The organism is Phycisphaeraceae bacterium (genome assembly GCA_020851465.1).
GTDB lineage: Bacteria > Planctomycetota > Phycisphaerae > Phycisphaerales > Phycisphaeraceae > JADZCR01.
Genome location: JADZCR010000003.1, coordinates 114,125 through 229,467, shown reverse-complemented (window position 1 = coordinate 229,467; position 115,343 = coordinate 114,125). Strand labels below are relative to the sequence as shown.

Genomic DNA, 115,343 nt, shown 5'->3' with positions numbered 1-115,343 from the left:
ACGTCGATACCAACGTGATGGCGGGAAATACCGGAGCTGCCAACGACCGCGGCGAATACGACGGTCTGGTCTATCTGCCGACGACGGCTGAAAATAACTTCACCCCTGAGCTTCCAAAGCGGAAGGTGGATGTGATCTACCTCTGCTATCCGAACAATCCCACCGGTGCCGTCGCCACACGCGATACCTTGGCACGCTGGGTGGCATACGCCAAGGCCAATGATGCGCTGATCCTCTATGACGCGGCTTATTACGCATACATCACCGATCCGTCGATCCCGCACTCGATTTACGAGGTTCCGGGCGGCCGTGATGTGGCGATTGAATTCCGCAGTTATTCAAAGACGGCCGGCTTCACCGGCACGCGCTGTGCGTACACGGTGGTGCCACGGACGGTGACGGGTAAGACCAGGGACGGATCCGTGGCCGGCGGTCGCGTGGATTTCCATCGCTTGTGGAACCGCAGACACACGACGAAGTTCAACGGAGTCGCCTACATCGTGCAGCGCGGGGCGGAAGCAACTTACTCAGCCGAAGGCAAGGCACAGGTCAAGGCGACGATCGATTTTTATATGGCCAATGCCCGGATCATCCGTGAGTCACTGATGAAACTCGGCCTGAAGGTGTTCGGCGGCACCAATGCGCCGTATATCTGGCTTCAGCCCCCGACGACCGGAGGCTCGACGACCCGCATGAAAAGCTGGGAGTTTTTCGACAAACTCCTGAACGAAGCCAACGTCGTCGGCACGCCCGGCAGCGGTTTTGGTGCGTCAGGTGAGGGCTACTTCCGCATCAGTGCGTTCAACAGCAGGGCAAATGTCGAAGAGGCGATGGAACGGTTCCACACCCGCCTGAAGTTGTAACCATTACGACTTACGAGCCAAGCGTCGCATGATCGACCGGCAACGGTGTGTCATCACAACGAGCCGGTGATTTTTTCGATCAGTGATTGAGCATCCGCAGCATCGAGCTTGCCGGCGTTCCAGCGATAGCCGATGGTGTCGCCGCCGGCTCGGGGGATGATGTGGAAGTGGACGTGGCCGATAGATTGCTGTGCCGCGGATCCGTTGTTTTGCAGGATGTTCCAGGCAGTCGCTCCGGTGGCGCGGCAGACCGCCCGGCTGAGCTTCGGCAGCACTGCGGTGCAGACAGACACGTCCTGCGGTGTCATCTGGTCGAGCGTGACAAAATGCGCTTTGGGTATCACGAGCGTATGCCCGCGTGCCAGCGGCCCGATATCCAGAAACGCCAGCACGTTCGCATCTTCATAAACACGGTGACAGGGAATTTGTCCCGCGACGATCTTGCAAAAGAGGCAGTTCGGGTCGTTCATATGAGCAAGTGTCAGCGAATGCCGTCCCGGATGCAACGGGAGGGATCAGGTATCAGTTCGTGTGCCAGCGGTGAACGAACCACCTCACCGCGATCCATCCGTGGTTGCGTGAGCTTGTACCGACGACAGGCTTCACTCTGCCGATCACCGCAGGCGATAGAAGCCAAGAATCTTCGGCGTGTCAGTGCGCGTGTTAATCGCTGAGCGATCGAAGATCACACAGAACTGCGCTTCCTCTGCGATGCCCGATGCGAAGTTCGCGGTGGAGTAACCACGGACGAGCACGTAGGCCGCATAGATGTCACTGCGGGTCGTATAACCCTGAGCGAGGAACTGGAAGCGGGCGAGCCGTTCTTCCGCGGTATCGGTCGATGCCACGCGCGAAGCATTGCCGGCGGTTACATCCTCAGGTTTTGGATAGAGATCGACCGCACTGGTGCTGTTGTCCGCGGTATCGCTGCCGTACTCCTGCATATCCGTGTTGGTACCGGGTGTGGTGCTGCGGAGATACAACAACTCGCTGAGGGTGGATATTCCGGGAGCGGCTCGATTGGTTGCGAGGCTGGTTTGTGTCGCCCGGCCGGAGGGATTGTCGCGGTAAGCGATGATCTGATCGATCAGCGGCTGTATGGTGGCGACCGGCTCAGGCAGCGGTGCGGTAAACGTCAACAGATGACGGGGCATCGTGTTGATGTTGATCATGCCGGGGACGAATTTTTCAGTTGCCGCATCCGCGTTGGTTGCTCCGTTGTTGTCGCGGTCGGTGTTGGTGTTATCGACGCCGTCGTGGAGCGGGCTGATCGTGGTGAACTGGCTGAGCAGGATGGCGGCGTGAGGAATATCGACGCCGCTGGCGACCTGTGCGGTAGTCGAGAAATCGAGCGTACGCCGATTGGCGTTCAGATTTTTCATCCGTTCCGCGAAATCGCCGACCGGCTTGTTACCAGCATCGCGTTCATTGGTGAACCCGAACATCTGAATCCAGCCTAACTCAGCGATGCTCAGGAATGGGCGATCCGCCAGCGGAATCTGAAATTCGTCGAGCGTTGCATCGGCGTTGGTGATGGTGCCTTTGGTATCAAGCCCCAGAGCGTCGGCGGGGCTTGGGCCGATGTTGTTCGCAAGCGTTGCGCGGGTGCGATACGCCGGCGATGTCGGCGGCGAACCCATGCCCCAATCCACCGGCGCAGAGCGCGGCGTCGCAACGAAGTTAATGCCGTCGTTCGACAGGTAGTGCAGTTTTCGTCCATCACGACCGAAAGACGCCTGCACATGCATATTGCGCTGCGTGGTGTCGGCTGTATGCACAATCGCGGGGTCAGCCGTCCCGACCATATCCGAGAGTCGGAGGCGGTCATACGTCACCCAGCTACTACCGACTAGCGTTTGCAGCGCAACGGTGATGTTATTCCCGAATGGAACCGGGAAAGACAGCGTATTGGCGGCAGTGACCACCGGCGAGCCTGGCAGCCCCAGATCAGTAACGAGGTCCGTGCCGATCGTGCCGCCGGTGTTATCCTCATCCACAGGCGTCTGTGGCGGCGAAACGATGATGGTGTTGGCTGAAGCTGAAGTGCCTGTGCGCGCTGCGAGCGTTCCAGAGGTCAGTTCATACGTTCCGTGAATGGACTCGCCAGCCTGGCCTTCCTGCTCGAACACCACGATGCGGACTCGTGTCGCGGAAAAGTCGATCTCCTTGTCAAACGGATTGGCGATCTCGACCGCCATCGCGCGGGAGTTATCCTGACGTTTCCATGTATCAAAGGTGCCATCAGGCCCTGCATAGCCGAGGTCTGTTGAAGGAAGATTGGTCGCATCGCGATCGTCAGTATCCAGGTAGCCAAACTGGATATAGGCCTCGCGCAGAAAGGGAAGCGCCTCCATGCCGTAGTGCGTCACGGGTGTAGCTGCGGTGTCAGTGTAGGACGACACCTCGTGGTTGGTATCGGAGTAGTCTTCGATGGCGACAGCGAAGTCAGCCGCGATGGCTTGAATGGTGGCCAGATCTGCGGAGGGGTCCAACCCAAGGTATGCCGCTGTGCCGACCTTCAGGCTATTTTCGATCCGTAGCCGTGTAGCATCGATACGGGCAGCAGCGGTGAGTGCCGGGTCGGGATTCACCAGGTCGTACTGATCGCGGTTGGTGGTATTGATGTTGGCGAAATTCTGCGCCAACGCGGATGCCCCGCTGTAGGTCGTGAGCATTTGCCGGACAGCGGGATAAGTACGGGCCGCGTCGTAAACATTGGCGGTGGATGCCCCTCCCAGGAAGTAATCTTCAAATGTCGTGACCCCCGTCACCGTGCTGTAGGTGGTTTCGGTGATGGCCGCGGCGCGAAGCAGATTGGGCAGGCGGTTGTAGGGAACACCATCAGCGACCGCTTTTTCGATGTCCGCTTTTGAGAGTCCGTTATTCAAGCCATTGCGGAACCGCAGCTCCATTTCATCAGCGATGACAAAGCGATCGCTGGTCAAACCGAAATAGCGAACGGTATTGTTCCACGCGTCATCACGCGAGGTTCGTGATGTGGGCAGTGATGTAGGGATGTTGCGATGCTGGAGAACATTGACCAGTTCAGTGAACGATCCGCTGTTCATCGCGTGGTAGAAAAAGCGGGAAAGGTCGGTATCCGTCGGATAGTAACCACGTGAGCTGGTATCAGAAGCAGGAGTTCCGGTCATGGTGCCCAGCGATGCGCCGTCACTGGTTATCGCGGTGTGCGCGTTGAGATTGACAAGGGAGCTTAGATCGATCAGCCGGACAGCGGTGACGTAAGAGTTCTCACCCAGTTGACGGACTCCAACCGGGGCCCACGTCCAGCGGCTGTCGCGGATTCCGTCGCCGTCGGCGTCGGCACCACGAGGCTCGTAGTCAACGCTATAGGGTTGATTCAGGAAGGTAGTGATCGCCTGATCAGTATCCGAGTGCTCCGTGTCGGACATGTTGAGCAGATTTTCACGATAGGTGACGCTGCTGCCCAGAGTCGGAAGATCGAGAAAAAATCCTCCGATATTGGAAATATGCGACCAACTGGCGTTAGCGTCACCTGCTGCGCTCCAGGTCGGGACGGTCGCGGCCAGATAGGTATCGTCACCCAGTTTTCCCTTGGCGATCTGATTTGGGCCGCTGAACGGCGCGACGGACCAGCTACCCGCGGAGTTGGTCCACGGGTAGTCGTACATCGTGTCATTGGCGTCATCCGAGGTGTCGGGCGAGGGCTTGAAGAGATCTTCCGCCAGTTGCTTTTTCAGTTCAGCGATGATGCCGTTGATGACCAGATCGAGGTTGCTGATCTCACTCCGACGGGTGGCCAGACGATCTGTACGGGCGACCTGCATGTAAGCAGCCCCCATGATCGCCATGAGCACGAGTACCACGACCGTCAGGATCAAGAGCGAACCGCGCCGCCTCGCGTCGAGTCGGCGGGTTTGGGCGTTGCTGAAGCGGGGGAGATGCGTCATCCCGAAAGCTCCGTGGAGGTTGAGTGGCATGGCATATCCTTTCGCCAGGTGCGGACCCGACGCTCAGTCACGATTCACAGGCACAATGATTTCGTACCACTGGCCCAGTTCCTTTTGACTGGTGGAAAGCTCGCGTCCGATGAGTTCGCCGCGCTGATCGTGCAAGCGATAACGGATGCGAAGCATGTACGGCCAGACATTAGTAGTTGATCCAAACGCCACCGCGCCGGCACTGCCGGTGTGCCCCCACACAAAGGCCGCATCCGCATTGGCGGGCAGACTGCCGCTTTCAGCTGCGGCATAAGAACCGGGCACATAGGTCATGGGATCGTCGCTGCTGCCGGAGTGTGCGATACCGCTATACCACTTGATATCACCGGTTACCGTGTCACGATCGGGTTCACCATCGGGTTGGCCGTCGGGTGCGACGGTAGGCAGGTCATCTGAAATATCAGCCGCAAACTCGACGATAAAGTCGCTGACATTTGCCATGAAGGCACTGTGCATCTGCGCGATCTGACTGCTGTCGAAGTTGAAGTTGCCGGGGGCGGGGTTGGCCCAGGGTAGCTGATCGCCGTAGGTGTATTGATAGGCTGCGGCACGATAGGCGGCAGCAGTGCCGGCGTTTGAGATATCAAGTGTTCCGCTGGCGCCGGTCAAGGCATCCAAGTCCTGCGCACTGATGTCGGCATATCCCTTGTACAGCGGTTCGTTGTAAACAGTCACGTTTGCGTTGTACGCAGCTCCCGCTGAATAAACCCCGGTCGGCGTTCCTCCCCGCAGAAAGAGAGCTTCTCGTCCGAGCATCCACTGGGAGGCAAACTCATTCGGCCCGGATGCTCCCAGCCCAGTCGCTGCGGTTCCTGCTCCGTTTGTTTTCAGGACGTGTCCGTACCAGATACGGACATAGCGTGACTCAGGCGGGGCCAGATCGCTGTCAAATGTCGTACTGGAGGCTGGGCAGACAGGACGGAGCAGGTCGGTGCCGCCTAATCCCTGATCGAAGATGAACACCAGTTGGTCGCTGCGGACAGAATGAGTTGCTACGCCGTTTTCTTTATCCTTGAGCGTATCGTGAATGTTTGGAATCGTTTTTTGCAGGATTACAAGGAAGCCGGCGGGTGTGCTGTTAGGCCCGACCATTGCGGCACGGGTCGAGCTTTTTCGGGTTTCAAGTTCCAGACCATCGCCGATGACGCGCTGTTTGCCGATCATCTCGCTCTTTTGTGTGCCGGTCGAGACCGCGCGCGTGGTGCTGTTGAAGATGTTGGTGACCAGGCCGATCATCAGGACCGTGATCGCCGTTGCGACGATCAGTTCCATCAGCGTAAAACCGGATTGGTGGGAAATTGACCGCGTCATGGCGTGGGATCCTTGACAACCACATCCACGGGAATAATGCGGGTGGTCGGGTTGGTCTTGTTTCGTGAGTTCACGTTGTCGGGGCCGCGACCGAAGAAAATCTTGGTCGGCGAGCCCACGATGATGGACTTGGTCACGATGTAGGTGGACGCAGCCTCGGTGATCTGGTGAATGGTCCCGGTATTGTCCAGCACCACGTCACCAGCGTGCAGCCAATCGAGGTTGCCGTCGCTGTCATTGTCGTTGAAGTTCGACCCGAAGTTGAATTGCGAGGGATTTGAAGCGTCCACCGTGACCGTCTGGGTATGAACCTGGGGAACGCCTTCGGGTGTGCTCGTCATCACGAACACGTAAAACACCCAGGGATTGGATGTCGAAGCGGGGTTGCCGCCCTGATTCTTGACAAAGGGCTGCCAGAAGTATTTTCGTGATGAAGAAGTCTGGATGTACGACGGATAACTGCGCAGGTCCTCGCTGAACGCGGGCACCGCCGGAGAAGTCGTCATTACCGTATCACCCGTGTAACCATTGGGGACTGCTGCGGAGCCTGAAACCAGGAAGGGGAGTGCCTGGACGCCGCCGAAGTCATGCCCCGTCGTGTAGTAGTCCGCGAGATTTCCGCCGGGGTTCGTTCCATCCCAGTCATAGGTGAACAAAACGGACTGCATGATCGCAGTCGCGTTGCGTGCGACCTGTTGTGATGTCGCATCCTGGATCGTCTGCTTCTGAAGGTAGATGGCTGCGGGAAAGACCGCTGCCACAGCGACCATACCCACAGCGAAGATGCCGATCGCAATCAACACTTCCATCAGAGTGAATGCAGCACGCCGACGCGAGGATGGCTTGATGCGCGGGGTAATCATGGGTTGGTGAACTCCCGTAGAGCGACACCGGTGTAACGGCTGAAGAACATCGTGCGGCCGTGGGCTTCGAGCCACGTCTTGATCGGTCCTTGACCTGCATTCCAGTCCAATCCGGCGTTGGCGAAATCACTCTTGGAATAAACCACGACGGCGACGACCGTTTCAATCCGCTCGAAGGGAAGTTTGTACTTAGCTGCGTTGGTATCGAATGTCCCGGCAACAAACGAACGGTTCCACGGATCCCACTGATTCACGTCATAGACGCCGCCGCTGAACGGATTCGCACGGCTGCCTCCGGTTACACCCGGATCGGTGATGAACTTATGGTCATGGTCGCCGTCGTAGTACACGACTCGCTGGTCATCGCTGCCCGCGACCATCGTGCCGTTTTGATCAAAGCGGATGGCGAAGGGCGGCGGCAGGAATGTGGGTGTGGCACCGGTTCTCGTGACACCCGCGACGCCGATGTTGCTCGGTATCTGGATGTAGTCAATTTTCAGATCCTGATAGCCGCTCATGTCGTTGGGCGGGGCCACGATGGTTTCGACCGGAACGCCGGGTGAGGCGTGATTGACCGCGTTGGCGATGTTTTCCACCAGGCGGATTTCATTGGCCGGGGTGAAGATGGCCGCCGTGCCGCTGTATTGGCCGAACTGATCTCCCGCCGTGTTGGGGTCGAGATCGATATTGAACCGGGCTTTGGGTGCCGTTCGGGTTGAGTACGACCTTGCTCCCGCGACACCCACGCTTACCGCATTGATGGCTGCGGACAGGTTGGTCGATTCCTGCATCGACCGGACGAAGGGGATCGATGTCGCAGCCAGGATGCCGATGATGCCGATCACCACCAGCAGTTCGATGAGCGTGAACCCACGCAGCGTCGGATCGAGGCGGTGAGCGGTGAATGAAATTTTCTTCGTCGTGGTTTTCACTTCAGCGTTTCCTCGCGGCTTCGCTTGGGTCGATCTCGAAGCTGTACAGGTTGTCCTTGGCCTGACTCGCCGTGGCACTGGAGCCCCATTGACCGTCGGGACCGGCTGATGCGAAGAACGGGGTGTTGTGCGCGGGCGTGAAAGGCGCTTCTCTTACCGGGTTAACGCCGTCGCCGTAGATAATCACGTTGCCCCAGGCATCGACGACACGGATAAACGGCGTCGTGGAAACCGGGTTTCCCTTACCACCCAGACCCTGAATCAAGTCCTTACCCACTGAGACGAAGTTGGCTTCGATGCCGGGAATCTGATTGATGGCGAAGCAGAATTTGGAGATCGACTCGGTGATCACTGTCGGACCGCCGCTGATGATGACGCCGCTGGTACTGCGGGCGTTGTGAGATCGCGCGACCGACCAATCGAAAGGGGTGATGCCGTCGGTATTGACCCGCGCCTGCGTGGTGGCCTCATATTCGGTCGCAAGCCCTTGCAGCGCGGTAAGCGCGGTGCGGGTCTTGGCGACCTTGCCGCTGTCTTTCCATCGAGTGCCTGCGACCACCAGCACCGCCACCAGAATCACAATGATCACGATGATGACGAGCGTCTCGATGAGCGTAAAACCATGCCGACACAGATCGTGCTCGGCGGCTTCCATCCGGTTGTGGAGTCGTTTGCTCATGGCATCACCTCGAAATCAACCCCGCGGAGATCGTCAATGCCCAGCGGGGAAGGATGGGATGGATCGCCGAACCGACCGTCCGGCCCTGCGGAGACGAAATCAGCTCCCTGCGTCGGCTTATCCTCAGGACCGAAGTACCGGATCGCACGCCCGTAACCGTCGTAAACCGTCGGTCGATCACGGTCGGCAAAGCTGATCGACAGCTTCTGCATGAACACCCTCGACGATGGCGACTGGAGCAGCGTTGTGATGACCCGTTCGGTGGGGCCTGACGGAAAAGTCTTGTGCTCGGCCTGATAACTCATCAACGCCTGTCGCAACTCGCGGAGCGTCGCATGGGTCTGGGCCTCGGCACTGCTGGTGCGGAGCGAATTGCTCGTCACCACAGCCGCGGTCATCAGCCCCGCGATTCCCGCGAGAATCGTGACGGCTTCGATCACGCCCATGCCTTTATCGCGTCGGCGTGCCGGCTTCTCGAAGTTGTTCACACGATCGTTCATGATTCAGCCTTGTCTGATCCGGTTGGTCGCCGGGGCAAAACTTCTCTGCGCTGCTGTCAGGATCAAGTCAGCGTCTGGATGAGCTTCACCAGCGGGAGGAACAGCGCGATGACGATGAAGCCGACGATACCGCCGAGCACGACCACCATGATCGGTTCGAGCAGGGAGATCAGGCTGGCGACCATCACGTCCACTTCTTCGTCATAGTTGTCCGCGATCTTGGTGAGCATTTTGTCGAGGTCGCCCGTTTCTTCGCCGACGTCGATCATGTTGACGACGATGGCGTCGGTAACGCGCGCCTGACGAAGCGGTTCCGCAAAGCTCTCACCCTGACGAACTGAGTCGTACACTTTGCCCAGGGCTGAGGCATAAACGTGATTACCCGTGGTGTCTTTGGTGATGCTGATGGCATCGAGGATGGGTACGCCGGCACTGATGAGCGTGCCCAGTGTCCGGGTAAACCGCGCGATGGTGGATTTGGCGATGAGTTTGCCGGCGACGGGAATCTTGAGTGTCGCGGCGTCGATGACTGCCTTACCGCCTGCCGTCTTTCTGGCGAACTTCAGCCCCAGCCAGACCACGATCGGCGAGAAGATAATCCAGACGATGCCCGGAATCATCTGGTCGGGATAGAGTCGCCCGCCGATCCACTTGCTGCTGTTGATGAGGAACATCGTCATCGTCGGCAGTGTGGTATTGAAGTCATCAAAGATCTTCTCGAACTTCGGCACGATCAGGATCATGATGCCCAGCACGATCAGAGCCGCGACGCTGAGCACCACGGCCGGGTAGATCATGGCACCGATGATCCGCTTCTTGAGTTTGGCTGCCTTTTCCATGAACTCGGCGAGTCGTTGGAGGATCACGTCGAGCACACCGCCGACTTCACCGGCGGCGATCATCTTGGTGTAGAGCTTATCGAAGGCCTTGGGATGCTTGGCCATCGCGTCGGAGAGCGTCGAACCGCCGGACACGTCCTCGTGAACACCGTTGATGATGTTTTTGAACAGGCCTGGTTTCTGCTGTTGTTCGAGAATCGCCAGCGAGCGAAGAATGGGCAGTCCCGCGTCCTGGAGGGTTGACATCTGACGGGTGAAGGTGGTCAGTGCTTTCTGGCCGACGCCGCCGATGTTGATCGAGATATTTTTCCAGTCCCCCTTACCGCCAGCGGAGGCGGCAATGGTTGAGGAACCCGGCTTGCCTTTTTTAACTTTCTGCTCTCGAACCGCGGTGGGAAAAAGTCCCTGAGCGCGGATCTTGGCGATCGCGTCCTCACTGTTGTTGGCGGTGATCGTCGCTTTCTGCGGTTTGCCGGCCTCGTTCAGTGCTTCATATTGAAAAGTTGGCATGGCAGACTCCTATTGGCGTTCAGTTTGGCGTTCCGGGCCGCAACTCCGTGATTAAGCGGAGCTGCGCACTTACGTTTCCTCCATCGTTTCCCGTACCACTTCGTCGATCGTTGTCTGGCCGTCGAATATCGCCATCAGGCCGCTCTGACGCAGCGTTCGCATCCCGCGTTTACGGGCCTCATCGCGAAGAATCTGACTCGATGCGTTCTGCATCACCAGCTCGCGCATCGTGTCATCGAGCGTCATGATTTCGAATATGCCCATTCGGCCTTTGTAGCCCGACTGATTGCAGAAATCGCAGCCGCGACCGCGATAGAACTGCCGCCCCTGCACATCCTCAGGCGACAAGGCCAGCTCCATGAGTTGCTCTTCCGAAGGGTGGTAAGGCTCCTTGCAGCGAGCGCAGATTTTCTTGACCAGTCGCTGCGCCACGACGCCTTCGATCGTCGCGGTGATGAGGAAGGTCTCCAGCCCCAGATCGAGCAGACGCGCGATGGAGCTGGGCGCGTCGTTGGTGTGCAGCGTGGTGAACACGAGGTGGCCGGTGAGCGATGCCTGCACCGCGATCTGCGCAGTTTCGAGGTCGCGGGTTTCACCGACGAGCACGATATCGGGGTCTTGGCGGAGAAAGCTGCGCAGTGCCTTGGCGAAAGTCAGTCCGACCGCGGTGTTGATCTGCACCTGGCAGAGACCGTCGATGTCGTATTCGACGGGGTCTTCCGCGGTGAGGATTTTGGTGTCGATCACGTTGAGTTCGTTCAACGCAGCATAGAGCGTGGTGGTCTTACCTGAACCTGTCGGGCCGGTGACGATGACGATGCCGTTGGGCTTGCCGATGAGTTGCCGGAATACTTCAAGATCGTCGGGGCGAAGGCCGACTTTCCCCAGGTCTAATGCGACGTTCGAGCGATCCAGAACACGCATCACGACCGACTCACCAAACATCGTCGGCAGGACGGCAACACGCAGATCGACAGGGCTGCCTCCGACCGTCAGCTCGATGCGGCCGTCCTGCGGCAGTCGTCGCTCGGCGATGTCGAGGTTCGACATGACTTTCACGCGGCTGACGATCGGCAGCGCCAGATACTTCGGCGGGGGGATCATCTCGTAAAGGACGCCGTCGATGCGGTAACGCATCTTGAATTCGTCTTCAAACGGCTCAAAGTGAACGTCCGAAGCTTTGTCCTTGATCGCCTGCATGAGCACGAGGTTGAGCAGACGCTTGACCTTGTTGTCCTCAGCCGCATCGATGAGATCCTGAAGGTCGATAGATTCGCCGCGGTCGGCGAGTTCCTCGAGTTTTGCATCGCCGGAAATGGTGGAGATGAGGTCAGCCAGCGACTCCTCTTCTTTGGAGTAATGCTTGGCGATGAGCTTATCGACCTGCGCCGGGTCCGCGACGACGGGCTTGACGTTGTAGCCCATCAGCAGACGCAGGTCGTCCACAGCGCGGAAGTTACTGGCGTTCTTGAGGGCGACGGTCAGCGTCTTGGGATTGGTAGTCGCGTCATACGCCAGCGGCACCACCTGATAGGCGATGGCAGTTTCAGGGGGCAATACATCAATGACCGACTGAGGAATCTCCAGTTGGTCGAGATCCTGAGTCTCCATGCCGACCTGGGCGGCAAGGGCAAGGTTCACGTCATTGTCCGTGACGTAACCAAGCTCAATGAGAAGCTGGCCAAGCGGTAGCCGCCGCTGAGTCTGAATCTGAAGGGCTTCGTTGACCTGCTCACGGGTAACCTTACCCATCTTGGTAAGGATGCGGCCAATTTTCCGCCCCTTAAGCTCACTGACGGGAGGCATGCCGGATTTTGCGGCGGCGGGGGCAGCAGTACCTGATCCGGCTGCTGCAGGAGAAGCCGGTTTACCACCAGCCGAGACAGGCTTGGTGGGAGTGGGGGCGGTTTTGGGCTGCGGGGTTTCGGCCATGACTCACTCTCGCAACGACAGACCCAGTTTTTAGTAATTCACGACGAAATTCACTCAATATTCGTCTTTTACATCTGTTTGTTATCTAATTGTCCTATTCGCATCTATCGTATTTTCAAAACTTAGCGTCTAATTCGTAATTTCAGGCGGATGTTTCAGGCAGGCTTACTGGCGGGAAGGATCGAATGAATACTGTTTTATCGAAGTTTAGATTACTTCTCTATAGCATTTCAATAGCAAATACAGCAATTTATAAATAAGTCAACAGGAGGTCGTGACACTTGATTAGCTGTATCACTTCTGGAAAATCTGTTTTACGCTCGTTTTTTGGATTTATCATCTCAGGCGGGTGTCGGTTTTCGCTGGTTCAGAGGATGGAAGTAGGCTGGGGGGCGGAGGCGAATTAACGTCAAAGCGTTATCCACCAGGAACCGGGTCTTCGGGGGTGTCAAGCTCGGTACGGCCGATGGTTCCCCCAGCCGCGTGGACCTTTTCGATCAGAGCTGAAGGATTTTTGCTCTTGTCGATCATCTCATCCGCAGCGATAACCTGTCGCGTGTAAAGGTCCCATAAGTGGTCATCAAGCAACTGCATGCCGAACTTTTTCCCGGTTTGGATCGCCGAGTCAATTCGGAAGGTTTTATTCTCACGGATGAGGTTTGAGACCGCAGGCGTGACCACCATGAACTCATAAGCTGCCACCATGCCCGGTTTATCCGCCCGCGGCATGAGTTGCTGGCTGAGAACCGAGATCAGACTCGTGCTCAACTGAACACGGATCTGCGCCTGTTGGTTGACCGGAAACGCATCGATGATTCGGTTGATCGTGCCCGATGCGCCTGTGGTGTGCAGCGTGCCGAATACCAGGTGGCCGGTTTCGGCTGCCCGGATCGCGGACTCAATCGTCTCCAGGTCGCGCATTTCACCGACCATCATGCAGTCAGGGTCTTGACGCAGTGCTCGGCGGAGCGCCTCGGAAAAGCTGGGTACATCGACGCCGACTTCACGCTGGTTGACCAAGCTCTTTTTATGCGGGTGGTAGTACTCGACCGGGTCTTCAATGGTGATGATATGACGATCAAGGTTTTCGTTGATGTAGTTGATCATCGATGCAAGCGTCGTCGTCTTGCCCGATCCGGTAGGGCCGGTCACGAGGAACAGCCCGCGCGGCCGCCGGCAAAGTTCCGAGATCATGGAAGGCAGGCCGATCTGCTCAAAGGTCAGCAGGCCGGTCGGAATACGTCGCAGCACCAGGCCGACGTTTCCTTTCTGCTTGAAGATTGAAACACGGAAACGCGCTTCTTCGCCGAACGCGAAACCGAAGTCTGATCCTTGTTCTTCTTGAAGCTCGGTCTGTGCCCGTTCAGGGGCGATGGCCTTCATCAGAGCGACGGTATCGGCTGGTTCGAGAGTTTTGGTTCGCAGCTCGATCAGCCGTCCACGCATGCGGAGCGTAGGCGGCTTGCCGACCGCCAGGTGAAGGTCACTGGCTTTCTGTTTGATGGCGGTCTCGAGGAGTCGGTCAATCTGAAGGCTGGACATATCGGCTCGCTTGGCTGGCGGGTTTCCGAGATTATCGAGGCGGGAGCGTCATTTGGCTGAAGTACCTGAATCAACATTTCTGCAAAGCGGGATCATGACCAATCGCTCCCGTGAATCTTTGCTCCTTGCTCTCGATAGAATTCGTTCCCCTTGACGTTGGTGATGATTCGTTTCGTGGGTTATGCCGCATCTTCTTCGGTATCGACGACACCCTCGACCTGTGTAATGCGTGAGATTTCATCAGGGGTCGTCTTCCCGTCGAGAATTTTGAGTTTGCCGTCGCCGAGCAGGTTTCGCATGCCTGAAGCCAATGCCGCACTGCGGAGCTGATTCAACGGTGCCCGTTTGAAGGCAAGCTCGCGGATCTCCGAGTTCATCAGCATCATTTCATAGATACCGCGTCGGCCGCGATAGCCGGTGTTACTGCATTTGGGGCAACCGACAGCCTTGTAGATGGTTTGGCCTTCGAGTTCCTGCGGCGTAAAACCGCAGAGTCGCAGTAATTTACGGTCCGGATTGGTGTCGGGTGCTTTGCAATTTTCACACAGAATACGCACGAGTCGCTGCGCGAGCACAGCCTGAATCGAGCTGGCGACGAGGAAAGGCTTGACGCCCATGTCGGTCAGTCGGGTGATGGCTGACGGCGCATCGTTGGTGTGCAGTGTGCTGAAAACCAGGTGGCCGGTCAGTGCGGCCTGAATGGCGACGTCGGCGACTTCCTTATCTCGAATTTCACCGACGAGCACGATGTTGGGTGCCTGTCGCAGCATCGCGCGGAGCACCTTGGCGAATGTCAGGCCGATGGTTTCATTGATCTGGCACTGGTTGATTCCCTTGAAGTTGTACTCCACGGGATCTTCCGCAGTGATGATTTTCTTGTCAGGTCGATTGAGCACGTTGAGTGCTGAGTAGAGCGTGGTTGTTTTACCTGATCCGGTTGGCCCGGTGACCAGGAAGATGCCGTTGGGACGACGGATCACCTTGTTGAACAAATCGAGTGTGTCGGAGCGCAGACCGAGGTTTTCGAGACCCAGCCGAACCGAATCCGGCCGGAGAATACGCAGCACGCAGCTCTCGCCGTGATACATCGGACAGACTTCAAAACGGAAGTCCACCCATTTGTCTTCGATCTTGAGTTTGATACGGCCTGACTGCGGAATGCGCTTTTCCTCGATCTTCACGCCGGCGATGATTTTCAAGCGAGCGACCACCGCGCCTTGCGTGCGCTTGGGTATGCGGTCACGTTCATGACAGACGCCGTCGATGCGATAGCGCAGACGCACACGGTCGGCAAAAGGTTCGATGTGAATATCGCTGGCACGCATACTCACAGCTTCGGCGATGACCTGATTGACCAATCGGATGATCGGGGCGGCATCGGCCTCAGTGGCGGTCTCTTCTCCCGCGTCCTTGTCGATTGACGCGCCGGCATCCAGCGATGCGCCTCGATCCACCGAGGCGTCCACGCTCAGATCCTGTGTCAGTCGGTCAATGCTCGCCTGTGTTTCGCTGAGCACGCGCTCGATGTAGTCTCGAATTTTCTTCTTCGACCCCAGCGCGGTGTCCAGCTCACAGTTGAGCCGGAATCGCAGATTGTCGAGCGTGTCAAGATCCATCGGGTCGTGGATGATGATCTTGAGCCGGCCATTTTCCTTCGACATGGGCAGTACGAGATACCGCTTGATCAGATCACGCGGCAGCAACTGCATGTTTTCCTTCTTGACCGCGTCGGGCAGGTCAAGGTCGATGTATTCCATGTCGAACTGACTGGCTAGTGCCTTGGCGACGTCGGTATCACCCACGTAGCCAAGCTCGACCAACAGCTCGCCAATGCGCTTGCTGCGCTGACCTTGCTGAATCTTGAGCGCTTCATCGAGCTGCTGCTCGGTCAAGCGGCCCCATTGCCTGAGGATTTCACCGAGTTTCCGGCGGGTGCGGGCCATCAAAACCTCGAAGGTGTGTCGTTATTGATTCCCCGGCGGGGAATGACACAGGCGGGTGAACGCACCTTTATTATCGCGGCAGCTTTACATTTAGCAACCGAACCGCCCGCAGAATCGCGCCGGAGCACGAAGCGGCTCTCGTCGCAATGGAATTTCTATGATTCTCAATATCTTTGCAATCATCAGGCCGATCACGCTGCGACATCCTGATGGCCGTCCGTGCTCTGTCGTGGTTGGCCGCAGGTGGGGCAGCAGTTGGTCTTCTCCAGCTTGCCCAGGTAACTCATCAGCGTTGAGATCACGGTGGCGTGGCTCCACGTCAGGGGTGAAACCGACAACGGAGCGTTGGTGTTCGGATGAACCTGCTCGGCGAGTATCCCTGAGGGCAACGCATGGCTTGCCGCCCAATCGAGGATTGGCAGTGCCTCCCGCAACTCGTCCTGAGTTCTCGCCCGAGCGATTTTCCAGTCCGCCAGCCACAAGGTGCAGATGAACCACGGGTTGCCAGGCACCTGATTGAATTCGGTGGTGACTGCCTGGTAGTAGTCGCTTTCATAGCGTGCCAGCCCGCCGACATCGGTCTTGACCCATAGCCGCGACTCGATTGCTCGCATCGTCTTTTCGACGCGCGTGTCGTGAACGTCCAGCAGACCCATGGCGAAAATCGCATACATCGAGCTGTCAATCACGGTGTCGCGTTCGATGGGGTGTTCGCCGGAGTCCACTGCACCCTCAGCCTGATCGGGCTTGGGAGCGCGGCCGGCCATGACTTCGGCCATCAGCCGCGCCGTGCGGTCGTGATCCAGAGGTACGATGCGGCGAAGGAACCGATCATGTTCAGCCGACCAGAAGTGCGAGCAAAAAGCTTCACGCACTTCGTTAGCAGCGGTCTTGTAAGTCGCAGCGCGGGGCTTATCTCCGAAACAGACCGCGAACTGATGAGCTGCTTCGAGTCCCGCATACACCGTCGCCACGGTGAAGGCGTGAATGCCCCATCGCTCTTCCCATAGGTCGTAGCTCGGCAGCGGCAGGTGGCTGTCGGGATCACGGAAACGCACGAGAAAATCCGCGGCACGAGTGATGAGATTCATCCACAGCGGCCTGACAAACTCAATATCCCGGTAACGAACAAAGTGCTTCCACAATGCCCAGAGCACTAGCGCGGTCTCGTCCTCCTGAATGGGCAGTTGCGGCTTACCCATGCTCACCCACGGATGCCAGCTTGAGGCGGGGCTGCAATCGGGGTTGTATTTATGCAGGAAATAACCCTGCTCGGTGATGATCTTGGCACAGAGTGAATAGAACGAACGCGCCACATCCGGGAATCCCGCAGCATCGAGCGACGAGGCTACCAGAGCGCCGTCGCGAGGCCAGAGATAGCTGTACGTGTCGCGGCTGAACTGCATGATGTCCGAGTCGTTGGCTGCGATGATCGCCCCGGTGATGTTGTCGATCTGCGTACGAACCACCAGCAGCGAGCGTTTGAAAAGATTCACGACGGCTTCGGTTGGCCCGCCGGTGCCCGATTCGGGGAAATCTGATTTCGCAGCACCGACCCACAGCCGCCAATACGACGTTGTGCGGTTGATGACACCCTGCGGCCCTTCACGGTGCAGAAAGCGATGAAGTTCCTCGATGTCGTCGTATTTGTAGCCCGCTCCGATGACGAGATAGGCGATGCGCTTGGCGTTGGGCCCCATCGCCAGCTGGAGCATCATTGTTGAGTCCACCGCGCCCTGAGCGATGCCGTTGTTCCCCAGGTGTCCGTCCTCTGCATCGCGCCAGGTGCCCTCAGCACCCTTGAAGCCGGCGGTCCCCGTTGCGTATTCGTCGATGCGTTGCTCGCCGTCCGCATGCCAGGTCGCCATCAGATAGCGATTCGTTCGGTAGTGGATCAGGCAGCGCAGTTGCGGGTCGAAGTAGGCGGTGTCTCCGACCTTGGTCCCGTACATATTGAAGTCATGATGATGAAAGAGGTGTACCTCCCGATCCTGATCGGTGAGATTCGTGACCTCAATCCGGCGGACGAGAATCGGTCGGTGAAAGTCCACGACATCGCAGCAGCGCAATTCGAGGCCCATCTCCTCATGCGTAAGCAGGGCATCAGTGGCGAGCGTATCCGGCTGGTAGCGCAACTGAATCCGCCAGCCTTGGTTAGTCCAGAACAATCGCCGCTTTCGTCGATCGGTTTCGGAGCCGCGAAGTAACTGCGACCACACGCCGAATCGGCAAGGCCCCGCCCCGGCGTGGTTTTCCTGGCCGACGTGAGGGAAATATAAGTCACGAATCTGATACGACTGGTCGTAGGTGACCAGCATCTGACCATTACCAACGGGTATATCGCGGGGCATTCCTTGCTCCTGGGGACGCGGCCGTTCCATACCGCCGATAACTGCACGACGGCCGCACCTGCGTCTGGATTTATCGGCCAGAAAGGGGGGTGGTATCTAGGAAGTCCGGCGATTAGCAAAGTCGTGGTAAATGTTGATCGCTATTTGTCCTGCCCGTCGTCCACCGCTATTCTTCGCCCCGTGGAAATTCGCATCCGACACATTTCCTGCCGAATTGTTGTGCATTCCATCAGACCGGAGAGGGTCGTCGTGTCCTCTGCCGGGAAGCACGATCGCTCGCCGTTCGTTGAAGTCACGATTGAAGATACCGATGGTCGGCGAGGTTACGGCGAGTGCGCCACGATGGCACTCTGGAGCGGCGAGACGGCGGAAGCGGGTGTCTCGATGATCGAGCAACTCTTTGCGCCAGCGTTGATCAGCAGGAGTTTCGCTCATCCTCGTGAAGCCGTAGCCGTGCTGGACCGCCTCTGTTACGGCGCACCATTTACCAAGTCCGGCCTCGACACGGCCATGTGGGATTTGTACGCCAAGGCACAGAACCGCCGTATCGCCGACTTGATTGCCGATCGAAAAGTGGTTGAGACCATCCCCACACGATCGAGCGTGGGATGTTACGACGTGCCCAATACCGTGCGGATTGCGCGGGAGTTTTGGAATGCCGGCGTCCGCACGCTCAAGTTTAAGACCGGAGTCGCGCAGTTTGACGACGTGGCGCGGCTCAAAGCGGTGCGCGATGAGCTGGGCAGCGCTCCGGTTTTCACCATTGATGCCAATGGCGGATATCCAAGCGAAGACGCCGCGGTCCGTGCCATCGAAGCGCTGCTGCCGTTTAATCTGGCACTGGTGGAACAGCCGACCCCGCGTGAACGGATTTCCATGCTTGCGCGGGTGCGCAAACGCATCGCGCCGGTGCCGATCCTGATTGATGAGGGGGTTTTCTCTCCGGCGCAGCTTGACGAGGCGATAGCCCTCGATGCGTTTGATCTGCTTTCGATCTATCCCGGAAAGAATGGCGGGTTCACACACTCGCTCGAAATGGCTAACACCGCAGCCAAGGCGGGGAAATACTGCGCCATCGGCAGCAATCTGGAAACGGATCTGGGACAGGCCGCGATGGCTACGCTCGCCGGCGCACTGAGTGCTTTTCCCGTACAGCGTCTTGCTTGTGATTTGCCCGGCGCGATGTACTACGGCCAGTCGTCCACCACACCCGCACTGACTTTTCGTGATGGTTGTGTGGAGCTTCCGCGAGGTGTCGGTTTTGGCGTGGAGCCGCGGCGATGAGTGACTCCTCATTTCGCTATCCGATCATCGACAGCCACGCGCTGTTGGGTGCCGAATATCCCTACACGCTGACTGTTGACGAGTTGCTCCGCCGAATGGACGCTCACAATGTAGCGATAGCGATCGCCCGGCCGATGGGGGATGAACTGGTCGTCAACAACCGATCCGGCAATGACCGGTTGCTTACCGCCAGCCCGCGCATCAAAGCATGGGTGACGGTGAATCCCTGGTATGGCAACGCAGCCATTGAGGAACTCAAGCGTTGTCGTGATCGCGGTGCTGTCGGGCTTTTTCTCAATCCCGCGCGACAGGGATTCATGCCGATTGAGCCGATTGCCCAGGCTTCGATCACCTTTGCCGTTGAATCCGGTTGGCCGGTGATGTTCCACACCGGAACCTACTGCTACGCTGACATTCTGGCTGTCGGTGAAGTGGCGCGCCGCCACCCGCAGGGACGCTTTGTCGCCGGGTGGACGGGCTTCACCGATATGTGGTTTGAGCTGCCCATGGTGTTTGAAAGCGTGACGAATCTCTGGCTGGAAACATCGATGATCTGGTCCAGTGCCTTGGCAAAGATTCTCAAATCGCATGGGCCGGATCGCGTTCTTTTTGCCGGCGGTGAACCGCGAAACTCATACAGCACCGTACTGCGTGCCCTGGAGCGGCAGGGCATCACCCCGCAGCAACACCGCATGATCTTCTTTGATAATGCAGTGAGATTCTTCAGGCTCAACCCATGAAGATCATTGATTTTCATACTCATTTCGCTCAGCACTGGTTTCAATCGCCTCTCCAGAGCGAGCCGAACTTCATGGGCACGATGGACCGCCTGGGGATCGGGATTTCCTGCATCTTCACACTGATGGGTTTCTACGAGCCGTGCCCGCCGCACAACGATTTTCTGGCGGCTGGCGCGGCGAGACATCCGCAACGGCTGGTTCCGTTCATCACCGTTGATCCGAAACTCGGTAACCCGGCCATCGAGGAGCTTGAGCGTTGCCTTGCCAACCCTCTCTTCCGTGGAGTGAAGTTTCATCCGTGGTGTCAGGCATTCGCACCGTCGATCGTTAAGACGACCATGGTGGAGATTTTGAAGATAGCTGCGCGTCACGACCTGCCGGTGCTGTTCCACGACGGCACGCCGCCTTATTCGACGACGTTTCAGATTGCCGAGACCGCACGCTGGGTTCCTGAATGCAAGGTTGTGCTTGGGCACTCCGGGCTGGCTGACTATGTGGTGGCCGCTGGGCAGCTCGCCCGTGATATTCCGAACCTTTATGCGTGCCTGTGCGGTCCCAAGGTCAGCGATCTCCGCTACCTGGTGGATACAGCCGGGGCGGAGAAAGTGCTCTGGGGTTCGGATGGGGGGCTTGATGAATGGCAACTCGTCGCGGAACGTATGGACGACGCGACGCAGGCAGGGCTTGATGCCGATACGCTCGATCAGGTGCTGTACCGCACCGCGGCAGGACTGTTGCACCTTGACCAGAGGCCGCTAGCGCATGGCTGAGGAAAAAGTTCATCGTGTTGCTCTGATTGGTTGCGGCGACATCGCCCAGACCGGCCACGTGCCGTCACTGCTGGCGCACAAGCGATTCAAAATCGCCTGCCTCTGCGACAATCGACCTGAACGAACCAAGCTGCTTGCCGCGCAAGCCGGCGGTGTCGAGACATGCAACGATTACCGTCTCCTGCTCAACCGTAAGGATATTGACGCGGTCATTCTAGCTCTGCACCCGGAAGTGAGCGTCGATGTCGCCATCGACTTTCTTCGTTACGGCAAGCCGGTGCTTGACGAGAAACCCCTGGCAACCAATCTCAACGACGCCAAGAGGCTCATCAAAGTCGTCGAAGAGAGCAAAGGGGTTTATCAGATCGGTTTTGTGTTCGGCTACGCGGACCCGATTCATCGACTGGGCCAGATGGCACGGCAACTGGGCACGCCAGCCCTTTATCGCGTCGCGCTTCGTGATGAAATTGTGGATCGCTCCAACACGGAGCACTTCAACCGCATTCAGCAGATTCTCCGGCATAGCGCGGCGATTACGCATGAAGGTTCGCATGTCGTCGATTTCGTCAAACACTGGAATGCCTCGCCTTACACACAGGTGCAGGCCCGTGCGATCAAGACGGAACCTGATTTCGCCGGCCCCAACGTCTGGCTGGCGCGATACGACATGGCTGATGGTTCGGTGCTGGAGGTAGAGGTCGCGTGGTTTTTACCGGCATTTTTACCCTGTGAAGTGTCCATCGAAGCTCGCGGCGGTTCGTTGCGCTATGACCTTTCCGCGGGGATGGGAGAGCTGCGCACGCGGAATAAGGTGGAACCATTTCAACTCAGCCCGTTATCGCAGCCGTGGGCGCGGCAGCTTGACGGATTCGCCGCATCGATCGATGCGGGTCGATCGCTGACCGCCCCGATCCAGCGCGGTTGGGATGCACTGGCGGCAACCACGGCTGCGGAGGAATCCGTTGCGACCGGCCAGCCGGTTGCGGTGCGGAGTTTCGAGTCTCAACGTGTCTGAGAATAATCCAGATGATGTTGCCGTCTGCTGTGAAGGCCCATTGATACCCGCCGGGAGTGAGTGAGTTGATGAGAGGAGGTCATCCACTCGCGACTGGTTTTCAAAATATGCTAAAGTTTCTCCTCTTGGAGCTGCGCCGCGTTGCGCCTCGGATATATTCTCATGGCCAAAATCACGATCAACGGAAAAGAAATTACTTTTGAGCCGGCCGCCAAAGGCGAGCGTCCCAAAATGATCATGCAGATCGCGCAGGAGGCGGGATTTGACCTGCCTGCGTATTGCTACCATCCGGGCCTCTCGATCGTGGCGTCCTGCCGCATCTGCCTGGCGGAAATCGCCCAGCCGAACCCGAAGAACGACAACAAACCGGAACTGACTCCGTTTGGTGCGCCGAAGCTCCATCCGACCTGCCAGACACCCGCTGCGGACGGCATGGTGGTTTACACCAACTCACCTAAGCCCATCGCCAATCAAAAGGCGGTGATGGAATATCTGCTCATCAACCATCCGATCGACTGCCCCGTGTGCGATCAGGCAGGCGAGTGCTATCTCCAGGATTACAGCTACAAGTACGGTCGGAGCGAGTCCCGCTTCAGCGAGTCCAAGGAAAAGAAGCCCAAGAAAGACATCGGCCCCAATGTCGTTCTCTATTCCGATCGCTGCATCATGTGCTCACGCTGTGTGCGCTTCACCAAGGAAGTCAGCGGCACCAGCGAGCTTGGCGTGATGGGACGCGGCAGCAAGGAACAGATCGACGTCTTTCCGGGTAAGCCCCTGGCTAACGAACTATCGGTCAACGTGGTTGACCTCTGCCCGGTAGGAGCTTTGCTCGACAAGGACTTCCTCTTCGCGCAGCGGGTGTGGTTCCTCAGCGGCACACCGAGTATCGATGGAGTCACCGCCAGCGGCGACAACATCCGCATCGATCACAACGAAGGGCGGGTGTACCGCTTCAAGCCGCGGACCAACCCGGCGGTCAATAAGTGGTGGATCAGCGATGAAGTCCGCTACGGCTGGAAGTTCGTTCACCGCGAGGATCGGCTGCGCAGTCCGGCCCGCATGCAGTACGGTTCGCAGGTTGAGTGCGACTGGAGCCGCGCCTACGACGAGACACGCGACAAGCTCAAGGCTGTGGTCAGGGAAAAGGGCAACGGTTCCCTGGCACTACTTGTAAGCCCGATGCTTTCCTGCGAGGAGGCTTACCTGTTGGGCAAACTGGTGCGCGGATTGGACCCCAACGCGGTTCTGGGTATTGGGCCGATCCCCATCAGCGGCACCGACAAAAAATTCCCCGGCGGCTACACGGTTTACGCGGAGAAATGTCCCAACAGCCGTGGTGTCCGTCGAGCATTGGAATTGCTCACCGCTGCCGGAGGCGGGTCGGTCCTCAAGTTTGAAGAGTTCATCGCCAAGGTCGGCGACAAGGCGACCAAGACCGCCGGCGTGATTGTGACCGGCAACTACGGCAGTGCCTGGACGACCAAGGAACTGACCGCCGCGGTTGCCAAGAAATCCCTCATCCTCATCGACACTCTGCCGAGCGATTTATCCGCAAAGCCGGATGTGCTGCTGCCGGGCGCGACGTGGGTGGAAAAGGCGGGTACCTTTGAAAATGCGACGAATCGTTTACAGAGCTTCGAGCAGGCAATCCCTGTGATCGAGTTAGCCAGAAGCGAAGGGCAGATCGCGCTCGATCTGATGGCGGCGTGCGGTCTGGCATCTCGCACGATTTACGATGCAGCCAAAGTCCGTGAAGAGATGGGCGGTGTCTTTACCACCGAGGTACACCATCCCGTTGCTGAGCCGCAGGAACAGGCGAGCCTGGAATACGTGGAGCTTTGACCCCGCCCTTGTCTGTGTGCGGAGAGAGAGAATACGGAGCGTGATGAGTTCTGCCGGTTTTGATTTCAGGACCTCGTCTCTGCACGATCACGCCCGGCTTTGAGGAATCCGCGACACTCATGCCGACGACCTTGACAGAACTTGCGAAGCAGATCGGTGCCGCCGTTCGAGGTGATGGCTCTCTTTCCGTCCGGAGTTGTGCCGGCCTGGAAGACGCCGGACCTGATGAGGTGAGCTTTCTCTCAAATCGCAAATATGTGAAGCTGCTCAGTGCCAGCAAAGCCGGAGCGATCATCGTCTCCGCCGCAGATGCCGATCAAGCCGGTGAACGTACGCTGCTCGTGGCGGATGATCCCTACTTTGCTTTTCGACAGGCGGTTGTAGCTCTGCATGGCTACCGACAGCATCCCGCCCCGGGGATCAGTCCGCAGGCTTACATCGACTCGACGGCGCAGGTCGGCGAGCTTTGCACAATCAGGCCGTTCGCTTACATCGCCCCGCGCGCTCGCATCGGTAATCGCTGTGTGATCTATCCTCACTGCTACATCGGCAAGGATGCGGTTGTCGGCGATGACTCCGTGCTTTATCCAAACGTCACCATCTACGACAAGTGCGAGCTGGGAAACCGTGTCACTCTGCATGCCGGCTGCGTCATCGGACAGGATGGCTTCGGCTACGCGACACACAAGGATGCACGGGGTGAAGTCGTTCATCACAAGATCCCGCAGGTGGGAAATGTGGTGCTCGAAGATGACGTGGAGATGGGGGCTGGATGTACGATCGATCGCGCGACGGTCGGATCGACCCGGATCGGTCGCGGCACCAAGTTCAGCGACCTGGTCGCCATCGGCCATGGCACGAGTGTGGGACGGCATAATCTGTTCGTCGCGCAAGTCGGCCTCGCGGGTTCCACGCAAACGGGCGATTATGTCGTGATGGGCGGGCAGGTCGGCGTCGCGGGACACCTCAAAATCGGCGCGATGACCAAACTCGCTGCTCAATCCGGTGTGATGACGGATCTTGAGGGCGGACAGGAATACGGCGGGTCGCCGGCGATCAAGCTCGGCGAGGCCAAACGTCAGGCACTCGCCGCGATGCGCCTGCCGGAGATGCAGCAGGAACTCCGCAAACTTCAGAAGCGTATCGCTGCATTGGAAGAGCAACTCAACAAGCGCTCCGCGACCTGAAGCTGCTTACTCACGCAATACGTCTCGGTCGGAGGCACTCTGAAATCTGAGCGGAGCGGCAAGCACTCACGGAAAGCGTGCCTTTATCGTTGCGATTGGGTCACCACCGCGATGGTGCTGCCGGGCACCGGCGCAGGTTGCAGGTAGGAAAAGCTCGGCGTTACCACCACGTCCGGCTCACGCCGTGAAATACATCCGACAGTAGTAGTCATCATCGCAATGACCAGCACGACCCAGGCGGCTCGTCGGTTCATCACAAGGCTCCCGTGCCTCCACGGGAGTCATCGGCATAGCCATCACGCGGTGCGCGTGTCACTGTGAGCAACGACGGATTTTCACAATCGCGCGTACCGTCCGTATCGTCGGTGCGGTTGATGACGAGTAAGGCAACCGTGGCTGTCAGGGTGTGGATGTAGGGTGCGTTGCAGGTGCTGGATGTGTCTTAGGTATGGAGGCCGTTCCCCCGGCCGATTCCGGGCTGCCTTTTTCGGTAAAGCCCGCCTCCCGCATTGCTTTGATGACTTCATCCGTGATTTCGCAGTCGTCTGCGATGTACATCATGCCTTCATTCCCTTCCATGACGAGGGTCATGCCGTGTTCCTCCGCGATGCGTTTGGCGAAGGGCCGAACATCCGCGCGGAGCTGTGCGGTGAGGGTCTGGCTCAGGGCGGCCATTCTGCTCCGGCCGTTAGCCATTTCCTGTTGAAGCCGCTGCTGAAGTTGTGTATCCAGATGTTGAAGTCGCTGCATGTCGTCAGCAGTGCTGACTTTGGCACGTTCAGCCTCCATTTGTCGGCCAAATTCCTGTGCCATCGCCTGGAGCTTGGCGGTAATTTCCTGATTGGCGCTGTTCATCGCTGCCTGCATGATTTTTCCGCGACCAATCGAGTCAGATACTTTGAGGATGTTCAGCACCGCCACTCGACCGGGTTCGGCATGGGCGGAACCTTCATTACCTCCGCATGCGGTCAGGCCGCAGAGGGCGATGAGCAGAAGGGATGAGATGGTGATGCGCAGCATGTCGCTTCCTTTCACGAGGCAAGTCCCCGGTTTCGTTGTAGGATAGAGTTCGTCGCGCCGGATGAGCAAGTGCCGCCGCAACTGAAAATCGCCATGCGCGCTGGAGACAAGGATGTCGGCAGGCGCCGAATCACAGCTTGGGCTTTTCACGCAGGACATGGCCGAACCATTCCCGGAGGTGGTTTTGCGCTCTGTCTCGAAGTCGTTGACGCAGACACGGCCACGCGACACGCGCTTGTCTCTCTGCGTTCTGGGCAGCGGGTCGGGTGGAAACAGTGCCGTTTTGCGGATGGAGGATCAGTTGATCCTCATCGATGCGGGCTTCGGGCCGCTGACCACCACACGCCGACTCATTCAGGCGAAAGTGAGTCTGGATGCGGTTCGCGCTCTCTGTCTGACGCATCTCGACCGTGACCACTTTCGACCTAACTGGATACCAACGCTCATCGGATGGCGGATCAAGGTCTATCTGCACCGCTGGCACGCGGAGGAGTGGGCACAAATCCCCGGCAGCGATGAAATGCGCAAGGCTGGACTTCTTGAGACCTTCAGCGACGAATCATTCGAGCCGATTCCCGGTCTGGCCGTCTCGCCGATCCGGCTGGCGCACGACACCAAAGGCACCAGCGGCTTCCATATCGCTTCATCATCGGGATCACTGGGCTACGCTACGGACCTTGGGCATGTTCCCGGTGAATTACTGGAACGCTTCACGGGTGTGGATCTGCTGGCTATTGAGAGTAACTACGACCCTCCGATGCAGCTCCACAGCAATCGTCCGTTATTTCTCAAACGTCGGATCATGGGACAGGCCGGCCATCTATCCAATCAACAGTGCTATGAAGCGGTCCGCGAACTGGTACGCCGTTGTCCGCGAGGAGTCACACCTCGACATATCGTGCTGCTGCACCGCAGTCAGCAATGCAACTGCCCGGAGATTGTGAAGCAGGTGTTCGCGCAGGATGAACGGGTCGCGGCGCGAGTGACGCTATCCGAGCAGCGACGACGAACACGCTGGTTCACGGTTGCGGGTGATTCGCCGTCGTCACGCAGCGGACAGATGCACCTGACGTATTAACGTGCCGCTTAGCTGCGATGTCATCAGCGATGACCGTGGGATCGTCCCGCTTGTGAGCGCAGCAGTTTCAACCCCTATGGCACAGGCACGGACGACAGGTCGCCGTGCTCCACATGGTCTGCGTTCTGCATGATCTCGTTTAAGCGTTCCTCAAACCGGAATGACGCAGCGTCGGACTCTCGCATGGTGAAGATGTCGTTGGGGTTCCGGTATGTTCTGGAGTGCCCATCGAGATAGAGGATGTTGACCTGCTTGTCGTCGTGATTCGTGCGGTAGGCGTCGGGAAAACTGGTGATCAGAGAATTGGAATCCAGCGCAAGCGCGCGAGCGGGCTTATCGAGGGAGTTTCGGCCCAGATCATCAATTTTCCCCGGACCCGGCGCACCGCCGCCCGACAGCCCCGCGCCTTCGTCGAGTTGCCGATAGAGATAGGACGAGTAGGCGTGGTTGACGGGGCTGCCGATACGGGCCATTTCCTGAACGGGGTCGATGGTGTCGTCGCCCGGACAGAACATGGCTCGTTTGTCTTCCAGGTACCCCTGCAAAAGGGTGCCGTGTGCGCCGTAGTTGGACGGTTGAATCCAGATCCGGCTGTCGGTCATGTTCGGGTAGGGCACGCCGAAGTCATTGTTCAGCGAGTCGGGGCCGCGCGGAATCAGCGAGCGGTAGTCCACCGCGTAAGCAGCGATACCGATACCCAACTGATGCAGGCTGCCGCCGCAGAGTGTGAGCCGTGCGGTCTTTCTAGCTGCGCTCATCGCTGGGAGCAGGATGCCGATGAGTACCGCGATGATGCTGATGACAACGAGCAATTCAATGAGCGTAAAGCCAGGGTTGCGACGACGAAGCATGGGATTGTCCGGAAAGCGTGTCAGTTCGTGCGGTCAGCATCAATAGCGGCAGAGTTCATGCACTCGTACACAATAGGTCGTCTGATCCGGGCGGGTGAACGATCCTGCATCTACGCCGTGGCGATGGGTTGTAACTGCGTCTGGATCATCACCTGATAAGTACTGCATCGTTGCAGGAGTTCCGCGTGGCGGCCCTGATCCACAACTTTGCCATCGGCCATGACCACAATCATGTCCGCGTCCACGACCGTGCTGAGGCGGTGGGCGATGATAAAAATAGTTCGTCCACGATGCAGATTGCGTATCGCCTGGTTGATCTTGGCCTCTGAGTCAGCGTCGATCTGGCTGGTGGCTTCGTCGAGAATCAGAATGGTCGGATCGCGCAGCGCAGCACGGGCGATGCTTAGCCGCTGTCGTTGCCCGCCTGACAAACCGCTGCCGTCTTCACCCAGCACGGTCTGATATCCCTGCGGCTTGCTGAGAATGAACTCCTCCGCATGAGCGGTGCGAGCAGCGGAGATGATCCGCTCATTTGATTCAAACCGGCGGCCATAGGCGATGTTGTCTGCGATCGTGCCCTCGAAAAGCACGGTCTGCTGCGTCACCAGAGCCATCTGCTGACGAAGGCTGCGGAGATCGGTCTTGGCAATGTCCTGGCCGTCAATGAGTATCCGCCCTGAGGTGGGTTCAAAGAGACGAGGCAGAAGATTCAGCAGCGTCGTTTTACCTGAACCGTTGGCCCCGACGATGGCGACGATCCGGCCATAGGGGATGGTCAGACTCACACCGTTGAGTGCATCACGTGTCTGACCGGGATAACGGAAGTGGATGTCTTCAAAAACGACGCTCTGCTGGTGACGGGGCAGCAGAGGTAGAGATTTATCAGCATCAACGCCGGTAGGCTCGACCGGGAGATTGACCACGTTGAAAATGCGCTCAGCAGCTGCAGCCGATTCGTTGAGTTGATTGTTGAGGCCCGCAAGCGGTTTGAGGCTGCCTGCGCCGGCCGCGAGTAACGCCAGCACGGTGATGAGCACCTGCGGTTCGAAGTTATGCCGGAAAACAACCCACGCTGCGACGCTGGCCGCGAGAATCATGCCGATGATCGAGAGCGTATCCACAGCCGGGCCGGCGAGAGCCTTTGCCTGACGCATCCTGATTTCCTCGTTGTACAGCGCGCGATTCACCTGGCGAAACCTGCGTCGTTCATAGCCCTCCGCACTATGCACCTTCACCACCATCAGCCCGCCTAAAGCCTCCTTCACCGCGCGGACCATGTGGGCACGCTGGAGCATCGCCCGCTTAGAAGCACGGCGGATGCGCTTGCCCAGCTTGCGCATCAGGATGCCGATAGGAGGAGCTACCACCAACCCCACCAGAGTCAACTGCCAGTTGAGGATCAGCGCCACGAGGATCGCGAAAAAGCCGTTGAGGATCGCCGATGCCGTTTTGTCCAGCAGCGCGAGATAGCCCGCACTGAGGATGTAAACGTCGTTGTTGATCCGTGAAATGTGGTCCGCAGTCCCCGTGCGGAGCACTTCCGTGGTCGGGCTGTGGATGAGCCGACGGAACATGCGGCCGCGCCATACCAGCGACACGCGGCCGACGATGGTGACGATGCTGAACTCGTGGATATATCGCCCGATACTGCCGATCACGGTGAGCAAACCAATGATCATGAGAACGATCAGAAACCCCTGGAAGCGGTCGTCGGGGACGATTTGCGCCAGTACAAGTGCCGCGTCACGCAACGGGCCGATGGCGTTGGGCTTGTTGGCGTATTTTTCGAGGAGTCTCGGAAGGGAATAACCCTCGCCGAGGAAAAAGTAAACCATCGGCAGCACCATGCCTAGCCCCGCGCCGAAACACGCCGCCGACAGCAACGCGCCGCCCAGTGCCACGCCTAGCTGCGGCTTGTACCCCAGCAGAACTTTGGTGCTTTTCCAGAAGGGGTCACGCATGCGGGAGAGTCAGGTTAATAGGGGTTGCCGATTCGTCTCCCCGTACACGGATAGGGGAGTGGTTGGGTGCGTGTTCATGCTCTGATTGCCAGCCACGGATCAACGATCAACGATGTCCGACAAGGAATGACATTTCCTTCAGACATCGGTTGCTGACAACTCCCCGAAACTCATGCGGGGTGTTTGCGCAAGAGGTCAAGATACTCGAAAAACTCCGGGAACGTCTTCTCGACGCAGGCGGGATCATTGATGACGACGCCGCGTGACCGCAAGCCGACGACGGCGAAACTCATAGCCATGCGGTGATCGTTATAGGTGTCGATCGCCCCCGGCTTCAACGGGCCGTCGGGAGGCTCGATATAGAGATCATCTCCTTCGACATCCACCGAGGCACCGAGTTTGGTCAGCTCATTTTGCAAAGCTGCGAGCCGGTCGGTTTCCTTGACGCGGAGATTGCCGATATTTCGGATTGTCGTCGGACCACGAGCAAACAGTGCCACCGCCGCGAGTGTCTGCGCCATGTCAGGCATGTGGTTGAGATCAATGTCGATACCGCGCAGAGCCTCGCCTTCCGGCGGGCCGATGACGGTAATGAAATCTCGGCCGTACAACATCCCCGCACCCATCTGCTGAAGAACGTCGGCAAACCCTACATCACCCTGCACGCTTCCCTTGCCCAGTCCTTCGATCGTGCATCGACTGCCGGGAATCACGGCGGCTGCGGCGAGGAAATAGCTGGCATTCGACGCATCAGGCTCGATGTCGTACTCCGTACCGCGATAGGTTCCTGGCTTGACATGGATGCGAGTGAAGTTCGGATCGACTTCGACTTGTCCGCCGAATCGCTCCATGGTTGCCAGCGTCATCTCTACGTAAGGCCGACTGGTCACGGGGCCGTTGAAACGCAGCGTCAGGCCGTTTTCACAATACGGACCAATCTGGAGGAGAGCCGAGAGGTACTGGCTCGAAAGCGTCGGAGCCATGAGCAGGTCCGCATTGCGCAGGGCTGAGCCTTTGACACGCAGCGGAGGAAAGCCGGACTGTCCGAGATATTCCACGTCGCCGCCGATGCTGCGCAGCGGATCTACGAGTTGACCGATTGGTCGCTGTCTCATGCGTTCGATGCCGTCGAGAATGTATTGACCTTCCCGTCGGGTGGCGTCACGGCTGGTCCCCAGACAACAAGCGGCGGTGAGGAAGCGATACGCTGTGCCTGCGTTACCGAGGTTTAATTCCGCGGTTCGGGCGGGAATGGAACCGCCTCGGCCACGAATGACGATGCGGTCTTCCTCCTCGACATGCTGCGGGGCAAAACCAAGCCGCTCCAACGCATCAAGCATGCGGCGGGAGTCATCCGCCAACAACGGCCCGCGCAAAATCGATTCCCCTTCCGCCAGCGCAGCCAGCAGCAGCACACGGTTGGTCAGACTCTTTGATCCCGGCGGCCGAACCGTAGCGCGAAACCGGGTGATGGGTTCAATGGAAAGCGATTTCACGGCGAGATTCTAAGGACTATCGAGCACGCAGGCATCATCTCGTATCGGCGATCAGCAAAACTTCTGCAAGCGCGAAGTGTTTACCGTCCCCAATCAATTCAATGGGTTACTTCTGCTTTCGGAACACAGCCACGATGTTTTCGATGGGAACGACGAACAAGCGGTTGTCACCCTCGAAATCGACGGGGATGGCATCTTTGGGCGAAAAGAGCACACGGTCGTATTGGGCGACGGGATAGTTTGAGTCCTGTGAAATCTCGGCTGACACTGCGACGATCCTGCCCGTCAGCGTGGGAATCTCGATCTTGTCAGGCAGGTGGATGCCGGACTTTGTCTGCTTTTTATCCTCATCTTTGCGCAGGAGTACCCGTTTGCCGATAGGCTCGACGGTTTCGAGAGTTTTGGTTGGCTTGACTGATTCATTCATAGACATCGCATTGTAGCGGAGACTTTCTTTTCTCTCCCGAAGCTGTGAATGAGGCGAGCGAAATTACAACCCATCGCTGTCACGAGCGGCGGTTTAGGCAGCTCTTACCGCTTGCGTTCCCAGACCAGGTGTGACAGTTCGGGGGCGATGAGCTTTTCCATGGCGAGCCGCACAGCTTTGGTCGATCCGGGCATCGCAAAGATCAAGGTCTCACCCGCCAGCCCGCCGATTGCCCGGCTGAGCATGGCCGCTGCGCCCACCTGCTCCCAACTGAGCATGCGAAACAACTCGCCGAAGCCGTCCAGTTTTTTGTCGATCAGTCGTTCGACCACTTCGATGGTCGTATCTCGTCTGGCGATGCCGGTTCCACCCGTGCAGAGGATCGCATGGATTTCCGTCCTGGCAAGCCATGCCCGGAGTTGCGTGTCGATTTGAGAGGGTTCGTCTTTGACGATGGCGTATTCCCCGATCGCATGACCCGATGCCTCGAGCGCAGCACGGATCGTCTTGCCGCCCTCGTCGGTTGCTTGGTTCCGTGTGTCGCTGATCGTGAGGATTGCGCAGGTAGCGGACTGGCCTTTGGCTTTTTCGCGGTGTTCCTGGGTGGACATATTTTCCTTCGCCGGTGATCGCTCCCCTGAGTCAGGGAGCAACGGCTACTCTCCGTAAGGCCCCATCGCGTCATACACCAGCCGACAACGGCTCGGTGATCGGCCGTGCTCATCAAAAATCATCAACTCATTCACCCCGTCCGTTTTGAGCCACGGTTCGGGCAGATAGTATCGCTCCTGAGGCGGTACGGATTGGCCTCCTTGAGTGGCCACGAAGTATCGTCCGAGGTTTCGTCCATTCAAAAATATCTGACCCTTGCTCAAGCCCGCAGGCTCCAGCCAGAGGGGCGTCACAGCACTCTTGACGCGGAACTCCGTGCGATACCAGCACGGCCCGGATGCGCCTTTCTTCCCCTTGCCGAAGTCATCCGCCGCAGGCGGCTCCCACGGCGTGAAAGCCCATTCTGCCTCATCAGTGAGGTTGGTCGCGGTATCGTAGAGCGTGACGTGATCCAGCACGTTGACTTTGCTTTCCCATTTGGAAAAGAGAGCCAGTTTCAGCTCGTTCTGTCCGTTGCGTAAAACCTCAGGCGCGATCACATGCCGCAGCCGCCCGGAGCAACAGCCGTTGTCGTATCCAGCCACGGGAGTGTCATTGACGAGCACCAATACCCGCATCGGCAGGCCGTTGATATCGAGCACCAGCGGCTTTTTCGCTGCCTTGAATTTCCACGTGAGCGTATCGGTAGGGTTTTGCTCTCCGCGCCGGGCGAAGGTGAAAACACCACCCAGAGCGAACAGATCAGGCGTTCTTGACGCAACAACCTGCGGTTTACCCAGGCGGATCGGGCGAACTTCATAGATGTCGCCAAAGAGTCCCTTCTTTTCACCAAGCAACCAGCCGAAGCAGTACCTGCCGAGATTATCCGCCAGCACTACGGTGGTTTTGTCGAGTTTGATATTTGTCGGGTTCCACTCAGCTCCGGGGCCGGCCCCGATGACGCCATCGAGTTTGCCGTGAGTGAAGAAATGCAGCCGGTCACCGCTGTGCGGGGCGAGTCCGGATGAGGTCGCCTGCGCCGACTTTCGGGTAAGTCGATACCAGCCGTAACCAAAGTTCTGTCCCAGTGATTCGAGGCTCGCGGGGCCGTCGATGAGTTTGAAATCTTCCGAGGCTCCGGTGATCAGGTGTTGAAGCGACGCGGAGGACCACTCGCCTAATTTCGGAGCTGCTGCGGTCTTCTCGACTTTCGGTGTGATCCGCTTAGTGTCGCCGGCCAGCGAGATCATCGTCATCGACGCCCAGCCTTCTCGCGGTAACGGAAGATTCTTTTCGTCCAGCTCCGCAGCACCGACCACCAGACCGGTCGGCAGCGGATAGGCGGCATCCACCTGCTCTTCGTTGAGAACGACGACCGTCCAGTCTTCATGCCGTTCAACCAGCGGCGAGTGACCCGAAGGCACCTTCACCGTAAGAGGAGACTCATTGATGGAAATCAAACCTTCCGCGCCGGCAGGCCCGAAAAGCACGAGCATTTTCTTTTCGATGATCGCCCACGGCCGGAGGTTGGTATGCGTCAGGCGTGATGTGCCGTCGAGATTCGCATCGACAACGAACCACGCCACGCGATCACGTCCGAGAGGCACGTTCAGCGTCAGGCCGTTGGGCAGCAGCATTCCGACGGTTTGTCGCGTCTCGTTCCTGCCCTTGAACAGAAACACAACCTGCCCCTGCGGACCCTGTTGATGGACGACACTCAGCGAATGGTCGTCATCCGTCAAGGCGAACGCTGCATGAGTGTGTTCAGCGTTGAAACTCGCAAAAACATGACCGAAGTGGGAAGCAAAGGTGCTGATACGTTTAGCTGCGTAATACTTTTCGCCTCGCCCGCCTGCTTCGCGCAGCGGGGCGTCATAGTCGTAACTGGCGGTGAGGTACGCTCCACCCGGCAGGCTGTCGCCGCCGAGATTTCGTCCACCGTAGAAGCCGAAGTTCGTCCCGCCGTGGAACATGTAGAGGTTGTATTGCGCGCCGCTGGCGAGAATCTGAGCGAGCCGGTAGAGATTCCATTGCGCATCGAATCGGGTGTGGTGTTCCCGGCCCCAGGCATCAAACCAACCCGGCCAGAACTCCGTCACGATTCGTGGCGCAGTCGGCTGGATCAGTCGCAGTTGACGCAGGTCAGCCGCGAGATGTTCATTCGCGTTCCAGGTGTCGATCGTGCCTTCCACACGCTGCCACAGATTGTTGCAGGCGTTGATCGGCACATCGCAGCCGCTTTCCCGCAGATAGCGCACGATCTCGCGGAGGTAACTATCAGCCTGCGCGGGGTTGTGGCAAAGCCATTCATTTTCGGCCTGCACCATGATGATCGGCCCGCCGCTGCCGCTGGTACGGCCGGCCGGCATTGATGATTGCTGAAGATCTTTGACCTGTTCAAAGACTTCGCCGAGATAGCGTGCGCAGGCTTCAAGAAACGGGCCGTTGGCTTCGCGCAGCTTGATCCCCTCGACCTTGTGCAGCCACGCAGGCAGGCCGCCGAAGTCCCACTCCGCACAGATGTAGGGCCCCGGTCGGAGAATGCAATACATCCCTTCCTCAGCGATGAGTTTTACGAATGCGCGGAGGTCTGCATCACCCTCAAAATTAAATACGCCGGGCTTTGGCTCATGGACATTCCAGAAGCAGTAGGTCTCGATACAGTTGAGTCCCGCCTGCTTCGCGGCGCGGATGCGTGATCGCCAAAGCTCGTGCGGAGTGCGCGTGTAGTGGATGGCTCCACTGACCAGCCAGATGCGCTTGCCGTCAACCTGAAAGCTCTGGCCGTCAAAACTTACGGTTGGCATGGGTACTCCATTGAAAAGAAAATCCGGGTTGTCTTACGATTCTTGGTCATGAAAATAGGATGTCCACGCGGGCTTCGCAAAAAGGGAGCAGGCCTGTGCAGAGCCGGAGAGATGCGGGCATCTGCCATTTCCACACTCCGGGCCGGGTAGTTCAACGCCTGTTGTGATCGTCGTTAGAATGACTCAATGCGACGTTTCGTATTTGTGCTCCTTGCATCGGCCATCCTGATTCTTCCGAGCTGTGAAAACGCGCGGCAGACCGCGATCGACCGCGAGGTCGAGCGACTCCTGAGTCAGGAGAGGGAATACTCACTCGGTCCCGATCAACCATACGACCGCCGACCTATTCCGGATCGCGTGGTGGATGATCGGGGAGGCAACGATCAATACCGGACAAAGCTCAAATCGCGCAATCCGTTGGCCGCTGACCTACCCGCCAGACCTGCCACCACCAGGCCGTCCACCCGGCCGGCAACCCAGCCATCGACCGAAGCGCCGGCGGATGCGATGTCGCTCAATCTTGAGCGTGCGCTGTCTTACGCCATCGCCAACGCGCCGGAGTACCGCAATCGCAAGGAGGAGCTGTTTCTCGCATCGCTCAACCTTCTCATCGAAAGACATCTCTGGGGTCCGCGCTTTTTCGACACCATTACTGCACAGGCCCGCGGCACGCCTGAGAGCGGTGACCACGAACAGGCAGTGGATCTGATCAACTCTTTCGGCGTCACGCAGCGACTGCCTTACGGCGGATCGGTGTCCGCCGGTGCACTCGTGACATTCACCGAGCAGTTACGGCTGGCGAGTAACAACGACACGCAGACCGCGCAGCTTTTTCTGACCGGGAATCTGCCGCTGTTGCGCGGCGCAGGTCAGGCGGCACGGGAAGACCTGATCCAGGCGGAGCGCAATCTCGTTTACGCCGGTCGCGCCTTCGAGAATTTCCGCAGGGAGTTCCTTGTTGATATTTCGACTCGGTATTACGATCTGCTCCGCAAGCAGAGCGAGATTCAGAACGTCCGCCGCCAGCTCGAAAACTTTGACTGGCTGGAGCGGCGCACCGCGGCATTCGCCCGCGCCGGACGGATTGCCGTTTTTGAGGTCCAGCGAGCCGAACAGGAATCGCTCTTTGCCCGCAACAATCTCATCATCGTCCGCGACCAGTACACATCCCAGGTCGATGCCTTCAAACTCCTGCTGGGAATCCCCACCGATCAACCGCTGATCATTGAGCCTTCCGAAGTTGTGCTGCCGGAGCCGGCGATTGATCCGGAGGAGGCGGTGGCATCCGCGACCAAGTACCGGCTTGATCTGCAAACGCTCAGCGATCGTGTGGACGACGCACGGCGGCGCATCGATGTGGCGAAAAACACGGTGCTGCCTGATGTCAACCTTTTTGCCGATCTCCGGGGCAACACCGATCCGCTCAAGCGTCGTCCCAATCTGAAAATCGACGCGGGCGCGAGCACCTACGCGGCAGGGGTGGAAGTCGGCCTGCCGCTGGACCGACGGATCGAAGAACTCCAGGTTCGTCAGGCGACGGTGGATTATGAACGTGCTGCACGGACCTTCACACTTGAGAGCAACCGTGTAGTGCTCGATGTGCGGCAGAGTATTCGTGCCATCGAACAGGCGCGACTGTCGCTGGAGCTTCAGAGCCGGAACATCGAGGTGGCCGACCGACGATTGCGCGGTGTGCTGCTGCGGCTGGCGACACTGGGGCCGCGTGACTTCATCGAAGCCCAGGATCGCCTGCTTCAGGCGCGTAATCGACGCGACCAGGCATTGCGTGATTTGCGTGTGAGCATCCTCAATTACCTGCTCGATACCGGGCAGATGCGCATCACCTCGGATGGACATTGGCAGCCGCCGGGCAAACTGGTGGTGACAGCCACTGCGGTGCAGGAACAACAATCAGACAACCCACAGGCGATTGATCCGGGTGTGCCACAGATCGATCCTTGAAAAGGGGATGCCATCCAGCGGATCGGGTGAGGTTGATCCGTTTATCGCTCAAATAATTCGGTTTTTGCCTACGAATGCGGCCGTCCAGCCGCTATGAGAGAAGTAAAGCGTTTGCGTAATATCCGCCCGATTGAGTCGTTGTGCCGACTAAAATGAAAATAGAAAGATTTGGTTTGTCATGACTGCGATTGATCGTAACTCGATGGATGTTTCTACCCGCCGAAAACCCCGTCTGCTGTGGGTTGCCCTCGCAGCCGGTGCCTTGGTAATCGGTCTGGCGTTGGTGATGGGAATTACCCGATCCGCCGATGCTCCGAATGCGACACCTCTACTAAGCGGCAGCCCGACGTGGTTTGAAGTGACCCGTCGTAGTTTTGATTTGACCGTGATCGCCGCCGGTGAACTCGAAGCCAAAAAGAAGGTGGATGTTAAATCCGAGATCGACGGCACGGCCACCATCGAAGACATCATCCCTGAAGGCACGCGCGTCAAAGCGGGTGATACGCTTGTGAAGTTCGCGGATGATGAGATCAAGACGAAAATCGAGGAAGAACTCCTGAGTGTGGAAAAGGCGTCCGCGGAAAATGTCGCCGCGGAGCAGGCACTGGCGATCCAGGAAAATGAATCAGCCAGTGACATCAAAGCGGCACAGTTGAAGTTGACACTGGCGGAGCTGGATTTCGCCAAATGGCAGAAGGGCAGCGACCCGCAGCAGCAGCGCGATCTGACGCTGGCCCTGGAAAAAGCCAAACGCGCGCTCGACCGCGCCAAAGATGACCTGGCACTGTCAGAACAGTTGTTCACGGAAAACTTCATCAGCAAAAACGAGCGCGACGATGACCGCACCAAGCTGCTCGAAGCAGAAAGCGATCTGGCCACTGCGGAATTAAACGTACAGGTTTATGATTCCTTTACCCGTCCGAAAGAGGAAAAGCAGTTCACCTCTGATGTGGAGCAGGCCCGCGCGGAGTTGGAGCGAACCAAGCGAAAAGCTGACAGCGATTTGGAACGGCTGCGCGCCGATTTACAGAGCAAGAGCCGCAGTTACAAGATTCGCGAGGATCGCCTTGCGAAATGGCGTGACCAACTCACCAAAACGGTCATCAAGGCTCCCGAAGACGGCCTGGTGGTTTATACGACCTCGATCGGGCCGGCTTGGCGTCGTCAGTCGCCGATGTCGCAGGGGCGGCAGGTTCGTACAGGCGAGGCGATCCTGATTCTTCCCGATACGCGACAGATGGTCGCTGCGCTCAAAGTCAATGAAGCCCTCATCGGTAAAGTAAAACTCGATCAACCCGTCAGCGTGACCATCGACGCTCTGGGCCCCAAGCCGCTCAACGGCGTAGTAAGCCAGATCAACGTGACGGCGGACGATGGCGGATTTATGAACCCCGACCTGCGTGAATACGTGGTGCGTGTGGATTTGCCGCCGAACATCGAAACACTCAAGCCTGCGATGCGTGCTTCAGGGCAGATAAAACTTGGTAAAGTCGAAAACGCCATCACGGTGCCGGTGCAGGCGATTTTCTCCGAAGGATCGGAGCGGTTCTGCTATCTCCCCGACGGCCTCGGCGTGCGGAAGCAGCCGGTCAAGGTCGGCCGGGCGAGCGAGGTTTTCGCGGAAGTGACGAACGGATTGAACGAGGGCGACCGCGTACTGCTGCGCAAACCCGGTGCAGGTGAAATCAGGAAACTGTAAAGAACGGGATGCCGCAGATCGGCCGCAGCATCATTCTGCAATTCTGAACCGAATCCTGCATCGCCCGTCACATCAGTTCCGCAAAGAAGTCGTTGCCCTTGTCGTCCACGATGATGAACGCGGGGAAGTCCACGACTTCAATTTTTCGGATTGCTTCCATGCCCAGCTCTTCAAAGTCGATCAGTTCGACCTTTTTGATGTTTGTCTGCGCGAGGATCGCAGCCGGCCCGCCGATCGAGCCGAGGTAAAACCCTCCATGTTTTTTGCACGCTTGGGTGACCGCCTTGGAGCGATTGCCTTTGGCGAGCATGACCATACTGCCGCCGTGGCTCTGGAACAGATCAACAAAGCTGTCCATGCGCCCCGCGGTGGTCGGCCCGAATGATCCGGTCGGCATGCCTTCCGGTGTCTTGGCGGGACCGGCGTAATAGACGGGATGATCCTTGAAATACGACGGCATTGGCTGGCCGGCGTCGAGCATCTGCTTCACTCTCGCGTGTGCTGCATCGCGGGCGACGATCATTGTCCCCGTCAGGCTCAGGCGCGTCTTGATGGGGAACTGACTGAGAATCTTCCGAACCTTGTCCATGCCGATATTCAGGTCGATCTTCACGGGCGGCGCAGCTTCCGGGGCATGAGCGGGAAGATATTTGGCCGGGTTGACCTCAAGCTGTTCGATGAACACACCGTCGCGGGTGATCTTGCCTTTGATCTGACGGTCAGCCGAGCATGAGACCCCCAGGCCGATGGGACAACTCGCCGCATGTCGGGGCAGGCGGATGACTCGTGCATCGTGGGCGAAATACTTTCCGCCGAATTGTGCGCCGATGCGCGATTCCTGTGCGATTTTGAGCAGTCGTTCTTCCCACTCACGATCGCGGAATGCCCGTCCGCCGGCCGAACCGGACGTGGGCAACGTGTCGAGGTATCGCGCGGAAGCGAGCTTCACCGTTTTGAGATTGGTTTCGGCACTGGTTCCGCCGATGACCAGTGCCAGGTGATAGGGCGGACACGCAGCCGTGCCGAGATCTTTGAGCTTGGTCTTGAGGAACGCGGTCAGATCAGCTTCGTTGAGTACCGCCGGGGTCTGTTGATAGAGATAGCTCTTGTTGGCTGAGCCGCCGCCCTTGGCCATGAACAGGAAGTGATATTCGTCAGCGTGGTCTTCGGAGGTGTCGGCAAGTATGTCGATCTGCGCGGGAAGATTGGTCGCGGTGTTTTTTTCCTTGAACATCTCCAGCGGCGCAAGCTGTGAATAGCGCAGATATTTTTGCTGGTAGGTGTCATAGACGCCTTCCGACAAAGCATTGGCGTCATCGAAATCAGTCAGCACCGCCCGGCCTTTTTTACCCATGATGATCGCGGTACCCGTGTCCTGACACGAAGGCAGTTGACCGGCGGCGGAAATGATCGCGTTCTGGATCTGCGTGTAGATGACGAAGCGATCATTGTCCGAAGCCTCTGGATCAGCCAGTTCGTCATGCAACTGCTGGAGATGTCCCGGACGGAAAAAGAAAGCCATGTCGATGAACGCCTGCTTTGCCAGCACGCGCAACGCTTCAGGCGCAACTTGCAGCAACTTTTTGCCGTTGACGTTGATTTCCGCGACGCCTTCGCCGCTGAGCCGGCGGTAAGGCGTGTCGTCGTGTACGAGCTGGAATGTCGGTTCGTAGGTAAAAGGCATCGCTGTCCTCAATGTAGTTTGCAGAGGAGTAAATCGAATCCCAGAGAATAACCTCGCCTTGAAGGCGTTGCATCATCAACAGCGATGGTTGTCTGGTGATGCGTCGCTGGCCGTGCGGTCGTCGAGCAGGCGGGCAAGCGCTGCGTGTTACACCGGGTAGTCCGGCTGCTGCTGCCAGTCGAGCTCATAAGTGCCCGGGATGCCGTGGTACTCGCGTGGGAAAACGTAGTCCTTGCGGAGCGGATACCCCTCCCAGTCCTCAGGCAGGAGAATGCGACGCAGATCGGTGTGGCCGGGGAAGGTGATGCCCATCATGTCGTAGGCTTCGCGCTCATGCCAATCCGCGGCAGGCCAGAGGTCCATCACCGACGGAATCACCGCGACATTGCGATCCACGTACACCTTCACCGCGAACCAGTGCTTGTGCGTCATGGAGTAGAGGTCGTACACGCAGCAAAACTGGTTGTCCGCCACGTAGTCCACCGCTGAAATGCACGCGAGAAAGTCAAAGCTCAGCTCAGGGTCGCGTTTGAGCAGCTCGGCGAGCTGTCGCCACGCATCGGCGTTCACATGCACGCGCGGGTGCTTATCCTCCGGGAAGGATTTGGTGATGGCTGAACCGAGCGAAGCGGTGAGCTTGTCGATGATCTGGGCTGGAGTCATAGGCATCCTCAATGAAGCCGGGATTCTAACGGATTTACGGTGCGCGTGGTCGGCATGATAGTGCCAGTCGCTCCCAGCCGCATCAAAATCGAGACGGTACAGCAGCGCTAATATCGCGGAATGCGCTCCAGCGTTTGGGTCGCGGTGCGGCGCAGCAGGTCTGACTCGCTCTCATCATTGGCGATAGCTGTGATTTTTGACCGTAAGAGAGCATCATCCCCCTTCAGGAGATGATTCCCTGCTGCGATTAAGGCATTGCGTTTGAGCTGGGCGAGTTTCAGCCGCTTGAGTGCGGACCGCTCAAACGCCCGCTGTCGATCCTCACTTGACCAGTTCAACACATCCAGGAGCGGCAGCGAAACTCGACGAGGTTTGTACGCAGGATGAGGGGCCTGCTGCGCGAGAGGATCAATCTGGGCATTCATCCCCGAAGTACGGTCGTGTGCAGTGTTCGTTTCCGCTTGATTGAACGGACACACTTCCTGGCAAATGTCGCATCCTGCGATCCAGTCACCCATTGCTGCTTGCAGGTCAGCCGCGATCATTCCACGGTGTTCGAGAGTCAGGTAGCTCACGCAGCGCGAGCCGTCCACGCTATACGGTGTGATGCATCCGGTCGGGCAGGCGTCGATGCAGCGCGTGCAGGTGCCGCAGTGATCCGCCACGATTTTCGGCGGCGCATCAGACGGCTGGAGCGGCAGCGTCGTGATGATCTCGCCGAGAAAAAAAAACGAGCCGAGCCGTGGGTGGATGAGCAGCGTGTGTTTGCCGATCCAGCCAAGTCCCGCGCGGTGGGCGTGCTCACGATCCAGCGTCGGCGCGGTATCCACGGCGGTTCGAAACGTATGATCCGGCCAGCGTGCTCGCAGTGCGTCCGCCAGTTCGTGCAGGCGTTTTTTCATTACCCGGTGGTAATCATCGCCATGCGCATAACGGGCGATGCGGCCAAGGGGTGCCATCACCGGATCGCTTTCATGGCGGGAACTATGCGTCGTCTGGTCCCCTGAACCGCGTCCCGCATCGGTTGGTGAGTAAAGATCTGCGACGCAGATGATCGACTTTGCGCCGGGGACCAGCACTGCGGGATCGACGCGCTTCTCGACATCCGCAGCGAGGTAGCTCATTTCGCCGTGCTTACCTTCCGCAAGCCATTGACGCAGATATTCCTGATGGGGGCTGCTCCGGGCCGGTGCGATGCCGATCATCGCAAAACCCAGCGATGCTCCGAGACGGTGGATCGCCTGAGCACGCGGCGCGAGATCATCAGTGAACGCAGCAGACATGCGGAAAGTTTAGCTGTTGTGTTTGTAGTCGTGATTTGCGAGAGGAATAGGGCGGTGAAACGGTTGGAAAATGTTTGCGATGGAAATTTCGATGGTGATGCGTTGGCACCGTCGCATAGGCTTCATTACAATGCCGCGCTTACCTCAGGGGGCGATGCCCCGCGCGGGATCTGCTCATGCCTTACGACCTCAAGCCGCTGGATGTGGACATCGAGACCACGCCGTATCTCGACGCCGACGCCGCCGCCCGTGCCGCGGGGGATCGCTGGACGCTGAACTTCGGCCCGCAGCACCCGGCAACGCACACGACGCTGCGCATCGTCTTGGAACTGGACGGCGAACGCATCGTCCGGGCTGTCCCCCACATCGGCTATCTGCATTCAGGCTTCGAAAAGCTCGGTGAACATCTCGACTACAACCAATACGTCACCATCGTCAGCCGGATGGACTACATCTCGCCGATCGCCAATGACATCGCCTGGCACGGCGCAGTGGAAAAACTTTTCGGCGTGGATATCACCCCTCGATGCAAGGTGATCCGCACCATCCTCGCGGAGCTTGGCCGGATTCAGAACCACCTGCTCTGCGTCGGTGCCGCAGCACTCGATCTGGGCGCGTTCACTGCGTTCCTCTACGGATTTAACGAACGCGAACGCATCTACGACATCGTCGAATACATTTCCGGTCAGCGGTTCCATCCCGACTACACCAGAGTCGGTGGCTTGATGCGCGACCTGCCGGATGACGAAGTTTTCAAGCGGATGGTCAAGAAGTTCATCCGTGAGCAGGCACCGCCCGCCGTCGCCGATATCGAGGTGCTCCTCAATCGCAATCGCATTTTCCGTGACCGCACGGAAGGCATCGGGGTGATCAGCGAGCAGGATGCGATTGCTTGGTCCCTTTCAGGTCCGGTCGCCCGCGCCAGCGGTGTGCGCCGCGACGTGCGCAAGGATGAGCCTTACCTCTGCTATGCCGACAACTGGGACGGTCAGGGGGCCGAGGCGGTGAAGTTCAAGGTGCCGATCATGACCACCGGCGATGTGTACGCCCGGTACAACGTCCGCCTGGAAGAAATCCGGCAGTCAATCGCGATCATCGAGCAACTCATCGACCGCATCCCGCCCGGAACGGCTGATGTCGTTCCTGACGCCAAGCTCTCCCTGCCCGAGAAGACGCAGGTGTACGGCTCGATCGAGGGATTGATCCAGCACTTTGAGATCGTGATGTGGAATCGCGGCTGGGAGGCACCTATCGCTGAGGTCTATGCCGCGCAGGAGACCGCCAACGGCGAACTGGGTTACTTCATCGTCGGAGACGGTAAGCCCCGGGCGTGGCGGGCGCGGACTCGACCGCCATCGTTTATCAATTACGCAGTGTTCCCCAAACTGATGGAAGGGCACCTGCTGGCGGACGTCGTCGCAGTGCTGGGTAGTCTGAATGTCATCGCTGCGGAACTCGACCGTTAAAAGGAAAGGCTGTCTGTCCGTTTGCCAATTTCAGCCGCGATGCGGATTCGTCGAACGGGTCCGTGACAATGGGCCGCACGCAGCGAAAAACGTGAAGACGACAGTGGAGCGCAGTAACTCATGGCTTGGATCGTTAAAAACTCCGGAGGCATGACCATCGAGCGGCGGGAAACGCCTTACCTCGATGATGCCCTTAAGCAGAAACTCGAAGCGGAACTGCTCCCGCGTTACCCGACCAGGCGGGCGGCGACGCTGCCTGTCCTGCACGCTGTGCAGGATCAACACAACTGGCTGCCGTACCAGGCGATCGAGGAGGTCGCGGCCTTTCTCGGTTTGCAGGCCTCGGAAGTGCTGGACACCGCTACGTTCTATGAAATGTTTTTTCTCCGGCCCAAGGGCAAGTACCTCATCATGCTCTGCCAGTCGATCTCGTGCGAACTGATGGGGCACAATGAGTTGATGGAGAAGATTGAGCGGAAGCTGGGAATCCACGCTGGCGAGACGACTGAGGACGGTCGTTTCACGCTGATGCACGCCGAGTGTCTCGGCTCGTGCGGTACGGCACCCTGCGGTCTGATCAATGACCGTCTGCATGAGAACATCACCGCGGAGAACTTCGAGCGGATACTGGATTCATTGACGTAACAGGCAGAGTTCCGCATGAGGTGCGGGACTTTGAGGGCCGCGTGTATGACGTGGTTCGAACAATTTTGCCGCAATATGGGGCTGATGCTGCACAACATTCGGCATCCGGAAGGGCCCCGCGATACGCAGACGACGGTCAAAAAAACCGTGGAAGAAAAAAAGCTTGACGAGACTACAACGCTGCGTCGAACCGTGATCGAGGAAGTTGAAGTTCGCAAGTCGCGGACCACGGATGATCCATGATCGACTTGCCGCGACGTTGGAAACTCGGAAGATCGGAAAACTGACCATGCCCCTTGCCGAACCAGTCCTACTTAAACGCATCCCCACGCCACCGGCGGGAAATATCCGTGACCGTCGGACGGTTTCGTATGAGCAGTTCGTCAACACGGGCGGGTATGCCGGGTTGCATAAAGCCCTGGCGATGGAACCCAAGGCTGTCATCGACATCGTCAAGGGCAGCGAGTTGCGCGGGCGCGGCGGCGCGGGCTTCCCCGCGGGTCTCAAGTGGAGCTTTCTTCCCCCGGAAGACGGCAAACGGCGGTTCCTGACCGTCAATGCGGATGAGTCCGAGCCTGGCACGTTCAAGGATCGGTTGCTGCTCGACTTCGATCCGCATCAGGTTCTCGAAGGCATCGCCATCTGCATGCACGCATGCAGACTCGACACGGCTTACATCTACATTCGCGGCGAATATCACCATCAGGCGCGTGTTCTCGAAAACGCTGTCCGCGAAGCCTACGCGAATCGCATCTTCGGAGCGGGTTCCGTGCTCAAGCAGATCAATGGCAGTGACCCCGAATGCTTTGTGCATCGCGGTGCGGGAGCGTATATCTGCGGTGAGGAAACGGGCCTGCTTGAGTCGCTGGAGGGCAAGCGCGGCTGGCCTCGCATCAAGCCGCCGTTTCCCGCGGTGGCGGGGGCGTTCGGCCGGCCGACGATCATCAACAACGTCGAAACGCTTGCGATGGTCGGACCGATCCTCGACAAAGGCGCGGACTGGTTCAAAACCATGGGTAAAGGCCGCGCTGAAGGCGTCCCGGTCACGGTGCCCGCATCGTTTGGTCCGAAACTTTTCGGAATCTCAGGTCACGTGAATACGCCCGGCGTCTATGAGGAAAACCTCGGCCTGAAAATGTCTGAGCTGATCGAGAAATACGGCGGAGGGATGCGGGGCGGCAAGAAGTTCAAGGCTGCCATCCCCGGAGGTATTTCCATGGGTGTGCTCAGCACCGATCAGTATCACGCTGAACTCGATTTCGACATCGGTAAGAAATACGCATGTCTGGGGCTGGGGACTGCGGGCGTCATCGTGATGGATGAGGACACCGACATGGTGGCTGTCGCGCGGAACATCTCGCGATTCTTCGCGCACGAGTCTTGCGGTCAATGCACGCCCTGCCGCGAAGGGACCAACTGGATGTTCAAGATGCTCACCCGCATCGAGCAGGGCGACGGCACCACCAAAGACCTCGATCTGCTGTTGGAGATCGCCGGCTCGATGGGTGCGATGCCGGGCACGACGATCTGCGGTCTGGCGGACGGGGCGAACTGGGCGGTACGCACGATCCTCAATAAATTCTGGGGTGACTTTGAAAAGCGAGTTAAAAAAGAACGCTATGTGTCGCTCGCGGTTGTGGGGGCGGGGCATTGAAAACCCGGCAGCCCGATTTGCTTGTCACTCCGTGGTCGCATGGAGCGGTGTGGTGTGAGTTTCCCTCGTTGATCCTGACGATGGAAATGGCGCGCCGCTTGCCCACTTCTCGTCTGTGTGCGGGAGAGGGAGCCTGACCGGTCTGCAATTCACTCATGGATCCCCAAGAATCCAATCCAACGATTTTTCAACGCCTCAAGCGTATCCTGATCGGCAGGGCTAAAAACCCGGAAGATCAGTCGCTTTTCCATCACCTGTCGCTGATCGCTTTTTTCGCATGGGTGGGGCTGGGGGCGGACGGTTTGTCGTCCTCGTGCTACGGCCCCGAAGAAGCGTTCATGGCTGTCAGCACGCACCCTTACCTCGCACTCTTTGTCGGCTTGGGTACGGTGGCGACGATCTTTGTCATCTCGACAAGCTATTCCCAGATCATCGAACTCTTCCCCAGCGGCGGCGGCGGTTATCTCGTCGCCACCAAACTCCTCAGCCCCAGCCTCGGCGCGCTGTCGGGCTGCGCGCTGCTGGTGGACTACATCCTGACCATCACGATCTCCATCGCCAGCGGTGCGGATGCGCTGTTCAGCTTTTTCGATCCAAGCTATTCGATGTTCAAGTTTCCGACGGCTCTCGTCGGAGTCTGTCTGCTGACCCTGATGAACGTGCGCGGGGTCAAGGAATCGGTCCTGCCGCTGGTGCCGATCTTCCTGGTATTCGTCATCACCCACGCCTTCGTCATCCTCTACGCGATATTCACTCACATTTTTCATTTCGATGACCTGGCGCGAAACGCGGTAACGGATGTCGGGCAGGCGTGGCGTGATAATGGCGCGGGCTTCATCGGCGTTTTCGTGCTGCTCAAGATCGTGCTCAAGGCATACAGCATGGGTGCCGGTACGTTCACGGGAATCGAGGCGGTGTCGAACGGTCTGCAGATTTTCCGGGAGCCTCGCGTTCAGACCGCCAAGCGCACAATGCGGTACATGGCCTTCTCCCTGGCGGTCACCGTCATGGGTCTCATGATCGCCTATCTGCTCTACGAGGTGCATGAGCATCATGTGGAGGGCAAGACGCTAAACGCGGTGCTTTTCGAGCGGTTGAGTGCCGGCTGGGGATACGGTCCAAGCCGGACCTTTGTCTTTGTGACGCTGCTGTCGGAAGCGATGCTGCTGTTTATCGCAGCGCAGGCAGGATTCATGGACGGGCCGCGTGTGTCGGCGAATATGGCCCTCGACTCGTGGCTCCCCAAGCGGTTCGCCACGCTGTCTGATCGGTTTGTGACGCAGAACGGCGTGCTTTTCATGGGTGCAGCCGGCGCGCTGGTCCTGTTTCTGGCGCACTCGCTCGACCCGCAGGGCGTCGTGCGGTTCCTTGTCGTGCTCTACTCGATCAACGTCTTTATTACCTTCACCCTCTCACAGGCTGGCATGGTCCGGCACTGGTGGCAGGTGCGCCGCAGCGATTCCAACTGGAAACACAAGTTCCTCGTCAACGGTGTGGGTCTGGTGCTCTGCGCCGGGATCCTCATTTCCATCGTTGTGATCAAATTCGCAGCCGGCGCGTGGATCACGCTCGCCATCACCAGCGTGCTTGTCATCGTGGTTATGGGAATCAGGCACCACTACCGCAAGACCGGAGCACTGCTCAAGCGGCTTGACGGCCTGGTGCGCGTCGCCGAATCAACCCCTGCCCCGGTGTCCAGCGATGGCAAACCGGTCGTCCCGCCGGCATTTGATCCATCCGGGAAAACAGCGGTCGTTCTGGTCAACGGTTTCAGCGGTGTCGGGCTGCACACGCTTTTCTCGATCGTCCGTCTGTTTTCAGGAATCTTCAAGAACTTTGTTTTCGTGCAGGTCGGCGCGATTGATGCCGGCGTGTTCAAGGGGGCCGCGGAAATCGCAGCGCTGAAAGAAAAAGTCGCCGACGACGGACGGCGATACGTGGACTTTATGCAGCAGAACGGCTTCTACGCCGAAGCGGTCTCAAGCCTCGGCGTGGACATCGTGCAGGAAGCCGTTGACCTGGCGCCGAAGATTCTCGAAAAGTTTCCGCAGAGTGTGTTTTTCGGCGGCCAGCTTGTGTTCCCCAATGATTCGTGGTTGATTCGCTTTTTGCACAACTACACGGTGTTCGCGCTTCAGCGAAAGTTTTACCTGCGCGGAATACCATTTGTCATTCTGCCCATCCGAGTCTGATTCATGACGGTGAGGAGTTGCTGATGAACACCCATCCAGGCCGATCAATCTCATCCGCCCCGAAATCCGCTTCCCGACTTTCTTTGTCAATGGTTGTCGGCGGTTTGTTGCTGGCACTGCTGGTCGGCTGCACCGATATGCCCAAGGTCAGCGATGAAGATGTCAAGGAGCTTCAATACAAACCGCTCCGTGATTTGCTGGAAAACCGCAAAAAGGGACCGACCTATCTCCTCGATCCGAGAATTGAGGATCGTTACGCCCGCGGCCATATCCACGACGCGGTGCATATCCCGATCCGTGATTTGATCCCCGGACATCCTGAGTTGGCCAAGGCACGCAACATCGTGGTGTACGGCACGGATTTCAGTGATGCGGTCGCGGTTGCGGCGGCCAAGAAACTGATGGCGATGGGCTACATCAACGTCTTTCTTTTCCGCGGCGGTGTGGAGCTTTGGCGGGCGGAAGGCGGACGAGTCGAGTCCACCACAGCTCCGGCGACGCAGCCCAAAGAAGAATAAAGCTGCATTACCGACTCGCTTTTCCCGCAAGTCGGATCGTCACCTGTCGCAATCGTGTTGTTGGAGAGTGCGCGAGTCGCTTGTTGATTCAAGGCATCGCGTGAGAAAAGTCATCGTCATCGAGTACAGCCGGCACGAAGTCGGAATTCGGTAATTCCAGGGCGTGTCGTTTGTGGATTTCTTTTCTTGGATTGGGCGCGATCAGGCCGGCACCCAGGCACGCCAACCCCGCCAGGATCACGACGAAGCGCATCGGGCCGGTGGTCAGCGTCACGAGTCGAGTCTTGATCGGCTGATAGACAGGCGTGTTCACTCCCGGCTGGGGCAGCGGCTGGTGGAGCATCTGCTCGATCGTCGGAATCTTCGCCTGCCAGACCGGGACCGCAGTCGTTTGGCGGCCACGGATTGAGGCATTCGTCGCCCTTGGCTGTGATACCAGCGGCGTCGCGCCGACGGGCTTCAGATGTAGATGGTAGAACGCCAGCCGTTCAAGCAGCACGGGGTCATCGGTTGCCAGTGCTTTATTGAAATCACGATAGTTGTTTGCCTGTTGTTCGAGTTTCTCCGACTGCATCTTCATCAACTCACGCTTCCAGGTCAGCTCGCGGGTTTCAAGCCACGAGGGCATGAGTACCGCAGCACCGACCATCAGCATGCCTGCGGAAATCAACAGCAGCCCGGGCACCGGGGCCAGCAGACGGTCAAACCAGTCGGTAAGCGCGGCAAACATCGTGGTGGAATTATCGGCACACGCTGCCGTGCTCGATGAATCTCCGATGGCTACAATTCCTGCCTGTCCGGGCCATGACTGTATGGATAACCAAACACCAGCAAAACCCGCAGCTTCGGACGGCCTGAGCGTCTATCTGGAGACCTTCGGCTGTCAGATGAATGTGCTGGATACTCAGCTCGTTCGCGGTCAGCTCATGGCCCTGGGCTATCGCTTTATCGACGACTGGCAGGCTGCTGATGTCGTGCTCTACAACACCTGCTCGGTACGCGAGCAGGCGGAGAACAAGGTTTACTCCCGCATCGGTGAAGTGGGGCTGCTCAAACGCGATCGCCCCGAAATCATCCTCGGCATCATCGGCTGCATGGCGGAACGAGACGGCCTTGACATGGTGCGCAAACATCCCCAGGTCGATCTGCTCTGCGGACCCGGTGAGCTTGATAAGGTGCCGATGCTCATTGATAACGTGGTGAAGACCAACTGGGAAAAGCGAGGCGGCGTACGCATGGCGCAATCGGCTCTCCAGGGGAATACCCACCGCCGCTCATCCACGCTTGCTGCAGCGGAAGATCAACTGGAAATGCTGGACTTGTCACGGTCGTTCAGCCCGGAGGAGTTTCACGGTTCCGCTTACGTGCGGATCACGCGCGGATGCAACAAGTTCTGCACCTACTGTGTCGTCCCCAACACGCGCGGTGCGGAGGTCCACCGCCCGCCTGACCACATCATCGAAGAATGTCGCAAGCTGGTTGACGCAGGCGTCGTTGAAATCACGCTGCTCGGTCAGACGGTGAACCATTACCACTACGACCACGCGGCGGCAGTGGTGGTCAACGGCGTCCAACAGCCGCAGATCGGCAGCGTGGTGAGTCAGGGTGCGGGCCGAGGTCATGCCTCCACGGTCGGAGCAGCGGACGTGACCTCTTTCGCCAGACTCCTGGCGCGAATCCATGACGAAATTCCGACGCTTGAGCGTCTGCGATTCGTCACCAATTTCCCTCGTGACTTTGGTGATGACATCCTCCAGGTGATGGCGGAGCGGCCGCGTATCTGCCGCTACATCCATCTCCCCGTACAGTCCGGCTCGGATCGCATCCTGAAACTGATGAATCGTGGCTACACCGTTGCGGAGTACCGCGAACTGCTCAAACGGGTTCGCCGTTACCTGCCCGATGTTCAGTTGGCGACGGACATCATCTGCGGCTTTCCCACCGAGACGGAGGAAGACCACCGGGCGACGGCTGAACTGCTGCGCTTTGGTCGATTCAAGAACGCCTTTATTTTCAAGTATTCACCTCGCCCCGGCACCGCAGCCATTGATCGCTTCGATGATGATGTCCCCGATGAGATCAAGAAGCTGCGAAACAACGAGTTGCTCTCGATTCAGAGTCAAATCAGTGCGGAGGTTCACCGGGAATGTGTCGGCCAGACTGTTCGAGTATTTGTCGAGTCGGTAAGCGAGAAGGAAAAGCGGGCCCGTGATGCCGGCCATGGCGCGAGCGTTCTGCTCGGATGGGAACAACCTGCCACCCAGCTTACGGGACGAACCGACGGCGATTTGATCGTCTGCTTTGAGGGAGATGATTCGCTGGTTGGCTCAATCGTCGAGGTGCGGATCGAACGGGCCGCGGCTCTCACGCTGTTCGGGACGTTGTGCAACAAAACAGCGGAAGTCTGACGTTAAGCATTTCACGCAGCAATTCGATGGGTGAGTCGAGACGTCCTTGTGCCCGGTTGAATGTCGTGGTTTTCCCCGTCGAACCAGAGAACAGCACTTTTCCCGTCCATTGGTTACGATCCGCATCCCGCTGAGGGAAGGCTTAGTCCGCGACTTGTGGTAATTGCTCTCTCGGCAGGCGGTTGCGATGATTTTCCGACTTGAGCATGCGTGGTTTGCCTGAGAACGGAAAACTTCATCCGACCGGTACGAAAAATCTTCTTGTCTCGCGAGAACGATACCCCATGACGATCCCATTGATTGATGCCCATCTCGACCTCTCATGGAATGCGCTGGCGTTTGACCGCGACCAGACCGCTTCCGTTGATGCGCTGCGTAAGCGTGAGGAAGGCATGACGGGCAAGTCGCGCACGCGTAACACCGTGAGTCTGCCGGAAATGCGGCGAGGTGACATCGGCATCTGTCTGGCGACGGTGCTCGCGCGGGCCTTGCCGGGTTATGGCGATGATCTTTCGGACGCCAACGTCTCGCCTCTGGTGATGCGCAAGCGTCAACCGACGCTGCTGCGTGAAAACCTCGACTACGCCAATCAGGAGATCGCCAGCGCAGCGGCGCGTGGACAGGCGGCTTATTACCAGATCCTCGAATCGCGCGGTCAGGTCAAACAGATCCGCGACCGCAAAACGCTCAAGTCTCACTGGGCAAAGTGGGTCAAAGCCCGCACACCCGCCGCACGAGCCAGGCTGCCGATCGGTTACATCCTCAGCATGGAGGGTGGTGATCCGATTCTCGATCCCAAAGATGCGGAATACTGGTGGCAGCAGGGCTTGCGAACCGTTTGCCTGGCTCATTACGGCCAGAGCGCGTACGCCATGGGTACCGGCGGCGATGGACCGCTTACCAAGCGCGGCCGGGAACTGGTGAAAAAACTCGACAAGCTCGGAATCATTATCGACCTCGTACACACGGCAGACACAGCGTTATCACAGATTCTGGATTTGTACGGACGAGGCGTGTTTGTCAGCCACGGCAATTGTCGCTCCCTCGTACCCGGCGACCGACAAATCAGCGATGAGCAGATCAAAGCCATCGCCGAGCGGGGCGGGGTGCTGGGTGTGGTGATGGACTGCTGGATGCTCATCAAAGGCTGGAAGCATAGCGCCGCGGTCAACCCGACTGTCACACTGGAGAATGTGGCTGACCATATTGATTACATCTGCCAACTCACCGGCTGCGTGGATCACGCCTCGATCGGCAGCGATCTCGACGGCGGGTTTGGCACGGAGCAGTCGCCAGCCGATCTGGGGACGATTGCAGGCTTGCAAAAGCTGGAGCCGATCCTGACCCGGCGCGGTTACAGCAAGGCAGATGTGAAAAAGATTTTCCACGGCAACTGGTTGAGATTTTTCGGAGAGATGTTGCCGTGAATGCAGTCAAAATCGGCGATAGCTCCGAGCGGATCGGAGCGGGGCGACTTTATCCGGAAGCCCTCGAACGGACGGTTCCTCCGCGATCCGTCTTCCTGTTATCATTGGCGATTCTTGCCTTGGCGCCCTCGGAGTCGATTCGGTGGTAGGACAACCCGGCCCGCAGACCAATCACGCTGACGCCCCACCGGGCGGCGGCGCGCCATTGGCAGCGGCCCATGCCGAGTATCGTCAGGGTAAACGGGTCATCGTCGCGGTGCGCGGCGTGACACGCGAATATCGCGTCGGCGGTGAAGTCGTCCGTGCGCTGGCCGGCGTCGATCTGGACATCTATGCCGGCGAATACCTCTCGATCATGGGGCCTTCCGGCTCAGGCAAGAGCACGCTCTTTAACATGATCGGCGGACTCGACACGCCGACCACCGGCAGCGTTACTGTACAGGGCGTCACCATTGCGATGCTCTCTCGCGTCGAACAGGCGCGGCTGCGGAATCGCTGCATCGGTTACATCTTCCAGAGTTACAACATCATCCCGGTCATGACGGCGCAGCAGAATGTTGCGCTGCCGATGCTGCTGGGCGGCATGTCGGTCTCTGATGCCAGCGCCAAAGCCGCGGAACTGCTCGAAGCCGTGGGGCTGGGCCATCGTCTCGACCACCGCCCGGACCAGCTTTCGGGCGGACAGCAGCAGCGGGTGGCGATCGCGCGGTCTTTCGCCAATGATCCGGCGATCATCCTGGCGGATGAGCCGACGGGGAATCTCGACACCCGCACGGGTGAGGAAATCATCGACCGGTTGAGCAAGCTCAGCCGTGAGCGGGGGGTGACGATCATCTCAGCCACGCACGATCACAAGATGCTCAACGTCTCCGATCGCGTGGTCACCATTCGCGGCGGAAAAATCGACAAAATCGAGCTGCGCAGCGAGCTGGATATTCAGATCGGCAGCATCGGTGACGCGGGCGAGGCCAGCAGCGGAAAAAAGAACGGTAGCGGAGGTGGCCATTGACCTCCACCCCGCACCACGGCGAGGCATTGCATGGCGACGCGCTGCTTGGGCAGTTGCGCCAGGGCTGGAAGCCGCTGCCCAACAAGACCCTATTCGCGCTGGCGATGGGCGGGTTGAAGGTGCGCATGATGCGATCGGTCGTCACGATGCTCTCGATCGTGCTGGCGATTGCGTTCCTCACTTACACGGGGCTGACCAACTACCTCACGCGCAATCTCGCCAACGGCGTCGATGCGCTGGCGAAATACGATCCGATCGATCCGGCGAAAGTTCGCGCTACCAGTGCCGCCATCGCCGGCATTGATGTGGTCGATGGCATGCCGCTCGAAGATCAGCGGACGCTGGCGAAAAAACTTGCGATTGATGACATCAAAGCCGCATCGGATGAAGTGTTTACGATTCCTGAGCTGATCCGCAATGCGAAGCTCGCCAGAGATGCCGCGGATAAAGCCGTCAAGGATCTCCAGGCCGACAAAACCACGCTGCCGATCGACCTCGTCGGTGCCAACGAACGGTTGGCCGCAGCACAGAAACTGGTTGACGATCTCGAAGCGAGGCGGCGAGTTCTGGAAAAGACAATCGACTTCGGGACATGGATTCGCGAAGGCAAATCAGAACAGGCGCAGGCGATGCCGGCCCAGCTTCGAGAGGCTTTGCTGGCTCGCTATCGCGGTCTGGCGGAATCGCTGCCGAACCCGGAGCGGCTTACTGATACCGACTTTGAGCACCTCGATCTTCTTCTCCCGCTGGCGTGGGCCAAGGGCGGTTCCGACGAGGATCGGCAAACGGTCGGAATCGCACTGAAGCAGGAGCACCGCAAGCGAGCCGCAACTGAGCTTCGCAAGCTCCTCACCGGCGCGGGTGTCAACATCGCCAAAACCCGCAGCGGCAATCCGATGGACACCTGGCTGATCGTCATGGCCATGCTTACCTGCGCGGTGGGTATCGCCAACGCAATGCTCATGAGTGTCACCGAGCGATTCCGTGAGATCGGCACCATGAAGTGTCTCGGTGCGCAGGACAATCTCGTGGTCAAGCTGTTTCTGCTCGAATCCGCGTTTCTGGGCATCATCGGTGCCGCACTGGGGATCGTGCTGGGGCTGATAGTCGCGTGGCTGGCGGCTGTGCTGCAATTTAAGGGCTATGGGATCGAATACTTCCCGATGGCGCAGAGCCTGACGGTTATTCTGCTCTCCGCGCTGGGCGGCATCGTGCTGTCCGTGGTGGGGGCGGGATATCCAGCCTTTGCCGCGTCACGAATGCGGCCGGTCGATGCGCTGCGGGTGGATGAATAGGAAATCGTTTGCGATTCAATGATCGCAATAGACTTTTGACAGCATGAGCGAGACGAGCGCAACAACATCGACGACGACCAAAGCGAGTGACATCGCACGCGATGTCGTCGTGCGCACGCTCGGCGTCAAAAAGGTGTACCGCATGGCGGATCAGGAAACCCACGCTCTGCGCGGTGTGGACCTGGACATCTACCGTGGGGAATACATGGCCATCATGGGGCCGTCCGGCTCCGGCAAGAGCACGCTGTTCAACATGGTCGGCGGGCTTGACAAGCCGTCCGAAGGGATGGTGTTTATTGATGAGGTGGACGTCGCGGCCCTCGACAGCTACGAGCTGGCGTGGATGCGATGCCGGAAGATCGGCTATATCTTCCAGTCGTTCAACCTCCTGCCGACACTCACCGCTCTCGAAAACGTGACCATGCCGATGGTCTTTGCCAATGTGGATCCCGACGACGCACGGGAACGCGGATATCAGCTATTGCAGAAGGTCGGCTTGGGCGAGCGATGGAGCCATCGGCCGGGCAAGATGTCGGGCGGCCAGCAGCAGCGTGTGGCCGTCGCACGGGCGTTGGCGAATAATCCCGCCATCGTTCTGGCTGACGAGCCGACCGCCAACCTTGACCTGAAAACCGGGGCTGAGATTATCGCCATGCTCAAGCGGCTGTCGCATGAAATGGGGGTCACCGTGATCAGTGCGACGCACGATCACAAGATGCTCGACATCTGTGACCGTGTGGTGTGGATTCGTGACGGACGGATCGAGCGCATCGAAAAACGCGAAGATCTGAACATCCAGGTCGGCAGCATTGATGGGGAGAAGCACTGATTTTTTTGCGGAATGACGAAGTACGAATGAGCAACAAGGATTCAACATCGGATGTCCGATTGGCGTGGCACGCTTCCCGCAGGCACGCCGGTTTTGCTCATGGGACATTCATCGTCCGCATGTGGTCTCTGCTGGCGGTGATGGCTGCGATCTGCCTGACCGCAACAACCGCCATCGCGCAACCTGCGGCCGCTCAACCCGCATCCGAGGCGGCTGCGTGGAATCAGTTGGAAGCCTTGCTCAAGGCGGCTCCCAGCCGTGCAGTCGGCCAGCCGGGTAATGAAACAGTTGACCGCATGATCCGCGATCGCTTTGAGCAGGCGGTCGCGGCGAATAACGACCCGCGGCAGTTGACCGATGCGATGCAGGCGATTGCTAAGTCCGATGCCGCCAGCGAAGCGTTTTCGCAGGCTCGGCAGGCAGCCATGGTCGTGCCGGAAGCGCAGGCGGGCACGACCGGATCGAGTGCGGCGTTGCTACGCTCGATTCTCAAATCACCCGGCCCGCTTACCCTCGCGCTGGCATTGCTGACCGGGCTGGTTGTTTTCACGTGGCGACAGCAGAAGCGCCGCTCGTTACTTGCGGTGGGGACCGTGTTGGCGTTGCTGACGATCTCCGTTCCGATCACAGCATGGCTCGGTTCCAGTTGGGTGCATGAAGACGAAAAGCCCGGCTCCACGGGTACGCAGGCCGGGCTTGAAGCTCGCGCCAACGAAGCCGCCATCAATGCGTGGAAGGCCGACTCGGATGCTGCCAAAGCCGCCCGCGGACTTTGGCAGGCTGGTCGCATTGTCTATCCCACAGCGGTCTTCAAGCCCGGTGCCGCACAGTTAACCGTTGGCGGCCAAACCGTTCCTCTCTACCCCTTCCTGCCCAACCTCGTAGATCCCGGCAATCTCCCCGAAGCTGGATTCACTGGTCCGCTGGTCTCCATCGGCAAAGGCGGTCCGGAGGAGTTGACCCGTGCAGGTAAGTCGATCCAGGGCAGCGCGGTGCTCATCGAGTTCAGCAGCGAACGCCACTGGCTCGATGCAGTCCAGCTTGGGGCGAAAGTCGTCATCGTCGTCGAACCGCCGGGTAACGCCGCGATGACGATGACCGAAGCGGCACTCAAGAAGACGGAAACCCCGCTGAATGTCCCGCGATTTTTTGTAAGACGTGCGGATCTGCAAAAAGTGCTGGGCGGAGCTGCCGTCCCAGGCATGGAGAGTGAGTCGAGTGCGTCGGCTGCGGCTCCTTCGACGACCCAGGTGACGATTACGCGAGAGCCGGGGCGATGGGAGCGGCAGGAAGTCGCCACGGATTGGCTGCTGGTTCCCGGCAGTGAGACAAAAGCCGACGGCACCCCATCCGACGCGACTCCGGTGCTCATGCACTTGCAGGCTTATAAGGACAGCAACTCCGCGGTTCCCTCGCTGGCACCCGGTGCGCAGAGTGCTGCTAATCTCGTTTTGATCCTGCGGCTTGTCGATCACTTTGAAAAGCATCCGCCTCGCGTCCCGGTGCTCATCAGCGTGGTCAACGATCACGCCAACGCATTGCTCGGCGAGCATGAGTTCGCACATTTTGCGTTTGGTGATGCGGCATCTGTGGTCAATGAGCTGCGGCAGAATGTCAACAGCATCGAATCCGCGTTGGCGCGGGCCCGCTTCATTCAGGAGGAGTATTCCAAGCCGATCAACGCCCAGCGTGTCGAGGAGATTCGCAACACGGAGCGCAAGATCGCAGCCGAGCTGCTGCCGGTCAAAAAGATCGTGCAGGACAAGCTGAGCCTGATGCGGAACCTGGCGAGGGAGGATCGCAAGACGCTCCAGATGAAGCTCGATGCGGATAAGAGCGCAAAGGAGGGTCAGCCGCGTCTGACCTCGCAGCAGCGGACGGACATCGAAGCGGAGATCGACCGGTTGGACCGCTACGCGGTGGTGACCAACGACGTCAGCAAGCTTTTCAATAAGTTCGGTAGGCCGGTGAAATATGACGACCTCTCCGCGGAGCATCATCAGCGGCTGGCGGAGGTCTGCAGAGAAATTTCGGAAACCGCCGGTCGTGACGCGGTGGAACTGGAAAAGGCACGCAAGCGATACCTCGCCAACCTGTCATTGCGTCGGCGTCTGCTGTGGCTGCAATCGCCCGTCAAAGACGCAGATGCCGATGACATCGATTCGGTGCTCGCAGCAGAGTACCGACCTCTGCCGGCGACGATGTTTCTCGGCTTTGATCTGGCATTCGGCAATGATCACGTCGGACTATTCCACGTTGGAAATTTCCGCAGCGAAGACGCCAGCGATACGACTCCAAACCTTGAACGTGTTCGCCTGCTCGCCAAGGAAACCATTCAGGTCGCCAACGATTATGCCCGTTCCACAGGCAAGCCGAACCTGCTGACCGACACCGTGCGTGGTGCCGGCGGCCTGCCCTGGACGACCTACCTCGGCGGTAAGTTTGCCCTCGCGACGGATGTAACTTATCCCTACCGCGTGCCGGCGATGTCGCTGACTTCGGTGCGCGACAGTCGCCCGTATGCGTTCACCCCCAGCGACACGATTGATCGGATCGACCGCGGCAAGTTCGACGCGATTATGTCGTTCGTCGAAGCCTACATCCCCCGATTGATCGATTGGCACGAGATTCCCAATACGGTTCGGGCTGCACAGGGGAACTTCCAGCCGTTGACGGTTGCGGTCGATGTAAAGCGTCACGATCAGTTTGCGGTGCAGGTTCCGCAGACCCCGCTTCCCGGCGCGATTGTGACGGTATCGCCTGCGTTACAGAAATTGCCCAACAACGCCATGACGCTCGGCCAGGTAAGGCCGTTTTATGTCGGTATCGCCGACAGCCGCGGAGCGTTGACGATCCGAGGTGCAGCCTTCCGCAACGCAGCACCGCAGGTCTTCGCATATGACAAGGATTTCCGCCACCTGACGGATGCGCTCGATTGGGGGGACTGGGAAAAGCGGATCGGCTCCACGTTTTCCGCAGCTAATACCACGTATTACCTGACACGGGTGCTGGTTGCTGCCGCGTTTGAAAAAGTGGACCTGATCGGCCTGACGCAGCCTCTGACGCTGACCCCGCTGGCAAGCGTGAGCATCATCGACGCGGGACAGGACAGCGCGCCGACTCACTTTGGGGCCAGTGGTGTCAAGGCGGATCCGATCGCGCGTGCCGTGCCTTTATCGCTTGACGGTACGGGCAGCATCTTTGTTGAGAAGCGAACGCTTTTCAAACTCAAGACCGGCAGCGGGATCGTGCTCAATGTCGATCCCAACGGAACCCCTGAGGAGCGTGAGAAAGGACGCGGTTTCCAGCCCACGATCGGGCGGCTGCCTAATGTGGTTCTTCAGTCAGCGCAGGACATGACAAACCTGACGACGGTGCGTCTCGACAAGCTGACTGCCCGCGGCGTCAAGAACGAAACAGCGGACCTGTACAACAACGAAGCCGCCGCCGCGATCGAGGTCGCCAAAACCGCCGCTGAGAAAGGTCACAACACTCAAGCCCTCAACGCTGCCGAGGTGGCTCGCGGCCTGTCATTCCGCGGCTACGACCGAGGTAAAGCGTCGATCAACGATCTGACCAAGGCGGTCGTCATCTTCCTGGCGCTGGTTATTCCGTTCTGTGTATTCATCACCAAGCTGACCTCGCCGTTTACAGACGTGAATCGAAACCTCGCGATGTTCGCAGCGGTGTTTACGATCATGGCTCTGGTGCTGCGATTTGTTCACCCGGCGTTCCAGGTCGCCGAGACGCCGGAGGTGGTGATCCTCGCGTTCATCATTCTGGGGCTGGCGGGGTTCGTGGCCACGGTCTTGATCGGACGATTCAACACGTCCATGACGCAGGCGGTCGAAGAATCACAGCTCACCGAATCAGTCGAAGCTCCGCAGAGCCGTCTCGCGGGTGTGGCGTTCATCGTCGGCGTCAACAACATGAAACGCCGCCGCATCCGCACCTCGCTGACGACAGCGACGATCATCCTCGTCACGTTCACGATGCTTTCGGTAATCAGTGTTGGGCAGGACATCGAACCGACGGTGGTTCGGATCGGGCCGGGCACGCCGTACAGCGGATTCGTTTTCACGCGATCCGGTCTGTCAGCGATTGATCCGGTTCAGATGACGCGGCTGAGGGCACACTACGAGGGCAAGGCGACGGTCGTCGCCCGCGCGTGGACGCAGCGGCTGGGTGTGTTTGGAGAGTACCTTGGCTATGACCTGGTGCCGACTAAGCAGGTAGTGGGCGCAGCCGTCCCGCATCTGGGCGCGAAAGTGCTCGTGGGCATGGAAGTGAATGAGGACGGCCTCATCAGCCGCATGCCGATCACGACAGGGCGTTGGTTCTCAGCGAATGCTGCTTCGGAGATCATCCTGTCGGAAAGTGCAGCATCGCTGCTGGGAATCAGCAAGAGCAACTTCACCTTGGAAAACGGCGAGCCGCGCCGTATCCGCGTGCAGGGTCGTGAGGTCGATCTGGTCGGCCTGCTGGATGACGCTGCACTGGCGAAGATGCGAGACCTTTCCGATATTCCGCTGCTGCCGATGCTTTCTCAGGCGACGCAGGCGAACGCAGAAAAAGCCAATCAAACCCTGTCCGCTCAGGAAGCGGCAGGCACGGCTGTCCTCGAAGGCGGCAGCCTGCTCGGTGTCGGCACGAGTATCGCCCGCACGGTGGACGTGGCGTTTGTTCCCATCGAGTTCGCCCGATCCTTCGGTGAGGCTGACTATCGCACGCTGAGTGTGAAGTTTGAAAGCAACGATCAGCGTAGCGCGGAGACCGCAGCATCTCAGGCGTGGCAGGAAGCAAAGAGCCTCATCCAGTTCCAGCAGGCACTGGTTTCGGTCGGTCTGTCGGATGCAATCACCGATGGAGGGGCCAGCGACACGCAACGAAAAGTAGAGGCGGGTCAGTACACGATGGCGTCGAGCACCTCGACTCAGGTCGGCGGTGTTCTCAAAATCGCTATCCCGATCATTCTTGCCGCCACCATTATTCTCAACACCATGCTCGGCTCGGTCATGGAACGACGGAGAGAGGTGTCGATCTACAATGCGATCGGCCTGAACCCCGGCCATGTCATGGTCTTCTTCCTCGCCGAGTCGCTGGTATTCGGTCTGGTCGGTTCGGTCGCCGGCTATCTGATCGGCCAGACGCTGAGCCTCATCATCACACACTTCAATTTGATCAAAGACCTGAACCTCAACTACTCGTCGCTGAGCGTCGTGCTGGTGATCTTCCTGACGATTGGCACGGTGCTCTTGTCAACAATCTATCCGGCGATGATGGCTGCCCGCGCCGCGGTGCCCAGCGGCCAGCGACGCTGGAGCCTGCCTCAGCCGATCGGTAACGAAATCTATGTGCAGTTCCCGTTCAGCTATGACGGCTCGCGCGTGCTGGGAGTGTGCGCGTATCTGCGTGATTACATGAAGCAGAACTCGGAAGCCTCGACCGGACAATTTCTGGCGAAAGTCGGCGCGGTCGGACGTGTGCCTGCGCCGGCGGGACACGCACTCGCCGACGGGCACGACAAGGCCTACTGCATGATCTTCGACATCGCACCGGCACCGTTTGATCTGGGCGTCAACCAGAAAATGGAGGTTTACGCCTACTTCGATCCGCTGGTCAAGTCGCATATGCTGGCGGTCCATCTCACGCGACTCAACGGTGAAATGGGTAACTGGGTCGCGGTGAACCAGCCGTTCCTTGAATCACTGCGCAAGCGGCTGCTGGGCTGGAGGTCGCAGAAGGCAGCGACTCAGGAGGCATACTTCCACGAGGGTGAGCAGATGTTCGCCGATGCGGGCAACCTGCCGGTGGTCGGTGGCTCACCTGATGCCGCGGCGTCGGCGGGGGGGAACGCTTAATGGCGACATCCGTCGAAACATCTTCAAGCGAAGAAACCAGAAAACCTCTGTCCACCGGGGACAAGGAACTGGAGCTTTATCGCAATCTCATGCCTGTCCCCGACCACTTCGAGGATGGGTTCGGTATCAAGACGGTCATCGGTGCGCTCTTCCTGGGCTTCATCATGGTGCCTGGGTCGATCTATCTCTCTCTCTTTGTCGGTACGGGTCTGGGGCCGGCGGCGCAGTGGGTTACCGTGATTCTCTTCTCCGAGATCGTCAAGCGATCCATGAAGAGTCTGCGGCAGCAGGAAATCATGGTGCTGTTCTACATGACCGGCATCACGGTCGGCGGGGCGGGCGGCGCAGCGCAAGGATTGCTCTGGAATCAGTATTTCGTCCGCTCTCCCGAAGCAATCTCATTCGGCGTCGCTTCGGAGGTTCCCAAGTGGGTTGCACCAGCGGCGGAATACATCGACCTCTACGGCAGGACCTTCTTTACTCCCTATTGGGTCATCCCGATCCTCTTCATGGTCGGGATGATGCTCATCTCACGCATCGACCAGTTCGGTTTGGGTTACGCGCTCTACCGCATCACCGCCCACGTTGAAAAACTGCCGTTCCCCATGGCCCCCGCAGGCGCGATGGCGGTTACCGCGCTGGCGGAAACCCGCGAAAGCTCGCAACGCTGGCGCTGGCGGTGTTTCTCGCTCGGCGGTGTGTTGGGTATGGCGTTCGGCCTGATCTATCTGGGTGTGCCGGCGATCACCGGAGCACTCTTCGCCGATCGCGTCACGATCATCCCGATCCCCTGGCTTGATCTGGGCAAGTCGATGAGCACCGAGTCCTTCCTGCCGGCGGTACCCATCAACCTGGTCTTTGACCTGACGCTCGTCGTCACCGGGTTTGTCGTGCCGTTCTGGGCGGCGGTCGGCGGCTTCCTCGCGTTTCTCTCGACGGTGTTGATCAACCCGATGCTCCGCAGCAACGGCATGCTGCCCACATGGCGCGAGGGTATGGGCGTCGTCGATACGAACTTCAGCAACATGCTGGATTTTTATCTCTCTTTCGGCATCGGGCTGATGCTGGCGATCTTCATCGTCAGCGTCATTCCCATGCTCAAGCCGATGCTCCGCGTCTTTTCTGGCTCACCCAAGCCTGTCAAACGTGAACGGCTGAGCTGGGGCAGTGTGTGGCGCGTCCTGCGCGACCGCAGCAGGGAACGCGGCGACTTGTCGATCCTCACCTCGCTGTCGATCTATGTCTTCAGTACATTCACCTACATCGGCGTCTGTCTGCTCATGATGCCCGGTACAGCCGCGAATAACTATCAGGACCGCTTCCCGGCGGGGTTCTTCCTCCTGTTTGGGTTCGTCTATCAGCCGATCATCAGCTACATCAACGCAAAGCTCGCGGGAATCGTCGGCATGTCGGTGTCGATCCCGCTCGTGCGCGAAGCGTCATTCATCCTGTCGGGATACAAGGGGGCGACGATCTGGTTTGCGCCGATTCCGCTGAACGACTACGGCGGGGCGGCCAGCGTCTTCCGCGCGGTGGAGCTGACCGGCACGAAAACATCCAGCCTCATCAAGACGGAAATCGTCGTGTTCCCCATCCTCATCATCACCACGGTTCTCTTCAGCGAGGTGATCTGGCGGATGGCGGCGATCCCCGGCCCTTCGTATCCGTACACACAGGAGTTCTGGCGCGCCAATGCATTGCAGTTCAGCCTCACCGCCACCTCCACGCTCAGCGGAACCAGCGCGTTCCTGGAGTCGATCAAGTTCAACATCATCGGCATCGGCAGCGCTATCGGATTGACGGCGTTTCTCTTTCTGCGCTTCCTTAACGCGCCGCTGTTCCTGGTGTACGGCTTCGTGGCGGGGCTGGGACAGACCACACCCGGCAGTGTGATACCGATCCTGATCGGGGCACTGTTGAGCCGGTTTTACTTTGAGCCGAAGTTCGGTCAGGAAAAGTTCAAGCGTTACGCGATGATTCTCCTGCCGGGCTTTGCGGCGGGCGTCGGTCTCGTAGGTATGGCGGCGGTCGCCATCAATCTCATCGCCAAGAGTACGACGACACTGGGTTATTAAAGGACGGAAACCCCGCAGACCAGCGGGACTCTGTGGAATGAGCCAAACCACCTACCATCGCGTGGATACCGAGAGACTTCAGCAGAAGTCGGAAGCGACCGTCACCGCTGCGCAGGCCGGCGACGCGGCACGCTTTGGCGTGCGCTGGCTCATCGTTCCCCTGAGTGTTCTGCTCTGCATCGCTCAATCCATCCTCACGATCTACGCTTCCAACGTCCGCATGATGACCCTGACCGACACACTCATCCCCACGATGGCGTTCGGCATCCTTTTTCTGCTCGTGCTGCTGGGTAATCCGCTCCTGGCTCTTTCCCGCGTCAAGGGTCTCGTCGCGTTTCTCATCATCAGTGTTCTGCTGGCTCTGAATGTGACCGCCAAGATGGGCGGGCTGGATCGATTCGTCACCTTTGACGGATTCTGGAACGGCGTACTGACGCTTACGGTGGTGACGCTCTCGGCTGGTTTCGTGCTTTCACTGCTGCGGTTGATCGGCATGCGGTCGTTCAACCGTCCGGAATTGACCGTCCTTTTTGCGTCGATGCTCGTCACCGCGGGTATCTCGACCTTCGGCTTGACTGAGCAGCTCATTCCGCTGATCGCTACGCCCGCCAATCCCGCCGTCAACACACCGCAGAAAGGCTACGACCAGAAGCTCTTCCCCAACATGAAGAGCGAGCTGTATATCCAGGATCAATCCGCTGTCGAGGTCTTTCGCATCGGCGTTACGGAAGATGAGAACGGCCACTCGCTCCGTCCGCCGCGCGATGAGGAAGGCTGGTTTTCCTTCATCAAATACTTCGGACGTGTGGCGACCCTCGTGCCTTGGAAGGCGTGGATCGGTCCGCTTTCCTACTGGCTGGTCTTTGTGATCGGCTGCTACGCGCTCTTCTACTGTCTGACCTATGTCGTACTGGGCTACTGGTCGCAGAGAGAAAAACTTATCTTCCCTCTGGCCCGACTGCCGGAGTCGCTCCTGCCCGACGAGCAGGGCAAATACACGATACCGGGCATGATGCGCGGAGCGGGTTTCTGGCTGGGCTTTGCGGTCAGCTTTCTCGTTCTGGCGTGGAATGCTTCGGTGTCTGCCGGCTGGGTTGGTGCAGCCGACTGGGCACTGCCTCTGGGAATGAGCCGGTTCGCGTTTGATGCGAAGGTCGCAGGCACCGCATTGGAAGGGCTTGGGTCCGACATTGATTTCGGCCTGCGGTTCTTCATCATGTTCACCGCGATCGGCATCGCGTTTCTCCTGCCGTTGGAAATCAGTTTTTCCGTCTGGTTTTATTGTCTCTTTGGCCGCCTCATCATTCTGATTGCGGTGTGGATGGGTTATGGTCGCAACGGCGGCGACTTCCCCAGCAACTGGATCTGGCTCAATAACCCCGTGACCGCACAAGGCGGCGGGGCTTTGTTCCTCTTCAGTGCGATCAGCCTTTTCAAGTGCATCAGAGACTACGTGCGACTCTCCGCCGGACGAAATCTGGCGGACAAGGTCCGCATCGGCCTGCCCGTCATTGGTATGGCGGTATCACTGCTCGTCGTCACCTCGTGGCTGGCGTGGAACCGCATCGGCTTTGGATGGGCGTCGCTGATCATGCTTTTCATCACGCTGCTGACTGTCGGGCTGATGCGCATTGTCGCCGAGGGCGGCGTGTATTGGTTCCAGTCGCACACCAGCTTTTTCCATGTTTACAAGATGACCGGACTGGGCGCGTGGCTTAAGCCGGCACTGCTGGGGCCGATCATTCCGATCTACTCGGTGATCTTCCTGGACACCAAAACATTCATGGCTCCCAACCTGCTCAACGCAGCCTCGCTGCGGGCCGATGTCGGAGCCAGCCGCACCAAGTATCACACCAGCATCGTGCTGAGCATCATCGCCAGCGTGGTCGTGTCGCTGGGCTTTGCGATCCTGCTGGCGCATGTCCGCGGAGCCAACGCCATGCACTCGTGGTTCTACGCGGACGGTCCGATCTACATGATGGACATGGCCCGTGATGCGACCACCGATGTCGCGCAATTCAATCCCACCACGACGGTCTGGTGGGGCATCGGGGCGGTGTGGGTCGCGGCATCCATGTATCTGCGAACCTGGCTTTTCTGGTTTCCCCATCCGATCGGCTACATCATGCTGATCAACCCGCTGATGGCTCAGCTCTGGTTCAGCTTTTTCCTCGGCTGGATCGTCAAGAAAGTCACCGTGCGCTACGGAGGTAAGGCGACCTTTGACCGCGTGCGCGAAGTATTCATCGGGCTGATCCTCGGTGAATTGATCGCGATTTTCTTCTGGGCGATGCTCTCACTGGCCCTGGGAATCAAGGTCAGCGGCATCACGTTGAACCGGTATTGAGGACTGATCGGTACGGCTCCGATCACCGCCCTGATGAGGCGATGATAAAGCAAGCGTGACCTCCTCCTCTCCAACACCTTTACACCGGCCGGCACCCGCGCCGGGTCTGCGCCCGCTGGGATGGGCGGGCCTGCTGACCCATGTTCCTGATAGCTATCGACCGCATCAGATCGCAGGCGACATGCGGAAAGGGATGATCGTCCTCGCGGATGATGATCGTCCTCGCATCGAGATTTCCTGGGAGCGGCTGCGCAAGCCCGCCGACGGCGAACGGATGCTGTGTCGCCGCTTTGGTTCGCGGGCGGAAGCTGCTGAAAAACTGCACAATCCCGCTGCCGCGCCGATGATGCTCCTGCGTGATGCCGACAAGGAACGTGACCGCGCGATCGCTTATTTCCCAGCGACGCAACGTGTAGTCGAAGTGCTTTATCTGCACGGCAATTCCCGTGAGAATCTGACAATCCGTCAGGAGACACTCAGCGGATTGGTCGATCAGCCTGCCGACGGCGATCAGCGGTGGGCTTTTTTCGACGTGAGTTTTATCGCTCCCGCCGGCTTCCTTTACGCGGAGGCAAAGCTGAACCTCGGCGACATGGCGGTGACGCTCAATCGCGGCACGCAGGAGTTCAACGCCCCGTCCGTCACGATCCGACAGATTTATCCCACGAAACTCGCGCTGTCGCGGTTTCCGCTGGAAAAGTGGCACGAAGATTACGTGCGGTCCCTGCGTCACCTTTACGCGGATCAGGGCGCGGGCTGGTTTCGTCGCGGCAGCCCGCAAAAAGCAGCGGTCCGCACGCCGCGCGGCGTGGGCTTCGTCACGCAGGCGAAACTCCGACCGGCACTTCGACCCTTCTACTGGCGTACGCCGCGCTGGATGCGATTCCTGACTCTGCACGATCAGGATACGGATCGGTTACACCTGCTGCGGGCGACGGGTAACGATCCAAATGACACGCTGTTGGATTCCGTGACAGCGGGTTTGCAATGGGCGTGGAAAGGTTGAAGGTCAACAGCGTTTTCGTTGGCGTGCTCGTGACGGATCAATGAGCGATGCTATCGAGTCAAGGCGAAGTGCGCGGGATGGCGTTACACAAAACTGTCGTGAGTCGGTAGTGTGGATGAATGGCAGCACGGCCTCCCAAACTCACCCGCGAACAAGCGATGCGCGCCCGGCCGGTGACGGCACGCATCATCGGGCGTGAGCCGCTCGAAGGCGGCGGTGAGCGGCTCACCGTGCCCTTTGTGCCCACGGGTTTTCAGAAGTTTTTCTTTCGTCAAACCCAGGGCATGACCCGGAAGTTTGATCTGGACGCCTTCGGCCTCGAAGTGCTGGCGATGTGCGACGGACAAAAGAGCGTGCGTCACATCGTGGACACGTTCGCCAGGAGACACAAGCTCCACCCCGCCGAGGCCGAGCGCGCTGTCACGATGTTTTTGCAGACGATGATGAGAAAGGGACTGGTGGCGATGGCGGTGGAGTGAGCGTCGCTGACGTTTACTTGAGGGGTTCCGCCAGTGCCTGCGGGAAAGTGACTTCGAGCCAGGTCGTGTCCAGGTCGAATTTCGCCCTTGCTTTATCGAGGTGGGCGGGGATCAGCAGCGTCTCCCCGCGTGTGAACTCGACCGCTCCCGCGCCGTTGCCGGGGGTGATGGTTCCCTTGCCTTCGAGCACGATCCACACCGCCGGCTGGTCATACGGAACTTCCTGTTCATACGACTCGGTCATGCGGATTTTTTCGATACGGAAGTGCTCGCAGAGCACGAGCCGACTGACCGTCGTGAACATCCCCGCGACGTGGGATCGCTTTTCAAACTGCCGCACGTCCGGCGGCCCGAAGTGGATGCACTCCATCGCCTGTTCGATGTGAAGTTGGCGGCCGGTTCGTCCCCAGTCAAACACGCGGAATGTCGTGTCGCTGGGAGTCTGCACCTCCGCCACCAGCACGCCTGCACCCAGAGCATGACATGTTCCGCTGGGCAGGTAGTGGCAATCACCGGCTTTGACCGGAACCTTAATCAACGTCTGCTCGACCGCTTCCGATGTGCCGCTGGCGATGGCGGCACGAAGCTGCGCTGGCGTCACGCCGGGTCGAATCCCTTTGTAGATGGCGGCTCCGGGTTTTGCGTCGAGGATGTACCAGGCTTCACTCTTGAGGTACGCATCGGTATGCGATTCACACCACGCAGTGCTTGGGTGGACTTGCACTGAGAGGTTATCGCCGGCATCGAGAAACTTGATCAGTACGGGGAAGCCGCCCTCGGCGTCAGGCTTGAGTCGTCCGAGGAGGTCTGCGCCGTAGAGCTGCATCAGATCGTGGAGTGTGCGACCGGCGAGCGGACCATTGCGGACGATTGAGCGTTCCGCCGCTCCGCCGCCGCCGGATACCGAAGTGGTCGCCAGATCGGCGAGTTCCCATGACTCACCGATAGCCGTGGCGGAGTCACCCGGCAGCTTTCGTCCCAGTTTTTCGAGGGCGCGACCACCCCACACTTTTTCTTTGTAAATGGGTTCGAGCTTCAGAGGATAAAGCAGAGGGCGGTCGGTCATATTGGCGGTGTCTCAATCTCGCAGTTTGGCCCGGTCGAGGCTTCACGCGATTTCACTAATCGGCGTGCGAAGCATATCTCTTTAGTTTTACAACACTTCCAGAGGATGCTCAGTTCTTGATTTCGGCAAACGCGCGTCGATAATGATATAGGTCATCAAGGAGGTACAGCCATGCTCAACAGCACGAAGCTCAGTATCGCGGTCGTGGCGTTTGCCGCAACTATTGCGTCACCCGGCTTAGTTACCTGTGCCGATGAGGCTCGATTTGGCGGAACGGCAGGGCGACTTGAGCGCGTCTCAAACGTGGAGCGATCTGACATCCGCTACATCGAGGCTGCGCCGCTGGTCTATCGCAGCTCGTCAGGCACGGAGGCTACACGCCGTCAGCTCAGCCCGGAGGTTTCCAAATACCCCGTTCTCGCATCCTCGGACTCGCTGCGCGGCAACAAACCTAATCCGCCTGTCGTCACCACGCGACGTGTTTATTACAACCCGTCTGCCAATACTTCGGCACGGTCATCGACGACTAATGCAACCCTGGCGAATTATGAGCAGCTTCAGGTCGTGGATTCGCGGCCGATCGATGCAGCATCACCCGCGCCTCTCCCGTTGAACGAACGGTATGAAGGCACCGATGCAGTCAGCCCGCGCAACGAATCCGTGCGGACCTACTCCAACAATCGCGCCAGTGAGGCGTCGTATCGCATCGGCGTGGGGTACAGCGATTACGGCCACCGCTCGCGGACGAGCGTCGGATTCTCATATTCGAGCGGCTACTCACGGTACTACCGCAGCGGTTACTACGGATATCCGGGCTATGGTTATGGCTACGCGCCGGTGTACTATCCCGCCTACTGCCCGCCGCCGGTGGTCTATTATCGCCCGTACTATGGCGGCTACTGCGGGCCGAGGTATTACCGACCGGCCTATTGCGGCCCGCGATCAGGATTTTACTTCTCGTTCCGTGGTCGATTCTGATCGATTGCATCAGACGAAAACGGTTTCCTATCCAAATCGCGCTTGGCGAACTGCGGAATCAATCCGAGTCAGTTTCAGTACGTCGGCATGGATTCGTCGTTGATAGGCGATGCGGGTGTTCATTTCCCTTGATACAGACGCAGCGGTAAACTGAGATATTCATGTCGGCGGGGGCCGACACCCCTTAGGGAGTCTGCGTGTCGAGTCTGAACCAGATGGTCAGCCGCGTCCTGACTGCCGGAACTCCCGTTGTCCGCTTGGATGACGAGGCGTGGAATACCGCACGGGTTCGCACCGGGGTGGCACTGGGGATCGTACTCACCATCGCGTTGTCGCTGCGGGTCTGGGGAGTCGGGTTCGGGCTGCCCTATCTCTACCATCCGGACGAGCCGAGCAAGATTCGCACGGCCATCAAAATGCTCCATTCCGGGGATCTCAACCCGCATTATTTCAAGAAGCCGACCCTGCAAATCTATCTCACCGCCGCAGCCGGAGAGGCGTATTACCTGTTCGGGCGGACGGCAGGCTGGTTCAACGACATCAAAGACATCCATCAGACGGTCTGGCTGACCGGCGGCGTAGGGCGGATCGACACGCCGGGCTTCATTGTGATCTCACGGCTCATCACCGTGGCGTTCGGCGTCGCAAGCGTGGGCATGCTCTTTCTCATCGTCACGCAATTGACGCGCGATCGCACCATCGGTCTGCTGGCAGCGGCGATGCTTGCTGTCTCCCCATCACACGTTGCCTCAAGTCGCTACATCCATCCCGATGTCGTGATGCTATTTTTCCTGCTGGTCGTCGTCTGGGCCTGCCAGCGGATCCTTGCGCACGGTCGATGGCGTGACTACGCGCTGGCGGGGATCGCCTGCGGCCTGGCGACCGGATCGAAATACAACGGCTTCTTTGCAATCGCGCTGCCGATCATCGCCTACTTCGTCTCCGACAAGTGTGAGCACAACAAGGACTGGAAGCTCGCGCTGACTTTCGTGCTTGCACCGCTGGCGTTCCTTGCGACGACGCCTTACTCGCTGATCGACTGGCAAACCTTCATCGGCAACATTCTCATCGAGACGATCCACTACGCCAACGGCCACCCGGGGATGGAAGGCGGTGCGCCGCTGTGGTACGCGCATTATCTCCTGTTCTTCGAGGGGCCTATCGCCGTGCTGGCACTGGTGCAGATGGCTCGGTGCCTGCGTCGAAACAGGCGCGAGCCGGCCACGATGTTTCTGATGTTGTTCCCGATCATCTATTTCGTCATCATCGCCAGCGTGCCGGTGCGAAATGAGCAGACGTTGCTGCCGGTGATGCCGTTCCTTTGCATTTTCGCAGCTATGGGATTGGCGGATTTTTTCCGATGGATGACGCGCCAGCGGAATGAACGGGTTTCCATCGCCTTTTCCCCGATCATGGGTCTTGTCGCCGCCGCGCTGCTGGCATTGCCTCTGGTTCGTGTCGTGCAGGCGAACGTCCGGCTTACCACGACTGACAGCCGGGAGACAGCACGAGACTGGCTGGAGGACAACATCCCTCGTAATTGCCGGGTGGCGGTCGAGAGCTATTCAGCTTTCATCGATCCGGCTCTCTTTGACGTCCGGGCGGAGCGTTTTCTCTGCGTCCACGATCCGCAGTGGTACTTTGAGCAGGGGGTGGAATATTTTGTTTTTGGTGAGCCGGCGTTCGGCCGGTTTTTCACCGACCGGCAACGATACTCCGAAGAAATCGCCGGTTACGAAAAACTTTTCAACACGCTTACGCTGGTCAAGTCGTTCAACGACGGCGGGTACGAAATCCGGGTTTACCGCAGTCCGCAGGTACGTGCGCCGGGTGCTCGTCCCGCAACACGGTGAACGATCCGTGACGTCTATAAGCCGTACTCACGCCACCGTCGCCCGACGAGTTCCTTGATCGCCGGCGACATTTCCAGCAACCGGGGCCAGTTGCGGATCGCGTGGCCGTTGACTTCTTCACCCTTGATCTTGGCTGTCGCGTCGAAGCCGATTTTGTGTCCGGCTCCCAGCCGGGGCGCAGCGTGGTCGAGAATGTCGAGCGGGCCGTTGATGATCTCGATGTCGCGTCCGGGATCGCAGTTGGCCGCCAGATGAAACAGCACGGCGTTCTGATCGTGGACATCGACGTTTTCATCAACGACGACGATCATTTTCGTCCAGGCCATCTGTCCCGCACCCCAGATCGCGTGCATCACCCGGCGTGCCTGTAGCGGGTATTCCTTGCGGATTTTCACAAAGGCGCATGAGTGGAACACGCCGAACATCGGCAGGTCATAGTCGATGATGTCGGGCACCAGCGTTTTGAGCAGAGGCAGGAAGATGCGCTCCGTGGCCTTACCCATGTAGTAATCTTCCTGCGGCGGCAGGCCGACGATCGTTGTCGGATAGATGGGATCTCTGCGGTGCGTGATGGCTGTGACGGTGAAGACCGGGTAGCGGTCGGGCAGCGAGTAAAAGCCGGTGTGGTCGCCGAAAGGCCCCTCAAAAAACTCGTGGTCAGCGAGGAGCGGTTGGGGAGCTGGGTTCAACGCTGATACGCGCGGATCGTAATCCGGCGGACCGCACTCCGTACTCACAAAGCCCTCGATGACGATCTCGCTATTGGCCGGCACATGCAGATCGACCGTCTTGCAAGGCACTACCTCGATGCCCCCTTCGTTGAGAAAACCGGCAAAAAGAAACTCCGACACGCCGGGGGGCAGCGGTGCCGTCGCCGCGAAAGGCAGCACGCTTTCGCCGCCCAGCGCGATTGCCAGCGGCATGGGTTTGCCTGCTTTCTTCCACGCCCGCCAATGTCTCGCGCCGTCGTGGTGCATGTGCCAGTGCATCGCGGTGGTATTGCGCGTCAGAAGCTGTGCGCGATACATGCCGATGTTGCGGCTCAGGCGTGGTCCGTCCACGCCCGCGTCGTCGGGGTGGATGGTGTGAATCCCGCCGAAGGTGATGTATCTGCCCTGTCCGGGTTGCTGAAGGCTCTGCGGATAGCCGAATCGTGACGGGTCGCCGTCGTCCGGCCAGCACTTGATGATCGGCAGCTCAAACAGGTTCACTTGCTCGCCGGTCTTGACGACTTGCTGACACAGACCGGTGCGCACGAGACGCGGCGTCAGTGAGGCGAGCTTTGCCAGCTCCATGCCCTTTTTCACTTTGTCGAGGATGCCGCTGGGCGGTTCAGGTTTGATCAGGCGGCCGACTTTTTCCGCCAGCCCGTCAAACCCGCCGTCCTGCTCAACGCCCAGAGCCATCTCCATCCGGTGATATGAACCGAACACGTTGATCGCCAGCGGCATGGATGCGCCTTCGACAGTTTCAAAGAGCAACGCCTTACCGCCCAGATGTGCGTGATTCGGATCGTTTTTCCGGGCGTGCGGACTGGTGTGCGGTGCGGCACTCTTGCTCACGCGGTCGGCGATCTCGGTGATTTCGAGCATCGGCGACACGCGAGCCTTGACACGGTGCAACTCGCCTGCTTTTTCAAGGGCATCCAGAAAATCACGAAGGGTCGGGTAGGTGGCCATCGATGTTTAATTCCCGCTTCCCGTTCTTTCGGGATCGTACTTCATCCACAGCGCAATCGTGATGATGAGCAGAATTAGAAACTTACTCAGCAGTCCGGGCATCAGTGCCCGAGTTCTTTGGAACGCTTCTCGGCTGACTTGATCGCGTTGACGATCACGTCAATGGATTTGTTGCCGTCCATGTGTCTGGTTGCTGCCTCGGTCGTCCCGCCGGGGCTGGTCACTTTACGTCGCAGGTCGGCTGGCGACTCACCTGATGCCGCCAACAGATGGGCCGCACCGAGGATCGTCTGACGCACCAGCAGCGACGCCTGCCCTGCAAGCCCCAGCTCATTGGCGGCACGCTCCATCGCTTCCGCCAGATAAAACACATAGGCCGGTCCCGACCCGGAGACCGCCGTGATCGCGTCGAGTTTTTCTTCTTCCACCATGATCGCTTGACCGCCTGCGGAAAAGAGCTTCATGGTCAACGTCTCGTCGCCGGGCTGGGTCTTTCGGCCAAGAGAAATCCCCGCCATGCCGTAGCCGATCATCAACGGGGTGTTGGGCATCACCCGGACGATGCGGTTCACACGTCCGCCCGCGGAGGCGATGGTGTCGGCGAGTTTTGTCGTCGTCACACCCGCCATGATGGAGATGAGCACTTGATCGGCTGTCGCGTGGCTCGCAAGGTCGCTGGCTGCCTGCGTCATCACCTGCGGTTTGACCGCCACGAGAATCTGTCGTGATTCCTTAATCACTTCCGCGTTGGTCGTCACCGCACGGATACCCAGTCGCGTGAAAACCTCCCGCCTGACGTCGCTCGGATCGGATGCGATCATCGCCCCGGCCGGCAGCACGCCCTTGTCGATCGCAGCCCTGGCGATCGCCTCAGCCATGTTGCCGGCGCCTAGAAATCCCAGTTCGTAAGCCATGCCTGATGATCCTTTACTCAGCGGGTTGATCCGCTGCTTGTGCGGAGCCATGCGTCTTGAGCCACTGGTCGCGGGCGTGTTTCGCCTCGACCAATGCTGTCAGCAGGTCGCGGTCGTTTCCGGTGGCGATCCAGTCGCGCAGCCGTCCCAGTTCGAGCTGGTAGGCGTCGATAGCCTTGACAATCGCTTCACGATTGGTGGCGAAGATATCCCGCCAGATTTCCGGGTCACCGCTGGCGACGCGCGTCGTATCGCCAAAACCCGTCGAGGCAGCCTGCATTCCCCCCTGACGGCTGGCGATCGCCACCAGCGCCACAGCCGCGGCGTGCGGCAGATGACTGATCCGCGCGACCGTCCAGTCGTGATCGGCGGGGGACATCGTGATGAGTCGCATGCCCAGCCGTGACCAGAGTTGACGTACCGTTTCCAGCGCGTCGGGGTTGGTGTCGGCAACAGGGGTGATGACGCAAGGTCGATGTTGAAAGAGATTCGCCGTCGCGTGTTCCGGCCCGCCGCGTTCCCCGCCAGCCATCGGGTGCGAGCCGACAAATCGTGACGCATGTCGCGCCAGTCGTAGCGCAGCCTCGCGGCAGACGACCTGCTTAGTCGAGCCTACGTCGGTGATGACGAGATTCGGATGAATCGCAGCGGCGATTTTGTCCATCCAGTCACCGAACGTCGCCACCGGCGAGCAGAGGATAATGAGCTGGCTATCCGAAACGGCACGGTTGATGTCAGCGGTGATGTCATCCACGCACCCGCGTTGTCTGGCCTTTTCCAGAGTTTCGATCCGCCGGCCCAGACCCAGGATAGTCCCGGAAAATCCAGCCTGCTTGAGTCCCAGACCGATGCTTCCTCCCAGCAGGCCGACGCCGATAATCGCCACCTGCCGTATGGAGCCGAATTGTTCCTCACGCTGATCCATTGAGCGATTAAAATAGCAGGGAATAGCGTCGAAGGCAGAAGTACGAGGAAAAGCCCTGTTTCGGAGTGACCGGAAAGCCAGAGGACCGACCTGCCGCGGCCTCGCACATTCAAGGATGAAACCCATGACCGCGTTGAACAGCTACACCGGCACCTACGAGCTGGAATTTGAACGGCCGCTGATCCAACTGGAAAAACAGATCGCGGAACTGGAGACCCACGCCGACGAGCAGGGCGTTGATATCGCCGCTGACCTGCGCAAGCTCCGGCAGAGCCACACCGGCATGCTTAAAAAAATATACGCCCAGCTTACGCCCTGGCATACGGTGAAAGTGGCGCGACATCCGGGACGGCCGCAGGCGGTCGATTACATCCGTGCCTTCGTCAAGGATTTCTGCGAGCTTCACGGCGACCGCCATTTCGGTGACGACCCGGCGATCATCACCGGTCTGGGTCGCATCGGTTCACAAAAGTGTCTCATCGTTGCGCATAACAAGGGCAAAGACACCAAGGAACGCATCGCATGTAACTTCGGCATGGCGCACCCGGAGGGGTATCGCAAAGCTCTGGCGAAAATGAAGCTGGCGGAGAAGTTCGGCCTGCCGGTGGTGACGCTGGTGGACACCGCCGGCGCCTATCCGGGCATCGGTGCCGAGGAGCGTGGTCAGGCGGAGGCCATCGCGGTGAATCTCCGTGAGATGAGTCGTCTTCGCGTGCCGATTGTTTCGGTTGTGGTGGGTGAGGGCGGTTCAGGCGGTGCGCTGGGTATCGCTGTGGCGGATCGTGTCGGCATGATGCAGTACGCCTGGTACAGCGTCATCAGTCCCGAAGGCTGTGCCTCAATCCTCTGGAAGACCGGCGAAGCGGCATCGCAGGCCGCCGAGTCGCTCAAGCTCACTGCGCAGGACAACCTCCGGCTCGGTACGGTGGAAGATGTGATCGAGGAACCCCTGGGCGGCGCACACCGCAACCCCGATGCCGCCGCCGACAAACTCGAAAAATGGATCATCCAGTCGCTGCGTGACCTGACCAAACTCAAGTCGGACACGTTGTTAAAGAAGCGATTTGAGCGTTTGCGGGATATGGGGCAGTTTGAGGAATCCTGAAAAATCGCAGCCGCTTCCGATCCTTGTAATCCACAAGACCGTCATCGTCGTCCGCTCAACTGCCGCCGCATCCTCGCGGCAACTTCCGTGAACGAATCTCATGGCTATTCTCACGCACGGGTCCGATCTCACGCTCGCGCCGACGATTCGCCCGGTGGTCAAACAAACCGACGGCACCGTTCAGACCGCGCTGACCCGACTGGCGGAAGGGGGCTTTCGTGCGGTGCAGCTTGATGCGACGTTGCCGGGTGTTCGCTCTCGTGATCTCGATGTGCGTGCCCGGAAAGATCTGGCTGCGCTGCTGACCCGTCGCGGCCTGAGATTGGCGGGACTGGATTGCTTCGTGCCTCGGAAGCATTTCGTTCAGCCGGAAAACGCTGACCGCGCCATGGCTGCACTTCTGGCGACCATCGAGCTGGCTGCGGACCTGGGCCGTGTGCCGGTGAGTCTGGCTCTGCCGGTCGCCAATCTGGCGGAAGACATGCGGAAGGCGATCGTCGAGGCAGCGGACGGCCACGGCATACGCCTCGCCGTTCACGCGGAGGACAGCATCGACGACCTGCTCCAATGGACGGACACCACCGATCAACCGGCACTGGGTATCGGCCTTGATCCCGCGTCTGCACTCGTTCATGGTCGAGAGCCGGCAGAACTGGTTCATCGATTGCGACGCAGGCTGGCCGTGGCGCGGTTGAGTGATGTAGCAGGCAGCCGTGCATCGGGGGAGTCGGAGATCGACACCAGCGGCTTACGCAGCACGATCGGCGAGGGTGATCTGGATGTGATCGCCTATCGCATCGCACTCGATCTGGCGGGCGGACGCACCGGGCCGGTAGTGCTCGATCTGCGCGGCATGGAAAACCCGCTCGCGGCTGCGGCTCAGGCGAAAATCGTTTGGGAAAAAGCAGCATTCACGACCTGACGCGCACCGCCACTCAACGATTCGCGCAGCATCATCCAGCCGCAAAGGTGCCGATCATCTCCGCTTCATCCGGCAGTTCCGACGACATCACGCCGGCTTGGGTGCCGGCTTGGAGGCAGCGGCGGCCTGACCTTTGTCCGGCGAGGTATGTTGCAGGATCAGGCCGATACATGCGGGCACAATCATGAGCAGCGGCAGAACCAGTGCGTTATGACCGAAGTTGTCGGTCAACGCTACCCGGATGTCCTTAACCTCCGTGAGCAGGCAGAGCGCTCCGATCAGTGCCACTGTCGCGCCGCTGACCGAGGTGAAGAAGACGATGGCGACCTTGAAGAGTACGAACGCAAGCATGCCGCAGATGATGAGACCCATCAAAGCTCCGACCCAGCAGAGTTTCGATGCATTGGCTGCACCGCCGTTTTCCGCCTGACCCGCTGCGGTTGCCGCGATCGCGGTCCAGGCATTGGCGCCCAGAAATGCGCCGGCGATGCCGCCCATGATCGCCACCGCGTACTTCATCAGCGGCCAGCAGATGACGGCAAAGAGGGCAGCGAGACACCCTGAAACGATCGGTGCTGCATTCATGTGCCGTGAGAGCGCGTAGCCGACGATACCGCCGACCGCCAACGCGAAAATCACCGTGACCACCTTGTAGTATTTCGCTCCCTGGAAAAGGCAGAGCAACCCAGCCGCGAGCAGGATCGCGCCCCAGACCAATGAGAGGTTTTGTACGTGGCGCAGCAGATCACCCGGATTGGCGAGCGTGTCGATCCGCGAGAAAATCTGAGTGAGGACTTCGAGAAACCCTTCTGATCGGGGTTGGCTGGCAGCGAGAAAGAGCATGATGGACTCCTTATGAGATTGGACGGGCTTTATGAGCCTGTCGGCGAGGCTGCCGTCAATGCGTCCTTACCCGGTCAGCACGCCTCACGGCTCAGCTTCCCGACGCACATCCGGCGGCGAAGTCACTTATCGGCTTTGCGTCGCGAAAGGGTCCACTGGAGCAGGACACCGAGAAGGGTTATCAGACTCAGCGTAAGTGCCGCGACCCGCGGGCCGTGGGGAAGGTGGTCGGCTGTGTCGGGGGAATACAGTCGCAATAGCTGCCAGCCGGCCAGGACCATCGCCGCCGCACCCAGGAGCGAGGACTCAAGCGCCGCTGCCGTCAACGGTGCGAATAATCCGACGATAAATCCCACTACGCCTCCCAGCCCAGCGGAAGTCACGACGAGACGGCGACCGCCTGTTTCCAGACCGTCCCACCAGGCGCGGACCTCGTCGGCTTGTTGCTTATAGACTCCTGCGAGCCGATCGTGGAGCGATTGTTCCGTATCCGTGCGCGGCGGTTTGGTCAGGTCAACAAACTGATCCTTCACCTGCTGAGTTTCGACAGCAGGTGGAGCTGTTCCGCGCAGCATGAGTGCAGCCACGGGAAGCGTCGCCGCCAGCACAACCGCGAGACTCAAAGCCATGAATAGTCGGAAAAACCACCAGCCAAGCACTATACCCACGATGCCTCCGACGATCATCGCTGCGATCGCCAGTCCCGACATGCCCGCAGCCTGCACCAGCACGAACCCCATCGCGGCGCCGAGTGATCCGGACGTGAGGATACAGACCGGCTTGGCGAGGCGTCGCCCCATCAGCCAGAGCACCAGCCCCAGAGCCAGCACGATAAACAGCACCACCTGACCCACGCCAGGCATGCCGTCGAGCACGGTATGGAGATTTTGTGAGGGCATGATGATGCTGCTTTTGACCTGATATTGAGAGTGTATCCATCGCAGGCGGAGCATCGGACGAGCTGCGATCGCCGGGGAGCGGTCTTCTCAATCAACGATGCTTTTTGCGGAAAAGCCGCCTGCTGATGCACTCGGCTCGTTCACCATCCGCTGCGTCCGTGGCTGAGCCTGTCTAGTTATCGGAAAACACTGGGGATTCATCGTAAAACACGATCGCGGACGGAGGCGGGTGACGGCAGGGTGAGATAGCGTCTGATGCAGCGGATACGTCCTGTCGGGTCGCAGAGGTGCCGTGCGCTCTCATCAATCAAAAGCCACTCGCTACAATGCCTCCCTGAATGGATAACTCTGACGCGCAATCCAATCTCGCGCCGCTGCGCAAACGCATCGACCAGCTCGATCGGGAAATCGTTGACCTGCTCAATGAGCGGGCCAAGGTTGTCGTCGAGATCGGCAAGGTCAAGCGCGACGGCAAGACGCCCGTTTACGCTCCCGAACGTGAGCGTAAGGTTCTCGATCAAGTCCGCAGCTACAACAAGGGACCGCTGCCCGACGCTTGTCTTATCGCGATGTGGCGGGAGCTGATGAGCGGAAGCTTCGCACTGGAGCGATCATTACGGGTCGGCTATCTGGGCCCGCCGGGAAGTTTCAGCCACGTCGCCGCCCGGCGAAAGTTCGGTTCCGCGGGGGTTGAATACAACAATCTCGAAGACATACAGGCCATCTTTGATGAGATCGGCCGCGGTCACGTGGACCTGGGACTCGTGCCGGTCGAAAACTCGGAAATCGGCGGTATCGGCGAGACGCTCGATTCGTTCCTCGACACCACCGCGCAGGTGTATGGCGAGGTGCTCATCAACGTCCACCACAACGTGCTGGCGAACTGCTCGGTTGAGGAGATCAAGCGCGTTTACTCAAAGCCGGAAGTCTTCAGCCAGTGTCGCAAGTGGCTGGGTGTTCAACTGCGCCAGGCGGAACGCATCCCGGTTGCGTCAAGCTCCAAAGCAGCCGAGATGGCATCGAAGGAACCCGGAGCGGCGGCGATCGGCTCGACGCTGGCAGCCGAGATCTACAACCTCAAAATCCAGTTCGCAAACATCGAGGACAACCCCGCCAACACGACGCGGTTCTTTATCATCAGCCCCAACAGCGCCAAAGCCACGGGTGACGATAAAACCGCGCTGATGTTTACGACAGCTCACAAAGCCGGCGCGCTGGCGGAAGTTCTCGAAGTCTTTCGCGACGCGAACCTGAATCTGACGAACATCGCCAACCGCCCGAGCAAGCGTGCGAATTGGGAGTATGCCTTTTTCATTGAATGTCCCGGCCATCACACCGAGCCGCACGTAGCCAAAGCGATCGAAGCAGCACGCAAGCACTGCCTGCAACTGACGGTGCTCGGCTCGTTCCCGCGAGCCGATGAGATCGTTTAACGCTCGTTATCAGGTTGTCGCCGGGGGCCTTTGCAATACCGCAGCCGCGAAACGCAGGTGTCTGCTGCGAAGGTTGTTTTTTCATGCGTTGGAGAACCGCGCTGTTAAAATCCGGGTATGCCCGCTACCACCGCATCGACCTTTCGCGTCACCGCTGCCCATCGCCAACAACTCACTGCTGACGGATTCTTCGTCACCCCTGTGATCTTCGACGAAGCGACGATCGCCTCCGTGCGATCCGAGATGGAACGCATCTGGGGCGAGCAGATCGAGCAAGCTCAGCGGAACAATGCTGACGCGATCACGCTCGATCAGATTCGCTACCGGCCGTTTATCGCCCGGCTTCAGGAATACAGCGAACCCTGCGCTGCGTTTTGCAGGCACCCGATCATTCTCGACCTCTGCCGCGACCTCATCGGCCCGGATGCGGACATGACTTGGAACCAGACGATCATCAAGCCGCCGGCCAGCCGCGATCAGAAGTCCACGATCACAGCACGCGATAATGCCTTCGCCTGGCATCAGGACCAGTGGTACGCGCTCAAGGGTGACTACGCGAAAGACTCGAATGTCGATCTGCTGACCGCGCCGGGCAATGGTTTCACCATGTGGGTCGCTATTTCACGCACGACTGTGGACAACGGCACGCTCTGGGTCCTGCCCGGACGACATCGTGAAGGCTTGCTGGAGCACGAATGGAGTACGGAGAAACGCGAGTGGCAGGGGAAGTTTGACACCTCGTGGAAGATTCCAGCCGTGATGCGCCCCGGCCAGGCGTTGATCTTCGACAAGTATCTGCCGCACGGCAGCAGCACGAACGTATCGAACGAAACGCGGATCGCGTACCAGATCGGCTACATGGTGCCGGGATTGAAAAAGGGGCCGTCGCCGGATTTGGTGCCGGTGATGCGCGGTGGAGTGGGAGTGTGAGCCGCGGCTCAACAGGTCAGACGGCTATACGGGAAAAGACGCACCGGTTGTTATCCACCGGCTCCGTTGTGTTCCCATATCTTCGCCCCTAAACTTCATCGCATGAAGGTGTCGATTTTTATCACCTGTCTGTCGGACACGTTTTATCCGCGCACCGGAATTGCAATGGTCAAGGTACTTGAGCATCTGGGGTGTGAAGTGGACTTCCCGCAGGCGCAGACGTGCTGCGGGCAGCCGATGTACAACAACGGCTTCCACGATGAATCCCGCGAGCTGGCCAAGCGGATGATTCAGGTCTTTGAGAACTCGGACCACGTCGTCACGCCTTCCGGCTCGTGCGCCGCCATGGTTCGAGACTACTACCCTGAGCTTTTTCACGGCGACCATGCGTGGGAACACGACGCGCGAAAGTTCGCCGACAAAACCTATGAGTTCATCGAATACCTGGTCAAAGTGCTCAAGGTCGATCTGACGCAGCTGGGTGCCAAATGGAAAGGCAAGGCTACGTATCACTATTCGTGTCACCTGCGCGGCATTGGCATCACCAATGAAGCCGAGCAGATCATCCGGCAGATTGACGGTCTGGAGTATGTGCCGCTGGAAAAATCCGAGCAGTGCTGCGGTTTCGGCGGGACGTTTGCGATGAAGTATCCGGACATCTCAGGCACGATGGTGCGCGACAAGGTGGCGTGCATCGCGGCGACCGGCGCGCAGACGGTTATCAGTAATGATGCCGGTTGTACGATGAATATCTCCGGATCGTGTCGGCGAGAGGGAGCGGGCGTGGCGTTTAAGAGTCTGGCGGAAATCATCGCCGAGAGCCTCGGCCTGATGGAGCGGCACGACGATTATCTACATCCGGCTGGGCAGAAACCACGGACAGCCATTGCGGGCTGCGGCCCGATCAAGACGTGAACGGCTCGGATATGTGAATGATCCGGATGTGAAGGAGTTGCAAGGCGACTCACCTACGACTGATGGAATTATGAATCCCGCGTCTTTGCCCAAATCACCGCCGCCCGAACCGAAGGACGTACACGTATTACCCGGCCCGACCGATGGCTCCGCGTTCACCGGTGCCGCGATGGGGCAAGGCAATATCACCGAGATTCACGACACCAACCCGCTCGATGTCACGCTGCCTTACCACATGCAGCCGCGTGTGGAAAAAGCCACTCACGACGCGCAGCTCCAGCAGTTCGTCAACTCCGCCACTTTGAGCAAAGATCGCGCACGCAAGCGCATCTGTCTCGAAGCCTTTGGCGACAACTACAACCGCATGCGTGAGCTGGGCGGTCGGATCAAGCAGCACACGCTCGACCATCTCGATTACTACCTCGAACAATTCGTCACCAACGCCGCCGCAGCCGGTGCAAAGGTTCACTTTGCGGAGACGACGGATGAAGCGAACGGTATCTGTCTCGACATCGCCCGGAAGTGCGGCGCGAAGCTCTGCGTCAAGAGCAAGTCGATGGTCACGGAGGAAATGCACCTGCTGCCGAAGCTGGAGTCGATCGGCGTCGAGACAGTGGAGACGGACCTGGGGGAGTTCATCCTTCAGCTTGATAAGGATGCGCCGTCGCACATTGTGCAGCCGATGATCCACAAGGACCGCGCCGCCACCGCCAGAGCGTTCACACGCGAATTGCATGTCGAATACACCGAAGACCCCGGAAAGCTCTGCCAGATCGCGCGAAACCTGCTGCGGAACAAGTATCGCCAGGCGGATATGGGCATTTGCGGCGGGAATTTTCTCATTGCCGACACCGGCACCGTGGTGATCTGCACGAATGAAGGCAACGGCCGTCTGTGTACCAGTGCGCCGCGCGTGCTGGTCGCATTTGTCGGCATTGAAAAGCTGGTGCCCTCGCTGGAACATCTGGGCGTCCTGCTTAAGCTGCTCGCCCGCAGCGCGACCGGCCAGCCGCTGACGGTTTACAACCACTTCATGACCGGTCCCAGGAGACCTGACGAGCATGACGGCCCGGAGGAGATGCACATCATCCTTGTGGACAACGGCCGGGTGAAGACGCTTAAGGAGGAGACGCGCGAGATGCTGCGCTGCATCCGCTGCGGCGCATGCCTGAATACGTGCCCGGTGTATCGCAAGATCGGCGGGCACGCCTACGGGTCGGTTTACTCCGGCCCGATCGGAGCGATTCTGACGCCGATGCTCAAAGGTCTGGGAAATTACCCCGACCTGCCGCACGCCAGCTCGCTCTGCGGCGCTTGTTACGAGGCATGCCCGGTCAAGATCAACATTCCCAAGTTTCTGATCCAACTGCGACGGGATCAGATAAAACAGAAAATCACGAGGTGGCCGGATCGCCTGATTTACCGGGTGTGGGCTGCGACGCTGCGTAACAGCCTGACCTATCGCCTCGGCGGGTGGATGCAGAAATGGATGTTCCGTCTCCAGGCTCGCGGTAACGGCTCGCTCGGACGCGCAGGCAGCGATCCCTACGCCTCGCGCGGCTGGCTCAGCGATGCGCCCGGCCCGGTCAAGAGCTGGACCCGTGAGCGCGACATGCCGACGCCGCCGGCACGAAGTTTCCGCCAATGGTGGGATGAACACGAAAAAGATAAAAAGTCGAAAGAGGCCTGATTGCCCGGATCGTGGCGTGGAAGTCGAGCAACGTGATGAATGAGATGAAAGGACATTTGGGTGCCGATCCAGCTGAGTTCATCGCGAGGGTGCGTGCCGCGCTGGGTCGGAGCCGAACTGAGCCTGCCCCTCCTCCGCCTGCGGTGGATGAGACGATTGCGCGACTTGCGCGGCCGAGTGATGATCTCGTCGCATTGTTCGAGAAACGCGCAACACTCGTGGGCATGAAAGTGCGCCGGATCAAGTCCGCCGACCTGACCCGCGAAGTTCTGGCTGTGCTTGAAAGCGTTTCCGCTCGGCGCGTCGTGGTCGGCGTCGGAAGTCTTCCTCAGGCTCTTGGGCTTAAGGAGTCGATCCGACGCAAGGGCATCGAAGTGGTGGACTGGCAGGCTGCGCCCGGACTGGATACCCAGTACGACACCGATGCGGGCATCACCGATGTCCATGCTGCGCTTGCTGAGACCGGAACGATGATCTGCAACAGCGACGCCGGTCACAGTCGCGGCCTGAGTCTGATCCCGCCTGTCCATATCCCGCTGGTGCGAGCCAGCGATATTCTCCCTGACATGCTGGATTACTGGGCACGGATCAAGGGCAAGCGAGGAAGGGAACTGCCCAGCAGTATGGCCTTTATCACCGGCCCATCCAAGACCGCGGATATCGAAGGGGTGCTGATTACCGGTGTCCACGGCCCGGGCGCGGTGCATGTGATGCTGGTGGAAGACGCATGAAAACACGTCGCTGATCCGCCGGGTCAGCGGGTGAAATGACGCTGGCTTCGTCTGTTCACTTTTCCAGATCAAGTTCGAATGACACGACGCTGTTACCCAGTACGCCGTTGCCGTCGGTCACACCGATCAGCGTGCGGTTGCCGTTTTTTATCTGCGGCCCAAGGGCAAGGCCTTCGAGGTTACCGACCGAGCCGGACCAGAGCAGCATTTTTCTGACCGGGGTGAACTCCTGACCTTTGAGGCCCTGAGTGTTGCTGTTGATGTCTGTCGCGCCGGCAAAATCGACCAGGTAAATCCGCGACTCAAGCGATGAGACGATGCTTTGATTGAGAAACGACCGCTCCAGCACCAGCAGCCGTCCGTCAGGCAGCGCGACCAGATCGCTCACACCGCTACGGCTTTCAAGTTTGCCGACGCTCGGCACCGGCAGCAGACCGGTGGGAATCGGATCGGTCTCATACGCAAATTGTGAGGAGACCGCGTAGGTTTTCATGGCAGGAATGATCCGTACCAGCCGCACGATCGTGCCTCGCTCCTTGGTGGAAGTGTCGCCATCGACGGAAAGTGCTTCCTCGTTGGCGGTCCATATTTCCCCGCCGTCGGCAGTCATCGTGAGTGATTCGAGGCCGAGATTACCCCGCCGCTGCGCGAAGACGACCGGCATTTTTGCTCGTGCTGTGTATTGGCCGGTCTTGAGATCAAACTTGCGAATGTCCGGCGGTTCGTTTCCCTCGCCTTCCTGTGACAGCAGCACCATGTTTTTTTCGTGCGGGCTGACGGTGATGCCTTCAAAATCGAGCGATTGGTCGAGCGACAATCCGCCTGCGATGCTTGCCGACTGAATCTTGCCGTCTTCGTGCAGATTGATGCGCAATGCGACCACGTGGTTGGAATTGTCCATCACCGCCAGATAGCGGTTGTCCTGCATCCAGACGATTCCGCTGAGGCCCGTGACTTTGAAACTTTTTTTATTTTGATCGCGTGCGGAGGAGCCGAGCGTCACGGTGGAGAGATACTTGACCGAGGAGGCGGGTTTTGTGGTCTGCGCGGAGACGAAAGCCGGGAAGATCAACGCGAGGACGACCGCTGGAATGCAGCGATAGATCGTGCAGCGAGGGGGAGCATGCCGCATCGTCTGGACAATAGCCAATCGGTTGCAGGGGTGCGTTACTTGCCTGCGGAGTCTGGTGGTGTGTCGCGGTTCGAGCATTCGACTGCTGAATATCTCAGAGCATCCCAAGTCAACGGCTCAGCCCGACGGCGCAACTCAGATCATGCCTGACCAGTTCGCCGGGCAGAGCAGGACGGGCATGTCAGCCATGCGGATGATGTTACCCGGCACGTCGCCTGCGATGAGACGCTTGAAGACACCTTTACCCGTCAGCCCCAGCACGATCATCGTGCAGCTTCGGTCCTTGGCGGTTTTGATGATGGCCTTGGGCACGTCATCGGCAAAAAGCATGACCTGTTCGCAGCGAACGCCGGCGGCACGCAAGCCCTCGGTCAGCAGTTTCAGCGTCTGCTCACCGCGTTGTGTCGCGTCTGACTCATGCTCGTCCTCATCCTGCGTCTGCGCGACATGGGCGACGACTACTTCCGCGTCGAGCCGCTTGGCCATGTCCGCGATCGGCGTGGTCAACTTTTCGCTGGCCCACGGCGAACTTACAGCGATCAGGAGCTTGCTTCGACTCAAAGGGGCACTCCTAGTACTGATAAACGGATCAAGCCATCATGATAACGGGGTATCAAGCGATGAGCCAACGTCGGCCATTCTATCGGAGCCTGGCTGGGAACCAGCTTGAGGCGGTTGTCGATTTCGCTTGCTTGCGGCAAGAATCATTTCTTTGACTTCCCCGCACGGCATCTCTAGCGTTTGATGACCGTCATCGGTTCCTTGTCAGGAATGGGAAGCAACATGCCGCATCACCCGCAGCCCGCCACGCTTGGCCAACTCAGGCGTACACCGTACCGCTACCGGACGGTCAAGCAGGAGCTTCGTGACAACCTGATCGCCCGACTCAAAAGCAGCGAGCCGATTTTTCCCGGCATCGTCGGCTATCGCGCGACCGTCCTGCCGCAGATCATCCATGCCATCCTCTCGCGCCATGACATGCTGTTCCTGGGACTTCGCGGGCAGGCGAAAACACGCATGCTCCGAATGCTGCCCGACCTGCTCGATGAATGGATTCCCGTGCTGGCGGAACTGGAGATTCCCGACGATCCCCTCGAACCGATGACCGTGATGGGCAAGCGCGTCGTGCGTGAGCAGGGTGACGACGCGGCTCTCCGCTGGCTTCACCGTTCCGAACGCTATCACGAAAAACTCGCCACGCCGGATGTGACCATTGCCGACCTGATCGGTGAAATCGACATCATCAAACATGCGGAAGGGCGATACCTCTCCGACGAATCGACCATGCACCTGGGGCTGATTCCGCGCACGAACCGGGGACTTTTCGCCATCAACGAATTACCCGATCTGGCACCGCGCATACAGGTCGGACTCTTTAACGTGCTGGAGGAGCGCGACGTGCAGATTCGCGGATATCCGATCCGTCTGAGTCTGGATGTCTGCCTCGCCTTTTCGGCCAACCCGGAGGATTACACCAACCGCGGCCGGATTGTCACACCGCTGAAGGATCGCATCGGCTCGGTCATCCGCACGCACTACCCGCAGACGACGGAGGAAGCACTGGCGATCACCCGCGCCAATGCGTGGATCGATCGCGGAAAGTCCTCCGCAGGCCAGACGGAGCGCACTCGCACTCATGCAGCACAGAACGGCACGCCGGAGGTGGTGATCCCTGAATTCATGCACCGCATCCTGGAGGAAGCCGTCGCCCTGGCGCGCAAAAGCCCGCACATCAATCAGGCGTCAGGAGTCAGCGTCCGTACCAGCATCGCCTGTGCGGAAAACATGGTGTCGAGCGCGGAGCGACGCGGAATCATCACCGGCGAAGCGCGGGTCGTGCCCCGCATCTGCGATCTGCAGCATCTGGTCGCCAGTTGTCGCGGGAAAATCGAGCTGATGCTCGCCGAGGATGGACAGGGCGGCGAAGATAAACTCGTCGTCTCACTCCTGGGTGAAGCAGTCAAAGCCGTCTTCGATCAAATCAGCGATATCGACGACTACGAGGAAATTTCCGATCAGTTCAAGGACGGTCTGACCATCGCGGTCGGTGACGAAATCCCGGCTGCGGAGCAGGTCGCCAACATGAAACATGTGACCGGCCTGCACAAGGCCGCAGCGGACCTGGCCAAGCGGTTGAAGCTCGATGCCAAGGACGAACAAAACCTGGCGTGCGCCGGTGAGTTCATCCTCGAAGCACTGTACGTCAACAATCGCTTGAGCAAGAGCGCGACTTCGAGCGGATCGAGCTATCGCGGATGAGAGAAGAATCGAGTTGCTGAAATGAGCTACCGCAGCGATCACCGGCGTGATCGTTCACAACGTCAGGCACTCCTGCCGCGCACCAGTCCGACGAGTAATTCCGGGTCGGGTGAATGGCGAGACAGATGGCTGGATCGCGGCTCGGACATTGAGCGGCTGTTTTCTTCGCCGTGACCTGAATACCTGAGTGTCGGTCGGCCGCCTTTGCCGTTGGTAGAGGCCAGGCGCGCTGTCCTGACGCGCTCGCGATGGTTGAGCCAGAGCAGGCCGAGAATCGCGAGGTTGTAGAGAAAGATCATGCCGATCAACCCGTGCAGGGCGAACTCCTTAGGCTGCAAGTCGAGCTGATGATGGAAAAAGAACACATCGCCCCAGCGGTGCAGCCAGCGTTCGAGCCCCTTGTCGCCGAGTGTGGCTGCGAAGGGCAGCGAAGGGAAATCGACGCGCCAGAGACGGGGCATGTCGGGGATGATCGCCCACATGCCGCCAGCCGTCATAGCCAGCGGGATCCACTTCCAGCCTTTGCGGAAAATGGCGCAAGCGACGGCCCCGACGCCGCCGGTGCAGGCCATTCCGATCGCAAAGTGCATGGAGGTCCAGGCCATAGGTAATGCTCAGGCCGCGTGTTTCTGTCGCGGTGGAAATTCTTTCGGCAATTTTGAGGCGAGGGTTTCGCCGGATAACTTCAGATCGGAATCTGCCCGAAGTCGATCGACCCAGGTCAATAACTGTCGTGCTGCATGATTCCAGTGGTGATGAGCTTCGACCCATTTTCTTGCCGACTCGCCGAGCCAGATCGCACGTTCGGTGTCGGACCAAAGCCCGGCGATGGCGGCGAACCACTCCCGTGGCTTGTTGCAGACGATCACCGGTGCAAACTCCGCGCCGAAATCCAGACCGCGCACCGCCACGGGTGAAGCGACGATGGGTAATCCCATCGCGGCTGCTTCGAGCAATTTGTTCTTGATCCCGCCTCCGCAACGCATGGGCAGGACGGTCACCGCCGAGTCGAAAGCCAACTCACGAATATCAGTGACTTCTCCGATGACGCTCACCCCCGGCACACTGGCTAGTGCCGTGACGCCGGGCGTGGGATTTTTCCCTGCGATACGCAGCGTGGCGTCCGGGAAGCGTTGACGCAGCGATGGCCAGACCGAACGGACAAACCATGTGACGGCATCGACATTAGGCTCAAAATCCATCCGTCCCCAGAACGACAGCGAATGCGGTTGTGCCGGGTGGCGGTAGGGCGGCACGGATGCCGGTTGGAAATAGTTCAGGTCCACCCCGTTGCGGATGGTCACTGCGTTTTTGACGCCAGTGATTTCTTTGAGCAACAGCGTGTCGAGCGGGCTGACACCGATTGCACCATCGAGTCCGCGCGCGAAAAATTGTTCCAGTGCTGTATGCAGTGCGAGCGTGCGCATCCGAAAGCGGAACAGCCGAAGCGGTTCCCGACGCAGACAGGAGAGATTGAAAAAGACGAGTTCATCCGCGGCATACCAGACACGCTGCGGAGCATTGATCCGGTGCTCGTACTTCTCCTGTCGGCTGTCCGTCGAACTCAGCGTGGAGATTTCTGGAGTGCTTCGGACCTTCCGGGTGGACGGCAGACCGCGAAGCATCATCACGCTGTGAAGTCCGACGCCGATAACGACAGATGGGCGATGTTGTCGGACCAGGTCGATCACCCCCGCCAGGCGGGAAATCTCCAGCCCTTGATGGCTGGCGATTTTTTTTCGCATGATTGCGCCGGGTCCGCGCCAGTTGCTCTTGAACTGCCTGATCGATTCCGCTGACTCGTCAGGCCAGGGGAGTATCAGTCGTCGCAGATCGGGTGTGGCATCGATCGGTGTCGGCTGCATGCAGGCGACGCCTACGCGAATACCCAGACGCGCTGCCGCCAGCGCCATCTGCGCTCCGTGAATTTTGCATCCCTGATCCTGAGGCCAGAGCGCGGACTCGCTGACAAAGAGCACATCCACGGGAGATGGAGTTGCGGCCTCGGTCATGCGGCGGACCTCATTCCGCCGCTGACTTCGACGGCTGCTTCGGCGCATTGAGCGAAGCGTTCCGCGGTGTCCCGCCAGGTGAACCGGCGTGCGGATGCAGTGCCCAGAGCGATCAACTCATTTCGCAGCGCGGTGCTGGTCATCATTTCCGACAACCCACGCGCGATGTCGGCAAAGTCGTAAGGGTCCACGAGCAAGGCCGCGTCGCCGGCGACTTCGGGCAGGCTGGTGCAATCGCTGGTGAGTACGGGTGTCCGCGCTGTCCAGGCGTCGAGGATCGGCAGGCCGTAGCCCTCCGACAGGCTTGGAAACGCCAGAACATCTGCCGCGCTCAGGAGCGTCGGAATGTCCTCCTCAGGTGCGAATCCGTGCATCACGACGGAATGGGCGACGCCGCGAATCTGTGCGAATGCGCCATAGTCCTCGAACGATTTTTTATCGAGTCCCACGATCAGCAATCGCCACTCGTCCCGGATGGCAGAGGGGAGCTGCGCCCATGCCTCGATTAACCCAAGCGTGTTTTTCCTTGGATCCGCTGCGCCGAAATGCAGGACATACGGTGCATTGATCTCATAGCGGCGGAGTACCGGCATCCATTCGTGCTGCGGTACGTGTTTCATCGCGCTGTCGGCTGGCCAGGGATTAACGGTGACGCATGCCTTATCCGCACCGAACTCGGCGGTCAGTCGCTCCCGCGTGTAAGCCGACGGCGTGATGATCCATGCAGCACGACGGCAGGCGCTGCGCACAGCCGCCTCGAAGCGATGGACTTCTTCAAGCGGATGACTGTCCGGCATGTCGAGCGGGATCAGATCGTGAATGGTCACCAGCGCGGGGATCGGCAGCCAATGGGGTGAGGTGTTAGCGGGGCAGTGCAGGAGGTCCGCGCCGCCGCGCCACGCCGCCATCGGCAGGCGGACACGTTCCCATGCGCCGAGTCGGTCGCCGAGCATTTCAATGTGACGCGGTTGCGCGAATGGCGCGGGAAGCAGGTCGTCGTTGATTTCCGCTTCACGGTGAAAAGCGGTGACGCTCCACTGTGGTCGAACGGTCGCCAAGGTGCGGTAGAGGTCGAGAAGATTTTTTCCCGTTCCTCGTCGCTGACGGCGATAGATGGTGCGGGCATCAAGCGCGATTCGCATGGAATGGTCCCGGCAGACCAGCGGAGTCCCGGGTAGTTATCGACGCAATAGGGGCGCCAATTAACCAGCACAACCGTTACAGGCGGAAGTTTGGTGCAGACAGGTTGAGACTTCACGAAAGACTTGACATCCAACCGCAGGCGGGAAACGGTCAGGGCGTTTTTTTCACTGACTCGTTCATTATTTTCAACCGCTCACGCAAGGCTTTTTTCGCGGTCTTGAGCTGTTCGTTCTCGTCGCGTTCCTTGTAGTAATCGTCGAGCGGAAAACACCCGGAGATGATGCCGCTGCGCGGAGCTGTGGTGCAGTCGCTGAAGGTGCGGCAGAGGAGCTTGGCTTTGCGCAGTTCGCCGTATTCGAGCGTGTCGGCGGGGAGGTCAGGATAGGAGAGCACCATCCGGCCAAGTCCGACGAAATCCACCCAGCCGTCACGCACCACCGCCTGCGCGACGTGCGGGAGATATTCCTGAAAATAGGTGTAAGCGGTGCCGACCATCGGCAGGCCGGATACCGCCTTTTTCAACTCACGCACAACATTGACCTGACGCGCACAGCCGACGATCGGATCTTCCGGCGGCTGGTAGCCGTCGCTGGGCGGGAAAAACGCCGGCCTCTGAATATGCGGCACGTAGTAGGGACTTCCCGCGGAGATGTTGACGATTTCCACCTTCAACTCGTCACGCATCATGGTCAGGAGCTGGATCGGCTCGGTCAGGTCTATCTCCAGCGGGTTGTCACGTTTGCACCCAAAGCCGGCGTAAGGCAGCGCGTGATGAAATTCGTCGGGAATACCCGGCCCCATCCGGTCGCCTTCGCCGCGCAACGGATCAGGGTGATAGGGCGGCCGGTCAAAGATGGAAATGCGCACCCCGATGAGCAGACCGGGGCAAGCGGCACGGATGCCCTGGATGATCTCACGCATGAAGCGTGTCCGTCCCGTCAGGTCGCCGCCGTAGGGGCCGGGTCGTGTGTACGCGGACAAAAACTCGTGGCCGAGATAGCCGTGACAGGCCTTGATGTCCACGAACTGAAATCCGATCGCCTGCGCCATCTTCGCCACGACGATGTATTGGTCGATGAGCCACTTGATCTGATCGTCGGTGAAGACAACAGAGTCGTCATCCGGCTTGATGTGAAATTTTTTATCGAGCACCGGGTGGTGATAAGCGATGCGCGGCTCGAAACGAGTCTTGTCGTTGGGCTTGCAGAATCGCCCGGAGTGTGTGAGCTGAAGTCCTACGAGCAGGTGGTCGAGGCTTCCCATTCGCTGACGGTGTGAGGCCAGCAGAGCGTTGAGCAGATCCCGCATCGGTTCCTGATTTTCCGGGCGGTAGTAGAGCTGGTTCGGATTTGCCCGGCCGTCAGCCTGCACCGCGAAAGCCTCGCCGCCCCAGATCAGTTTCGCACCGCTGAGGCCAAAGTGTTTCCAGCGGCGCGTAGTGTGTTCGCTAGGCCGGCCGTCGGGCGTGCCGTCCCATCCCTCCATGGCGTGAATACACCAGCGGTTTCCGACAGTGAACGACCCAACCTTACAGCTTTGCGCCATCGGGGAACCTTGCGCAGCTGAAAGAATCCGATCATCGGTCGGCAGGTTGAGGGAAAGTTTGGTCAGTTGCGAGCGGAAGGCTGCCAGATCTTTGAACTGTGCGATGCGGGGAAACTGAGACATTCGCAACCTCGGTAAAAACGAGCGACGTGTCGATTATAGGAAAAACGCCTGAATCAACCCGTCTCGCATATGATGTGAGGTTCGGAAGCATCATGCCTCAGACCATCCTTGACCAACTCGACACGTACGGCCCGGAGCGTTGCCAGCGGCTCGATTACCAGCAAGCGGTCCGATACACGCGCGATCTGGCGAAGACGCATTACGAAAACTTCAGCGTGGTGAGCTGGTTTTTACCTCGGCGTCTCCGCGATGACTTCCGCCATGTTTACGCCTTCTGCCGCTGGGCGGATGATCTGGGTGACGAGGTCGGCGATCCGCGGAAATCGCTCGAACTTTTGGATTGGTGGCGGCGTGAGCTTGACGCCTGCTACGCCGGCGAGCCGCGTCATCCGGTGTTTGTGGCGCTGCAGCCGACGATCCGCAGACATGACATACCTCGCAAACCGTTCGACGACCTGATCGACGCTTTCAGGCAGGATCAGACAATCAATCGCTATCGCTCCTGGGAGCAGGTGCTCGACTACTGCACACGAAGCGCGGATCCCGTTGGCAGGCTCGTGCTCTACCTCTGCGGATACCGTGACCCGGAACGGCAGAAGTGGAGCGATGCGACCTGCACGGCACTTCAACTGGCTAACTTCTGGCAGGACGTGCGACGCGACATCCTCGAACGCAACCGCGTCTATGTGCCCAGTGAAGTCGCCAGTCGTCACGGTCTCGATATCGAAACGATGGTCCAAGCGGTGACGCTCGACGCGCCGCGAAACGGGCAAGCCCAGTGTGCCGCCTGTGACACCGCTTCACCGGGGATTCACGCGATCCTGCCCGCCTATCGAAACACCCTGCGGGAGTTGTGCGAGCGCACATGGCCTCTGTTCCATGACGGGCACAAGCTCTGGCCGCTCGTCGCGCCGGATGTCCGCGTGGATATTCAACTTTTCTCTCGCGGCGGCGAGTCGATTCTCCGCATGATCCAGCGGCAGGATTACAACACACTGGAACGTCGCCCCTCGCTCTCAAAGGTCGCAAAAGTCGCCTTGATGATGCACGCGGTGGCGGGAAAGGTTTTTTCCGGCTGGCGTGATGACGGCCAGCCGCAGCATCCCGTGGGGGAAGGGTCGCACGGATGAGTACCACGCGGGCGGAATCGTTGTCGGGAGTTGCGCCGGGTGTCGCTGCCCATGATGACGCGCTGGTGAAATCCTTTGCCCATTGTCAGCGGGTCGCGCGGACGCAGGCGCGGAATTTTTATTACGGCATGAAACTGACGCCTGAGCCGAAGCGGTCAGCGATGTACGCGATCTACGCATGGATGCGCGCTGCCGACGACCTGGCGGACAATGCCGCCCGCGGCCCGGAGACGCGAGCAGCGATCGACCGCTTTCACGGATTCACACACGATGCCCTGTCGGGCCGTCGTCCGGGCCGTGCCGCCTGGCGTGATGATGATTCCGATCATGCGACGATGTGGCCGGCAGTTGAAAAAACTTTGCGCGATTATCAAATCCCCGGCCGATACCTCGACGCGATGATCGAAGGGCAATTGCTGGATCAACACCAGAACCGTTACGAAACTTTCGCGTCGTTGGATGACTACTGTTACAAGGTGGCAGGTGTTGTCGGGCTGACCTGCATCACGGTGTGGGGCTATACGGGCGGTGATGCGACCTGTGAGCTTGCCAAGACGCGGGGACTGGCACTGCAACTGACAAACATCCTGCGTGACCTGATCGAGGACGCGCGGCGGGATCGGGTCTATCTGCCCGCTGACGAACTCATCCGGTTCGGCTACGAATCCAGCGAGGAATTCCGACAGGCGATCCTGCGGCAGAACGCTGACGATCGGTTCGATCGTCTGATGGCGTTTGAGGTGAATCGGGTACAGACCTGTTACGACCGTGCTGCGAGTCTGGAGAGCTTTGTTACTCCCTCCTGCCGGCCGACGTGCTGGGCGATGATGAAGATTTATCACGGCCTGCTGGTGAAGATTGCGCAGAATCCCCGCCGTGTGCTGACGCAGCGTGTGCGGCTGACCGGTCTGGAAAAGGCGATGATCGCCTTGCGGGCGACGTGGAAGCGAAAACGCGGAGATTGAGATGAACCGGTCGAGTAAAGCGATGGCCGACACGTCGGCACAATCAAGTGCGGCGTCGATGCACGGGATGTACGGCTGGAAGGGGCGTGGCTGATCCCGATGCCTTCATCGCAGCCGTTACAGACGACGTTGATCCTTGGCGGCGGACTTGCCGGAATCGCTGCCGCGGTGCGGCTTGCGCAGGCCGGCCGAGCTGTCACGCTGGTGGAGACACGCAAGCGGCTGGGTGGCCGGGCGACAAGTTTCGTCGATCCGACCACGAAAGAGACGCTCGACAACTGCCAGCACGTTCTCGTCGGATGCTGCACCAATCTGATGGATCTGTACCGACGGCTCGGTGTAGCCGATGCGATCGAATGGCACCGGCGGCTCTATTTCGCTCTGACAGATCGCAAGGGTGAGACGCGGATTGACCAGCTCGAAGCGGACGACCTGCCCGCGCCGCTGCACATGACGCGATCGATGCTGGGGTTTAAGAATCTGACGCTGGCGGAGAAGGTCGCCATCTCGCGCGGCATGCTTGCGATGATGCGGATGGGTAAGGACGGACGTGAGGCTCTTCATCATGTCACCTTTGCCCAGTGGCTTGAAGCGCAATCGCAACCGGCCGGTGCGATCAGGAAGTTCTGGGCGGTCGTGGTGATCAGCGCGATCAATGAGCTGCCTGAGCGCATGTCTGCGGGCTACGCGATTCAGGTTTTCCAGGAGGCATTTCTTTCCAATGCCGGTGCCTACGTGATGGGGCTGTCCTCGGTGCCGCTGGTGGAGTTGTATGGAGCCGCGGAACGATTGATCGCTTCAGCAGGCGGTCGGGTGATGCTGGGCCGCAGCGTCGAGCGATTGTATTTTGACGGTCATCGCGTGACGGGGGCGGAGCTGGATGGCGGCGAAAAGATCGAGGCGGATCATTTCATCTCGGCCTTGCCCTTTGATCGGCTGGCGAAAGTTTGCCCGCCGGAGATGTTTGCTGTGGATGCGCGGCTGCATGTTGCAAAGAACATCGGTGTCAGTCCGATTATCGGCATTCATCTCTGGCTGGAACGTGCGGATGGTCGTCCAGCGATGGAACTGCCGCATGTCATCCTCATGGACAGCCCGCTCCAGTGGGTGTTCAACAAAGGCATGGATGAACCGCCCAGCCGTGCGCAACACCTGCACGGCGTAATCAGTGCAGCACACGATCTGGTTGACACCCCGGCTGAGGAAATCGCAGCGATGACAGTCGCGGAAGTGCGCAAGATTTTCCCCGCTGCTCGTGATGCGAGACTTGTTCACTCTCGTGTGGTGAAGGAAAAGCGGGCGACCTTTTCCGCGCTGCCTGGATTGGAAGCGATCCGTCCCCGTGCGGTCGGAGCCATCGACAATCTGCTGCTTGCGGGCGACTGGGTCAAAACAGGCTGGCCGGCAACGATGGAAGGCGCGGTACGCAGCGGCTACGTCGCGGCTGCGGCTGCGATGGGGAACGACAAGCCCGAAGCATCGCTGGTGGCTGACATGAAACCCTCACAGCTTTACACCCTGATCGAAAGCACCTGAAATAAAAGGCAGGCGAGTGTAAACCCGCCTGCCTTCGACGCTGCTGAAGTTTTCAAGCACGTCCGGCTTACTTGTTCTCCCGCTTGATCGAGCATCCGATGCTTTTGGTTTCCGTTACGGGTGGCTCCTTGCCGGCTACCAGGGCTTCGAGTACGGGACGCAGGTATTGCTCCTCACTCTTGGTCGCACCGCGCGGACCGGTAGGGGCTTTTTCGACGCCTCCCTTGTAACGCAGGATCCCATCCGCATCGACGATGAAGATGTGCGGTGTGGTCGTCGCGTGATATTCATCAGCGATTTTGTTTCCCGGATCCTTGGTCACGACGTAGGGCACGTTTTCTTCTTTGAGCTTCGCCTTCACATTGTCCATCGATTCGTTCTTGTTGGCATTGATTCCCAGGAAGACGACCTCGACTATTTTGCCGTTGTGCTCCGTCTTTGCGAATGTCGTCGCGGTCTGGTTCAGATACGGCTGATAGGCTCGCTCCCACGGACAGGTCGTGCTCTGAAAATGCAGCACGACGATTTTGCCTTTGTAGTCGGCGAGCTTGTGGTCCTTGTCGTCGGACCCTTTAAGCTCAAAGGTCGGGGCGGGCTTGCCGATTTCCGGGCCGTTGGCCGGCTTCTCGTTTTCCTCTGCGCGCAGTTGCAGGGTAAGTACGAGGGAAAGAACAATCGCCGCAGCCAGCCAGAACCGGGAGTGAAGCATGATGGACTCCTTCAAAAGGGGATGAGATTGTCGCCTGGGGACTAACGCAGTGTACGAAGCAATGTTGCGGTGCGGTTCGCGCGGCAGATCAGACCGCCTCGCCAAAACGGTGAAAAATAAATGAACAAATTGATTGACTGTTAAAAATATTTTGATAAAATGCTGAGTATGAGACCAGCACGTACGACGCTGACGGAGTTTGGAAACTCGACCACGGGACGAGGGGGCAGGCGGATCGGAAGACGTATCCAGAATTTAACATATCTAAGCCCATCGTAAATAATGTCTTACAATCCATAACGTCAAGAGCTGGGTAATTATGAAGGCATTCGATGATGAAAAATGTTGGGGAAGCGACGCAGCGAGACCGCATTTCGTAAATGAAAAATGATTAAAGAGAGACCTTGACAGATACCGAACAAATAGTATCCTAACGTAAGCCGAACTATCGTCGCGGGTCAGCACACTTTTTGACACATGCAGGAGCAGCGTTATGGTGAGCGCAACGGGAAATCGTGCATCGGTTAACGGACACACTTCAACCAGCAGGGGAGTTGACATGGCCAAGAGCAGTACGAACAACACAGCGGCGGGCACGTCCGGCAACGGGGCGGACCCGGGTCGTAAGCGGGCCTTGGAGCAGGCGGTCACGCAGATCGAGCGGGCCTTCGGCAAGGGGTCGATCATGCGGCTTGATGATGATCCCACCACGGTCGTTCCCGGCATCTCGACCGGCTCGATCAGTCTGGACCTGGCCCTCGGCGGGCGCGGTATTCCCCGCGGCAGGGTCGTCGAAGTTTTCGGCCCCGAATCGTCCGGCAAAACCACGCTCGCGCTGACCGTCGTCTCCAACGCACAGAAAGACGGCGGCGTTGCGGCCTTCATCGATGCGGAACATGCGCTCGACCCTTCATGGGCACGTCGGCTGGGCGTCAACCTCGAAGACCTTCTTGTCTCGCAGCCGGATACCGGCGAGCAGGCGCTGGAAATCTGCGAGTTGCTCGTGCGGTCCAACGCGGTCGATGTGATCGTCGTGGACTCGGTCGCAGCCCTGATTCCCCGTGCTGAGATCGAAGGCGAAATGGGAGACAGCCACGTCGGGTTGCAGGCCCGTCTCATGAGTCAGGCCCTGCGTAAGCTCACCGGCGCGATTGCCCGCAGCAAATGCACCGTGATCTTTATCAACCAGCTTCGCGAAAAGATCGGCGTGATGTTTGGGAATCCTGAGACGACGCCCGGCGGCCGCGCATTGAAATTCTACGCCAGCGTTCGCATCGACATCCGCCGAACCGGCTCGATCAAGGAAGGCGAAGTCGCGGTGGGTAATCGTGTCCGTGCCCGCGTGGTGAAGAACAAGGTGGCTCCGCCGTTCCGTGATGCGGAGTTCGACATCATGTTCAACGAAGGCATCAGTGCCAGCGGCGACCTGCTCGACCTAGCCGTGACAGCTGAGGTGGTGCAGAAGAGCGGCGCGTGGTTCAACTTCAACGAAGTCCGTCTGGGGCAGGGTCGTGAAAACGCCAAGAAGTTCATCGCAGAAAACAAGGAACTCTTCGATGAAATCCGCTTGCAGGTGATGGAAAAGAAAGGCGCGAGCCTGGTCAAAGCCTCTGCGGGCGGCGACGGCGAAGTGGAGTCGGAAGAGGACGATGAGGAGTGAGCGGGGTTGATTTCACGGCATCAGTTGCGCCGTGTTCGCGATGGAATTCCACACGAGCTGGGATGGAGACGAGAATCGCACGGACAACTCACGCTGCCGTGCGTATGTGAACGATGACGCGGGTCCGCAAGTCGTGCCTCTGAATGGCTGGACGTACCGGGCTTACCTGAGATGGCAGAAACTTCTCATCCCGATCCCGATGCTCATGGACTTCCACCCGGCGCAGTATTACCCGATGCGAAGATTTACCGGCGGTCTCAGTTACGTGCGATTCTCATCACCAATGCGGCGGCCTTTGGCGTCGTGCTCGTGTGGTGGCTGCTCGATCGAAAATCTTGGACGACGACGATCGCCTTTGTCACACTCGCTGTTACGCTGGTCATCTCGTTTGTGCGGTGGGTGATATCGAGATAATTGATATTACTCCTGCGTAGCTAGGCGACTCTAAGCTACGGATTCCAAACTGCAGGTTGTCTGCTCGAAGAAACCGAAAGTCGAGCGTAACGGTCAACACGTATTCCCCAGTCCCGTCGATTGATTTTGCGTTGCCCTTTTTTCGCGTCAATCATATTTTTGACAACCATGATTGATACCCATTGCCATCTCACCTACACGCCGATTGCGGCACAGTTCGATGATGTTCTTTGTCGGGCGGCCGAGGCCGGCGTGGACCGCATGATTACCATAGGCACCGCGCCTCCCGATGCACTGGCTGCGGCGGAGCTGGCACGCGCCTATCCTCACATCTACTTCGCAGCCGGTCTGCATCCGCATTACGCGGGGCAATGGAAAGACCGGAGCGATCTGCTCGGACGACTGCGTGAGTTGCTGCGGCTTCCCAAAGTCGTCGCGCTTGGGGAGATGGGGCTGGATCGGCACTATCCCGATCCACCGATGGAGGATCAACGCCGCGCATTCGCCTGGCAACTGGAATTGCTCGCAGAGATTGACCGGCCGGGGTTTCCCTGCATCATCCACAACCGTCAGGCCACTGACGAGACGATCGAGATGATTCGCAGCAGCGGTATCGAGCCGTCACGCTTCGTGTTTCACTGCTTTACCGGTACTGATGAGGAACTCGACAAGATACTTGCACTGGGCGCGATGGTCAGTTTCACGGGTATCGTTACCTTTCAGAACTCCACAACTTTGGCGGCATCGGCGGCTCGCGTTCCTCTGGATCGCATCATGATCGAAACCGATGCCCCGTACCTGACGCCCGCTCCGCATCGGAAGGTCAAGGTGAACGAACCGTCCTACGTGCGTGTGACTGCGCAGTTCCTTGCGGGACAACGGGGAATGACACTGGAAGAATTCACGCGCGTGACGGATGCGAACGCGGAGCGATTCTTTGCGCTGAAGAGGGCGTGAAAGGAGGTCAGAGAAAATCACGAATGAGTCAGGTCTGCCAGCGAAGCCGCACCATTACGCGGCTTTGAGGCTGGACTGCGAGATGTAGTCTTCCAGCCGGCGACGATCCGTGCGGCCGGCGAAACTGTCAAAGGTCATACCCATGCGTGTCGGGCCGAGGTCTTCGCTGTCATCGTGACGGCGGACGACGTGGCCGCTGGCGGCAAAGGTGGTGTGTGGCGAGCCGGGGAGCATCGCTTTGACTTCGATCTGCGTTCCCGGTTCGAGCGGGCTATCGAGTTCAAAGCGCATCCCGGAATTGCTGATGTCGTAGATATAGCCTGACCATGAGTACCGTTCGTCACCGCGCCGACGGACACGCACCAGGGTGTACATTGCGGGAAGTCGCAGACGTGGTGCCTGGCGTGATTCGGCGGATCGGTTGGCGCGCGACATGAGGTGCTCCTTGGCGTAAGCAGTCAACCCTGATGTCATTGGTATCGTCTGGTGCGGCCTGGCAGTTTAAATTCGTCACAGGTTTCCCAACCGGAAAAGTCAGACCTGATGATTCGCCCACAACTGGGCCGATAACACTCCTGAGCGTGATCCAGGAGTTGTCCATGCCCAGTCATCGAAATGGGAGTCAAGCCACCACCCCTGCCAAAGCGTTGCGAGTCTTACTGATCGGTACCCCGGTGAGCGCAGCGCAACTGGCGCACAGCCTTGAGGTTGTGGAGCCACAGCCGCATATCGCGGGAGTCATTCTCACCAATGGTTCGGCAGGTACGACCCATGCGAGTCAAGGTCTGGGCACCTTGGATCAACTCGAACGGATCCTTGATGAGACGCACGCGGATCAGGTTTTGATTTCGTTACCTGCGGTGATGACCGCCGCCGCCGACGAGGCCATTCGTATTCTTGAAGTCCGCCGCCTTTCCTGGAGATTCATGCCCACGCTCGCTGACCAACTCGCCGGCCGTACCACGTTTACGCCGATGGGCGGCCGGGTATCCGCTGCGGCAATGGCCAGCCCGTTCGTTGATCCGGTGCGGCTTCTGAATCGTCGGCCGCACGACCTCGATGAGCATGCGATCCGACGAACGCTTGCGGATCGTGTCGTGCTCATCACGGGGGCGGGTGGCTCGATCGGTTCGGAGATCGCACGGATTGTCGCGCGATTCGGGCCGTCAAAGCTCGTGCTAGTCGAACGCTCCGAAAATGCCCTCTTTGAAATCGATCGTGAGATCGCGCGGGCGCACAGCAGGCTGGACCGGGCGGCGATTCTCCACGATGTAACGAACCGTCCGCGCACGCTGGGGGTGATCGCATCGCAGAAGCCAGCGGTGATCTTTCACGCTGCGGCACACAAGCACGTGCCGATGATGGAGGATCATCCCTCGGAAGCCGTGGAGAATAATTTTTACGGCACCCGCTCCATCGCCGACGCCGCTGCCCAGAACGGAGTGGATCGCTTCGTCATGATCTCGACGGACAAGGCGGTCAATCCCAGCTCGGTGATGGGCGCGAGCAAGCGGCTCGCAGAGCTTTACATTCAGCATCTCAACACACGCAGCGATACGAATTACTCGATGGTCCGCTTCGGTAACGTGCTCGGTTCGGCGTGCAGCGTGCTTCCGATCTGGTCGCAGCAAATCGCCCGCGGCCTGCCCGTGACCGTCACTCATCCTGATATGTACCGCTATTTCATGACCATCCCCGAAGCTGCTGGGCTGGTGCTTCAGTCGGCGGCACTTTCCAACGCGGATGGGCAGGGGGGCGGCGAGGTGTTCCTGCTCGATATGGGTGATCCGATCCGCATCGTCGATCTGGCGCGGCAATTCATCCGGCTGCAGGGACTGGAACCCGATGTCGATGTGCCCGTGCAATTCACGGGAATTCGTCCCGGCGAAAAGCTGTTCGAGGAGTTGGCTTACGGAGGAGAGAACATGATCGAGACGCCTCATGTGTCGGTGCGTATCTGGCAGACGCATCCGCCGACAGCGGCGAGGATGAAACAGATCATCACTACGTTTGACGGACTGCGCGATCCGGGAGTCGAAGGCGGCCATCCGTGGCAGCACGCCTCGCGCGAGGCGATTGTCCAGGCACTGCGCGCCGCGGTGCCGGAAATGGTGGACGCCGCCAGGGCAGCCGGCTGAGTCGGCTACGACTGAATGTTGGTCTGATGCAGCGCATTTCCCTGATACCGGGCTGACCTTGACGGCTTGGTGACTTCCTGATTGATCGGTAACCTGTCGCGATGAAGACTCGCCCAGCCCATCGGCTCCGGCCGACCACGATCGAACCTTTCGTCACTGCTGCCCCCGGCAGTGTCATCATCACCCAGGGGCACACGCGCGTGCTCTGCACCGCTTCGGTGGATGAGACCCCCAAATGGCTCATGCCCAAGCCCGGCAGTGATCCGTCGATACGACCTAAGGGCTGGGTCACCGCGGAATATTCCATGCTGCCCGGATCGACATCACAGCGGAAACGGCGCGGCGTGGACAGCCGAGGTACGGAAATTCAACGGCTCATCGGACGTGCGCTGCGGGCTTCGGTGGACCTGGAAAAAATGCCGGGTGTTGCCATCGCCTGCGATTGCGATGTGCTTCAGGCGGATGGCGGAACCCGCACCGCGTCGATCACGGGTGCGTTTGTCGCGCTGGCTCAGTGCATCGCCCACTGCCGTCAATCCGGGATCATTCAGGATGATCCGATCATTGGGCCGGTGGCTGCGGTGAGCGTGGGGATTATTGATGATGTCGCTCGGCTCGATCTGGACTATGAGCTGGATGTCCGGGCACAGGTGGATATGAACGTCGCCATGAATCACCGAGGCCAGTTTGTTGAGGTGCAGGGCACCGCCGAGGGAGCCGCGTTTTCCCGGGCGCAACTTGATCGATTGCTGACACTAGCGGCGGGGGGAATCCGTGAATTAATGAAAGTGCAGAGACGCACGCTCGCCTGAGCCGGCGCGTCGGGACAGTTAACGACTTATCATTGGCGTAGCAATGCCCTGGACTATTTACCGTTACATCCTCCGCGAATTGCTGCGCGTCCTGTTGCTGGCGACGGGAGTGCTCGTGGTCGTGGTGGGCTTTGCCGCAGCGATCAAGCCAATGTCGGACGGCCTGCTCAGCGCGACAGGGCTGGTGAAGTTCGTTTTCTACAGCATGCCGACGGTAGTGGGGCTGGTACTGCCCTTCGCGGCGGCGTTTGCCAGCACGGTCGTGTTTGTGCGTCTGGTTGCGGATAACGAAATCCTCGCCTGTCGCGCCAGCGGCATGAGTTATTTTTCGCTGCTGCTGCCCGTGATCGTCGTGGGGGCGATGCTCACACTGGGCATCTTTTATTCGAGTCATTTTGTCGTGCCCAGGTTTTACCTGTTGGCGCAGAAGCAGATCGAAAAGGATCTCATCGGTGCGATCGTCAAGCAGGTCCAAAGGCATCAGACGATCAAAATGGGAAAGCTGATCATCTACGCGGATGCCGCAGATGACACGCAAAAACCAGTCTGGCCGGAGGGCGAAGTGCAACCCGAACGGATGCTGCTGCTTGACGGCGTGGCGGTCGGCCGGCTCAGCGGAGCGGAAGGAAAGATCGCCCGAGAGGGAACCGCGCAGCGGGCTGAAGTTTTCATCTTTCGCTTTCCCGATTCCAACCAGACCTACGTCAAGATGTGGCTGCGCAACGTCGTGATGTACGAGGAGGATGCTCAGCATCTCATCGCCGTTGATCGCACGGAAGTCCCGCCGTTCCCGATCCCCAACCCGTTTAAGGATCGACTCTCCTTTTTGGGGTGGCACGATCTTCAACGATTGAGCAAGAGACCGGAGAACTTCGACTTTGTGCGTGAGCGGAAGGAAGCACTGGTCAAAGCGATGGCGACGGAGCGGACGCTGCGATTTCTGGAGAGCGCGTTGAAAAACTCCGCCGCCACGCCGCTGTCGCTTCGGGCGTCGGGAATCAATGAGCGGTTTGAGATTCGCGCCTCGAAGATTGAGCGAAAAGGTAACCAACTGCTATTGAGAGCGCAGGGTGATACGCCGGTGCGGGTGGATACCTTTGCCGGTGCTCTGCCCTGGCGTCGCTATGAATCGAAGCTGACGACGCTGAGCGTCGGTTTTGATGAGGGCAGCATTGAACCGCGTGTGAGCATCGAGCTGACGGACGCGATGGTGTTTGACGCCCGGACGACGCAACGCGGTACCGAGCAGGCCCACCTGACGTTGCCCCGCGGATGGTGGCCTAAGCCGATCTATGCTCCGCTGGCCAAAGAGGAAAGCGAAGCATTGCTCACGCAGGCCAGGTCCAGCTATGCCGACGATCAGGTCGTCTCGAAACAGGCTGACCTGCTGGAAGCGGGGCGATTGAAGCTGGGGCGTCGCATCGTCGCCAAAGTCCATGAGCGTGCCGCGACCGCGGTGAGCTGTGTCCTCGTGCTCACCCTTGGCGCCCTCATCAGTCTGCATTTGCGCGGCAAGATGACACTGGTCGTTTACTTCTGGAGTTTTCTGCTGGCAATCCTGTCGGTCATCATCGCCCACGGCGGGGAAAACGTCATGGGTGATCTATCACAGTCGATGATGACAGGAAAAATCCTTTTATGGTCGGGCAACGCGATCCTGCTGGCAGCCATCGCTTACACGTATCGGAGAGTGTCACGCAACTGATGCGTTGACTGTCTGACGAATTACCATGAAAACCGTTGACCGTTACATCATCCGACAGTTTCTGCTGAACTTCGTCATCCTGCTGGCGGTGTTTGTGCTTCTGATCGTCGTGGTGGATGTGGCACTGAATTTTGATGAATTCCTCAAAGCCAATCGCGGTCGCGGTGTCGTCATCGGGTTCATCTCCACGGTGATTGATTACTACGGGCCGATGATCCCGTTCCTGTATGTGTTTTTCTCCGGGCTGATCGTGGTGGCTGCGATGGGCTTCACCTATGCAGCACTGGCGCGACATGGTGAGTTGAACGCGATCGTCAGCAGCGGCGTGAGTATGCACCGCATCGCCATGCCGATAGTGGTCGTGGGGTTTTTACTCAACCTGCTCTCGATCCCCAATCAGGAATACATCATCCCTCTGCTGGCCAACAAAATCATTCGCAGCAAGGGGCAGGTCGGCAGGGAGACCGTCAGGCCGTTCGAGATTTATTACGCGGTGGACTCGCATCGAAACCTGCTCAGTGCAGGTGCATTTGATGCGACCAAACAGACACTTGAGGACGTCGCTATCCTTGAACGCAGTGAAGAAGGTCTGGCCCGTCGGCGCATCACGGCAAGGCAGGCCGTCTGGGATGAGAGCGGACAACGCTGGCAGCTTTACGGCGGCGTGGGTGTCGAACGAGAACTCGACATCTCCGAGCTTGAAGCTGATGTGACCGCCACTCCGCATGCCGTCGAATACTTCAAGACCTCGCTGTCGCCTGCTGTCCTGCTGGCCCAGCGTGAGGCGTTTTATCCGCGTCTCCTGAGTATCCAACAACTCCACGAGCTGAGCCGCAATCCCGTGGTCGATACGACATCTATCCGTCAGATCATGTGGAGCCGCTTCAGTCTGCTGGTCATGAATCTGCTGGTTCTGGTGATGGGTTTGCCGTTCTTCCTGCTCCGCGAACCCGCCAACATGCTGCTCCAGGGAGTCAAGGCAGCGGTGGTGTGCCTCGGTGCATGGGCCGCGGGGCTGGTGATGCTCCAGTTAGGGGTCGGGGAGATGAATCCCGTAATGACCGCGTGGTTGCCCGTCATTCTTTATCTGCCGGTCAGTGCCGGCCTGCTGATGTGGGTAAAAACCTAGACACCTCATGCCGCGACCGGAGGTCAGGGCTTGGTGGGGGCTGGTCTCGCGGGTAACCGTTGCCTGTGGGTGGGGCATTGCCCGTCGTCGCTGCCGCCCATATCCTCTTGTGATGAATCGCATTGACGAAATCTTTGCGGACTTGCGTCGCCGCCGGGGTCGCGCCCTGATGCCCTTTCTGACAGCAGGCGATCCCGATCTGGTGACAACCCAGAGGTTGCTGGGTGCCATTGAACAGGCAGGTGCGAGTGTCTGTGAGCTGGGAATCCCGTTTTCCGACCCGATTGCAGACGGCCCGGTGATACAGGCGTCGATGTCTTATGCTCTCGATCGTGGCATCAAGCCGTCAGCCATTCTCAACATGGTTGCGCAGCAGCGTGCCCGGTTGAAAATGGGTTTGGTGGCGATGGTGAGCTATTCGATCGTTCACCGCATGGATTCGGGGGCATTTCTTCGTGATTGCAAAGCGGCGGGGATCGATGGTGTCATTATTCCCGACCTGCCGGTGGAGGAGTCCGCAGCCGTTCGAGATCAGGTCACCAAGGCCGGCCTGGTGTGCAGTTTTCTGATCGCGCCGACGACGCCGATCGCTCGGGCGGAAACCATTGCCCGTGCGTGTACCGGATTTGTTTACGTGTTATCCCGTGCAGGTATCACCGGTGAGCGAACCGAGTTGCCCGCTGATCTGCCGGAGCGCATCAGGCGGCTGCGAGGGGTTACGGATCTTCCCATCGCGGTCGGCTTCGGAGTCTCCAGTGCGGAGCAGGTGGCACAGGTCGTGTCGGTCGCCGATGCTGCGATCGTAGGCTCAGCCATCATGCGTCGCGTGGCGCAGCAGCGCGAGCGGGGGGCTGACGCGGTCGTCACGTCGGTTGCTGACTTCGTTGCGGGGCTTGCCCAAGGCTTGAATGCACCGGCTGTGGCTCGCTGACGACGATCCGGCAACAGGATCGCCCAGGTGTAGGATCATCCAGAGCATGTCTGAAACGACATTTTCATCATGGGCATGGGTCGCAGTCCGGTGGTTGCGTCTGGGGCTGGTGATGTTCTGGACCGCCGCGTTGCTGTTGGCGGGTGTCTGGCTGATGCGTGCGCCTGCGGAGGCGTTGACACTTATCGGTCCTTTGACGTTCGGAGGCGATCTTCGTGTGGCCGATGCTGCGTTTTTTGCCGCCGTTGCCGCGATTTCCGGGTCACAATTCCTATTTGCGTTCCTTGTCGCTGATGACCTCTGCCCACAAGCGCCGATGGTGCTGAGGGGCTTTTTCGAGCTTTTCACAGCGGTGCTGACCTTGGGGGCGCTGGCTCGCTGTGTCTGGTTGGTATGGGGCTTCCTGAGTGGAGTTTCGTGATCGGTAAATACGGGCCGCCGCGGGTGTGCCCAGGAGCAGGTGATGGGTTCAAAATGGATTCAGGTAATGGCGGTAACCGCAGCAGCCACAGCCTTGGCGGTGGCGGTTGTCCGTCTGGAAAAGACGCAAGCGGCTGAAAATTACTCCTTCAGCAGCAACACGCCATCTTCGGTCATGGCCGACCAGCTCGCCATCGCCGCCGAGCAAGCTCTCTCAGGTGAAGGTACGCCGCGCCCGGATCAGTTGACGCTTGCTCGGTTGCTGCTCGATCAGGCACTGAAGTTAAGACCCAACGATATCTACCTGATCCGCAGCCGCGCAGAACTGGCGGAACGTGAAAAAGAAGATCGCTTGGTCGACGAGTTGTGGCAGCGTTACATCAAGCTCGTCCCATCCGACGATGCTGCGCAGCTTCGTTATATCAAGCGGTCCCTTGATCGCTACCAGACGGTCGATCAGCGCGCCAATGTCGCGGAGAAACTGCTCGAAGGGCCCGGCTCGGACAAACTCTCGGCCCCGCTGCGCTCTCGGCTGGCGTCATACGTGGCGCGCATGGCGATGGAGTCGGGTGACAACGAACGCTTCGGGCGAAGACTCAAGGAAGCGATCCAGCTCGACTCGTCCAATTCCGATGCTGCTCGGATGCTCTACGACTACGCACAGCGACGCGGTACGGCACCGGCGGAGCTGGGTGTTGCAGTGCTGGCGATGGTTCGCGCCAACCCGCTCGACTCTCAGGCACGGATGACGCTTGCATCGCTGCTGCTGTCACAGGGCGTCTATGCCGAGGCTGCCGATCAGTTCGCCGCAGGCCGGCGGGTATCGCAACAACCCTTCCAGCCTTCGGACTTGACCACTTATTTCCCCGGCTGGGTGATGTCGCTGGGTGCCAGCGGTCGCGGCGAGGAAGCGATCTCGCTGCTGAGTCAGGCGGAAGAAGCTGTCGGCGGGCCTTCGGCGACGCAACCGGCCGATACCGCCGCCGCGACTCCGCCGCTGCTGCCGATGGAGCTGGAACTCATACGGCTGGCGATTCTGGATCACACACACCAGCCGACTGCTGCGGCAGCTTCGTTTGCGAAACTCCGTCAACAACTGCGCGAGAGGCAGCAAGCCGGCGACACGGATGCAGCACTGGATCGTGCGTGGCTGTCCGTGCTCTTTGATCGTGACACCGAGGAAGCCTCCCAACTCGTGACCGCTTCCAAAGCATCACCTGAAGATGCGATGGTCAAGCGGATCAACGGCTATCTTGCTTTGCGTGCAGGCGACACGCAGGAGGCCCGCAAGATTCTCGCGCCGTTGGCGGGCAGTGATGTATTTGCCGCTTACGGAGTGGCGAAAACTTATTCCACCATTGACGACGCGGAACGACTCCACTGGCTGCGTCGCGTGGTGGCGTCGGCACCGGCGACACTGGCGGGAATGATGGCCGCTCAGGAACTCGTCGCCGCCAATGAGGAAGTCGCTCCCTTAGAGCAGGGAGCGATGCTATTGAGCCGTGTTAAAGAAATGCCCATGCCGCTGTTGGCTCCGAATACACGCGAGTCGCCGCTGGTTTTGTTCAAGATTAACACCAGCGGGACTGTTTACGGCTTTCTCGATCAAATTCCCGCCACGATCACGCTTCAAAACCTCAGCGACACCGCGCTGGCGCTTGGTCCCGATGGCGCGATTCCGACCAAGGCTGTTTTCTACGTATCGTCGCGTCGTGCCGGCACGGATATGGGTACGTATCCGCCCGTGGTGGTGGACCTTGGCCGTCGCATCTCGCTTAAACCTCACGAGTCGCTTCAGATTCCGCTCCGTCTTGATCGAGGTGCCTTGGCATTCCTGCTGGAACACGCGCCGACCGAGGCGGTGACATTCAGCCTTGTAGCGGTACTCGACCCGCAGCTTGCTCAAGGCCGCATGATCCCTGGAATCCGTGGTGCAACTACTGCCTTGCGTCTGATCCAGCGCAACGGCACGCCGTTCACAATGGAAAATATCAATTTGTGGCTTGCGACTTTTGGCGATGCAGGTGATGCCGGCGAGCGCATGAAAGCGATCTCAATACTCACCACCGCTTCGACCCGACTCGGAGACAGCGAAGAGGACAAAGAACAGGCCAGGCAATTGACGACGCGACTGAGTGCCGAGTATGAGAAACTCGACGCGGTTTCCAAAGCGTGGATGCTGGCCTTCCTTCCCGACACGCAAGAGGCCGCTGCCGCGTTTCGTCCGGTCATCGAGTCGGCACGGCGAAGCGACAGCACCCTCGTGCGGATGGCTTTCCTGCTCTCGCAGGTGCGTGACCCTGCTTCGACGGACATCGACGCAGCGGTACGCAGCTCCGACCCCGCGCTGTCGGAGTTCGGTAAGGCGTTAGGCGAGTGGAACGCTCAGCGAGCTAAAGCCGAGGCCGAAAATGCAGCGAAGGACGCAAGCCCGGATGCCGCCAATCAAAGCTCGCCTGAAGCGACCGAGCCAGCCGCACCCTGAACGGATTTGCGGAGGTCAGTGTATGGTAACCTTCCGGATTTCCGTGACTTGAGAATTTGTATTTTCGAGTCGCAAGGCTACGTGTCCATGCCGAGACAAAGCGGAATGAGTTGAAATACCCTGGACGGGGAGCGAGCTTGATACCAAGTCTTGTTTGAGAATGTCTTTACGGTTTTGCGACAAATGGCGGCTTCGCGAGTGCTGTCAGGACACCATTGCCTTTTGACATTGGCTGCTTACCTTCATATATTGAGACTTGGTCGCAACAAGGGTTTTCTATGGTTGCCGCCCAGGCTACCACTGAGTCGTTGTCATCCAAAGCATTGCCGGTCGTCGGGCCTGATGGGGCGGTGGCGGTGAGTGTGGACACGCTGCATCCGTATCACTGCGGCGTCGTGATTGAGATCGAAGCCCCTGATGACGATGCGGACCGGCTCAAGGCGATGGGTGTCTGCGTAGGGCGTAAGGTGGAGTTGATCCAGCGGGGTGATCCGCTAATTCTGCGCGTTCTGGGGTCACGTATCGGGCTTTCGGCACGGCTGGCGCGGCGGATAAAAGTCCTTGCCTGCGAAGCGGTCGCCTGTTCCGGGACTTCGGGGTGAAAGGATCGAGTTATTACCACCATTCACCTTGAAGTTCATCCTTCCCCCCCTGTCTCGCGTCACCCTTGTATCGCGTTGATCGGGAATCCTAACGCAGGTAAGACCACGCTCTTTAACCTGCTCACCGGCCTGCGCGCCAAGACCGCTAACTTTCCCGGTACGACACTTGAGCGTCATGTTGGAAGACTCCGGCTCAAAGGTCGAAGCGTTGAAATGCTCGATTTGCCCGGGATGTACACGCTCAACGCGACCACTGCGGAAGAGCGCGTCGCCAGCGATGCGCTGCTTGGGCGCATTCCCGGTCATACGGCACCCGCTGCGGTGGTCCTGATCCTCGATTCGACCAATCTGGAACGAAATCTCTACATCGCCAGTCAGGTGCTTGAGCTTGGTGTGCCGACGGTTGTAGCGTTGAACATGATTGACCTAGCCGAGCGCAAGGGCATTCAGATTGATGCGGAGAAATTAGCCAAGGACCTAGCCTGCCCGGTGGTGCCGATTTCCGCACGGTCGGGTCAGGGTGTGGACAAACTCAAAGCACTGCTTGAGCAAGTGATTGAAAATCCCACCAGTGCCAAGCCGGCTGTATCACCGGCGTGCGCAGCCTGCGGCGGATGCGAACATGCGGCCCGTTATGACTGGGCCGCGGGTGTAGGTTCCCGCTGTGCGACCGGATCGGCGGTTACCCAGAGCGCGCGAACTGAGCGCATCGACCGTGTGCTGACGCACCCGGTAGTGGGCGTGCTGACGTTCCTGGGGGTCATGTTTGCTGTGTTTGTGATGCTGTTCTGGATCGCTGACTATCCGATGACGTGGATCGAAGCACTCTTTGGCACAGTCGGCTCATACGCGGAGACCGCCATCGACTATGTGGCGGCTCTGCTGCCCTCAGGGGCGATTCAGCATTTCATCGCCAACGATTTCAAATCGCTGGTCACTGACGGCATCATCGGCGGTGTCGGCGGCATGCTCGTGTTTCTCCCGCAGATCTGCATCCTTTTCTTTTTCCTCTCCCTGCTGGAAGACACCGGCTATCTTGCCCGCGCAGCTTTTGTCATGGATCGCCTGATGCGCTATGTCGGCCTGCCGGGTAAGGCTTTCGTCCCGCTGCTTTCCGCCCACGCATGCGCGATCCCAGCCATCATGTCCACGCGCGTCATTGAGGATAAGCGAGATCGGCTTGTCACCATTCTTGTTGCGCCGTTGATGAGCTGCTCCGCACGTATTCCGGTTTATGCGCTGATCGTCGCGATGTTGTTCCACGACGAGCCGATCAAGGGGGCAGCAGCCTTCACGGGTGCCTACACACTCGGCATCGCCACAGCTCTGCTGGTGGCGCTGGCTCTCAAGCGGACGATCCTCCGCGGTGAGAGCAAGCCGCTGGTGCTCGAACTTCCCAGCTACAAGATTCCCAGCCTGCGCACCGCGCTGCTGACGGTTTACGATCGCGCGATGATCTTTGTGAAAAAGGCGGGCACCGCCATCCTCATCATCTCGATCATTCTCTGGGCACTGGCGACGTATCCCAAGAGTGATCCGCCCGCTGCCGTGGTCACCATGCAGGAGCAGGCCCAGACGCTGCGCGATGCCGGCCAGACTGAGCAGGCGGACGAGATCGACACCCAGGCCAACCGACTCATCAATCAGTCAGCTCTGGAGCAATCCGTCGCGGGGCGCATCGGTCACTTCATCGAGCCTGCGATCGCGCCGCTGGGCTTTAACTGGCAGATCGGCATCGGGGTATTCAGCTCTTTCGCCGCACGTGAGGTCATCGTTTCAACCCTGGCGATTGTTTACGGCGTAGGCGAGGACGCAGCGGAGAATGACTCAACCACGCTCACCCAGAAAATGAAGCAGAGCACTCGTGCGGACGGATCGCCGGTCTTCACCTTTGCCACCGGTATGAGTCTGCTCGTCTTCTACGTGCTGGCGATGCAATGCCTCTCCACCCAGGTCGTCACGCGGCGAGAAACCAACTCCCTGAAATGGCCTGTGCTGCAACTCGTGTATATGACCATTCTGGCGTACACCGCATCGCTGATCACGTATCAATCGCTGACTTATTTTGGTATTAGTTGATCCCATCTCATGCGCTCGGAAGACAGTGTGATCGCGGCTTGACCGTCTTTGTAACCGTATTCGCGGGATGAACATTGCCTTGATGGGGCACGCAGCCATGTGATACGAGTGACCTCGTGCCTCGTCGTGTTGTGTCGGGTAAGCTGGCGGATAGGAATGATCACGCAGTCGCACGCATGGTTAAATCACTACTTCTCTGGGATATCGATGGCACGATCCTGCGCTCCGGCGGAGCGGGGATGAAGGCCATGTATAAAGTCGCCGGTCGGCTTTTTGGTGAGCATCACACATGGGAGGGCATCGATCCGGGAGGCAACCTCGACCCCGCGATTTTTGCCGAGTTTGCCCGCATCAATAAGCTCGATAACGATCCAGTCCATCACGATAATTTTCATGACCATTACCTCATCGAGCTTAAGGCTGAGCTTGAAGCTGCGCGAGAGGCAGTGCGGGCGATGCCCGGCATATACGAAATTTTCGACACGCTGCGGCAGCGGGCCAAGGTGAGACGTGACATTGTGATGGGATTGCTTACGGGTAACTACACCAAAGCTGTCCCGCTGAAACTTGAAGCGGTCGGCGTTAACCCCGAATGGTTTGAGGTAACAGCCTTTGGCGATGAAGGTCGGACACGCCCTGATTTAGTGGCGGTTGCTCTGCGGAAGTATGAAAAACTCACCGGTACTCCGGCTGATCCACGGCATGTGATTATCATCGGTGACACGCCGCGAGATGTGGACTGCGCCCACGCCCACGGCTGTGTCTGTTTCGCCGTCGCCACGGGTGGTCACTCGATGGACGCGCTTCGCGCAGCCGGTGCGGATGTTGTTGTCGCTGATTTAGCTGACCCCTCGCCTTTGTTCAATCTGATTGATGCTGGCTGACGATGGCGCGTCCATAGCTTCGTTTGAGTTTACGACCTGCAGCACGACCACAATGGAAATTGCCCCGCAGCGGTTGTGCGCATGGCGAACGCTGGCGCGACAATGCTATCGGAGCTGATGGAGTTCGTATTACTTCGCCACAGTCTGTGTTTCGAGTACGTATTCAAATGCCGCCTCGACAACGGAAAGACCTTCCCGCAGCGCATCTTCCGCGATCATCAGGGGAGGCGAAATCTTCACGCACGCACCGGCAAAGCCAACCGGAGCGAACAGCATCACGCCTGTTTGCACCGCTCGGCCGACCACTTTCCAGGCGAACGTGCCGTCAGCTTCTGTGGTGCCCGGCTTAACACAATGCAGTGAGGCAACCAGACCTTTGCCGTGCGACGCCAAAATCACATCACCGAATCGTTGCTTGATTTTCGCGCAGGTTTCATGCAGTACCGCGCCGAGTTTCGCGCTGCGCTCGACCAGCTTTTCCTTGTGGATCAATTCCAGGCTCGCCAGAGCGGATGCAGCACAGATCGGATTACCTGAGTGCGTGCTGGTCATCGAGCCGGGGGGGAACATGTCGAGGATTTCTTTTCGTCCGATCACTGCGCTGAGGGGCAGCGCGCCGCTGACCCCTTTACCACAGGCGATGAGGTCGGGGATGATTCCGTAGTGTTCAAATCCCCAGAACTTTCCAGTCCTGCCGAAACCAGCCTGCACCTCGTCCATGCACATCAGTGCGCCATGCTTGTCGCACCATTGCCGCAGCTTCTGGAAATATTCGGGTGGACCAAAGCTGGAGCCGCCCCCCTGATACGTCTCAGTGAGCACGCCGCAGACCTGCTCCGGCTTGACGCCTTGACGGGTCAGAGCCTTTTCAAAAGCACTGAAGTCGTTGTCTTCCGGCTTGGTCCGCAAGGAATCGGGAAAGGGCACGTTAACAAAGTGCTCGTCGGCATAGCCGATCCACTCTTTCAGGCTGGGGATGCCGCCGGCGCGTTGTGATCCGAGCGTCCTTCCGTGAAAGGCGTTGGCGAAAGTGACAAACACCGGATTGGTCTTGTTTTTCCGCCTCGCGTGTTCCCGCGCCAGCTTGATGCACAGCTCGATCGCTTCGGAGCCGGTCGAGAGCAGCATAATTTTGTCATCTCGTCGCGGCGCCACCTTCTGCAATGCTTCGACGAGCTTGAAACGCTGCTGTGTGGGAAAGCAGTAGGTCGTCAGCAGGCCGTGCTGTGCGGTCTTGACCACTGCATCGATCATTTCCTTGCGGCCATGACCGGCATTGGTGATGAGTACGCCGGAGGTGAAGTCGATCCACTTGTTACCGAAGGAATCAAAGACGCTGGCGCCTTCCGCACGGTCCCAGATGATCGGCGGCTGGCCCTCCATGCACCAAGGCTCCAGCGACCGCATTTTTTCGAGCATCGGCACCGTACTCGGGTGCGGGATGGGTGTCTGGATCACGCGGTTGGCGGTGCGGATGGGTTGGACTTCAACGGGAGTCAATGGATACGGATCGCCCATGTCTTTAGTTCCGGTTAGGTGTGAATCAGCAATTATAAGGGATTGCACGCGAGATCGGGTGCGAACCGCGTCTCCGCCATCCGTTCGCGAACAAATGAGGGAGGTATTGAACCGTGGAGGGGCAGGCCGTGATCGATGAACCTCAAATGATCCGTCTGGTCATGCCTCGTCGAATCTCTCGATCGGATTCCCGTTTCTTCAAATCCTGCCGTTTGTCATGGGATTGCTTGCCCGACGCCAGTCCGATTTCGAGCTTCACGTGGCCGCGCACGAAATACATCGCCAGGGGAATCAGTGTCATCCCTTTGGCCGAGGTCTCGCCGAGAAGTTTGGCGATCTGACGTTTATGAGCG

General features: G+C 59.1%; 91 protein-coding genes and 1 pseudogene (2 of these 92 running past the window's edge). 52 read left to right on the top strand and 40 right to left on the bottom strand.

Features of this window, described 5'->3' with window-relative positions:
- Window positions 1-863: the 3' portion of an LL-diaminopimelate aminotransferase gene (locus IT444_04325; GenBank protein MCC7191991.1), read on the top strand. 403 nt of this gene lie to the left of the window's left edge; 863 of the gene's 1,266 nt are visible here — the last part of the coding sequence; its start codon lies beyond the left edge, outside the window; the stop codon is at window positions 861-863.
- A gap of 53 nt (window positions 864-916) precedes the next feature.
- Here IT444_04325 and IT444_04320 read toward each other — a convergent pair whose 3' ends face one another.
- From IT444_04320 to IT444_04265, 12 genes are all read right to left on the bottom strand, one after another.
- On the bottom strand, window positions 917-1,333 hold the full coding sequence (locus IT444_04320) for an HIT family protein (GenBank protein ID MCC7191990.1): 417 nt from the start codon (window positions 1,331-1,333) through the stop codon (window positions 917-919).
- A 144-nt stretch (window positions 1,334-1,477) separates the two neighbouring features.
- A complete protein-coding gene (locus tag IT444_04315; GenBank protein MCC7191989.1) occupies window positions 1,478-4,825 on the bottom strand; it encodes a hypothetical protein in 3,348 nt (1,115 codons plus the stop codon).
- A gap of 33 nt (window positions 4,826-4,858) precedes the next feature.
- Window positions 4,859-6,157, bottom strand: a complete 1,299-nt coding sequence (locus tag IT444_04310; GenBank protein ID MCC7191988.1) for a prepilin-type N-terminal cleavage/methylation domain-containing protein — start codon at window positions 6,155-6,157, stop codon at window positions 4,859-4,861.
- Window positions 6,154-7,020 carry a prepilin-type N-terminal cleavage/methylation domain-containing protein gene (locus IT444_04305; protein MCC7191987.1) on the bottom strand — a complete coding sequence of 289 codons (867 nt, stop codon included), beginning with the start codon at window positions 7,018-7,020 and terminating at the stop codon, window positions 6,154-6,156. The genes IT444_04310 and IT444_04305 overlap by 4 nt, the downstream gene beginning before the upstream one ends.
- Window positions 7,017-7,952 carry a prepilin-type N-terminal cleavage/methylation domain-containing protein gene (locus IT444_04300; GenBank protein ID MCC7191986.1) on the bottom strand — a complete coding sequence of 312 codons (936 nt, stop codon included), beginning with the start codon at window positions 7,950-7,952 and terminating at the stop codon, window positions 7,017-7,019. The genes IT444_04305 and IT444_04300 overlap by 4 nt, the downstream gene beginning before the upstream one ends.
- Window position 7,953: 1 nt before the next feature.
- Window positions 7,954-8,631, bottom strand: coding sequence for a prepilin-type N-terminal cleavage/methylation domain-containing protein (locus IT444_04295; protein MCC7191985.1), 678 nt, complete (start codon window positions 8,629-8,631; stop codon window positions 7,954-7,956).
- Window positions 8,628-9,131, bottom strand: coding sequence for a type II secretion system protein GspG (locus IT444_04290; GenBank protein ID MCC7191984.1), 504 nt, complete (start codon window positions 9,129-9,131; stop codon window positions 8,628-8,630). The genes IT444_04295 and IT444_04290 overlap by 4 nt, the downstream gene beginning before the upstream one ends.
- 62 nt (window positions 9,132-9,193) lie before the next feature.
- Window positions 9,194-10,480 (bottom strand): type II secretion system F family protein, encoded by a 1,287-nt coding sequence (locus tag IT444_04285; GenBank protein MCC7191983.1) that lies wholly within the window; start codon window positions 10,478-10,480, stop codon window positions 9,194-9,196.
- A gap of 69 nt (window positions 10,481-10,549) precedes the next feature.
- Window positions 10,550-12,286 (bottom strand): Flp pilus assembly complex ATPase component TadA, encoded by a 1,737-nt coding sequence (gene tadA / locus IT444_04280; protein ID MCC7191982.1) that lies wholly within the window; start codon window positions 12,284-12,286, stop codon window positions 10,550-10,552.
- Window positions 12,287-12,829: 543 nt separating this feature from the next.
- Window positions 12,830-13,954 (bottom strand): type IV pilus twitching motility protein PilT, encoded by a 1,125-nt coding sequence (locus IT444_04275; GenBank protein MCC7191981.1) that lies wholly within the window; start codon window positions 13,952-13,954, stop codon window positions 12,830-12,832.
- Between the two features lie 179 nt (window positions 13,955-14,133).
- On the bottom strand, window positions 14,134-15,897 hold the full coding sequence (gene tadA, locus IT444_04270) for a Flp pilus assembly complex ATPase component TadA (protein ID MCC7191980.1): 1,764 nt from the start codon (window positions 15,895-15,897) through the stop codon (window positions 14,134-14,136).
- 191 nt (window positions 15,898-16,088) lie between these two features.
- Window positions 16,089-18,248 (bottom strand): glycoside hydrolase family 15 protein, encoded by a 2,160-nt coding sequence (locus IT444_04265; protein ID MCC7191979.1) that lies wholly within the window; start codon window positions 18,246-18,248, stop codon window positions 16,089-16,091.
- A gap of 249 nt (window positions 18,249-18,497) precedes the next feature.
- Between IT444_04265 and IT444_04260 the strand changes: the two genes are divergently transcribed.
- The 6 genes from IT444_04260 to lpxD all read left to right on the top strand — a co-directional run bounded on the left by IT444_04260 (window position 18,498) and on the right by lpxD (window position 25,086).
- Window positions 18,498-19,532 carry a hypothetical protein gene (locus IT444_04260; protein ID MCC7191978.1) on the top strand — a complete coding sequence of 345 codons (1,035 nt, stop codon included), beginning with the start codon at window positions 18,498-18,500 and terminating at the stop codon, window positions 19,530-19,532.
- Window positions 19,529-20,272 carry an amidohydrolase family protein gene (locus tag IT444_04255; protein ID MCC7191977.1) on the top strand — a complete coding sequence of 248 codons (744 nt, stop codon included), beginning with the start codon at window positions 19,529-19,531 and terminating at the stop codon, window positions 20,270-20,272. Before IT444_04260 ends, IT444_04255 begins: the two co-directional genes overlap by 4 nt.
- On the top strand, window positions 20,269-21,042 hold the full coding sequence (locus IT444_04250) for an amidohydrolase family protein (protein MCC7191976.1): 774 nt from the start codon (window positions 20,269-20,271) through the stop codon (window positions 21,040-21,042). Before IT444_04255 ends, IT444_04250 begins: the two co-directional genes overlap by 4 nt.
- Entirely contained in the window at window positions 21,035-22,057 is a 1,023-nt protein-coding gene (locus IT444_04245; protein ID MCC7191975.1) for a Gfo/Idh/MocA family oxidoreductase, read from the top strand. The genes IT444_04250 and IT444_04245 overlap by 8 nt, the downstream gene beginning before the upstream one ends.
- Before the next feature lie 162 nt (window positions 22,058-22,219).
- The gene (locus tag IT444_04240) at window positions 22,220-23,899 is read left to right on the top strand and encodes a molybdopterin-dependent oxidoreductase (GenBank protein ID MCC7191974.1); all 1,680 of its coding nucleotides are present in this window, start codon (window positions 22,220-22,222) and stop codon (window positions 23,897-23,899) included.
- A 119-nt stretch (window positions 23,900-24,018) separates the two neighbouring features.
- A complete protein-coding gene (lpxD, locus tag IT444_04235) occupies window positions 24,019-25,086 on the top strand; it encodes a UDP-3-O-(3-hydroxymyristoyl)glucosamine N-acyltransferase (GenBank protein MCC7191973.1) in 1,068 nt (355 codons plus the stop codon).
- Window positions 25,087-25,169: 83 nt separating this feature from the next.
- On the opposite strand, the gene IT444_04230 is transcribed toward lpxD, so the two are convergent.
- Window positions 25,170-25,340 carry a hypothetical protein gene (locus IT444_04230; GenBank protein ID MCC7191972.1) on the bottom strand — a complete coding sequence of 57 codons (171 nt, stop codon included), beginning with the start codon at window positions 25,338-25,340 and terminating at the stop codon, window positions 25,170-25,172.
- Window positions 25,341-25,485: 145 nt separating this feature from the next.
- Window positions 25,486-26,106, bottom strand: a complete 621-nt coding sequence (locus IT444_04225) for an OmpH family outer membrane protein (GenBank protein ID MCC7191971.1) — start codon at window positions 26,104-26,106, stop codon at window positions 25,486-25,488.
- Window positions 26,107-26,218: 112 nt separating this feature from the next.
- Here IT444_04225 and IT444_04220 point away from each other — a divergent pair, with 112 nt between their 5' ends.
- Window positions 26,219-27,184, top strand: a complete 966-nt coding sequence (locus IT444_04220; protein MCC7191970.1) for an MBL fold metallo-hydrolase — start codon at window positions 26,219-26,221, stop codon at window positions 27,182-27,184.
- 731 nt (window positions 27,185-27,915) lie between these two features.
- Here IT444_04220 and IT444_04215 read toward each other — a convergent pair.
- The 6 genes and pseudogenes from IT444_04215 to IT444_04190 all read right to left on the bottom strand — a co-directional run bounded on the left by IT444_04215 (window position 27,916) and on the right by IT444_04190 (window position 35,317).
- A pseudogene (locus tag IT444_04215) lies at window positions 27,916-28,035 on the bottom strand (prepilin-type N-terminal cleavage/methylation domain-containing protein).
- 110 nt (window positions 28,036-28,145) lie between these two features.
- Complete coding sequence (locus IT444_04210) at window positions 28,146-29,996, bottom strand: ABC transporter ATP-binding protein (GenBank protein MCC7191969.1); 1,851 nt, start codon at window positions 29,994-29,996, stop codon at window positions 28,146-28,148.
- A gap of 170 nt (window positions 29,997-30,166) precedes the next feature.
- Window positions 30,167-31,492, bottom strand: a complete 1,326-nt coding sequence (gene aroA, locus IT444_04205) for a 3-phosphoshikimate 1-carboxyvinyltransferase (protein MCC7191968.1) — start codon at window positions 31,490-31,492, stop codon at window positions 30,167-30,169.
- 106 nt (window positions 31,493-31,598) lie between these two features.
- Window positions 31,599-31,919 carry a co-chaperone GroES gene (locus tag IT444_04200; protein MCC7191967.1) on the bottom strand — a complete coding sequence of 107 codons (321 nt, stop codon included), beginning with the start codon at window positions 31,917-31,919 and terminating at the stop codon, window positions 31,599-31,601.
- A gap of 104 nt (window positions 31,920-32,023) precedes the next feature.
- Window positions 32,024-32,530 (bottom strand): molybdenum cofactor biosynthesis protein MoaB, encoded by a 507-nt coding sequence (locus tag IT444_04195; protein MCC7191966.1) that lies wholly within the window; start codon window positions 32,528-32,530, stop codon window positions 32,024-32,026.
- A gap of 45 nt (window positions 32,531-32,575) precedes the next feature.
- Window positions 32,576-35,317 (bottom strand): beta-galactosidase, encoded by a 2,742-nt coding sequence (locus IT444_04190; GenBank protein MCC7191965.1) that lies wholly within the window; start codon window positions 35,315-35,317, stop codon window positions 32,576-32,578.
- Between the two features lie 186 nt (window positions 35,318-35,503).
- Between IT444_04190 and IT444_04185 the strand changes: the two genes are divergently transcribed.
- The gene (locus tag IT444_04185; protein ID MCC7191964.1) at window positions 35,504-37,279 is read left to right on the top strand and encodes a TolC family protein; all 1,776 of its coding nucleotides are present in this window, start codon (window positions 35,504-35,506) and stop codon (window positions 37,277-37,279) included.
- Window positions 37,280-37,457: 178 nt separating this feature from the next.
- The gene (locus IT444_04180; GenBank protein MCC7191963.1) at window positions 37,458-38,978 is read left to right on the top strand and encodes an efflux RND transporter periplasmic adaptor subunit; all 1,521 of its coding nucleotides are present in this window, start codon (window positions 37,458-37,460) and stop codon (window positions 38,976-38,978) included.
- A gap of 67 nt (window positions 38,979-39,045) precedes the next feature.
- Here IT444_04180 and IT444_04175 read toward each other — a convergent pair whose 3' ends face one another.
- The 3 genes from IT444_04175 to queG all read right to left on the bottom strand — a co-directional run bounded on the left by IT444_04175 (window position 39,046) and on the right by queG (window position 42,608).
- Window positions 39,046-40,662, bottom strand: coding sequence for a fumarate hydratase C-terminal domain-containing protein (locus IT444_04175; protein MCC7191962.1), 1,617 nt, complete (start codon window positions 40,660-40,662; stop codon window positions 39,046-39,048).
- A 147-nt stretch (window positions 40,663-40,809) separates the two neighbouring features.
- Window positions 40,810-41,325 carry an NADH-quinone oxidoreductase subunit C gene (locus tag IT444_04170; protein MCC7191961.1) on the bottom strand — a complete coding sequence of 172 codons (516 nt, stop codon included), beginning with the start codon at window positions 41,323-41,325 and terminating at the stop codon, window positions 40,810-40,812.
- A 107-nt stretch (window positions 41,326-41,432) separates the two neighbouring features.
- Complete coding sequence (gene queG, locus IT444_04165) at window positions 41,433-42,608, bottom strand: tRNA epoxyqueuosine(34) reductase QueG (GenBank protein MCC7191960.1); 1,176 nt, start codon at window positions 42,606-42,608, stop codon at window positions 41,433-41,435.
- Window positions 42,609-42,784: 176 nt separating this feature from the next.
- Here queG and IT444_04160 point away from each other — a divergent pair, with 176 nt between their 5' ends.
- The 6 genes from IT444_04160 to IT444_04135 all read left to right on the top strand — a co-directional run bounded on the left by IT444_04160 (window position 42,785) and on the right by IT444_04135 (window position 49,083).
- Entirely contained in the window at window positions 42,785-44,074 is a 1,290-nt protein-coding gene (locus tag IT444_04160) for an NADH-quinone oxidoreductase subunit D (GenBank protein MCC7191959.1), read from the top strand.
- A gap of 120 nt (window positions 44,075-44,194) precedes the next feature.
- A complete protein-coding gene (gene nuoE, locus IT444_04155) occupies window positions 44,195-44,719 on the top strand; it encodes an NADH-quinone oxidoreductase subunit NuoE (GenBank protein MCC7191958.1) in 525 nt (174 codons plus the stop codon).
- A gap of 45 nt (window positions 44,720-44,764) precedes the next feature.
- Window positions 44,765-44,962: a hypothetical protein gene (locus tag IT444_04150; protein MCC7191957.1), complete on the top strand. Its 198-nt coding sequence runs from the start codon at window positions 44,765-44,767 to the stop codon at window positions 44,960-44,962.
- A gap of 46 nt (window positions 44,963-45,008) precedes the next feature.
- Window positions 45,009-46,373 (top strand): NADH-quinone oxidoreductase subunit NuoF, encoded by a 1,365-nt coding sequence (nuoF, locus tag IT444_04145; GenBank protein MCC7191956.1) that lies wholly within the window; start codon window positions 45,009-45,011, stop codon window positions 46,371-46,373.
- Between the two features lie 155 nt (window positions 46,374-46,528).
- Window positions 46,529-48,565: an APC family permease gene (locus tag IT444_04140; GenBank protein ID MCC7191955.1), complete on the top strand. Its 2,037-nt coding sequence runs from the start codon at window positions 46,529-46,531 to the stop codon at window positions 48,563-48,565.
- A 23-nt stretch (window positions 48,566-48,588) separates the two neighbouring features.
- Complete coding sequence (locus tag IT444_04135) at window positions 48,589-49,083, top strand: rhodanese-like domain-containing protein (GenBank protein ID MCC7191954.1); 495 nt, start codon at window positions 48,589-48,591, stop codon at window positions 49,081-49,083.
- A gap of 88 nt (window positions 49,084-49,171) precedes the next feature.
- Here IT444_04135 and IT444_04130 read toward each other — a convergent pair whose 3' ends face one another.
- A complete protein-coding gene (locus IT444_04130) occupies window positions 49,172-49,813 on the bottom strand; it encodes a hypothetical protein (GenBank protein ID MCC7191953.1) in 642 nt (213 codons plus the stop codon).
- A gap of 82 nt (window positions 49,814-49,895) precedes the next feature.
- On the opposite strand from IT444_04130, the gene IT444_04125 reads away from it, so the two are divergent.
- The 10 genes from IT444_04125 to IT444_04080 all read left to right on the top strand — a co-directional run bounded on the left by IT444_04125 (window position 49,896) and on the right by IT444_04080 (window position 67,819).
- Complete coding sequence (locus tag IT444_04125) at window positions 49,896-51,491, top strand: MiaB/RimO family radical SAM methylthiotransferase (GenBank protein ID MCC7191952.1); 1,596 nt, start codon at window positions 49,896-49,898, stop codon at window positions 51,489-51,491.
- A 284-nt stretch (window positions 51,492-51,775) separates the two neighbouring features.
- Window positions 51,776-52,918 (top strand): membrane dipeptidase, encoded by a 1,143-nt coding sequence (locus IT444_04120; protein ID MCC7191951.1) that lies wholly within the window; start codon window positions 51,776-51,778, stop codon window positions 52,916-52,918.
- Window positions 52,919-53,165: 247 nt separating this feature from the next.
- On the top strand, window positions 53,166-53,927 hold the full coding sequence (locus tag IT444_04115; protein MCC7191950.1) for an ABC transporter ATP-binding protein: 762 nt from the start codon (window positions 53,166-53,168) through the stop codon (window positions 53,925-53,927).
- On the top strand, window positions 53,924-55,222 hold the full coding sequence (locus tag IT444_04110) for an ABC transporter permease (protein MCC7191949.1): 1,299 nt from the start codon (window positions 53,924-53,926) through the stop codon (window positions 55,220-55,222). The genes IT444_04115 and IT444_04110 overlap by 4 nt, the downstream gene beginning before the upstream one ends.
- A gap of 43 nt (window positions 55,223-55,265) precedes the next feature.
- The gene (locus IT444_04105) at window positions 55,266-56,051 is read left to right on the top strand and encodes an ABC transporter ATP-binding protein (protein MCC7191948.1); all 786 of its coding nucleotides are present in this window, start codon (window positions 55,266-55,268) and stop codon (window positions 56,049-56,051) included.
- Between the two features lie 26 nt (window positions 56,052-56,077).
- Entirely contained in the window at window positions 56,078-61,912 is a 5,835-nt protein-coding gene (locus IT444_04100) for an ABC transporter permease (GenBank protein MCC7191947.1), read from the top strand.
- The gene (locus tag IT444_04095; protein ID MCC7191946.1) at window positions 61,912-63,987 is read left to right on the top strand and encodes a hypothetical protein; all 2,076 of its coding nucleotides are present in this window, start codon (window positions 61,912-61,914) and stop codon (window positions 63,985-63,987) included. Before IT444_04100 ends, IT444_04095 begins: the two co-directional genes overlap by 1 nt.
- Window positions 63,988-64,024: 37 nt before the next feature.
- Window positions 64,025-66,334, top strand: coding sequence for a hypothetical protein (locus IT444_04090; GenBank protein MCC7191945.1), 2,310 nt, complete (start codon window positions 64,025-64,027; stop codon window positions 66,332-66,334).
- Window positions 66,335-66,389: 55 nt separating this feature from the next.
- A complete protein-coding gene (locus IT444_04085) occupies window positions 66,390-67,340 on the top strand; it encodes a hypothetical protein (protein MCC7191944.1) in 951 nt (316 codons plus the stop codon).
- Window positions 67,341-67,459: 119 nt separating this feature from the next.
- Entirely contained in the window at window positions 67,460-67,819 is a 360-nt protein-coding gene (locus IT444_04080; GenBank protein MCC7191943.1) for a PqqD family protein, read from the top strand.
- 13 nt (window positions 67,820-67,832) lie between these two features.
- Here the strand turns inward: IT444_04080 and IT444_04075 are convergent, their stop codons facing one another.
- Window positions 67,833-68,885 carry a class I mannose-6-phosphate isomerase gene (locus IT444_04075; protein ID MCC7191942.1) on the bottom strand — a complete coding sequence of 351 codons (1,053 nt, stop codon included), beginning with the start codon at window positions 68,883-68,885 and terminating at the stop codon, window positions 67,833-67,835.
- A gap of 171 nt (window positions 68,886-69,056) precedes the next feature.
- Here IT444_04075 and IT444_04070 point away from each other — a divergent pair, with 171 nt between their 5' ends.
- Window positions 69,057-69,863, top strand: a complete 807-nt coding sequence (locus IT444_04070) for a hypothetical protein (GenBank protein ID MCC7191941.1) — start codon at window positions 69,057-69,059, stop codon at window positions 69,861-69,863.
- Between the two features lie 197 nt (window positions 69,864-70,060).
- Entirely contained in the window at window positions 70,061-71,716 is a 1,656-nt protein-coding gene (locus tag IT444_04065) for a glycosyltransferase family 39 protein (GenBank protein ID MCC7191940.1), read from the top strand.
- Window positions 71,717-71,730: 14 nt separating this feature from the next.
- Here IT444_04065 and IT444_04060 read toward each other — a convergent pair whose 3' ends face one another.
- From IT444_04060 to IT444_04050, 3 genes are all read right to left on the bottom strand, one after another.
- A complete protein-coding gene (locus tag IT444_04060) occupies window positions 71,731-73,395 on the bottom strand; it encodes a UbiD family decarboxylase (protein MCC7191939.1) in 1,665 nt (554 codons plus the stop codon).
- A gap of 101 nt (window positions 73,396-73,496) precedes the next feature.
- Window positions 73,497-74,309, bottom strand: a complete 813-nt coding sequence (locus tag IT444_04055) for a pyrroline-5-carboxylate reductase (protein ID MCC7191938.1) — start codon at window positions 74,307-74,309, stop codon at window positions 73,497-73,499.
- Window positions 74,310-74,322: 13 nt separating this feature from the next.
- Window positions 74,323-75,234 (bottom strand): prephenate dehydrogenase/arogenate dehydrogenase family protein, encoded by a 912-nt coding sequence (locus IT444_04050; protein MCC7191937.1) that lies wholly within the window; start codon window positions 75,232-75,234, stop codon window positions 74,323-74,325.
- A 115-nt stretch (window positions 75,235-75,349) separates the two neighbouring features.
- Here IT444_04050 and IT444_04045 point away from each other — a divergent pair, with 115 nt between their 5' ends.
- Window positions 75,350-76,339, top strand: a complete 990-nt coding sequence (locus tag IT444_04045; protein ID MCC7191936.1) for an acetyl-CoA carboxylase carboxyltransferase subunit alpha — start codon at window positions 75,350-75,352, stop codon at window positions 76,337-76,339.
- Window positions 76,340-76,439: 100 nt separating this feature from the next.
- Window positions 76,440-77,261, top strand: coding sequence for a sugar phosphate isomerase/epimerase (locus IT444_04040; protein ID MCC7191935.1), 822 nt, complete (start codon window positions 76,440-76,442; stop codon window positions 77,259-77,261).
- An 87-nt stretch (window positions 77,262-77,348) separates the two neighbouring features.
- Here the strand turns inward: IT444_04040 and IT444_04035 are convergent, their stop codons facing one another.
- Window positions 77,349-78,104, bottom strand: coding sequence for a hypothetical protein (locus IT444_04035; protein MCC7191934.1), 756 nt, complete (start codon window positions 78,102-78,104; stop codon window positions 77,349-77,351).
- A 122-nt stretch (window positions 78,105-78,226) separates the two neighbouring features.
- The gene (locus IT444_04030) at window positions 78,227-79,003 is read right to left on the bottom strand and encodes a hypothetical protein (GenBank protein MCC7191933.1); all 777 of its coding nucleotides are present in this window, start codon (window positions 79,001-79,003) and stop codon (window positions 78,227-78,229) included.
- 338 nt (window positions 79,004-79,341) lie between these two features.
- Here IT444_04030 and pheA point away from each other — a divergent pair, with 338 nt between their 5' ends.
- The 5 genes from pheA to IT444_04005 all read left to right on the top strand — a co-directional run bounded on the left by pheA (window position 79,342) and on the right by IT444_04005 (window position 84,702).
- Window positions 79,342-80,436, top strand: a complete 1,095-nt coding sequence (pheA, locus tag IT444_04025) for a prephenate dehydratase (protein ID MCC7191932.1) — start codon at window positions 79,342-79,344, stop codon at window positions 80,434-80,436.
- Between the two features lie 117 nt (window positions 80,437-80,553).
- A complete protein-coding gene (locus IT444_04020; GenBank protein ID MCC7191931.1) occupies window positions 80,554-81,366 on the top strand; it encodes a phytanoyl-CoA dioxygenase family protein in 813 nt (270 codons plus the stop codon).
- A 102-nt stretch (window positions 81,367-81,468) separates the two neighbouring features.
- Window positions 81,469-82,281: a (Fe-S)-binding protein gene (locus tag IT444_04015; protein ID MCC7191930.1), complete on the top strand. Its 813-nt coding sequence runs from the start codon at window positions 81,469-81,471 to the stop codon at window positions 82,279-82,281.
- A 70-nt stretch (window positions 82,282-82,351) separates the two neighbouring features.
- Window positions 82,352-83,971, top strand: a complete 1,620-nt coding sequence (locus tag IT444_04010; GenBank protein MCC7191929.1) for an iron-sulfur cluster-binding protein — start codon at window positions 82,352-82,354, stop codon at window positions 83,969-83,971.
- Between the two features lie 44 nt (window positions 83,972-84,015).
- Complete coding sequence (locus IT444_04005) at window positions 84,016-84,702, top strand: lactate utilization protein C (GenBank protein MCC7191928.1); 687 nt, start codon at window positions 84,016-84,018, stop codon at window positions 84,700-84,702.
- 55 nt (window positions 84,703-84,757) lie between these two features.
- Here the strand turns inward: IT444_04005 and IT444_04000 are convergent, their stop codons facing one another.
- Both IT444_04000 and IT444_03995 read right to left on the bottom strand, forming a co-directional pair.
- On the bottom strand, window positions 84,758-85,834 hold the full coding sequence (locus IT444_04000; GenBank protein ID MCC7191927.1) for an esterase-like activity of phytase family protein: 1,077 nt from the start codon (window positions 85,832-85,834) through the stop codon (window positions 84,758-84,760).
- Between the two features lie 135 nt (window positions 85,835-85,969).
- Window positions 85,970-86,395, bottom strand: a complete 426-nt coding sequence (locus tag IT444_03995; GenBank protein ID MCC7191926.1) for a universal stress protein — start codon at window positions 86,393-86,395, stop codon at window positions 85,970-85,972.
- 210 nt (window positions 86,396-86,605) lie between these two features.
- Between IT444_03995 and IT444_03990 the strand changes: the two genes are divergently transcribed.
- A complete protein-coding gene (locus IT444_03990) occupies window positions 86,606-88,093 on the top strand; it encodes a magnesium chelatase (protein MCC7191925.1) in 1,488 nt (495 codons plus the stop codon).
- Window positions 88,094-88,155: 62 nt separating this feature from the next.
- Here the strand turns inward: IT444_03990 and IT444_03985 are convergent, their stop codons facing one another.
- From IT444_03985 to IT444_03970, 4 genes are all read right to left on the bottom strand, one after another.
- Window positions 88,156-88,698 carry a hypothetical protein gene (locus IT444_03985; GenBank protein MCC7191924.1) on the bottom strand — a complete coding sequence of 181 codons (543 nt, stop codon included), beginning with the start codon at window positions 88,696-88,698 and terminating at the stop codon, window positions 88,156-88,158.
- Between the two features lie 9 nt (window positions 88,699-88,707).
- Window positions 88,708-90,105 carry a glycosyltransferase gene (locus IT444_03980; protein MCC7191923.1) on the bottom strand — a complete coding sequence of 466 codons (1,398 nt, stop codon included), beginning with the start codon at window positions 90,103-90,105 and terminating at the stop codon, window positions 88,708-88,710.
- Window positions 90,102-91,247: a glycosyltransferase family 4 protein gene (locus tag IT444_03975; protein MCC7191922.1), complete on the bottom strand. Its 1,146-nt coding sequence runs from the start codon at window positions 91,245-91,247 to the stop codon at window positions 90,102-90,104. The genes IT444_03980 and IT444_03975 overlap by 4 nt, the downstream gene beginning before the upstream one ends.
- Before the next feature lie 151 nt (window positions 91,248-91,398).
- On the bottom strand, window positions 91,399-92,916 hold the full coding sequence (locus tag IT444_03970; GenBank protein ID MCC7191921.1) for a hypothetical protein: 1,518 nt from the start codon (window positions 92,914-92,916) through the stop codon (window positions 91,399-91,401).
- Window positions 92,917-93,008: 92 nt separating this feature from the next.
- Here IT444_03970 and hpnC point away from each other — a divergent pair, with 92 nt between their 5' ends.
- From hpnC to IT444_03955, 3 genes are all read left to right on the top strand, one after another.
- A complete protein-coding gene (hpnC, locus tag IT444_03965) occupies window positions 93,009-94,046 on the top strand; it encodes a squalene synthase HpnC (GenBank protein ID MCC7191920.1) in 1,038 nt (345 codons plus the stop codon).
- On the top strand, window positions 94,043-95,011 hold the full coding sequence (locus IT444_03960) for a phytoene/squalene synthase family protein (GenBank protein ID MCC7191919.1): 969 nt from the start codon (window positions 94,043-94,045) through the stop codon (window positions 95,009-95,011). The genes hpnC and IT444_03960 overlap by 4 nt, the downstream gene beginning before the upstream one ends.
- A 99-nt stretch (window positions 95,012-95,110) precedes the next feature.
- The gene (locus IT444_03955) at window positions 95,111-96,547 is read left to right on the top strand and encodes an FAD-dependent oxidoreductase (GenBank protein ID MCC7191918.1); all 1,437 of its coding nucleotides are present in this window, start codon (window positions 95,111-95,113) and stop codon (window positions 96,545-96,547) included.
- 67 nt (window positions 96,548-96,614) lie between these two features.
- On the opposite strand, the gene IT444_03950 is transcribed toward IT444_03955, so the two are convergent.
- Window positions 96,615-97,256 (bottom strand): redoxin domain-containing protein, encoded by a 642-nt coding sequence (locus IT444_03950; protein ID MCC7191917.1) that lies wholly within the window; start codon window positions 97,254-97,256, stop codon window positions 96,615-96,617.
- Between the two features lie 559 nt (window positions 97,257-97,815).
- On the opposite strand from IT444_03950, the gene recA reads away from it, so the two are divergent.
- The 3 genes from recA (at window position 97,816) to IT444_03935 (ending at window position 100,287) form a co-directional block, all read left to right on the top strand.
- On the top strand, window positions 97,816-98,916 hold the full coding sequence (gene recA, locus IT444_03945) for a recombinase RecA (protein ID MCC7191916.1): 1,101 nt from the start codon (window positions 97,816-97,818) through the stop codon (window positions 98,914-98,916).
- Between the two features lie 171 nt (window positions 98,917-99,087).
- A complete protein-coding gene (locus tag IT444_03940) occupies window positions 99,088-99,330 on the top strand; it encodes a hypothetical protein (GenBank protein MCC7191915.1) in 243 nt (80 codons plus the stop codon).
- 168 nt (window positions 99,331-99,498) lie between these two features.
- On the top strand, window positions 99,499-100,287 hold the full coding sequence (locus tag IT444_03935) for a TatD family hydrolase (GenBank protein MCC7191914.1): 789 nt from the start codon (window positions 99,499-99,501) through the stop codon (window positions 100,285-100,287).
- Between the two features lie 54 nt (window positions 100,288-100,341).
- Here the strand turns inward: IT444_03935 and IT444_03930 are convergent, their stop codons facing one another.
- Complete coding sequence (locus IT444_03930; GenBank protein ID MCC7191913.1) at window positions 100,342-100,722, bottom strand: PilZ domain-containing protein; 381 nt, start codon at window positions 100,720-100,722, stop codon at window positions 100,342-100,344.
- Between the two features lie 164 nt (window positions 100,723-100,886).
- On the opposite strand from IT444_03930, the gene IT444_03925 reads away from it, so the two are divergent.
- The 10 genes from IT444_03925 (at window position 100,887) to IT444_03880 (ending at window position 113,472) form a co-directional block, all read left to right on the top strand.
- On the top strand, window positions 100,887-102,425 hold the full coding sequence (locus IT444_03925) for a polysaccharide biosynthesis protein (protein ID MCC7191912.1): 1,539 nt from the start codon (window positions 100,887-100,889) through the stop codon (window positions 102,423-102,425).
- A gap of 101 nt (window positions 102,426-102,526) precedes the next feature.
- Entirely contained in the window at window positions 102,527-103,237 is a 711-nt protein-coding gene (gene rph, locus IT444_03920; protein MCC7191911.1) for a ribonuclease PH, read from the top strand.
- A 43-nt stretch (window positions 103,238-103,280) separates the two neighbouring features.
- Entirely contained in the window at window positions 103,281-104,942 is a 1,662-nt protein-coding gene (locus IT444_03915) for an LptF/LptG family permease (GenBank protein ID MCC7191910.1), read from the top strand.
- Between the two features lie 25 nt (window positions 104,943-104,967).
- Window positions 104,968-106,071, top strand: coding sequence for an LptF/LptG family permease (locus IT444_03910; GenBank protein ID MCC7191909.1), 1,104 nt, complete (start codon window positions 104,968-104,970; stop codon window positions 106,069-106,071).
- Between the two features lie 112 nt (window positions 106,072-106,183).
- Window positions 106,184-107,002 (top strand): tryptophan synthase subunit alpha, encoded by an 819-nt coding sequence (locus IT444_03905; GenBank protein ID MCC7191908.1) that lies wholly within the window; start codon window positions 106,184-106,186, stop codon window positions 107,000-107,002.
- Between the two features lie 46 nt (window positions 107,003-107,048).
- Window positions 107,049-107,423 carry a hypothetical protein gene (locus IT444_03900; GenBank protein ID MCC7191907.1) on the top strand — a complete coding sequence of 125 codons (375 nt, stop codon included), beginning with the start codon at window positions 107,049-107,051 and terminating at the stop codon, window positions 107,421-107,423.
- Between the two features lie 42 nt (window positions 107,424-107,465).
- Complete coding sequence (locus tag IT444_03895) at window positions 107,466-109,907, top strand: hypothetical protein (GenBank protein MCC7191906.1); 2,442 nt, start codon at window positions 107,466-107,468, stop codon at window positions 109,905-109,907.
- Between the two features lie 278 nt (window positions 109,908-110,185).
- Window positions 110,186-110,509, top strand: coding sequence for a ferrous iron transport protein A (locus tag IT444_03890; GenBank protein ID MCC7191905.1), 324 nt, complete (start codon window positions 110,186-110,188; stop codon window positions 110,507-110,509).
- Between the two features lie 75 nt (window positions 110,510-110,584).
- Window positions 110,585-112,588, top strand: coding sequence for a ferrous iron transport protein B (feoB, locus tag IT444_03885; GenBank protein MCC7191904.1), 2,004 nt, complete (start codon window positions 110,585-110,587; stop codon window positions 112,586-112,588).
- 116 nt (window positions 112,589-112,704) lie between these two features.
- Entirely contained in the window at window positions 112,705-113,472 is a 768-nt protein-coding gene (locus tag IT444_03880; protein ID MCC7191903.1) for an HAD hydrolase-like protein, read from the top strand.
- A gap of 129 nt (window positions 113,473-113,601) precedes the next feature.
- On the opposite strand, the gene IT444_03875 is transcribed toward IT444_03880, so the two are convergent.
- Together IT444_03875 and smpB are read right to left on the bottom strand one after the other, a co-directional pair.
- Entirely contained in the window at window positions 113,602-114,990 is a 1,389-nt protein-coding gene (locus tag IT444_03875) for an aspartate aminotransferase family protein (protein MCC7191902.1), read from the bottom strand.
- Window positions 114,991-115,132: 142 nt separating this feature from the next.
- On the bottom strand, window positions 115,133-115,343 hold the 3' end of the coding sequence (gene smpB, locus IT444_03870; GenBank protein MCC7191901.1) for an SsrA-binding protein SmpB. 278 nt of this gene lie beyond the right edge of the window; only the last 211 of its 489 coding nucleotides appear in the window; the start codon falls outside the window, past its right edge; the stop codon is at window positions 115,133-115,135.

Coding starts and splice junctions, on each gene's coding strand:
- IT444_04320 (MCC7191990.1), bottom strand. CDS start 1,333: ATGAACGACCCGAACTGCCTCTTTTGCAAGATCGTCGCGGGACAAATT.
- IT444_04315 (MCC7191989.1), bottom strand. CDS start 4,825: ATGCCACTCAACCTCCACGGAGCTTTCGGGATGACGCATCTCCCCCGC.
- IT444_04310 (MCC7191988.1), bottom strand. CDS start 6,157: ATGACGCGGTCAATTTCCCACCAATCCGGTTTTACGCTGATGGAACTG.
- IT444_04305 (MCC7191987.1), bottom strand. CDS start 7,020: ATGATTACCCCGCGCATCAAGCCATCCTCGCGTCGGCGTGCTGCATTC.
- IT444_04295 (MCC7191985.1), bottom strand. CDS start 8,631: ATGAGCAAACGACTCCACAACCGGATGGAAGCCGCCGAGCACGATCTG.
- IT444_04290 (MCC7191984.1), bottom strand. CDS start 9,131: ATGAACGATCGTGTGAACAACTTCGAGAAGCCGGCACGCCGACGCGAT.
- IT444_04285 (MCC7191983.1), bottom strand. CDS start 10,480: ATGCCAACTTTTCAATATGAAGCACTGAACGAGGCCGGCAAACCGCAG.
- tadA (MCC7191982.1), bottom strand. CDS start 12,286: ATGCCTCCCGTCAGTGAGCTTAAGGGGCGGAAAATTGGCCGCATCCTT.
- IT444_04275 (MCC7191981.1), bottom strand. CDS start 13,954: ATGTCCAGCCTTCAGATTGACCGACTCCTCGAGACCGCCATCAAACAG.
- tadA (MCC7191980.1), bottom strand. CDS start 15,897: ATGGCCCGCACCCGCCGGAAACTCGGTGAAATCCTCAGGCAATGGGGC.
- IT444_04265 (MCC7191979.1), bottom strand. CDS start 18,248: ATGCCCCGCGATATACCCGTTGGTAATGGTCAGATGCTGGTCACCTAC.
- IT444_04255 (MCC7191977.1), top strand. CDS start 19,529: ATGAGTGACTCCTCATTTCGCTATCCGATCATCGACAGCCACGCGCTG.
- IT444_04250 (MCC7191976.1), top strand. CDS start 20,269: ATGAAGATCATTGATTTTCATACTCATTTCGCTCAGCACTGGTTTCAA.
- IT444_04245 (MCC7191975.1), top strand. CDS start 21,035: ATGGCTGAGGAAAAAGTTCATCGTGTTGCTCTGATTGGTTGCGGCGAC.
- IT444_04240 (MCC7191974.1), top strand. CDS start 22,220: ATGGCCAAAATCACGATCAACGGAAAAGAAATTACTTTTGAGCCGGCC.
- lpxD (MCC7191973.1), top strand. CDS start 24,019: ATGCCGACGACCTTGACAGAACTTGCGAAGCAGATCGGTGCCGCCGTT.
- IT444_04230 (MCC7191972.1), bottom strand. CDS start 25,340: ATGAACCGACGAGCCGCCTGGGTCGTGCTGGTCATTGCGATGATGACT.
- IT444_04225 (MCC7191971.1), bottom strand. CDS start 26,106: ATGCTGCGCATCACCATCTCATCCCTTCTGCTCATCGCCCTCTGCGGC.
- IT444_04220 (MCC7191970.1), top strand. CDS start 26,219: ATGTCGGCAGGCGCCGAATCACAGCTTGGGCTTTTCACGCAGGACATG.
- IT444_04210 (MCC7191969.1), bottom strand. CDS start 29,996: ATGCGTGACCCCTTCTGGAAAAGCACCAAAGTTCTGCTGGGGTACAAG.
- IT444_04200 (MCC7191967.1), bottom strand. CDS start 31,919: ATGAATGAATCAGTCAAGCCAACCAAAACTCTCGAAACCGTCGAGCCT.
- IT444_04195 (MCC7191966.1), bottom strand. CDS start 32,530: ATGTCCACCCAGGAACACCGCGAAAAAGCCAAAGGCCAGTCCGCTACC.
- IT444_04190 (MCC7191965.1), bottom strand. CDS start 35,317: ATGCCAACCGTAAGTTTTGACGGCCAGAGCTTTCAGGTTGACGGCAAG.
- IT444_04185 (MCC7191964.1), top strand. CDS start 35,504: ATGCGACGTTTCGTATTTGTGCTCCTTGCATCGGCCATCCTGATTCTT.
- IT444_04180 (MCC7191963.1), top strand. CDS start 37,458: ATGACTGCGATTGATCGTAACTCGATGGATGTTTCTACCCGCCGAAAA.
- IT444_04175 (MCC7191962.1), bottom strand. CDS start 40,662: ATGCCTTTTACCTACGAACCGACATTCCAGCTCGTACACGACGACACG.
- IT444_04170 (MCC7191961.1), bottom strand. CDS start 41,325: ATGACTCCAGCCCAGATCATCGACAAGCTCACCGCTTCGCTCGGTTCA.
- queG (MCC7191960.1), bottom strand. CDS start 42,608: ATGTCTGCTGCGTTCACTGATGATCTCGCGCCGCGTGCTCAGGCGATC.
- IT444_04160 (MCC7191959.1), top strand. CDS start 42,785: ATGCCTTACGACCTCAAGCCGCTGGATGTGGACATCGAGACCACGCCG.
- nuoE (MCC7191958.1), top strand. CDS start 44,195: ATGGCTTGGATCGTTAAAAACTCCGGAGGCATGACCATCGAGCGGCGG.
- IT444_04150 (MCC7191957.1), top strand. CDS start 44,765: ATGACGTGGTTCGAACAATTTTGCCGCAATATGGGGCTGATGCTGCAC.
- nuoF (MCC7191956.1), top strand. CDS start 45,009: ATGCCCCTTGCCGAACCAGTCCTACTTAAACGCATCCCCACGCCACCG.
- IT444_04140 (MCC7191955.1), top strand. CDS start 46,529: ATGGATCCCCAAGAATCCAATCCAACGATTTTTCAACGCCTCAAGCGT.
- IT444_04135 (MCC7191954.1), top strand. CDS start 48,589: ATGAACACCCATCCAGGCCGATCAATCTCATCCGCCCCGAAATCCGCT.
- IT444_04130 (MCC7191953.1), bottom strand. CDS start 49,813: ATGTTTGCCGCGCTTACCGACTGGTTTGACCGTCTGCTGGCCCCGGTG.
- IT444_04125 (MCC7191952.1), top strand. CDS start 49,896: ATGGATAACCAAACACCAGCAAAACCCGCAGCTTCGGACGGCCTGAGC.
- IT444_04120 (MCC7191951.1), top strand. CDS start 51,776: ATGACGATCCCATTGATTGATGCCCATCTCGACCTCTCATGGAATGCG.
- IT444_04105 (MCC7191948.1), top strand. CDS start 55,266: ATGAGCGAGACGAGCGCAACAACATCGACGACGACCAAAGCGAGTGAC.
- IT444_04100 (MCC7191947.1), top strand. CDS start 56,078: ATGAGCAACAAGGATTCAACATCGGATGTCCGATTGGCGTGGCACGCT.
- IT444_04095 (MCC7191946.1), top strand. CDS start 61,912: ATGGCGACATCCGTCGAAACATCTTCAAGCGAAGAAACCAGAAAACCT.
- IT444_04090 (MCC7191945.1), top strand. CDS start 64,025: ATGAGCCAAACCACCTACCATCGCGTGGATACCGAGAGACTTCAGCAG.
- IT444_04080 (MCC7191943.1), top strand. CDS start 67,460: ATGGCAGCACGGCCTCCCAAACTCACCCGCGAACAAGCGATGCGCGCC.
- IT444_04075 (MCC7191942.1), bottom strand. CDS start 68,885: ATGACCGACCGCCCTCTGCTTTATCCTCTGAAGCTCGAACCCATTTAC.
- IT444_04070 (MCC7191941.1), top strand. CDS start 69,057: ATGCTCAACAGCACGAAGCTCAGTATCGCGGTCGTGGCGTTTGCCGCA.
- IT444_04060 (MCC7191939.1), bottom strand. CDS start 73,395: ATGGCCACCTACCCGACCCTTCGTGATTTTCTGGATGCCCTTGAAAAA.
- IT444_04055 (MCC7191938.1), bottom strand. CDS start 74,309: ATGGCTTACGAACTGGGATTTCTAGGCGCCGGCAACATGGCTGAGGCG.
- IT444_04050 (MCC7191937.1), bottom strand. CDS start 75,234: ATGGATCAGCGTGAGGAACAATTCGGCTCCATACGGCAGGTGGCGATT.
- IT444_04045 (MCC7191936.1), top strand. CDS start 75,350: ATGAAACCCATGACCGCGTTGAACAGCTACACCGGCACCTACGAGCTG.
- IT444_04040 (MCC7191935.1), top strand. CDS start 76,440: ATGGCTATTCTCACGCACGGGTCCGATCTCACGCTCGCGCCGACGATT.
- IT444_04035 (MCC7191934.1), bottom strand. CDS start 78,104: ATGCTCTTTCTCGCTGCCAGCCAACCCCGATCAGAAGGGTTTCTCGAA.
- IT444_04030 (MCC7191933.1), bottom strand. CDS start 79,003: ATGCCCTCACAAAATCTCCATACCGTGCTCGACGGCATGCCTGGCGTG.
- pheA (MCC7191932.1), top strand. CDS start 79,342: ATGGATAACTCTGACGCGCAATCCAATCTCGCGCCGCTGCGCAAACGC.
- IT444_04020 (MCC7191931.1), top strand. CDS start 80,554: ATGCCCGCTACCACCGCATCGACCTTTCGCGTCACCGCTGCCCATCGC.
- IT444_04015 (MCC7191930.1), top strand. CDS start 81,469: ATGAAGGTGTCGATTTTTATCACCTGTCTGTCGGACACGTTTTATCCG.
- IT444_04010 (MCC7191929.1), top strand. CDS start 82,352: ATGAATCCCGCGTCTTTGCCCAAATCACCGCCGCCCGAACCGAAGGAC.
- IT444_04005 (MCC7191928.1), top strand. CDS start 84,016: ATGAAAGGACATTTGGGTGCCGATCCAGCTGAGTTCATCGCGAGGGTG.
- IT444_04000 (MCC7191927.1), bottom strand. CDS start 85,834: ATGCGGCATGCTCCCCCTCGCTGCACGATCTATCGCTGCATTCCAGCG.
- IT444_03990 (MCC7191925.1), top strand. CDS start 86,606: ATGGGAAGCAACATGCCGCATCACCCGCAGCCCGCCACGCTTGGCCAA.
- IT444_03985 (MCC7191924.1), bottom strand. CDS start 88,698: ATGGCCTGGACCTCCATGCACTTTGCGATCGGAATGGCCTGCACCGGC.
- IT444_03980 (MCC7191923.1), bottom strand. CDS start 90,105: ATGACCGAGGCCGCAACTCCATCTCCCGTGGATGTGCTCTTTGTCAGC.
- IT444_03975 (MCC7191922.1), bottom strand. CDS start 91,247: ATGCGAATCGCGCTTGATGCCCGCACCATCTATCGCCGTCAGCGACGA.
- IT444_03970 (MCC7191921.1), bottom strand. CDS start 92,916: ATGTCTCAGTTTCCCCGCATCGCACAGTTCAAAGATCTGGCAGCCTTC.
- hpnC (MCC7191920.1), top strand. CDS start 93,009: ATGCCTCAGACCATCCTTGACCAACTCGACACGTACGGCCCGGAGCGT.
- IT444_03960 (MCC7191919.1), top strand. CDS start 94,043: ATGAGTACCACGCGGGCGGAATCGTTGTCGGGAGTTGCGCCGGGTGTC.
- IT444_03955 (MCC7191918.1), top strand. CDS start 95,111: ATGCCTTCATCGCAGCCGTTACAGACGACGTTGATCCTTGGCGGCGGA.
- IT444_03950 (MCC7191917.1), bottom strand. CDS start 97,256: ATGCTTCACTCCCGGTTCTGGCTGGCTGCGGCGATTGTTCTTTCCCTC.
- recA (MCC7191916.1), top strand. CDS start 97,816: ATGGCCAAGAGCAGTACGAACAACACAGCGGCGGGCACGTCCGGCAAC.
- IT444_03940 (MCC7191915.1), top strand. CDS start 99,088: ATGGCAGAAACTTCTCATCCCGATCCCGATGCTCATGGACTTCCACCC.
- IT444_03935 (MCC7191914.1), top strand. CDS start 99,499: ATGATTGATACCCATTGCCATCTCACCTACACGCCGATTGCGGCACAG.
- IT444_03930 (MCC7191913.1), bottom strand. CDS start 100,722: ATGTCGCGCGCCAACCGATCCGCCGAATCACGCCAGGCACCACGTCTG.
- IT444_03925 (MCC7191912.1), top strand. CDS start 100,887: ATGCCCAGTCATCGAAATGGGAGTCAAGCCACCACCCCTGCCAAAGCG.
- rph (MCC7191911.1), top strand. CDS start 102,527: ATGAAGACTCGCCCAGCCCATCGGCTCCGGCCGACCACGATCGAACCT.
- IT444_03915 (MCC7191910.1), top strand. CDS start 103,281: ATGCCCTGGACTATTTACCGTTACATCCTCCGCGAATTGCTGCGCGTC.
- IT444_03910 (MCC7191909.1), top strand. CDS start 104,968: ATGAAAACCGTTGACCGTTACATCATCCGACAGTTTCTGCTGAACTTC.
- IT444_03905 (MCC7191908.1), top strand. CDS start 106,184: ATGAATCGCATTGACGAAATCTTTGCGGACTTGCGTCGCCGCCGGGGT.
- IT444_03900 (MCC7191907.1), top strand. CDS start 107,049: ATGTCTGAAACGACATTTTCATCATGGGCATGGGTCGCAGTCCGGTGG.
- IT444_03895 (MCC7191906.1), top strand. CDS start 107,466: ATGGGTTCAAAATGGATTCAGGTAATGGCGGTAACCGCAGCAGCCACA.
- IT444_03890 (MCC7191905.1), top strand. CDS start 110,186: ATGGTTGCCGCCCAGGCTACCACTGAGTCGTTGTCATCCAAAGCATTG.
- IT444_03875 (MCC7191902.1), bottom strand. CDS start 114,990: ATGGGCGATCCGTATCCATTGACTCCCGTTGAAGTCCAACCCATCCGC.